The 115,343-nt window shown below is 42.6% G+C and carries 83 protein-coding genes, 1 tRNA gene and 7 pseudogenes (1 of these 91 running past the window's edge); 59 read left to right on the forward strand and 32 right to left on the reverse strand.

Features of this window, described 5'->3' with window-relative positions:
• Window positions 1–228: 228 nt before the first annotated feature.
• A complete protein-coding gene (locus H4I94_RS06405; RefSeq protein WP_261182440.1) occupies window positions 229–1,338 on the reverse strand; it encodes a transglycosylase SLT domain-containing protein in 1,110 nt (369 codons plus the stop codon).
• A gap of 364 nt (window positions 1,339–1,702) precedes the next feature.
• Between H4I94_RS06405 and greB the strand changes: the two genes are divergently transcribed.
• The 13 genes from greB (at window position 1,703) to H4I94_RS06470 (ending at window position 13,300) form a co-directional block, all read left to right on the forward strand.
• Entirely contained in the window at window positions 1,703–2,197 is a 495-nt protein-coding gene (gene greB / locus H4I94_RS06410; protein ID WP_092818688.1) for a transcription elongation factor GreB, read from the forward strand.
• Window positions 2,198–2,287: 90 nt separating this feature from the next.
• Window positions 2,288–2,377 (forward strand) — tRNA-Ser (locus H4I94_RS06415).
• Between the two features lie 808 nt (window positions 2,378–3,185).
• Window positions 3,186–3,446 (forward strand): hypothetical protein, encoded by a 261-nt coding sequence (locus H4I94_RS06420; protein WP_104989395.1) that lies wholly within the window; start codon window positions 3,186–3,188, stop codon window positions 3,444–3,446.
• Window positions 3,447–3,464: 18 nt separating this feature from the next.
• A complete protein-coding gene (locus H4I94_RS06425) occupies window positions 3,465–4,040 on the forward strand; it encodes a hypothetical protein (RefSeq protein WP_261182443.1) in 576 nt (191 codons plus the stop codon).
• An 11-nt stretch (window positions 4,041–4,051) separates the two neighbouring features.
• Entirely contained in the window at window positions 4,052–4,432 is a 381-nt protein-coding gene (locus H4I94_RS06430) for a hypothetical protein (RefSeq protein WP_002058070.1), read from the forward strand.
• Between the two features lie 112 nt (window positions 4,433–4,544).
• Window positions 4,545–4,844 (forward strand): hypothetical protein, encoded by a 300-nt coding sequence (locus H4I94_RS06435; protein WP_178319491.1) that lies wholly within the window; start codon window positions 4,545–4,547, stop codon window positions 4,842–4,844.
• A gap of 111 nt (window positions 4,845–4,955) precedes the next feature.
• A complete protein-coding gene (locus H4I94_RS06440) occupies window positions 4,956–5,993 on the forward strand; it encodes a DUF932 domain-containing protein (protein ID WP_261182446.1) in 1,038 nt (345 codons plus the stop codon).
• Window positions 5,994–6,140: 147 nt separating this feature from the next.
• Window positions 6,141–7,232, forward strand: coding sequence for a YqaJ viral recombinase family protein (locus H4I94_RS06445; protein ID WP_261182448.1), 1,092 nt, complete (start codon window positions 6,141–6,143; stop codon window positions 7,230–7,232).
• 139 nt (window positions 7,233–7,371) lie between these two features.
• Window positions 7,372–8,256 (forward strand): hydrolase or metal-binding protein, encoded by an 885-nt coding sequence (locus H4I94_RS06450; protein WP_261182450.1) that lies wholly within the window; start codon window positions 7,372–7,374, stop codon window positions 8,254–8,256.
• A gap of 450 nt (window positions 8,257–8,706) precedes the next feature.
• The gene (locus H4I94_RS06455) at window positions 8,707–9,180 is read left to right on the forward strand and encodes a spore coat U domain-containing protein (protein ID WP_261182452.1); all 474 of its coding nucleotides are present in this window, start codon (window positions 8,707–8,709) and stop codon (window positions 9,178–9,180) included.
• A 29-nt stretch (window positions 9,181–9,209) separates the two neighbouring features.
• On the forward strand, window positions 9,210–9,971 hold the full coding sequence (locus H4I94_RS06460; RefSeq protein WP_261182455.1) for a molecular chaperone: 762 nt from the start codon (window positions 9,210–9,212) through the stop codon (window positions 9,969–9,971).
• A 9-nt stretch (window positions 9,972–9,980) separates the two neighbouring features.
• Complete coding sequence (locus tag H4I94_RS06465; protein ID WP_261182456.1) at window positions 9,981–12,347, forward strand: fimbria/pilus outer membrane usher protein; 2,367 nt, start codon at window positions 9,981–9,983, stop codon at window positions 12,345–12,347.
• Entirely contained in the window at window positions 12,338–13,300 is a 963-nt protein-coding gene (locus tag H4I94_RS06470; protein WP_261182458.1) for a spore coat protein U domain-containing protein, read from the forward strand. The genes H4I94_RS06465 and H4I94_RS06470 overlap by 10 nt, the downstream gene beginning before the upstream one ends.
• On the opposite strand, the gene H4I94_RS06475 is transcribed toward H4I94_RS06470, so the two are convergent.
• Entirely contained in the window at window positions 13,297–13,776 is a 480-nt protein-coding gene (locus tag H4I94_RS06475; RefSeq protein ID WP_005248088.1) for a spore coat U domain-containing protein, read from the reverse strand. The genes H4I94_RS06470 and H4I94_RS06475 overlap by 4 nt on opposite strands.
• 321 nt (window positions 13,777–14,097) lie before the next feature.
• Between H4I94_RS06475 and H4I94_RS06480 the strand changes: the two are divergent.
• A pseudogene (locus H4I94_RS06480) lies at window positions 14,098–14,468 on the forward strand (hypothetical protein); the annotation flags it as partial.
• A 103-nt stretch (window positions 14,469–14,571) separates the two neighbouring features.
• Here the strand turns inward: H4I94_RS06480 and H4I94_RS06485 are convergent.
• Together H4I94_RS06485 and H4I94_RS06490 are read right to left on the reverse strand one after the other, a co-directional pair.
• Window positions 14,572–15,168, reverse strand: coding sequence for a putative adenosine monophosphate-protein transferase Fic (locus tag H4I94_RS06485; RefSeq protein WP_261182460.1), 597 nt, complete (start codon window positions 15,166–15,168; stop codon window positions 14,572–14,574).
• 12 nt (window positions 15,169–15,180) lie between these two features.
• The gene (locus H4I94_RS06490) at window positions 15,181–15,351 is read right to left on the reverse strand and encodes a YhfG family protein (RefSeq protein WP_000935322.1); all 171 of its coding nucleotides are present in this window, start codon (window positions 15,349–15,351) and stop codon (window positions 15,181–15,183) included.
• Between the two features lie 300 nt (window positions 15,352–15,651).
• Between H4I94_RS06490 and H4I94_RS06495 the strand changes: the two genes are divergently transcribed.
• The 4 genes and pseudogenes from H4I94_RS06495 to H4I94_RS16305 form a co-directional block, all read left to right on the forward strand.
• Window positions 15,652–17,937 (forward strand): class I SAM-dependent DNA methyltransferase, encoded by a 2,286-nt coding sequence (locus H4I94_RS06495; protein ID WP_261182464.1) that lies wholly within the window; start codon window positions 15,652–15,654, stop codon window positions 17,935–17,937.
• The gene (locus H4I94_RS06500) at window positions 17,937–19,313 is read left to right on the forward strand and encodes a restriction endonuclease subunit S (protein ID WP_261182466.1); all 1,377 of its coding nucleotides are present in this window, start codon (window positions 17,937–17,939) and stop codon (window positions 19,311–19,313) included. The genes H4I94_RS06495 and H4I94_RS06500 overlap by 1 nt, the downstream gene beginning before the upstream one ends.
• Window positions 19,310–22,561 (forward strand): type I restriction endonuclease subunit R, encoded by a 3,252-nt coding sequence (locus tag H4I94_RS06505; protein ID WP_261182467.1) that lies wholly within the window; start codon window positions 19,310–19,312, stop codon window positions 22,559–22,561. Before H4I94_RS06500 ends, H4I94_RS06505 begins: the two co-directional genes overlap by 4 nt.
• A 71-nt stretch (window positions 22,562–22,632) precedes the next feature.
• A pseudogene (locus H4I94_RS16305) lies at window positions 22,633–22,760 on the forward strand (type I restriction enzyme endonuclease domain-containing protein); the annotation flags it as partial.
• A gap of 118 nt (window positions 22,761–22,878) precedes the next feature.
• Here H4I94_RS16305 and H4I94_RS06510 read toward each other — a convergent pair.
• From H4I94_RS06510 to H4I94_RS06525, 4 genes are all read right to left on the reverse strand, one after another.
• Window positions 22,879–23,958 carry a hypothetical protein gene (locus tag H4I94_RS06510; protein ID WP_261182468.1) on the reverse strand — a complete coding sequence of 360 codons (1,080 nt, stop codon included), beginning with the start codon at window positions 23,956–23,958 and terminating at the stop codon, window positions 22,879–22,881.
• Between the two features lie 27 nt (window positions 23,959–23,985).
• Window positions 23,986–25,164 (reverse strand): inovirus Gp2 family protein, encoded by a 1,179-nt coding sequence (locus tag H4I94_RS06515; RefSeq protein WP_261182469.1) that lies wholly within the window; start codon window positions 25,162–25,164, stop codon window positions 23,986–23,988.
• A gap of 344 nt (window positions 25,165–25,508) precedes the next feature.
• Entirely contained in the window at window positions 25,509–25,742 is a 234-nt protein-coding gene (locus H4I94_RS06520) for a helix-turn-helix transcriptional regulator (RefSeq protein ID WP_174559657.1), read from the reverse strand.
• Between the two features lie 98 nt (window positions 25,743–25,840).
• Window positions 25,841–26,848 (reverse strand): hypothetical protein, encoded by a 1,008-nt coding sequence (locus H4I94_RS06525; RefSeq protein WP_261182470.1) that lies wholly within the window; start codon window positions 26,846–26,848, stop codon window positions 25,841–25,843.
• 712 nt (window positions 26,849–27,560) lie between these two features.
• Between H4I94_RS06525 and H4I94_RS16310 the strand changes: the two genes are divergently transcribed.
• From H4I94_RS16310 to H4I94_RS06575, 10 genes and pseudogenes are all read left to right on the forward strand, one after another.
• Complete coding sequence (locus tag H4I94_RS16310; RefSeq protein ID WP_409976752.1) at window positions 27,561–27,704, forward strand: DUF932 domain-containing protein; 144 nt, start codon at window positions 27,561–27,563, stop codon at window positions 27,702–27,704.
• Window positions 27,705–28,023: 319 nt separating this feature from the next.
• Window positions 28,024–28,821, forward strand: a pseudogene (locus tag H4I94_RS06535) (IS3 family transposase); the annotation flags it as partial.
• A gap of 127 nt (window positions 28,822–28,948) precedes the next feature.
• Window positions 28,949–30,187: an efflux RND transporter periplasmic adaptor subunit gene (locus H4I94_RS06540; protein ID WP_174559655.1), complete on the forward strand. Its 1,239-nt coding sequence runs from the start codon at window positions 28,949–28,951 to the stop codon at window positions 30,185–30,187.
• 10 nt (window positions 30,188–30,197) lie between these two features.
• Window positions 30,198–33,281: an efflux RND transporter permease subunit gene (locus tag H4I94_RS06545; protein ID WP_174559654.1), complete on the forward strand. Its 3,084-nt coding sequence runs from the start codon at window positions 30,198–30,200 to the stop codon at window positions 33,279–33,281.
• Window positions 33,274–33,600, forward strand: coding sequence for a DUF3240 family protein (locus H4I94_RS06550; RefSeq protein ID WP_016165445.1), 327 nt, complete (start codon window positions 33,274–33,276; stop codon window positions 33,598–33,600). Before H4I94_RS06545 ends, H4I94_RS06550 begins: the two co-directional genes overlap by 8 nt.
• The gene (locus H4I94_RS06555) at window positions 33,597–34,904 is read left to right on the forward strand and encodes a TolC family protein (protein ID WP_174559653.1); all 1,308 of its coding nucleotides are present in this window, start codon (window positions 33,597–33,599) and stop codon (window positions 34,902–34,904) included. The genes H4I94_RS06550 and H4I94_RS06555 overlap by 4 nt, the downstream gene beginning before the upstream one ends.
• A gap of 140 nt (window positions 34,905–35,044) precedes the next feature.
• Window positions 35,045–35,707, forward strand: a complete 663-nt coding sequence (locus H4I94_RS06560) for a response regulator (protein WP_086194903.1) — start codon at window positions 35,045–35,047, stop codon at window positions 35,705–35,707.
• A complete protein-coding gene (locus H4I94_RS06565) occupies window positions 35,707–37,062 on the forward strand; it encodes an ATP-binding protein (protein WP_261182471.1) in 1,356 nt (451 codons plus the stop codon). The genes H4I94_RS06560 and H4I94_RS06565 overlap by 1 nt, the downstream gene beginning before the upstream one ends.
• Window positions 37,063–37,575: 513 nt before the next feature.
• A complete protein-coding gene (locus H4I94_RS06570) occupies window positions 37,576–37,908 on the forward strand; it encodes a hypothetical protein (RefSeq protein ID WP_174559651.1) in 333 nt (110 codons plus the stop codon).
• 158 nt (window positions 37,909–38,066) lie between these two features.
• Window positions 38,067–38,339, forward strand: a complete 273-nt coding sequence (locus H4I94_RS06575; RefSeq protein WP_254592218.1) for a helix-turn-helix domain-containing protein — start codon at window positions 38,067–38,069, stop codon at window positions 38,337–38,339.
• Between the two features lie 286 nt (window positions 38,340–38,625).
• On the opposite strand, the pseudogene H4I94_RS06580 reads toward H4I94_RS06575, so the two are convergent.
• Window positions 38,626–39,793 (reverse strand): annotated as a pseudogene (locus tag H4I94_RS06580) (IS3 family transposase).
• A gap of 67 nt (window positions 39,794–39,860) precedes the next feature.
• On the opposite strand from H4I94_RS06580, the pseudogene H4I94_RS06585 reads away from it, so the two are divergent.
• The 3 genes and pseudogenes from H4I94_RS06585 to H4I94_RS06595 all read left to right on the forward strand — a co-directional run.
• A pseudogene (locus H4I94_RS06585) lies at window positions 39,861–40,328 on the forward strand (acetyl-CoA C-acyltransferase); the annotation flags it as partial.
• Between the two features lie 158 nt (window positions 40,329–40,486).
• On the forward strand, window positions 40,487–42,196 hold the full coding sequence (locus H4I94_RS06590; RefSeq protein ID WP_261182472.1) for a ShlB/FhaC/HecB family hemolysin secretion/activation protein: 1,710 nt from the start codon (window positions 40,487–40,489) through the stop codon (window positions 42,194–42,196).
• Between the two features lie 12 nt (window positions 42,197–42,208).
• Complete coding sequence (locus H4I94_RS06595; protein ID WP_261182473.1) at window positions 42,209–50,968, forward strand: hemagglutinin repeat-containing protein; 8,760 nt, start codon at window positions 42,209–42,211, stop codon at window positions 50,966–50,968.
• A 92-nt stretch (window positions 50,969–51,060) separates the two neighbouring features.
• Here H4I94_RS06595 and H4I94_RS06600 read toward each other — a convergent pair.
• Window positions 51,061–51,212, reverse strand: a pseudogene (locus H4I94_RS06600) (transcriptional regulator); the annotation flags it as partial.
• Between the two features lie 215 nt (window positions 51,213–51,427).
• The gene (locus tag H4I94_RS06605) at window positions 51,428–52,699 is read right to left on the reverse strand and encodes a tyrosine-type recombinase/integrase (RefSeq protein WP_261182474.1); all 1,272 of its coding nucleotides are present in this window, start codon (window positions 52,697–52,699) and stop codon (window positions 51,428–51,430) included.
• Window positions 52,700–53,132: 433 nt separating this feature from the next.
• Here H4I94_RS06605 and H4I94_RS06610 point away from each other — a divergent pair, with 433 nt between their 5' ends.
• The 4 genes from H4I94_RS06610 to epmA all read left to right on the forward strand — a co-directional run bounded on the left by H4I94_RS06610 (window position 53,133) and on the right by epmA (window position 62,651).
• Window positions 53,133–58,442 (forward strand): YDG domain-containing protein, encoded by a 5,310-nt coding sequence (locus H4I94_RS06610; RefSeq protein ID WP_261182475.1) that lies wholly within the window; start codon window positions 53,133–53,135, stop codon window positions 58,440–58,442.
• 3 nt (window positions 58,443–58,445) lie between these two features.
• A complete protein-coding gene (locus tag H4I94_RS06615; RefSeq protein WP_261182476.1) occupies window positions 58,446–60,131 on the forward strand; it encodes a ShlB/FhaC/HecB family hemolysin secretion/activation protein in 1,686 nt (561 codons plus the stop codon).
• Window positions 60,132–60,606: 475 nt separating this feature from the next.
• Window positions 60,607–61,674 carry a 4-phosphoerythronate dehydrogenase gene (locus H4I94_RS06620; RefSeq protein ID WP_261182477.1) on the forward strand — a complete coding sequence of 356 codons (1,068 nt, stop codon included), beginning with the start codon at window positions 60,607–60,609 and terminating at the stop codon, window positions 61,672–61,674.
• A complete protein-coding gene (gene epmA, locus H4I94_RS06625) occupies window positions 61,671–62,651 on the forward strand; it encodes an EF-P lysine aminoacylase EpmA (protein WP_261182478.1) in 981 nt (326 codons plus the stop codon). The genes H4I94_RS06620 and epmA overlap by 4 nt, the downstream gene beginning before the upstream one ends.
• A 447-nt stretch (window positions 62,652–63,098) precedes the next feature.
• Here the strand turns inward: epmA and H4I94_RS06630 are convergent, their stop codons facing one another.
• From H4I94_RS06630 to ahcY, 6 genes are all read right to left on the reverse strand, one after another.
• On the reverse strand, window positions 63,099–64,334 hold the full coding sequence (locus H4I94_RS06630; protein WP_261182479.1) for a multifunctional CCA addition/repair protein: 1,236 nt from the start codon (window positions 64,332–64,334) through the stop codon (window positions 63,099–63,101).
• A gap of 81 nt (window positions 64,335–64,415) precedes the next feature.
• Window positions 64,416–66,695 (reverse strand): NADP-dependent malic enzyme, encoded by a 2,280-nt coding sequence (locus H4I94_RS06635; protein ID WP_092818682.1) that lies wholly within the window; start codon window positions 66,693–66,695, stop codon window positions 64,416–64,418.
• Window positions 66,696–66,840: 145 nt separating this feature from the next.
• Window positions 66,841–69,702, reverse strand: coding sequence for an EAL domain-containing protein (locus H4I94_RS06640; RefSeq protein ID WP_261182480.1), 2,862 nt, complete (start codon window positions 69,700–69,702; stop codon window positions 66,841–66,843).
• 170 nt (window positions 69,703–69,872) lie between these two features.
• Window positions 69,873–70,589 carry a 16S rRNA (uracil(1498)-N(3))-methyltransferase gene (locus tag H4I94_RS06645; RefSeq protein WP_092818680.1) on the reverse strand — a complete coding sequence of 239 codons (717 nt, stop codon included), beginning with the start codon at window positions 70,587–70,589 and terminating at the stop codon, window positions 69,873–69,875.
• Between the two features lie 30 nt (window positions 70,590–70,619).
• On the reverse strand, window positions 70,620–71,456 hold the full coding sequence (gene metF, locus H4I94_RS06650) for a methylenetetrahydrofolate reductase [NAD(P)H] (RefSeq protein WP_261182481.1): 837 nt from the start codon (window positions 71,454–71,456) through the stop codon (window positions 70,620–70,622).
• A 199-nt stretch (window positions 71,457–71,655) separates the two neighbouring features.
• Window positions 71,656–73,038 carry an adenosylhomocysteinase gene (gene ahcY / locus H4I94_RS06655; RefSeq protein WP_092818678.1) on the reverse strand — a complete coding sequence of 461 codons (1,383 nt, stop codon included), beginning with the start codon at window positions 73,036–73,038 and terminating at the stop codon, window positions 71,656–71,658.
• Window positions 73,039–73,262: 224 nt separating this feature from the next.
• Between ahcY and H4I94_RS06660 the strand changes: the two genes are divergently transcribed.
• On the forward strand, window positions 73,263–73,787 hold the full coding sequence (locus tag H4I94_RS06660; RefSeq protein WP_261182484.1) for a cysteine peptidase family C39 domain-containing protein: 525 nt from the start codon (window positions 73,263–73,265) through the stop codon (window positions 73,785–73,787).
• Between the two features lie 371 nt (window positions 73,788–74,158).
• Here H4I94_RS06660 and H4I94_RS06665 read toward each other — a convergent pair whose 3' ends face one another.
• From H4I94_RS06665 to radA, 3 genes are all read right to left on the reverse strand, one after another.
• Complete coding sequence (locus H4I94_RS06665) at window positions 74,159–74,674, reverse strand: tetratricopeptide repeat protein (protein WP_092818676.1); 516 nt, start codon at window positions 74,672–74,674, stop codon at window positions 74,159–74,161.
• Between the two features lie 138 nt (window positions 74,675–74,812).
• Window positions 74,813–75,772, reverse strand: a complete 960-nt coding sequence (locus H4I94_RS06670) for a Tim44 domain-containing protein (RefSeq protein ID WP_092818675.1) — start codon at window positions 75,770–75,772, stop codon at window positions 74,813–74,815.
• 115 nt (window positions 75,773–75,887) lie between these two features.
• Window positions 75,888–77,279, reverse strand: coding sequence for a DNA repair protein RadA (radA, locus tag H4I94_RS06675; protein ID WP_261182485.1), 1,392 nt, complete (start codon window positions 77,277–77,279; stop codon window positions 75,888–75,890).
• Between the two features lie 284 nt (window positions 77,280–77,563).
• On the opposite strand from radA, the gene H4I94_RS06680 reads away from it, so the two are divergent.
• The 7 genes from H4I94_RS06680 to H4I94_RS06710 all read left to right on the forward strand — a co-directional run bounded on the left by H4I94_RS06680 (window position 77,564) and on the right by H4I94_RS06710 (window position 84,019).
• Window positions 77,564–78,967, forward strand: coding sequence for an amino acid permease (locus tag H4I94_RS06680; protein WP_131273447.1), 1,404 nt, complete (start codon window positions 77,564–77,566; stop codon window positions 78,965–78,967).
• 134 nt (window positions 78,968–79,101) lie between these two features.
• The gene (gene lptM / locus H4I94_RS06685) at window positions 79,102–79,323 is read left to right on the forward strand and encodes an LPS translocon maturation chaperone LptM (RefSeq protein WP_261182486.1); all 222 of its coding nucleotides are present in this window, start codon (window positions 79,102–79,104) and stop codon (window positions 79,321–79,323) included.
• A 38-nt stretch (window positions 79,324–79,361) separates the two neighbouring features.
• Window positions 79,362–80,606: a diaminopimelate decarboxylase gene (gene lysA, locus H4I94_RS06690; protein WP_261182487.1), complete on the forward strand. Its 1,245-nt coding sequence runs from the start codon at window positions 79,362–79,364 to the stop codon at window positions 80,604–80,606.
• Window positions 80,607–80,620: 14 nt separating this feature from the next.
• Window positions 80,621–81,466: a diaminopimelate epimerase gene (gene dapF / locus H4I94_RS06695; protein WP_261182488.1), complete on the forward strand. Its 846-nt coding sequence runs from the start codon at window positions 80,621–80,623 to the stop codon at window positions 81,464–81,466.
• 81 nt (window positions 81,467–81,547) lie between these two features.
• On the forward strand, window positions 81,548–82,363 hold the full coding sequence (locus H4I94_RS06700) for an enhanced serine sensitivity protein SseB C-terminal domain-containing protein (RefSeq protein ID WP_261182489.1): 816 nt from the start codon (window positions 81,548–81,550) through the stop codon (window positions 82,361–82,363).
• A 100-nt stretch (window positions 82,364–82,463) separates the two neighbouring features.
• Entirely contained in the window at window positions 82,464–83,357 is an 894-nt protein-coding gene (xerA, locus tag H4I94_RS06705; protein ID WP_261182588.1) for a site-specific tyrosine recombinase/integron integrase, read from the forward strand.
• A 275-nt stretch (window positions 83,358–83,632) separates the two neighbouring features.
• On the forward strand, window positions 83,633–84,019 hold the full coding sequence (locus tag H4I94_RS06710; RefSeq protein ID WP_228143239.1) for a hypothetical protein: 387 nt from the start codon (window positions 83,633–83,635) through the stop codon (window positions 84,017–84,019).
• Window positions 84,020–84,215: 196 nt separating this feature from the next.
• Here H4I94_RS06710 and H4I94_RS06715 read toward each other — a convergent pair whose 3' ends face one another.
• Window positions 84,216–84,710 carry an Lrp/AsnC family transcriptional regulator gene (locus tag H4I94_RS06715; protein ID WP_261182490.1) on the reverse strand — a complete coding sequence of 165 codons (495 nt, stop codon included), beginning with the start codon at window positions 84,708–84,710 and terminating at the stop codon, window positions 84,216–84,218.
• A 113-nt stretch (window positions 84,711–84,823) separates the two neighbouring features.
• On the opposite strand from H4I94_RS06715, the gene H4I94_RS06720 reads away from it, so the two are divergent.
• The 5 genes from H4I94_RS06720 to H4I94_RS06740 all read left to right on the forward strand — a co-directional run bounded on the left by H4I94_RS06720 (window position 84,824) and on the right by H4I94_RS06740 (window position 91,786).
• Window positions 84,824–85,429: a LysE family translocator gene (locus tag H4I94_RS06720; RefSeq protein WP_092818666.1), complete on the forward strand. Its 606-nt coding sequence runs from the start codon at window positions 84,824–84,826 to the stop codon at window positions 85,427–85,429.
• 501 nt (window positions 85,430–85,930) lie between these two features.
• Complete coding sequence (locus H4I94_RS06725; RefSeq protein WP_092818665.1) at window positions 85,931–86,683, forward strand: electron transfer flavoprotein subunit beta/FixA family protein; 753 nt, start codon at window positions 85,931–85,933, stop codon at window positions 86,681–86,683.
• Between the two features lie 18 nt (window positions 86,684–86,701).
• Complete coding sequence (locus H4I94_RS06730; RefSeq protein WP_261182491.1) at window positions 86,702–87,634, forward strand: FAD-binding protein; 933 nt, start codon at window positions 86,702–86,704, stop codon at window positions 87,632–87,634.
• 558 nt (window positions 87,635–88,192) lie between these two features.
• Entirely contained in the window at window positions 88,193–91,201 is a 3,009-nt protein-coding gene (gene gyrA, locus H4I94_RS06735; RefSeq protein WP_261182492.1) for a DNA gyrase subunit A, read from the forward strand.
• Between the two features lie 87 nt (window positions 91,202–91,288).
• Complete coding sequence (locus H4I94_RS06740) at window positions 91,289–91,786, forward strand: hypothetical protein (protein WP_261182493.1); 498 nt, start codon at window positions 91,289–91,291, stop codon at window positions 91,784–91,786.
• An 8-nt stretch (window positions 91,787–91,794) separates the two neighbouring features.
• On the opposite strand, the gene gltP is transcribed toward H4I94_RS06740, so the two are convergent.
• The 5 genes and pseudogenes from gltP to H4I94_RS06765 all read right to left on the reverse strand — a co-directional run bounded on the left by gltP (window position 91,795) and on the right by H4I94_RS06765 (window position 98,277).
• Entirely contained in the window at window positions 91,795–93,090 is a 1,296-nt protein-coding gene (gene gltP / locus H4I94_RS06745) for a glutamate/aspartate:proton symporter GltP (RefSeq protein ID WP_092818662.1), read from the reverse strand.
• Between the two features lie 269 nt (window positions 93,091–93,359).
• Window positions 93,360–94,466 (reverse strand): ABC transporter permease, encoded by a 1,107-nt coding sequence (locus H4I94_RS06750; protein WP_261182494.1) that lies wholly within the window; start codon window positions 94,464–94,466, stop codon window positions 93,360–93,362.
• The gene (locus tag H4I94_RS06755) at window positions 94,463–95,593 is read right to left on the reverse strand and encodes an ABC transporter permease (protein WP_261182495.1); all 1,131 of its coding nucleotides are present in this window, start codon (window positions 95,591–95,593) and stop codon (window positions 94,463–94,465) included. The genes H4I94_RS06750 and H4I94_RS06755 overlap by 4 nt, the downstream gene beginning before the upstream one ends.
• A gap of 2 nt (window positions 95,594–95,595) precedes the next feature.
• Window positions 95,596–96,546: pseudogene (locus tag H4I94_RS06760) on the reverse strand (HlyD family secretion protein); the annotation flags it as partial.
• A gap of 243 nt (window positions 96,547–96,789) precedes the next feature.
• A complete protein-coding gene (locus H4I94_RS06765; protein ID WP_261182497.1) occupies window positions 96,790–98,277 on the reverse strand; it encodes a TolC family protein in 1,488 nt (495 codons plus the stop codon).
• 351 nt (window positions 98,278–98,628) lie between these two features.
• Between H4I94_RS06765 and serC the strand changes: the two genes are divergently transcribed.
• Window positions 98,629–99,708, forward strand: coding sequence for a 3-phosphoserine/phosphohydroxythreonine transaminase (gene serC / locus H4I94_RS06770; protein WP_261182498.1), 1,080 nt, complete (start codon window positions 98,629–98,631; stop codon window positions 99,706–99,708).
• A gap of 82 nt (window positions 99,709–99,790) precedes the next feature.
• On the opposite strand, the gene H4I94_RS06775 is transcribed toward serC, so the two are convergent.
• Both H4I94_RS06775 and H4I94_RS06780 read right to left on the reverse strand, forming a co-directional pair.
• Complete coding sequence (locus H4I94_RS06775; RefSeq protein ID WP_165493280.1) at window positions 99,791–99,931, reverse strand: hypothetical protein; 141 nt, start codon at window positions 99,929–99,931, stop codon at window positions 99,791–99,793.
• A 415-nt stretch (window positions 99,932–100,346) separates the two neighbouring features.
• Window positions 100,347–101,276: a hypothetical protein gene (locus tag H4I94_RS06780; RefSeq protein ID WP_092818656.1), complete on the reverse strand. Its 930-nt coding sequence runs from the start codon at window positions 101,274–101,276 to the stop codon at window positions 100,347–100,349.
• Window positions 101,277–101,547: 271 nt separating this feature from the next.
• Between H4I94_RS06780 and H4I94_RS06785 the strand changes: the two genes are divergently transcribed.
• Together H4I94_RS06785 and H4I94_RS06790 are read left to right on the forward strand one after the other, a co-directional pair.
• On the forward strand, window positions 101,548–102,018 hold the full coding sequence (locus tag H4I94_RS06785) for a YaiI/YqxD family protein (RefSeq protein WP_092818655.1): 471 nt from the start codon (window positions 101,548–101,550) through the stop codon (window positions 102,016–102,018).
• A gap of 12 nt (window positions 102,019–102,030) precedes the next feature.
• Window positions 102,031–102,942 carry a DMT family transporter gene (locus tag H4I94_RS06790; protein WP_092818654.1) on the forward strand — a complete coding sequence of 304 codons (912 nt, stop codon included), beginning with the start codon at window positions 102,031–102,033 and terminating at the stop codon, window positions 102,940–102,942.
• Between the two features lie 4 nt (window positions 102,943–102,946).
• Here H4I94_RS06790 and H4I94_RS06795 read toward each other — a convergent pair whose 3' ends face one another.
• Window positions 102,947–103,516: a PilZ domain-containing protein gene (locus tag H4I94_RS06795; protein WP_092818653.1), complete on the reverse strand. Its 570-nt coding sequence runs from the start codon at window positions 103,514–103,516 to the stop codon at window positions 102,947–102,949.
• A 23-nt stretch (window positions 103,517–103,539) separates the two neighbouring features.
• On the opposite strand from H4I94_RS06795, the gene H4I94_RS06800 reads away from it, so the two are divergent.
• The 3 genes from H4I94_RS06800 (at window position 103,540) to H4I94_RS06810 (ending at window position 108,104) form a co-directional block, all read left to right on the forward strand.
• The gene (locus tag H4I94_RS06800) at window positions 103,540–104,775 is read left to right on the forward strand and encodes a lipoprotein-releasing ABC transporter permease subunit (RefSeq protein ID WP_092818652.1); all 1,236 of its coding nucleotides are present in this window, start codon (window positions 103,540–103,542) and stop codon (window positions 104,773–104,775) included.
• Window positions 104,768–105,451 (forward strand): lipoprotein-releasing ABC transporter ATP-binding protein LolD, encoded by a 684-nt coding sequence (gene lolD, locus H4I94_RS06805; protein ID WP_092818651.1) that lies wholly within the window; start codon window positions 104,768–104,770, stop codon window positions 105,449–105,451. The genes H4I94_RS06800 and lolD overlap by 8 nt, the downstream gene beginning before the upstream one ends.
• A gap of 202 nt (window positions 105,452–105,653) precedes the next feature.
• Complete coding sequence (locus tag H4I94_RS06810) at window positions 105,654–108,104, forward strand: DNA internalization-related competence protein ComEC/Rec2 (RefSeq protein ID WP_261182499.1); 2,451 nt, start codon at window positions 105,654–105,656, stop codon at window positions 108,102–108,104.
• A gap of 19 nt (window positions 108,105–108,123) precedes the next feature.
• Here the strand turns inward: H4I94_RS06810 and H4I94_RS06815 are convergent, their stop codons facing one another.
• Entirely contained in the window at window positions 108,124–109,107 is a 984-nt protein-coding gene (locus H4I94_RS06815; RefSeq protein ID WP_261182500.1) for a lysophospholipid acyltransferase family protein, read from the reverse strand.
• A gap of 131 nt (window positions 109,108–109,238) precedes the next feature.
• Between H4I94_RS06815 and sppA the strand changes: the two genes are divergently transcribed.
• Together sppA and H4I94_RS06825 are read left to right on the forward strand one after the other, a co-directional pair.
• Entirely contained in the window at window positions 109,239–110,264 is a 1,026-nt protein-coding gene (gene sppA, locus H4I94_RS06820) for a signal peptide peptidase SppA (protein WP_261182501.1), read from the forward strand.
• Entirely contained in the window at window positions 110,261–111,064 is an 804-nt protein-coding gene (locus tag H4I94_RS06825) for an alpha/beta fold hydrolase (protein ID WP_261182502.1), read from the forward strand. The genes sppA and H4I94_RS06825 overlap by 4 nt, the downstream gene beginning before the upstream one ends.
• A gap of 79 nt (window positions 111,065–111,143) precedes the next feature.
• Here the strand turns inward: H4I94_RS06825 and purN are convergent, their stop codons facing one another.
• Window positions 111,144–111,773, reverse strand: coding sequence for a phosphoribosylglycinamide formyltransferase (gene purN / locus H4I94_RS06830; protein ID WP_261182503.1), 630 nt, complete (start codon window positions 111,771–111,773; stop codon window positions 111,144–111,146).
• Window positions 111,774–111,782: 9 nt separating this feature from the next.
• On the reverse strand, window positions 111,783–112,850 hold the full coding sequence (gene purM, locus H4I94_RS06835) for a phosphoribosylformylglycinamidine cyclo-ligase (RefSeq protein ID WP_092818647.1): 1,068 nt from the start codon (window positions 112,848–112,850) through the stop codon (window positions 111,783–111,785).
• 134 nt (window positions 112,851–112,984) lie between these two features.
• On the opposite strand from purM, the gene cxpE reads away from it, so the two are divergent.
• From cxpE to rbtA, 3 genes are all read left to right on the forward strand, one after another.
• Window positions 112,985–114,205 (forward strand): chloramphenicol efflux transporter CxpE, encoded by a 1,221-nt coding sequence (gene cxpE / locus H4I94_RS06840; RefSeq protein ID WP_261182504.1) that lies wholly within the window; start codon window positions 112,985–112,987, stop codon window positions 114,203–114,205.
• A gap of 15 nt (window positions 114,206–114,220) precedes the next feature.
• Window positions 114,221–114,925, forward strand: a complete 705-nt coding sequence (hda, locus tag H4I94_RS06845) for a DnaA regulatory inactivator Hda (RefSeq protein ID WP_092818645.1) — start codon at window positions 114,221–114,223, stop codon at window positions 114,923–114,925.
• 118 nt (window positions 114,926–115,043) lie between these two features.
• Window positions 115,044–115,343, forward strand: the 5' portion of a protein-coding gene (gene rbtA / locus H4I94_RS06850) for a rhombotarget A (protein WP_261182505.1). It continues 1,503 nt past the right edge of the window; only the first 300 of its 1,803 coding nucleotides appear in the window; it begins with the start codon at window positions 115,044–115,046; its stop codon lies beyond the right edge, outside the window.

The following is a 115,343-nucleotide window of genomic DNA, read 5'->3' on the forward strand; positions in this document are numbered from 1 at the left end:
AACATGGTGTACTTTAGCAAGTTGTTCAAAATCCTGTCGCACAACAGGTTTAATTAGCTCATGAAATACGGTATTCTGATGTGACAAAACCTGAATCCTGGTCGTTAAAGTGTTTGTTTGCACTCATATTTTAACTGTTAGGACTCAGGTTTTTTTATTTAAAGCAAACTATGGGACAGCAGTGACCCTGGGGTAAGCTTTTTCGTATCTGGAGAATATTAAGAGAGATTAAATATTCACTAGCTCAGAAGTTTTAATATGTTCCAGATAGGCACGGATACGGGTGACATACTGTACCGCTTGGCGGTAACGGCCATTGCTGGCCTTGTTACGCTCTAGATAACTATACAGGTTAACCCAGTTGTTCGGATTTTTACCTTGGGCACGAATACGCTTTTGAATCTGGTCGACTGCACCCGGTCCCATATTATAAGCTACCAGCGCATACCAGTTACGGTCCGGGAAAGGGACATCTGAGAATCGAGTTAGCATCTGGTCGTAATATTTCGCGCCACCTTCAATACTTTGGGTCGGATCGGTTCGGTTACTGACCCCCATGGCTTTGGCTGTGCTGTTGGTCAGCATCATTAAACCGCGAACACCGGTAGGGGAAACAGAATTCGGTTTTAAATACGATTCCTGATAACCGATTGCTGCCAGTAAATGCCAATCTAAATCATATTTAGCAGCGGTATTCTTAAAGCTGGCTTTATAAATCGGCATACGTTGATTTAAATCACGCTGGATACTATCCCATGAATGTTCTTGTACCACATTCTGATTATAGAACGATGCCAATTGGCGAATTGCACCAGACTGTTTACCCTTACAGACAAAGCCACTTGCAGTTTGGGCAAGAGGATCATTTGCATGTTTAAATACCCAGTTGAGTTTGGTATTCAAGCCATTTTGTTGCAAGCTGCTGATATCACCACAGGTTGCTGAAAAAGAAGTTAAACGCTTTTGTTCAATTTCACTGACATTTGCAGTGGTCATGGCAAAGTTGGCTTTACCTTGTGAAACCCATTTCAGTGCCGTGGCATTATCCGGTACGGTTTTAAATACCAGCTTGACATTTAAGCTGTTGGCATAGTTACGCGCCAGGTCATAGCCAAAACCATGCTGGTGCGCGCCATCTTTAAATACGGTGGTCGAATTTTCAACGGAAACAACGGTAAGCTGTTTGCCATTGACCACAGAATCATACTGAAACGACTTACTTGCATTAATACTATGAAACGGAAATAACACGGTGCTAAATGCAAGAATTTTTAACGAGAGAGAAGAAGTTAATGAGTTAAGGCAAAGCCTCGCCCCAGAAGTTGAACTACTGTGCATGTTGTCTCCGCTACAAGTAATTTATGCCCTAAAAAGCAAAGGCAAACAGGCCTCAGACTTTTACTAGTTTGATAAATTCAATAAGGGTTGGGCAGTCATGACGTCATTCAAAATGACATAGGATTAAAGGGAGAATCATGTAGAATTTCTACATAGATTAAAAAATAAACGATTTAAAAACATGCGCGAATAATAAGGGTGAAAAATATACTTGTCAAATTTTGTACGAAACTTTTTGGAAATATGTAACATAACAAATTAATTTTATTGAAGAATTAATTTTATAAACTTTAGTTGTGTGTAAATAGGGGATAGAATAGACCATTCTTGTAAGCAAAATGTAAGCATAACTTCAAAAATTATCATGAAATCTAACTTAATTACACGTGCTGGACATGACAAACTAGTCGCAGAATTACAACATTTATGGCACGAAGAACGACCAGAAATTACCAAAAAAGTGAACTGGGCAGCCAGTCTTGGCGATCGTTCGGAAAATGCTGATTATCAGTACAATAAACAGCTATTACGCAAGATTGACCGTCGGGTCCGTTATCTGGGTAAACGCCTGGAAGAGCTGCGCATTATTGATTTTTCCCCTGAGCAAGAAGGCAAGGTTTATTTTGGTGCCTGGGTGAATATTGAAAATGATGAAGGGGAGCAAAAAACCTTGCGTATCGTCGGTGTGGATGAAATTTATGATCATCATCCACAGCATATTTCCATTGATTCGCCTATGGCGCGCGCGTTATTGGGCAAGCAGGTAGATGATGAAGTAAAAGTATCCACTCCATTGGGTGAAAAACTGTGGTATGTGAATGAAATTCGCTATGAAAAGCCTGAAAATTCAGCAGATTAACAAGTTTTGTTTTTATTTTAAGCGGTTGGTAAGAAAAATATAGAAAAGTATTTGCCAAGTGAGAATTTTATTTATATTATAGCCGCCATTGGAAGCGTGGCAGAGCGGTTTAATGCACCGGTCTTGAAAACCGACGAGGGTGTGAGTCCTCCGTGAGTTCGAATCTCACCGCTTCCGCCAAATATCTAAATAAGCCCTTGTTTTTACAAGGGCTTATTTCTTGTCTGTAGTTTTACCCCTCAACCTACCCCTCATCAAATTTTGGATTGGATTGATTTCTTTTGGTAGTATTTGGAAGATTAAGGAATATAGTTTAATAAGCTGTATTTAAATCTAACTATATTCTTATTCAAGCATTTTTTAATTATAAATATTTTCACTCCCCATTTACTTAGCTTGCTTGACGCTCTACAGCGTGCAGATTATCCTTAACCTGCTGACCTACATCGTCAGCGGGTTTTAGCAGACCCATTTACCTAAGTACACTAAAAAGTCTAACTTTTTGGTGGGTATCCCTACGTACCCCCTCTGCGGCGGAACGGGAGGGGGGACGTCTTCGGACGTGCTGATTTCTTAGGTATCAGTCTGCTAACCCGTCTTCTGTTTCGCCACCATCATTTAGCAGTGATTTGGTGAAACTTCTTTATACCTAAGGAGTACGCCATGTGCTTACATCAAGACTGTCTTTTATATTTCTCTTTTTTTTATGTGTGTGCCCAATCTACACCACAGGGGTAATGTGACCTGATGCTCTGTATTTCATGCGTTGCTGTGTCGATCACTTTCTAAGAATAAAACTTTTTTAAGTACATATTACCGATATGAAGATGAATCTCTCATGCTGTTTTGAGGGGCATAGATTTGTGTGCTTTATCGTCTATAACACTTCAAAAAAACATAGATATTCATTCCAACATTTATGACATGGGGAACACTGTGTCTGATTAAGACCAAGACCAGTGATGCCTATAAAAAAGAGAAAATGATGATGTTTAAAACCTTCCTAAAAACGACCCTGATTTCATCACTACTTGCAGGCGCATCATTGGCGCAGGCAGGCTGGTTTGCACAAGCCAGTGAATCCTACCTTATTCAAGCACGTCATACAGGCGGTGGGGTTTATCAATGTCTTTATAAAACCAATCCTGGCAACCGTGGTTGGCGTAATTTCACGGTGAACTTTCAAGGTGGTTGTCCACGCTTTGTTCACTTTAATGCGCAGAATGGTCAAGTCACTGTGCCCAACTAAATGAGGGGGAACATTCAAATGACCCAAAAAACCATATTGGGCTTGGCGGCAATCTTAGCCCTGACCTTGATCAGCATCGCAGGCTTCTACTTCTTTAGTCCTAAATACGCAACTGAAAAAACGGTTCAAGCCAGTAAGGTCAGCTCTGCACAACTTTTAGAATCCGCCAGTTCAGAGGCAGTATCCACTGAGATTGCAGCAGCAGAAGTGGATGGGATCGATGTCAAAGAATTGACCACGGGAAGCAAAAGTCTGAGTCCATCAGATCATGAGCCTGAGCTACTGAGTTTTGAGTTTGATCAAAACCTTAAGGCTGTGGATACCTTACTGTCGATGCTGCCTTATGATGAACTGCCTGAATTTGAGCAGGACAATATAGACAAGTATCAGCGCTATATCTTTGCCAAAGCCGCAAAAGATACAGGCAAATCAGTGCAAGACTTTAGCTTGCAAGAACATGGCGCACTGGAGTCGGAACAAGCGGGTAATCGCTACTACGTCTATAAATTTGATAACGGCACAGACTGTGAAATCCATTTGGCCAACATTGATTTAAATACAGGCGATTATGGCGTGAGCTATAACTACTGCTAAGGATGAACTTGATGAAGCAACTTTTAAAACCCTTACTCTTCGCAGTGACTACAACGACAGGCATTATGTTGAGTGGCTGTAATGCAGGTCTTGATCCAAACACGTTTACGGTCGAACTCGATGTAATTGATACCAGTAACTGGTATGCCCAAAATCAATCCGCTACGGTATTGACCATCCGTTCCAATATTGCAGAGCCTATCGATGTCAGCCATGTTTCTGTCAATCATGGACAATGTCGTTATGAAGGCTATCGTCGATCATTGGAATATCCGCAGCATTTTAAGATGGGGCAACGTTTAAGACTAAAATTAACAGACTGTAGCTACAGTAATGTGGTGCAGGTTGATGTCGAAACAGATAAAGGCACTGCAAGCTATAGCTTTCAATAGCGACTCTCCTCGACAAAGCAAAATTTAAATCAAACCGTGTCCTCAATGGGCACGGTTTTTTTATGCCCTTCATCCAGCGCTTTGCACTGAATTCATTTCGCAAGGAATACCCATGTCTTTTATTCGATGTCCCTACTGTCAGTCTACGCATGTCAGACAAACCGACTCAGGCAATACGCATGCCAATTATTTTGAGCAACTACAACGTTGTATCTCACCAACACAGATGGCGATGTTGGGGATGCAAGTTGCACGAAAATCAGGCTTTTCACCACTCTTCGGTGCAGCCGTTGGGGTAGTGGTGGGTGGTGTACTGGTGGTGGTGAGTCAGTATGCCTTTGAAAAATACTACAGCAATGCCGAGCAGTATCTCTGTTTGGATTGCCAACAAGCGTTTGCATGGATGCCGTAATCGCATCTCTGACTTTACACGGTTACATCTTTGAATAGATGGATTGTTTAAACCCTTACAGCACATTTCTGCATCTTTACATCTTTCACTTTTATTTGAGGAATAATCAAAATGGCACATCAACTTGAAAACATGGCGTATGTCGGACAAACCCCGTGGCATGGTCTGGGCAATCAACTTAGCCAAAACCAACCGATTGAAGTCTGGGCCAAGCAAGCAGGTATGGACTGGCGCATTGAATCATCCAATGTCAGCTACATGGCTCAAAACTCACGTGGACAAAGCATCATCATGCCGTATGAAGAACAACGGGTACTGTACCGTTCAGATACGCATGCTCCTTTATCGGTGGTGAGTCAGCGTTATCAAGAAGTCCAACCGATGGAAATTCTGGAGTTCTACCGTGATCTGACTGAGCAATCAGGCTTTGAACTGGAAACCGCAGGTGTCCTAAAAGGTGGGAAAAAGTTCTGGGCTTTGGCACGTACAGGACAAACTGCAGAATTGAAAGGTGGGGATGTCAGCAATGGCTATATTCTGCTAGCAACCGCATGTGATGGTACTTTAGCCACCACCGCACAATTCACCAATATCCGTGTGGTGTGCAATAACACCTTAGCGATTGCCTTACGAGGGCAGAGTTCCAATGCAGGCGTGGTCAAAGTACCGCACAGTACTAAGTTTGATGCCGAAAAAGTCAAAGATCAACTCGGTATTTCAGTGAAAACATGGTACGACCATATGTATGAAATGAAACAACTCACCCAACGTAAAGTCACTCAGAAAGAAGCAGCAGCTTATTTTGATGCGGTATTTAACAACAATAGCCTAAGTGCGATGGAACAGGAGGATAACATTATTCAGTACTACCGTAATGTCGCGTCTCAAGCCAATCCACAACCCAATAAAACTGAACCGAATGGACGTGCCATGACCAAAGTCATGAATATGTTTAATGGGCAGGGACGTGGAGCAGACTTATCTTCAGCCAAAGACACCGCCTATGGATTACTTTGCGCGATCACAGAATTTGTCGACCATGAACGTCGTGCGATGAGTACCGATCACCGCCTTGACTCTGCTTGGTTTGGTGCAGGGGCAGCATTGAAACAACGTGGATTGGAACAAGCTTTACACTTGGCTGTTTAAGCTTGATTTAATCTTGAGATTTTATCATCAGGGCATGTGATCAGCACGATCAAGTGTCCTCCTAATCAACGATCCCTCTTTGCCACATCTTTGGATGTGGCTTTTTTTATGCCGTTTTTTAGAACGTATTGAGATGAGGAACATCACATGAACCCAAACATGACCACAACACCAACAGTGCAGCACAGCACTTTAACTACAACCAATTCAATTGCTGTCGTTGATTCAGGACGGCTACATCCACAACCAAGCCCTTCAAAACGTAGTTTAAATGCCAAACGTCTGATCAACACCAAACAACTGGACTATCAGGCATGGCTGGAAGTGCGTAAGCAGGGAATAGGCAGCAGTGATGCCGCAGCCGCCTGTGGCTTGAATCCTTATATGTCGATGCTGGAACTGTGGCTGATTAAAACAGGACGGGTACAGCAGAATATTGATGATGAAAGCTCAGGATATGCACCTTTATATTGGGGTAAGCAATTGGAACCCTTGGTCGCAGAATACTACAGCATGCACACCAACAATAAAGTCCGTCGGGTCAATGCGGTGTTACAGCACCCTGATCCTGACAAAGCCTTTATGTTGGCGAACTTGGATTATGCCGTTGTGGGCAATGAAGACGTGCAAATCCTAGAATGTAAAACCGCAGGGGAATATGGTGCCAAACTGTGGCGAGATGGTGTGCCGTTATACGTGTTGTGTCAGGTACAACATCAACTGGCGGTGACAGGTAAGCACGCGGCACATATTTGTGTGTTGCTATGTGGACAGGAAACCAAAATTTACAAAGTCAGTCGTAATGAAGCTTTGATTGAACAGATCATTCAGGCAGAACGATTATTTTGGGAATGTGTTGAAAATGACGTTCCGCCAGCAGTGGATGCCAGTGAATCGGCAGCCAAAGCTTTACAGCAGCTCTATCCTGAACATACCCCACTCAGCTGTGTTGATCTAACGGAGGTGGAACTTGCTAATGAACTGTTTGATCAGCTGATTGAAGAAAAGAAGCAGGTTGAACAGCATCAAAGCCAGTTTGACCTACTCAAACACCGTGTTCAGGCACTGATGCAGGAACATGAACGTGCTGTATTTCAGCAAGGTTCAGTGACATGGAAGAAGAGCAAGGATAGTATTAGCCTGGACATCAAATCTTTACTTCAGCACCAACCTGAACTCACCCAACAATACCCACTGCAGAAAGCAGGCAGTCGTCGTTTCAACATTTATCACGATTAGCTCAAAACTTAGAGTTAATCACTCAGCAAGAAACAAACTGAAATCCCATACAGCCCTGCATGGGATTTTTTTATGCCGATTTTATTTTAAGCAAACAGTGCAACACTTCTAAACATCTCAACGACAGAGGAATTTCAATATGATTAAAGGTTTAGCAATCACACCACCCATCTTGGGACGGATCAGTATTGGTCGTGTAATAGAAAAGAATGGCAAGCGTCTACCTGAGAAAGACGACCAGTTCACCATTACCAGTCAAATACAAGGTAAGGACGGTTGGATTAAACACCCCTTGGATGAGCAATTACGTAGTCAGGCACCGAATCAAAAGCTGCGTAGCATCCCTGTGCGGATGATCTTCAATGATCCTGAACTCAATCTTCGAGCTGAATATAGTTTATTTGACCGACAGACAGGTCGACCGATTTGTGTGGGGAATGGTCAGACCTGCCAACGCATGACATCACATGGTGTAGAGCAACAACCGTGCCCATCCCCCGACTTATGCCCACTTGGACAAGGCGGGCATTGCAAGCCTTATGGACGCCTGCATGTCAATTTAGGTGAAGCCGATGAGTTTGGGACTTTTATTTTCAGAACTACAGGCTTTAACAGCATTCGCACTTTGGCTGCACGTTTGAATTACTACCATGCAGCATCAGGTGGTTTGTTGTCGTGTTTACCATTGCAGCTCACCTTGCGTGGGAAAAGCACCACCCAAAGCTATCGTCAGCCTGTGTATTACGTGGATCTAACTTTAAGGGAGGGGATTAGCTTGAATGAAGCGATTATTCAGGCGCAGCAAATGGATGAGCAGAGTAAGCAGGTAGGGTTTTATCAGGAAGCTCTAGACTTTATCGCAAGGAAGGGTTTTGGGAATGGACGGATGGAGGTCGATATGGAAGACGGTTTGGATGTGGTTGAGGAGTTTTATCAGCCTGTCGGAGGCCAGCAGATCGAAGAGACTCAGACTGCATTTGATATTCAACAGGGATTGAAAGGATCAGTGACGGCTTTGAATTAAATCGAAAAGGGTTAAATCTTAGATAGTATTGAGAGGGTTAAAAAATTGTTTATTCGTGACTTTATTTCATTCATGATTTTGCTTGACTGATGATATGTCCTCTCAATACTTTAATAAGCATTTCTAATGTACAAAATCAAAATCGTTTTTCTCGATTTTTTTTATGGTTTTAATCATGTTTACATATTTTGAATAATTTTATATCATTGCTAAAAAATCACAATATGATGCCTGATTGTGGTTTTCATCACTCTTTTTTTGCAAGAAGATAGAAGGAGTTCGTTTTAAATCCAACTTTTTGGTTGTGTTTATTTATGGTAAAGTACTTAATTTATTATAAAAAATTATGTACTTGTCCATTAAATGAGCGTATATTCTGTCGTCTACTGTATTCTAAAACTTCATTAAATTTTTCAAGTGAAGTACAACTTAATATATAGGGTTATTCTCATGAGTAAAATTACATACGTTTCTGTTCTTCTTTCAGCCATTTTAGGTACTTCTGTAGCTCAAGCAGCAACAGCTCCTACTCAGACTTTTGAAGTAAAGTTAACGATTAATGAGTCATGTGAATTTAACTCAGCTACAGATATCGATTTTGGAAGTTTGGATCGCTCTACTGATGCTAATAAGTTGCAAACAGGTACATTAACGGCAACTTGTACAATTGGTACTCCTTATAAAGTTGTACTGGATAGTCAACGAAAAATGACTCATGCTAATGATAGTACATCGTTTATCAACTATGATTTATTCCAAGATGCTGGTACTCAAAAAATTTGGGGTGATACAGAGGATGCTGCTTTAGTAAAAACAGGTACAGGCGGAGTAGATAGTCTTACTGTGTATGCAAAACTAAAAGGAAACACCAACGTTAAGGCTGGTGTTTATACTGACACTGTAACTGCTAAAATTCTTTACTAATTTGGTTTTATAACAAGGAGAAGGGGCTATTGAAAACTGTTCTTAAAAAAGTATTGTATGTAAAATTTTTTCATACTTTGACTTTTTCGGCTTTCTTAGTCTCCTCCTTTTCTTTGGCTCAAGCAGCTAGTTTGCAAGTATCCCCAATTTTGGTAGAGTTCACACCTAGCGATAAAGCGAAAGAATTTTGGCTTACAAATACAGGTTCGACCAATATACGTGCTCAAGTGCGTGTACAACAATGGTCTCAACTAAAGAGCCAAGAAACCCTAATCCCAACAAAAGATTTAATTGCTAGTCCGCTTATTACTGAAATTAAGCCTGGCCAAAGACAGTTAGTTCGATTAATCAAGCCTGCCAGTGTAAATATCTCCCAAGAGCAAGCTTTTCGTCTTCTAGTGGATGAATTACCAGATAACTCTCAGCAACAAAATAATTCTGGCCTTAATATACTTTTGCAATATTCAATTCCTGTATTCTATAAGAGTTCTCAGACTTCTAAGATTAATAATGGAGTAACTGCACTTGATAGTATTCAATTTAAATATACGCAAGGGCAGTTTTCAGCAAAAAATCTCTCTAATTCTTATATACGTATAAGCCAGCTTAACTATGTAGCAGCAAACGGGAAAAAAACACCCTTGATTCCCGGCTTAATGGGATATGTTTTAGCAGGTCAAACTATGTCATGGACACTTCCTCAAAAATTACCTGATAATGGGTTAGGAAAATTTCAGGCTGTTATTAATTCCGATATTAAAGAACAAGTATTACCTATTAAAAATAAATAACTTTTTATGATGATGAAAGGTAATTATTGTCATTTAATTTTGTTGGGAATCCTATCTACACAGGAAGTAGAGGCCAATCAAATAAATATTCCTGATTTTAACTCGCCCATTCAGCAAGAGTTATTTTTAGATGTTATTTTGAATCAATCTGATCCTAATGTTCTGGGGCGATTTCTTCAAAAAGATGATCAGCTTTTCGTATTTAAAGATACCCTACAACAACTTAAACTAAATTTACCTACTAATATAAATGCTAGCTCAGCTGAATATTATCTTTTAGAAGATATACCTTTTATAGACTATAATTATGATAGTTTAAATCAAAAAATATATTTTAATGTTGATATTAGAGCTCTAAATAAAATTTCTCAGTATACAGCTTATAATATTATTGAACCCGCAAAACTAGATCCGGTTCAGGATAGGCCGGGAGTTTTATTGAATTATGATTTTTATAGCCAATATTCGGAAGACTATTTTAGTCTTAATGGAACTAACGAATTTCGCTTGTTTGGGTTAGGTGAGGGGGGGATTTTAAGTGTGTCCTCCAACTATAGCTATACGCATACAAATCAAAATTCTGAGTTGAATGCTTTGGTGTTGGATACCTATTGGCAACGTGATTTTCCTGAAAAAATGTTAACAATAAGAATTGGCGATGTGCAATCTAAATCATTAGCCTGGTCTAGATCTACGCGTCTGGGCGGAGTAAGTTTTTCTAAAAATTTTTCTCTCCAACCTTATCAAATCACTACCCCATTAGAATCATTCAAAGGTGAAGTAAGCTTACCTTCTACTGTTGATCTATTTATTAATGGGTTAAAGCAGACAAGTCAACAAGTTGTACCCGGGCAATTTGAAATAGAAACTGTTCCGATTATTACTGGAACAGGACAGGCTCAAGTTATTGTTACGGATATAAATGGACAACAACGAATTTTAAATTTTTCTTTATATGGCACTAATCAGCTTTTGAAGGATAAATTAAGTGATTGGTCTTTTAGTTTAGGCCAAACACGTTTAGCTTACGGTGAACAGTCTTTCAAATATGATGATGATCTTGTGGGGAATGCAAGTTATCGTTATGGTTTAACAAAAGATTTAACTATAGAAAGCCATATAGAATTTGCCCCTGATCTTTATTTAATAGGTGGAGGAGTAATTCAAAGATTAGGGGGGCGGGCTGGTATGCTTAATGCTGCTTACTCATTCAGCGACTATAGGCATTCTAACGAGACTCTTTACCAGTTGGGGTATAGTTGGAATTCTCAATATTTGAATTTCTTTTATAATACAACCCGTCAGTCTGGTCAGTATTATGATATTGCAGGCCTCAATAGTTCTAATTTTCCTAAAAGATCTGATCAGGTTTTTCTAGGCTTTAATAATAGATTAGGTCAATTTGGCACAAGTTATATATATCAAGAATATTCTCCAGCTTCATCGAATGAGTTTATAACATTCAACTGGTCCTATTCGTTTCCTAATAACTATTATCTTAATCTAAGTGCAAATCATGACTTAACTCAAGAAGATACAAGATATTACTTGAGTCTAAATATTCCGCTAGAAAAGAAGCGTACTGTGAATTTTTCTTATCAGCAAGATCAAGAACAGGAAAAACTATCCTTAAACGCACGTCAGGCTATTTCACGTGATGTTGGAGGATGGGGCTGGCAGCTTCAAGCAGACACGGCTAGAGATACACAAAATATTCAGGCTCAGATTGCTCAAATGCATGATTATGGTGAGTGGAACATTGGTTTTCAGGAAGTCAAATCAAAAAACATTTCATCTCGGATAGCCAATAGTGCATTAAGTGGTAGTGTATTGATGATGAATCAAAGTTTTTTTCCAATGCAGCGTTCTTTTGATTCTTTTGCCTTAATTTCAACCTCGCAAATTTCTGATATTCCCGTTAAATTAGAAAATAGATATGTAGGAAAAACGAATAAAAATGGGGAGTTAGTGGTTACTTCCCTAAACCCATATCAAAATAACCGTATTACAATTGATCCATTAGAATTACCTCCAGATTATCATATTGAAACCACAGTCAAGAATGCTGTTCCAAGATATGCGAGTGGAGTATTCCTTGAGTTTCCTATTTCTCAAATATTAGCCATTCAAGCAGTCATTAAACAAGCAAATGGAAATTTCATAAAAGCCGGAACTAATGTTTGGGCTACCGAAGATTTTAATTTAGAAGATACCGGACCTCTTACTATAGTTGCACATGATGGCATGATTTATATTGAGAATCCTAAAGCAAATAAATTCTATTTAAAGCAAAATGATCAGATTTGTAGCTTTGAAATAAAAGACTTAAGTGACCAAAAAGGTATTATTGATTTAGGAGAATTGATATGCGAATAATAAAAAAACCAATGCATTATTATTTATCAATTAAAAATTTCACTTTTATATCCAGTCTCTTTTTAGGTGTAATGCTGGCAGGTGAAACTCAAGCAGCTAAATGTAGAATCTCATCACCCACTACTTTGAATTTCGGCGAAGTTAATATTGGAGGAGGGCGAGCTTTTACTACAGTTGAAGTGGTGTGTGATCCGGAAAATAATGCACCAACAAACTTTAGAGTATGTTTGACAGCAGATAGTTGGTTTTTTAATGAAACAAGACGCTACATCTATAATTTATTCAGCAGTCTGTCATATAACCTTTTTTATGATGCTGGTTACAATAATGTAATTAGAAATCAGCTCAATACATCCGGTTGTTATGATTATAGGGCGACTTCGGGACAAGAAGTGAGAGGTACTATTCCAATATATGGATATTTATACCCTAACCAAAATACTTTTGCAGGAACTTATAGATCCTTAACTTTATCAACAGAAATTTTATATGCATTTGCTCGAGGTAATACTCAACCTACTGATAATAATGTCTTAACTTCTCGTTTAAGTCATTCTGCTAATATGACTGTATTGGCTGATTATGAAAATGCATGTGTTTTACTCTCAGCTAGTGATTTAGACTTTGGACAAATCAGTAATTTATCAACTGAGCTACGTACGAGTGGGCAAATTTCATTGCAGTGTCCAAACCGGGTATCATGGAATGTCAGCTTAAATAATGGGAGATATGCCTCGGGTAGCCAAAGACGTATGTTTAATGGCCGTGATTATATTAATTATGATTTATATTTAGATAGTGGAAGAGCTCAGAAGTGGGATCAATTTACTTTAAGAAAGGGTAGTGGTAATAATAATCCAGAATTTATTCCAGTCTATGGAAGCGTACCAGTACAATCAATTAAAAGTGCAGGCAGCTATCATGACACGATTACTATTACACTCACTTATTAATAGGTTATAGTCGCTATTACGTTATCGCTATAAACACCCGCTGGAACATTTGTCGCACCATCATTAATTTTTGCCCAAATTTTAAAAGCTTGGTCAGTGCCTGTTCCCGTATTTGAGTAAACTGCTTCTGATGAATTCCCCCAAACAGTTTTGAAGCCAGCATCCTGATAGAGTTGATAAGGAATCTGTATAGAGCTGTCTTGAGTGTTTTTCAATACCTTATCACTATGTAAAGCTATTGAGTAAGGTGTATCTTGAGTACAACTAATATTTAAATTACCTGAGCTAGTAACATTATTGGTAGATCTCTGAATAGATCCAAAATCAATTTCTTGAGACTGACTGCTTTGAATTTCACAACGTTCTGTTACAGTGAGTTGCACTTTGAAGTTGGTTGAAGAATTATCATTTATCTGGGTGTAGGCAATTGAAGATAGTAAGATCATGAAACCTAAAGAGTATTTTAATTTTTTCATAATTTATATCCCCAACACTTTAATATTCAACAAGTATTTTTCATACCTAGAATAATACAATTCCCGCAATTCTTCTATAACAATGAGATAATTTTAAAGCGTTAACTTTGTTGAATAGATTAGTTCAATTCAGAAAAGTAACACTTATATCCGTTTTAAAGTTTCAACGAAATATTATAGTTTTTTTAACCAAAAGAATATTCAACTTAAGTTAATAGTTAGACTGCTTGGGTAATCTCCCCTGAAAATAAAAGATTCTAAAACTATAATTTTTTTTTCAACATACGAGATAGCTTCATTTTGAATTTGAATCAAATTGATCTACTCTCGTGCCTATTGATGCAAGTGATGCTCAGAGGAACGTCCACCGTACAGAGTTTCATCAAACTGTTTACTAGGTGTGTCTTACTTTACAGGAGGGCATTAGCCTGAATGATGCGATTATTCAGGCGAAGCAAATTGATGAACAGAGCAAGCAGGCGGGGTTTTATCAGGAGGCTTTGGACTTTACGGCAAGGCAGGGTTTTGCCGATGCACGGTTTGAAACGGATATAGAGGAAGGGTTAGATGTACTGGAGGAATACTATCCTGAACAAGAGCAAAGCTTTATGGTAAAGCAACAAGCTTCGCATGAAGGGTTGGTGCAGGATATTCAGCAGGGGTTGCAGCAGAGTGTCAGAGCTGTGAATTGAGCACAGTTGAATTATCTAGTCAGCTTGGTAAGTCAATTAATGGATTCTGAACAAGTTGGCTAGTCACTAATTGAAGGGAGCTTTGGCTCCCTTAATTTTTTTGTTATTCAGGAGTGATAAGGCAGGCTTCAAAAATAGCGATCAGTCCATCTAGCCGGCAGTTGAATCCATCAATATTGGCCTGAATCCAAACTTCTTTATTGTCAATTTTATCCCATTGTACGCCATAGCCGCAGTGGGCGAGTAAATGCTCAAAGAAAATACGCTGAGTGCGTCCATTGCCTTCTCTGAAAGGGTGAATGAAATTAAGTTCACAATAAAAATCAGCGATTTTTTGGATAAGTGCTGGTTTTGCTAAACCTTGAAAATAGTTCTGCTGCTCAAGTTGCTTGAAGAGCTTATTGGCTTCAATTTCAATACGTGGGAAGGTACAAAAGCGGGTATCGCCTTTGGCAATATCCACTTGTCTTAGTTCACCTGCCCAGGCATACAGGTCTGAAAAGAGCTGAAAGTGAATGGATTGCAGGTATTTGAGATCGTAAGGTGGCTCCGCATACTCAATGCGTGTGCTGGCATACTCAGTCAACTCCAGTTCTGCCTGTTGCAGAATTTCAGCATCCTGAATGTTCAGTTTGTTTTTGAGGACGTCCGAGTCGGGGTAACAGTAAATGCTGTCACCCATTTCACCATATTTATCCATAAGGAAACCTGATCACGATTCCGAGGTCTGTGAGAATTTCTTATATTTCTGTAGAATCTGAGCTTTACTTAATGCCGGTGCGGTTGAGGACGGGTTAATGCCTTCCAGCTTTAAACTGGCTTGATAATTCTGCAAGCGCGTAGCTTGGATATATTTTTTTTTCTGTTCGAGAGTGTTTAGCATTTCGGAATTTCCTTGAACAAAGGTAATGTAAGCCTAGTTTAGCAGATGGGCTTACAAATAGGCACGGCTTTCAAAAGCAGGGTTGTAGCGTTATGGTGGATGAACCTTCTATGAGAAAAATCTGAAACCAGACGACAAAATTTGTCGCTTAACTGTCATGGAATAAATGAATAATCAACAATCTGCTTTTAAATAATATAATATTATCCAACAGTTAAAAAATTATCAGTATTATCTCTAGCAACCGAAGTGTCGCCAGATACTGATCACAGATAAGAATTCAGGAATTGATTCACCACTATGACCAACAATAACTTTTCTCAAATCGCTTCTTTCATCTGGTCGGTTGCCGACCTACTGCGTGGTGACTTCAAACAATCGCAATATGGCCGCATCATTCTGCCATTTACCTTGTTACGTCGTCTGGAATGTGTACTGGAAGAAAGCAAGGCTGCGGTACTGGCAGAACATGAAAAAGTCTCCAAGCTGAATCTGCCAGAAGAAGCTCAAGAAAAGTTATTGCTGCGTGCCACCAACGGTCTAGCCTTCTTTAATACCTCCCCAATGGATCTCAGCAAAATGGGGCAGAGTGATATCAAGGCCAACTTGAGCACCTATGTGCAAAGTTTCTCTAAAGATGCCCGTGAGATTTTTGAATACTTTAACTTCATCGAATTTGCAGGCTTACTCGATGATGCCAACCTTTTGTATAAAGTCGTGCAAAAGTTTGCTACCACGGATCTGAGTCCAAAGAGCGTATCCAACCATGACATGGGCTTGGTGTTTGAAGAACTGATCCGTCGTTTTGCCGAAGGTTCTAATGAAACGGCTGGGGAACACTTTACCCCGCGTGACATTGTACGTTTGACCACGGCACTGGTGTTTATGGAAGATGATGACGTCCTGACTAAAGACGGCATTATCCGTACAATTTACGACCCGACAGCCGGGACGGGTGGCTTCCTGTCTTCAGGCATGGAATATCTGCATGAGCTGAACCCGAATGCCGTGATGCGTGCCTTTGGCCAGGAACTGAATCCGGAATCCTACGCTATCTGTAAAGCCGACATGCTGATTAAAGGGCAGGATGTGAGCCGGATTAAACTCGGCAATACGCTGTCGAATGACCAGCTTGCTGCGGATCAGTTTGACTACATGCTGTCGAATCCACCCTTTGGCGTGGACTGGAAAAAGATCGAACAGGACATCAAGGACGAGCATGAACAAAAAGGCTTTGATGGCCGTTTCGGTGCAGGCTTGCCACGGGTATCGGATGGTTCATTATTATTCCTGATGCACCTGATCAGCAAGATGCGTGATGCCAGCAGTACTGAAAGTGGTAGCCGCATCGGGATTATCCTGAATGGTTCACCTTTATTTACCGGTAGTGCGGGCAGTGGTGAAAGCGAGATCCGTCGCTACATTTTAGAAGCTGACTTGCTTGAAGCAATCATTGCCTTACCCAACGACATGTTCTACAACACCGGGATTGCCACCTATATCTGGGTACTCAGCAATAAAAAAGCCGCTGAACGTAAAGGCAAGGTACAGCTTATTAATGCCTCAAACCTCAGTACCAAAATGCGTAAGTCGCTGGGTTCAAAACGTAATTATCTGACTGAAAATGAAATTGCCACCATTACCCAAAATTACGGTGACTTTGTCGCGGTAGACACCTTGGCGCAGGATGGCGAAACTGAACAGCAAAAACCATTTGCCAGCAAAATCTTTGACAGTCATGAATTTGGTTACCGTCGCGTGACCATTGAACGTCCATTACGTTTATCGGCACAGATCACGGATAGCGCGATTGCTGCATTACGTTTTGCGCCGAAACCGTTTAATGCTGTGATGAAAAGTATAGATGCGCAATTGGGCACAGCCTTTGGTACAGCGTGGACAGTAGAAACTTATGGTCAGTTGCAGGATGTGGCGCTTGAGGTGCGTGCCCTGATTAAAGCCGAGTTCCCTGAGCTAAAAGAAAAAGACATTAAAGAGGTACTGGACAGCAAAATCTGGCTGTTCCAGAAAGCCTTGATGGAAAAAGCCCAAGCCTTACAGGCCGTGATTGGCACTGAGCAGTTTGATGACTTTAACCAGTTTGATGAAGTGCTGAAAAAAGCCCTCAAGCAAACCGACATCAAGCTGGATGCCAAAGAGAAGAAACAACTGTTAGATGCTATTACCTGGAAGAATCCCGAAGCAGAACCAGTGATAAACAAGGTCGTGAAACAGGCGGAAAACCCACTGTATGGCCAGTTCAGCTATCAAGGCAAAGTGGTGGAGTTTGTACAGGATGGAGATTTGCGTGATGCCGAGAATATCGCACTGAATCCAAAGGTCAGTACCACAGAGCTGATTGAAGAGTATTTTAAACGTGAAGTGCAGCCACATGTGGCCGATGCCTGGATCAATGCCGACAAGCGCGATGAAAAGGATGGCGAGATTGGCATCGTGGGTTATGAAATTCCGTTTAACCGTCATTTTTACGTGTATGAACCGCCACGCGATTTAGCCGAGATTGATGCGGATCTGGATGCGGTCAGTGCCGAGATTATGCAGCTACTCCAAGAGGTGCATTCATAATGGCAAAGTATCAGGCTTATGCGGAGTATAAAGATTCAGGGGTTGAGTGGTTGGGCGCGCTTCCGAGTCATTGGACTATGAATAAATTACGGTACTTATTTTCTTTTGGTAAAGGCCTGACCATCACTAAAGAAAATCTCGTGGATGAAGGGACTCCATGTGTGAGCTACGGAGAAGTGCATTCTAAATATAGTTTTGCAGTAGATCCTTTAAAACATCATTTAAAATGCGTAGAAGAAAGCTATTTAAAAACATCACCTAACGCTCTACTGCAAAAAGGTGATTTTGTCTTTGCTGATACTTCTGAAGATTTAAAGGGTTCAGGGAATTTTACTCATTTGGTGAATGATGAAAAAGTATTTGCCGGTTACCACACGATTATTGCAAGACCTCAAGACCAATCGGTTAGCCGTTTTTATGCTTACTTATTTGATTCTCAGGAATTTCGATCACAAATTCAACTTGCTGTAAAAGGGGTTAAAGTTTTTAGCATCACTCAAGCTATGTTAAGAGCTGCCAATATTTGGCTACCATCAAAAGCAGAAAAACAAAATATAGCCAACTTCCTCGACCATGAAACCACCAAAATCGACCGCCTGATTGAAAAACAAAAACAACTGATTGAACTGCTTAAAGAAAAACGCCAGGCAGTAATTAGCCATGCCGTGACCAAAGGACTCGACCCAAATGTCCCGATGAAAGATTCGGGTGTGGAATGGTTAGGGGAAGTGCCGGAGCATTGGGATATTGTACAGGCAAAATATATTGCTGATATCACTAGAGGTGCGATATTAAGACCTGTTGATGCTCCAGAATACTTTGATGAGGAAGGGGAATGGGCTTATTTGAATATTTCTGATGCAACTAAATGTGATAAGTATTTAGATGAGTCAAAGTTAAGACTTTCACAATTAGGAAGTACCAAAAGTGCAAGAGTTTATCCAAATAATTTAATAATCACGGCATCAGCTACTATAGGTAAAGCATTTATTAATAGAATAAAAGTCTGTGTCCATGATGGCTTTATTCCTTTTTGTAATATCAAATTAGATATCAACTACTTGTATCATTATGTATCTAATCCTTACTTATATGCAGCGATGGGCAAGTCCAATACACAAAAGAATATCTATTTGGATGAAGTGAAAAATATGATGGTGACTGTTCCCCCTAGATGTGAACAAGTTGCGATTGTTAAGCATATAGAATCTAGCCAATTTAAATATGATGGTCTGATTCAAAGTGCAAATTCTGCTATCAAATTAATGCAAGAACGCCGAACCGCACTCATCTCGGCCGCTGTCACTGGTAAAATTGATGTTCGTAATTGGCAAGCTCCAACGCTTGCTGAGGCAGACACGGAGTTAAGCGCATGAGTCTAGACGCCACCCGTGAAAGCATTTTCCAGAACGACATTATTTCCCAAATGCTGGCACAGGGCTGGCAACTCGGTACGCCACAAGGCTACAACCGTGGAACTGCCTTGTATGAGCGGGACGTTTTGGACTTTGTACAGCAGACGCAAAGCCAGGACTGGCAAAAGTTTCAGCGCATCTTTCCGCAGGATACCGAACGGCATTTTCTAGAAGCCGTGGTTGCGCAGCTGAAGAAAGCCGACATCAATGCCACTGATGAACAGTCACGTAGCTATGGTACTTTAGGTGTGTTGCGTCACGGAGTGAAAACCCGCAGTGCCCGTTTTTTCCTGTGTCAGTTTAAACCAGAACATGCGCTGAATCCCGATACCTTAGCCAATTACAAAAAGAACATCTGCCGCATTGTGCCAGAATTGGTCTATAGCCCCTATGCCACCGCTGCCGAGTTACAGGACATGGGCAAACAGGCCAAGAAATGGCGGATTGATCTAGTCCTGTTTATCAACGGCTTTCCGGTGGCGACACTGGAACTCAAGTCCGAGTTTAAACAGGCGGTGCAGAATGCCATGTTGCAGTACAAACGCACCCGCTTGCCGAAAGATCCAGAAACCAACAAGCCTGAACCGTTGCTAATGTTTAAGCGTGGCGCATTGGTACACTTTGCCGTGAGTCAGTACGAAGTCTATATGGCGACCCAGCTGGCTGGAGAAGATACTTTCTTCCTGCCATTCAATAAAGGCACACATGACGGTGGCGCAGGCAATGATGTGCCAGAAGACCAGAATCAGTACGCCACCGCCTATCTGTGGAATGAAGTTCTCACACCGGACAATTTGCTGAATATCATTGCACGTTTTGTCCATCTGCAAATTGAAGAAAAAGAAGACTGGGAAGGCCGCAAGTACAAAAAAGAACTGCTGATCTTCCCACGTTACCACCAGTGGAATGTGGTCACCAAACTGATCAATGCCGCCTTAGAGGAGGGCACTGGACAGAAATATCTGATTCAGCACAGTGCAGGTTCAGGCAAGTCCAACTCGATTGCCTGGACAGCACATCAGCTGTCGACCCTGTACGATCAACACAATCAGAAACTGTTTGATTCAGTGATTGTGGTCACTGACCGTACCATTCTGGATGCCCAGCTACAGGACACCATCTACCAGTTTGAACATGCCGATGGCGTGGTCGGACGCATCAATAACAAAGAGGGTGATGGCTCCAAATCGGAAAAACTGGCCAAGGCACTGGAAACCTCACAGCCGATTATCATTGTGACCATCCAGACTTTCCCCTTTGTGCTGCGTGCGATTGAAAACAGTACCAATCTGAAACAGCGACGTTATGCGGTGATTGCCGATGAAGCGCATTCTTCACAAAGCGGCTCTACGGCACGACAACTGAAAGAAGTGTTGATGCTGGAAGGGCGCGAAGAGGATGCTGAATTGTCTTCGGAAGATATTCTGGATGCCGTGGTTGCAGCACGTAAGGGCAGTAAGAACCTCAGTTACTATGCCTTTACCGCGACACCGAAAGACAAAACCCTGCAACTGTTTGGCCGTGTACCCAATCCTGAGCTACCGCCATCCAAGCAAAACAAGCCAGAAGCTTTTCATGTCTACTCCATGCGCCAAGCCATTGAAGAAGGCTTTATTCTGGATGTGCTGAAAAACTATACCAACTATAAAGTGGTGTATAAGCTCAAACAAAAAATTGAAGAAGCCGACAAACAGGTCGATGCCAAAAAAGCCAAGATCAGACTGAATCAGTGGGTGCGCCTGCATGACCACAACATTTCTCAGAAAGTGAAAGTCATTGTCGAGCATTTCAAAAATAACGTGATGGGCTTATTGGGTGGACAGGCCAAAGCCATGGTGGTGACCAGTTCACGTAAAGAAGCGGTGCGTTACAAGCTCGCTTTTGATAAATACGTGACGGATCAGGGCTATAAGTCCATTCAGGCTATGGTCGCATTCTCGGGTGAGGTTGAGTTTAATGACAAGGATACCGACAGCAGTGGTTTAGTCGGGCAGACCTTTAATGAACGCAACATGAACCCGGGGCTAAAAGGACGGGAAATGCGCAAGGCCTTTGATAGTGATGACTATCAGGTGATGCTGGTGGCCAACAAGTTCCAGACTGGCTTTGACCAACCGAAACTGTGTGCCATGTACGTGGACAAGAAACTTGGCGGTGTGGAATGCGTACAGACCTTATCACGCCTGAACCGCACCTATCCAGGTAAGGCGGAATCTGGCACCTTTGTCTTGGACTTCTTTAACGATCCTGAAGACATTCTTGCGGCCTTCCAGCCTTACTTTCAAACCGCAGAACTGGCTGATGTATCGAATCCGGATCAGATCTTTGACCTGTTTGAAAAGCTGAAAGCTACCAAGATTTTTCTGTGGACGGAAGTCGAGCAGTTTGTACAAGCCTTCTTTACCAAGAACAAATCCAATGCTGCGATCAGTAATATCTGCAAACCGGCGGTTGAACGCTGGCAGAAACGTTATAGTCAGGCCATCGAAGCCTATAACACCACCCGAGACATGCTGGAACGCTGCAAGAAAACCAATGATGCGGTGCTGATTGCCAATGCCGACAATGCCTTTAAAGAGGCCAAGCTTGAAAAAGACAAGCTGGAAATCTTTAAAAAAGACTTGGGCAGTTTTACCCGTTTCTACGAGTTTATGTCACAGATCGTGGACTACGATGACAAAGAACTGGAAAAACTTAGTCTGTATGCGCGTAACCTGCGTCCATTGCTGCGTGAAACCGCAACGAAAGACGATGAGGTAGATCTAAGTAATGTCAGTATGAGCCATTACCGCTTGTCCAAGATCCGTCAGCAAGACATCAAGCTGAAAGAAGATGCCGAAGATTTTAAGCTAGAACCCGGCAATGACCTCGGTGCAGCCAAGCCACGCGATAAGAAAGAAGAGTTCCTGTCACAGATCATTGAGCGTCTGAATGATGTCTTTATCACTGATAACCTAACCGATAAAGACATGCTGAACTATGCCTATACGGTACGTGACAAGCTGGCGGAAAATGAGATTGTGATGAAGCAGATTGCCAACAATACCCGTGAACAAGCCATGCTGGGTGATTTCCCGAAAGCGATGGATGATGCCATTCTTGGCAGTAGTGCCGCACATCAGGAACAGATGATGCAGTTGCTGTCTGATCCGGCGAAAGCCAGCATATTTGCACGGGTGATTTTTGATATGTTGAGCAGTGCAAAATGACCGCTATATTAACCAAGGGGGTCAGTTTTTAAATGCCGTTAGGGGGGGCATTTTTACACTGCCGATAACATGCTCAGCTGAAGATATTAGTCGTCCTACTTTGCAGCGCTGGAAGTATCCACCTGATAAATCAGCCGAAGCAATTGAGTTGGTGATGAAGCAGGCTGAGACCTTGTCAAATGCTTGGACGAGTGCTTAACTAATAATTCGATATTAAAACAACTTAGTAATAAATTATATTGAATAACACATTAATGGGTTAGCTAGAGAACATAAATCCAACGAGCATCTAGCTCGTTGGATTCGTTTAGCCTATATCAACCGTATTGGTGTTCAATTCGCACAGTAGCTCTATCCCCATCTACACGCATCCAATAGTCAGTACCGTAAAGATGTGCCTTTAAACGATTTAACCTTGGAGCAATGCCAGACTGATTGATGTCGTAAAAGTTTAAATGCTGCCCTTGGAACATTGGAGCTACACCAGCATTCATTGATGGCACGTCACCATAAGAAATACTGTGAGTAATTGTATTTTCTAAAAAGGGATGAACAGTTTGGAATAACTCTGTATCAGTCCAATTATCCATATCTGTGTATTCTTTTTTTACAAAGAAAATCAGTCTTTTACTTATATCACCGATAATATCGATCTCATTTTTAGACAGGATGCCAATCACATCATTTGAATCTTTGTTCAGCCAGACCGCTTTTATGATTGGCTCTACAAGATCAGCCAACATTTCATTTTCCGTTTGACCTTTGAATTGTTCATCACCGAATTGAGGCATTTTCCCTGAAGCTGTTTTCAATTGGACAACAATGGAGTGAACTTCGAACCTTGGAGATTCATCAATCATTATATCGATGAATCGATTGATATCACCCTGAGATTTTACATACATGGCTCGCCAAGAGTTAAATATGGTGGTGCTGTTTCGCGTACCACATCGAACCTTAAAGTCTGAAAAACAGATATCTACAGCTTTTTCATAGTATTCACGATTTATAAACTGACCACTGGAAAGTTGGTGTGCAGTCAAGGTTTCAGCCATGAGCTTGATCAAAGGATTGACCGTCATATTCCTAAAGCGTCCATTCACAAAGGGATTAAAGGTGTAATCGTGTATAACTGGTATCACTAATTGCCCCAACTTGGTGAGGTATAAATCAGGAAACCCAGTTGGCATCCCAGTGGGTTGATGCGTAAATATTTTTAGGTTCTTTGCTGAACGTATTTTTTTTGCCATGGTGTTATACATTGAAAGTGCAACTGGCTGTATATGCGGTGGATAATTTGTAAATCCTCGATTTCCAGCTTTGGTCACATGATTCAGCATTTCCAGAGAATCAAATTGTTCTTGGGCAGTTAAAATATCACGGGCATGGATTGGCATGAGTGTCTCCCATATCATAAGCATGATTTAAAAATTTAAATTGAGTTGCTGAGCATATTTACGTGGACGACCAGCATTTGATGTGTTTTCTGGAACTTCGCCGAGTTGGAAGCCTCGTGCACCTTTCATATTGCTAAAATCAAACAGCTGTGAGGTTTTGCAAATGTAATCAAAGGTTTTATACAGATACCCCAGTTTTTCAGTATCTGCATAATGAACCATGCCAATTGCACAGTGACGATAAGATTCCTTTCTCATATTGCAGATATAGCTAGTGCCTTGGCCCTGTGTAACTTTGTTCCACAATTTGCCCATGCCTTGAGCGAGGGTAATATCTTCTAAATTTTTATTCCCGTTGAACAGAAAGTAGCAGTGCACATGAAACCCAGTACGGACGGTGTATTCGAAGCGAAAGATATAACCCACAAGCATTTTCATGACTGGATTATTCCGTTTGTTATTCAGCAGCTTTTGAGTACATGCTTTGATATAAGCCAGATCATGCTTGGAGCGAATTTCTTTCAGGCTATAAGCATTTTTCAGTAAAGTCTGTTGATCTCGCATAAGGGATAAATCCATTCGAACGACCAATAACCTAGAGTAGACTTCCAGCAATTGTTGAATGTATCCAACGCAAACCATTTTCATATTTTTGCAATGGTTATTTTGGTCACGGACTTTTTTTTTGACTTTGGGATCATTCATATACGACTTAATCAATTCTACAAAGTGTAGAAAGTCATCAACAAACAGCTGAATAATTTCAAGATGATGTGAAGATCCAACGCCTTGAGTTGCCAGTTCATTGAATTCATCTTGAGTAAGTTGAGACCGAGCATGATCAAATGCAAGACAGGCCACACCAGGCTCTATCTCTGGAGGTGTGTATGCATGAAGCAGTTCAAAAAAACTTTGCATTAAAGGTTCAATCGGTTTTGCAAATTTACGAAAAAAACGATCAGTTAAACCGTGCTGTTTTACAGTTAATATCTTAACAATAGGGGTTTTACACTTCAGAACAGCTTGCACAAACTCAATTTTCTGCAATATCGGCATAACGATATTGTCTAGATGATGGATGGCAACTCTCTGGTTTTCACCGTGATTCAGTACGGTGTGTTGATGATCAAATTTCGCTTGCTCTAGGAGCTCATGATCGAACATCGTAAACAGTCCAGCTGTATTGGATAATTTGGGTTTAGTCATGTCTAAGCCTTGAATTAAATGGAATTGACTTAAAAACACAACGATTAAGTAAAGCTCTCCCTTGGACACTGTGCTAAGGCAGTGTCCATGCGGGAATATAATTTGGTTAGATAGAAGAGGTTATGGAATAGGGTATTTAGTACTTGTATTTATGTAGTTAAATTCAAGTTATTATTTATATGAATATTAAGCCAATTACATACTCTATAAAGATATAGATAAGTCATTGGATAGTATTATATAAATTATATAAATACCGTAATTCAAACCTTAAGCTAATCCGAAGAGCTAAACTCAAAAGTTGCGTGAATCGTGCATGTTTTTGAGAAACTGTTTGTACAGAATTAGCTCACCGAATCGGCTCGATCTCGGCAGGACATTTTATTTCTAATCCACTCTTCAACCTCGCTGACTAACCAGCGTGAAGCCCGGTTTAACTTCACTGGCTTGGGGAAGTCAGGGTCGTAACGTTTCGAGCGTGGGTTTAGTCGGTCATAAATGGATGACCGAGATAAACCAATCAGTTTGATAAGCTCACGAAGTCTAAGCATTTGGATTGGATTGATTGATGTGTTCATTTTTACTCCTTATAGATTAGCTTTGGACTAATCAAGGAAAAAAATAAAACATTAGAGATCATCAAAAGTTCGTCAACGGGGGAAATGATAAAGATATGCTAGGATTTTTTATTAACTATGCATTTTTCCTTGAGTTTTTCTTTTAGGTCGGGCCTTTCATTTAGGTAAGCCTTGCTTCTTTCAAAAGGGCCATCTGGATTATTAAAAGTTACTAGTTCACTTTTTAAAGTGTTAATTTTATTTTCAATATTCTCTTTCCAGTCATTGAACGATTCGAACTGTTCTTGAAAATCAGTAAGGTCCTGCAATGAATAGAATGACGTAGATGAAATAGGTTTGCCTTGCTTAAGTAACGATATTTGTTCAGCAACAGATAAAGGTATAATGGCTTTGCGATGGTTGAATATTGAGCATTCTTTATGTTTGTTTACCATAATTTTTAATAAATCTTCTAAATGATTGATCTCATCTTGGATAGATTGAGAAATTATTGCAGTCACTTTCAAATCTAAGTCTTTGTATACTTCCTTTAAACTACTAAATTTTCGGCCTCTATAATTCTGAATATAACTTTCCACAAAGTTGTAAAAGGGTTGTTTGCGTATGCGTTGAAAATTATATTTTTTGAAGGAATTAGAGACCCCTTGTTCTAAAAAGTCCCTTAAAATAGGGGGGAGATTTTTCTGATTCATGCAATCTGCATGTGATGAATAAGCAGTTCGAATGGCTTTAAGCTCAGTTTGAATATTTTCTAAAGCATTAGCTTGTAGTGAAGCTCTAAATTTACGAATAGCTTGAAGTACTTCATGATAATGTTTGGGGCGATATTCGAAATCAAGCTTTGCAACTTGATCATTCCCATCCTGATCTGGAAAAAATGCCTTAACAGGTTTGTTACAAAGTCTTTTTATTTTATCTTCTTCCAACTCTTGGAAATAACCTTCATCAATCAAGGTATATATTGCCTTCCTTAAATCTTCTTCATTAGATGCCATGAGGATAGATTTATGGAAACTCAAAAATGGAGACGAGCGGATTTTGTCAAAAATAAATTTTTCTAGTGCATTCACTATCAGTATTTGTTCTTGTAGTTGAGAACTTGGCATAAATACTCCTTAAGTAACCCCTTAACTTCTGTACAGACTTAGCCATTTTTATGTACAGACTTAATAATTAATACATTTCTTATCAGCATCTTACAAGATGATTCAGGAAATAATGAATTCATGTAAAAAGGTATTAAATTTGATTGCTTCAGTAGTTGAAATTAAGCGACACTAAGTCTTTGAAATAAATATATCTTTACTTGTCTAAAAATATTGAATTTAATTTTTTAGGAAGACATTGGATGCGTTTGGATAAAATAACATGCATCAGTACTTTAGAGAGGGCTTCAATGAATTAGGTGAGTAATTTTTGTTGAATAGCAATAAGCTGGCGGGTCAAACCTATGCAGATTGATAGACGTTATTTGTGCTATAAATAAAAATTGAGGTTCTTAAAATATTGAATTGTGTAACAAATCCTCCAATGCAGCTATATGATGCCCAGAATGAATGCTGGCAAAGCATTATTATGCCTTATGAAAAATATATGTTTTATATCGCTCCGATACCCATGCGCCTTTATTTATGTTCAGCCGGAGCTATCAGGAAGTCTACCGATGGGAATACTTAACTTCTTATTCTGATTTAACAAAGCAGTCTTGCTTTCAACTGGAGATAGCCAGTGTGCTTAAAGGATACATGAAATTCTGGGCTTTAGCACGTATTGAACAGGCTTCTGCTTTAAAAGAAAAAAGTCAGCAATGGCTATAACTTGCTGGCAGCGGGCTGTGATGGAACCCTTGCGACTACGCAATTCATCTCCATCCGTGTGGTGTGTAATAACACCTTGGCGATTGCCCTAAAAGGACAGGACAGTAGTGCCGGTGTAGTTAAAGTCCCGCAACACCCACTTTGATACCCAAAAGATTAAACAGCAGCTGGGCGTATCTCTGCGTGCATGGGATGAACACATGTATGAAATGAAACAGCTCAGTCAACATAAAGTGACCTAGACCGAAGCTGTGGTTTATTTTGATGCGGTATTTAACAACACCAACCTGAGTCCAATAGAACAGGACGAGAGTATTATTCAGTTCTATCGTAATGTGGCAACCCAAGCCAACCCAGCCACTAAAGCAGACAACAAGATGGAACCGAATGGCCGTGCCATGTCTAAATTCATGACCATGTTTAATGGACAGGGTCGTGGAGCGGAACTCAGTTCAGCCAAAGATAGACGTCAGATGGCTCAACAAGCCGTTGCCCTGCATGCGGTTAGTATCCGTTTAGCTTGCTCTGCATTTGGCATTAGTGAAACCTGCTACCGTTATCAGGTTAAACTTAGCGATGACAATGCATTAATTGCTGAACAGCTCATTGAACTCACTGAGGAAAATTCCGATTGGGGATTTGGTCTGTGCTTCTCATATTTACGACATGTTGAGAATCACTGCTGGAATGACAAGCGGGTTTACCGCATTTACTGTGAGTTGGCACTAAATCTGCGTATTAAACCGAGAAAAAGACTAAAACGGCACGCGCCTGAACCATTGAAAGATCCAATCCGAGAAAATCAGGTTTGGTCATTAAATTTTATGCATGATCAACTTTCCGATGGTCGCAAGTTTCGATTATTGAATGTAATTGATGATTACCGTCGAGAAGGTTTAGCCATTGAAGCAGGATTCTCATTACCGACAATCAGGGTTATTCGTACGTTGAATCAGTTGCTGGAGTGGCGAGAAAAGCCGTTAGTTATTCGGTGTGACAATGGCCCGGAGTTTATCAGTCATGAATTTGTACGCTGGGCAACTGAACAAGGTATTCGTATTGAATATATTCAACCAGGTAAGCCACAGCAGAATGCGTATATTGAACGTTATAATCGGACTATACGTTATAGCTGGCTAAGCAAGCATCTATTTGACACACTGGAAGAAGTACAAGATTATGCAACAAGTTGGCTGTGGCATTACAACCATGAAAGACCACACCAAGCAAACAAAGGAGGGCCACCTCTAATGGCTGCTTAACCTCTACTTTTAACTTCGGTTATTTATGGGAGGATTACCAAGCCCCGAAAAAATTGAATTTCCAAATTTAATTAGATCTTAAGAACTTGATTTTACTCTGGGAGAAAATATTTTTGAGGGTAGATCAGTGAGTCAGCAGGTGAGTGTATTACAAAATAAAAAACTATTTATCAGTATTTGCACATTGGTCTTGGTGATTTTAGGAATTTGGTGGGGCAGTAGTTTACTACTAAATAAAAATAAAGTGGAAAAATCAAAGACACAAAATGTACTCGCCAATGAAACAGAAACAATTGATGTCTCTGGTAATCAGATTTTAATTTCGCCCAAACAGATTCAACAAGCAGGTATTCAATTACAAACTTTAGGGCAAGCGACAAGTGATGTACAACTTGCACTGACTTTGCAGGGGCAAGCGCAGTGGTCACCTGAAAGTAAAGTGGTTTTAACCAGTCCTGTAGCGGGGATAGTGCAACAGGTAATGGTGCAACCTTTAGCAGAAGTTAGTCTCCACAGTCCTGTACTGGCCATTCACAGTCCCAATTTAATTCAGATTCAAAATGACATTTTCCAAATTCGTGCGCAATTGCAATTGGCCAGCCAAAATTTGGCACGTGAACGCAGTTTATATGCAGAAGGGATTATTGCTGAAAAACGTGTACAGGAAGCCCAGAATGTAGTGCAACGACTGAATATTGATCTGAATGCCAAGCAACGCATGTTGCAGTTTATGGGCGGAAGTAGCAGTCAGGGATTGAATCCCGTAGTGTATGTCAAAAGTCCAGCCAGAGGCAGTGTAGAAAGTTTACAGGTATCTGCAGGTCAGTATGTAGAAACCGGTGCAGTACTGGGCCAGTTGGTGAATAGTGATCTACCTTTGCAATTAATGCTGCAAGCCCCTTTAGCGGATAGCAAATATATCCAGATTGGCGATTTGGTCAAAGTTGAGGGGTGTGAAATTACCGGGCAGGTACAACAAATTGCACCAGCACTTTCAGGCAATACGCAATCTCAAAATGTTCTAGTCCAAATGCAGGCCAAGGATAACTGTTTAAAAGTACAACAGTTTGTTAAAGCGAATATTCAAAGCCATAACCCGACAACAAAAACCGCATGGGTAATACCGAGTGCTGCCTTAACTTTAAAAGATAACAAGCACTTCATTTTTATCAAAAATCAAAATGGTTTCGTGGCAATGCCAGTGGAATTGGTGGGGGCGAACCAGCAGCAAAGTCATGTGATTGGAAATGCATTAAAACCTGGAATTCAAGTTGCTGTGAGGGGTGTCGAACGTCTAAAAGCCGTTTGGTCAGGTTTCGGTGCAGAGCAGGCACCACCTGCCAGCAGTAGCACTGCGGTGAATTGAGGTTAGGCACATGTTAAAACGTATTATTGCATTTTCACTGAGTCAACGAATCCTAATGCTGTTATTGGGTATGGCAATCAGTGTTGCGGGTTATTTGGCATTTACCAAATTACCGATTGATGCCTTTCCCGATGTATCAAGCACACAGGTTCAAATTGTGATGAAATCTCCTGGCATGACGCCAGAAGAGGTGGAAAGCCGTATTGTGGTACCGATAGAACAGGAAATGTTGGGAATCCCTCATCAAACTGTACTACGTTCACAATCTAAATATGCCATTGCAATCATTACCCTGGATTTTGCAGAAGGGACAGATCCTTATTGGGCCCGACAACAGGTCAATGAGCGTTTGACTGGAGTCATGCCAGCTTTGCCTGGCAATGCATCAGGCGGGATTGCGCCTATGACGACGCCATTAGGTGAATCTTTTATGTTCACTTTACATGGTCCTATGAGTGATATGGAAAAACGAACCTTGCTCGATCGGGTCGTCCGTCCACAGCTCAGAAAAATTGAAGGGGTAGCGGATGTCAATGTCCTGGGTGGTTTGGCACGTACCTTTGAAGTGACACCCAACCTGGATGCTCTGGCATCGAGAGGTCTATCTCTTGATCAGTTAAAACAAGCAATTGAATTAAACAATGCAAGTGACGGTGCGGGTCGTCTGAATGAAAATGGAGAATCATTACTGATTCGTAGCGATAGTCGTGTCACCAATTTACAAGAGCTGGGTGAGATTATTGTTTCCAATCATCAAGGGACGCTGGTGCAAGTGAAGGATGTCGCCGATGTCCATACCGGTGCACTTACCCGTTACGGAGCGGTAACCGAAAATGGTCAGGGTGAAGCTGTTGAAGGGATTGTCCTCACCTTAAAAGGCGCCAATGCACGTCAGGTTGTGCAAAGTGTGCGTGAACATTTACATGACATTGAGAAAAACTTACCCCCGGGCGTTACGATCAAGCCTTTTTATGACCGTGGTGAACTGGTGAATCGTGCCATTCATACAGTGAGTAAAACCTTGGTCGAGGCGATTGTACTGGTCCTGATTTTATTGCTGCTGTTTTTAGGCAATTTAAGAGCTGCTTTGGTGGTTGCCGCCATTTTACCTTTATCTGCATTGAGTACTTTCTTAATGATGCATCAGTTTGGATTAAGTGCCAACCTGATGTCATTGGGTGGTTTAACCATTGCCATTGGTTTGCTGGTCGATGCGGCGGTTGTGGTGGTTGAAAATATCGAAATGCAACTGGCAGATGCACACGAGTCCAAACACCGTTCGTTTTTACCCCCGCTGAACGTCATTTATCGTGCAGTTTGTGAGGTGGCGGTACCTGTGACTGCAGGAATGATCATTATTATGCTGGTCTTCATTCCGTTAATGACGTTGCAAGGTCTGGAAGGGAAGCTTTTCTCTCCAGTGGCACTGACCATTGTCTTTGCATTGTCGAGCTCACTGATTTTTTCATTAACGATTATTCCGGTGCTGTGTTCCTATTTTTTAAAATCTCAAGCACATCACACGCCGTATATTGTTGCTAAGCTGGAACAGGCATATAGCAAGGTGTTAAATGCAAGTTTAGCCCATCCGAAACGTGTTTATGCTTTGGCCGGAGGCGCTTTGGTGGTTGCTGCGCTCATTTTCCCACTCATTGGTAAGTCTTTTATGCCAACAATGGATGAAGGTGACACCATATTGCAGCTGGAAAAAATGCCATCGATCAGCCTGCAAAATTCGATTGCACTTGATCTAGACATTCAAAGAAGAATTCTAAAACAAGTTCCAGAAGTGGCTCGCATTGTGGCAAGAACCGGCTCGGATGAACTGGGCCTTGACCCTATGGGCTTAAATGAAACCGATAGCTTTGTCATTTTGAAACCGCAAGATCAGTGGCAGGGACAAAGTAAGGAGCAGATTTTAGCCAAAATTCGCCATGTATTGGCCGATGTTCCTGGGGTCAATCTCACCTTTAGTCAGCCGATCGAAATGCGGACTTCAGAAATGTTATCGGGTGTACGTGGAGATTTGGCCGTCAAAATTTTTGGTACCGATTTAGACCAGCTGAATCAGCTGTCTAAGCAAATCTCTACCGTTCTACAAGGGATCAAAGGCAGCGAAGACGTCATGACTTTGGAAAATTCCGGGGTGCAATATCAGGAATTACGTATTCGTCGTGATATGGCTGTCCGCAATCAGCTAGATAGCCAAAGCATACAGGCACAACTCAAAATGCTCATTGAAGGGCAGCAGATTAGTTCGATTATTGAACAGGGGCGACCGGTTCCATTGATGATGAAAGGTGATCCGCGTCTGGGACAATCCAGTTTTGCCCTCGCGAACATGAATTTACCTGTTGCAAACTCAGCGGCTGTACCGTTGTCCTCTTTAGCAGAAATGGTCAAGACTGAAGGCGTCGTCAAAATTGACCGGGAAAATGCTTCAAGAATGTCCGTTGTCCGTGCCAATGTGCGTGACCGGGATCTGGTTGGTTTTGTCGAGGAAGCAAAACAGCAGGTTGCCCAGAAAGTTAAATTACCGGCCGGCTATTCATTGAAATGGGGTGGACAGTTTGAAAATCAACAACGTGCAGCAGCGCGTCTGATGCTGGTTGTCCCTGCAGCGTTGACCATGATTTTCTTCCTGCTCTTTACAACTTTAGGGTCTGTTCGTCAGGCAGTACTGGTTTTTGTGAATATTCCCTTTGCTTTAATTGGGGGAGTCGTAGCCTTAGCCATCACTGGTGAATATTTATCGGTGCCTGCTTCGGTCGGGTTTATTGCATTAATGGGGATTGCCGTACTGAATGGTTTGGTGATGATCGGTTATTTTAACCAGCTCATTTCACGCGGCGTTGCAATTGAAGAGGTGGTTCGTGAGGGGGCGATGCGACGTTTACGTCCAGTAATGATGACTGCAAGTATCGCGGCTTTGGGTTTAATTCCCTTGCTCTTTACCACTGGGCCAGGTGCTGAAATTCAGCGTCCATTGGCGATCGTGGTGATTGGCGGGTTAATTTCCTGTACCTTACTGACGCTGATTTTACTTCCTAACTTGTTCAAACAATTTGGTTTAGTGCGAGATACTCATGTCTGAAATGTGCCAACTCTCTATCAACATCTCCAGTGATATTGCGGAAGAATTAATGAGCCATTTATGGCTTATTCCCGAGATTGTGACAGGATGTACTTGTATTCCGGCACAAGGTTTCGGCAGCCGCCAACATTATCGAAACATTCAAGAAAAAATTCGGGGTGCAACTGAGCGTAATTTGATTCTGTTGATTTTACCCCTCGCAACTGTGCCTTTAGTTTTGGCCCATATCCAAAAGAAATTTAAATCAAGTGACTGTTTCTATTGGGTATTACCAACCATAACATCGGGTTATGCTGGTCAAGGAGAAGTGAACGAATGAAACCAGAAATAGCGACTCAACCCCATTTGCTGGGTAAAGCCTTACGTTTACTGGGCTTGGGCTGTTGTGTGATGATGACTTCTGTCGTATCCGCGGAACCCGCTTTGGATCAGGTCTTGCCGCCACTCGATGCGGTCAAACAGAGCTTGTCACAGCATCCAACTGTTCGATCGGCAGTTTCGGATCAGGACTATGCCAATTTTGCAGGACAGGGGCTAAAACTGGGCCATCCCTGGACCGTGCGTGCGGGGATGCAGCTTCGTAACACCGACGCCCAGGATGCTCAAACAAAGTCCAATAGTTATGAGCCGAGCTTTGGTGTTGAAAAGCAGATTCGTTTGCCTGGCAAATACCGGCTGGATCAGGATTTGGCGCAACGAGGGATGAGTATTGCAGAATTAAAATATGAAGATGCCAAACATGAAGTTGCCAAAACTTTGCTGAATCAGTGGTTTGCCTATATACGCAGTGCTTTGCAATTGACGCGCATAGAGGAACAGCAGGCAGGAATACAGCACTATATGCAAATGACCCAGCAGCGTATCCGTGCTGGAGATGCCCCACGGCTGGAGCTGATGCTGCTCAGCAATGAATCGCGGCAAATCGAAGAGCAATATATGCAGGCTAAAACAGCTTACTATCAAGCACAGCAGTTATTGTCACGTGATTATCAGGGAAAAATTCCAGAACACTGGAGCAGTGATGTCATCAAAGTTCGCCCACTCGAATATACACAGACTGAATGGATACAGCAGGTTTTGTCTGCCAACCATGAGCTTGAGCTGGCCAAAACGCAGGCAGCACAGCAAGATGCATTAGTCAAAAGAGAGCAACTCAATCGGATACCTAATCCTACGGTCGGAGTGGGCTATAGTCGTGAACAGTCTGGTGTTGAAAACTTGATGAGTGTGAGCGTTTCAATTCCACTCGCCAGTCGGCAAGTGCGTATAGCTTCTGGCATGGCCATGGCTGAAGCTCAAAAGGCCAATTTTGAGATCGGACGAGTAGAAAACCGTTTGCGTCAGGAAACGCAATACTGGTTCACGCAGATGGAGTCGGCAACTGTACGGAGTGAGCAGGCTCAACAGAATTTGGCACAGTTACAGCAACAACATGGATTGATGCAAAAAGCATATAAGCTTGGTGAATTGAGTTTAAATGAACTGTTACTTCATTCACAGCAACTGGTTGATGCGCGCGGTCGAATTGATCAAGCCAAAATTGATTATGCAGAAAGCTTGAGTTTACTATTGCTGAATTCGCATCAGTTATGGCCTTTACATGAGGATCATCAGGCAGAGTGAAATAGTAGAGTGCTGATATATCAATGCCTTGTATGATCATTATTCGGTTGGTGTTCTGTCTTTCTTGGGCCAGAGTACCTGCCGCTTTCACAGAAATAAATATAGGCTTATAAGTAGCAGAATGAGAAGGTAGCTCAGACGTGAGAATATTGTTAGTTGAAGACGATGCCTTACTGGCTAAGGCGACAGCACGAGGCTTAGACCATGCAAATTTTGTGGTCGATATAGCCACCACAGCAGAGCAAGCCTATCATTTTTTGGCGAGTTATGATTATCAGTTTATTTTGCTTGATTTAGGTTTGCCAGACCGGAATGGATTGGAAGTTTTAAAGTCACTGCGCCGTAAAAAGAATAAAGTAGGCGTTATTATTCTGACTGCTCAGGATAAAATTCAGGAGCGTATTTCAGGTTTGGATGCAGGAGCAGATGATTTTGTAGTTAAGCCATATGATTTGTATGAAGTCATTGCACGGATTCAAGCGGTATTGCGCCGTATTTCAGGTGAAGTGAGTGATTTGATTCAGATTGGCAATATTGCAGTTAATAAAGCGACCAAACAGGTACTGAGAGATCAAACTGAAGTTGAATTAACTCAGAAAGAATTTCACTTGCTGGAACTCTTTATCCTTAACCGTGGCCGGATTATTTCACGGGAGAGCATAGAAAACTCATTTTATGCCTATGATGCGGATGTAAGCAGTAATGTGATCCAGGTCTATATTCATAATTTACGGCGCAAACTTGGGAAAAACATTGTCCGTACAGTGCAGGGTTTTGGCTATATTATGGATGAAAATTATTGATGGCCAATTTCATTCGCAGTTATTCACTGACCCGGCGTCTATCATTGATTTTACTGGTTATCACCGCCACTGTCTGGGTGGGTAGTCTAGGCTGTATCTACTGGGGAATGCAGCGCACGGCGAACAATATATTTGATAAATCACTGGTCGAAACCGCCCATGCTTTACTCTCGACCACTTCAAGTTCACTGGAAGGGCGAATCCCTGACCATACTGTCATCGAGAAAGCTCAAGGTGAGCATTATAATCAGATTATATTTCAGATTTGGCATCGTAATGGCAAGTTGATTTATCGTTCGGTTGGCGTGGATACACACCCGTTTGTTCAGCAAGCCAACTTTGGCTGGATTAAGATTCACAATCAAACCTATCGCAGTTATTCGGTTTGGGACAGCACCCACACTATACAAGTACAAATTGCACAGGTCTGGACTATCCGTCAGGATATCCAGAGAGATATGCTACTATTTTTAATAGTAGGTTCAGCATTTTTTTTACCATTATTGTCCTGGTTGATTTTGCAGACCGTACGTAGCAATTTGTCCACTGTATTCAGTATCAGTCAAAATCTGGAAAAGCAGTCGATTGAACATTTAAAACCCATCAACCCTGTCGTGCCCAAAGAAATCGAACCTTTGGTGAAGTCATTAAATACATTATTGAGTGAAGTTGCAGAAAGCATGCAACGTGAAAAACGTTTTACCTCAAATGCAGCCCATGAGTTACGTACACCTTTGGCGGCGATCCGCCTGCATGCACAAGTTTTGCAGAGTGCACGTTCTACTGAGGAGGCACGAGAAGCAGCAGAGGACATTATCATTGGCATTGATAAGGCCTCACGAATGATCACGCAGTTACTGACCTTGGCCCGGATAGAACCCAATGGTCAACAAATTCAAGGCCCGGTTGATCTGGTTAATATGATTCAAAGTACCCTTGCGATGATGGATTTTCAGCTTCGTCAGGCAAAGATTGACTTACAGCTACAACTGGAGTCAGCCCTGGTCATGGCACAAATGGATCAATTGGAAATTATGCTCCGTAATCTTTTAGAAAATGCCATTATCTATCGTAGCCAGGAACGTCCGTGTTTCATTAAAATCAGTTGTGGCTGTGTTGAAAATTATAGTTTTGTGCAGATTGAGGACAATGGAATCGGTTTGGATGAAGCACAAATACCTCTGATTTTTCAAAGATTTTATCGAGTGAATCAGAACAGTACAGTTATTGGCAGTGGTCTAGGCTTATCGATTGTTAAGCAAATTGTCGATTTATACCGCGGAAAAATTGAGTTACGCCGAGCGGATGCCATTGGTGGTCTGGTGACCAGGATTGAATTTAACCATCAGAACTAAATAATGACGCTATAGATAGGACTCAAGAGTAATTTGTAAAATTGTAAATTGGCTTGTCACCACTACTTATGGCAGTGTGGCGGCAGAGGTCAAATAAGCCTGCGATCCTACAATTGGATAAGGGTCTGTAATATGACAGTGGAGATTGGCAGAAATTTTGTTAAAAGCGTAACTTGATTTCTAGTATGAGCTCAGAAATATTTGAGGCAGTCTCCCAAATAAGACTTCTCCTGTGTAGGATACTGGGAATAATCACTTACTGTATTTTTTTTTGCGCGGAAAATGTCCATAGACCCTAGGGGCTGTCCTCATTTGATAAATAGCTCAAAAATGACTATTTAGATGCTTAAAATTGAATGTTTAATGAAGGAGTTGCTGATTTATTAAACAAGATACAGAGCAATTTGCTTCGTTAAATGAAATGAGGACAGCTCTAATATCTAATCCTCCATTGGAATTATATTAAACAGTCATAGTCGAGGTGGCTTAACTTCAAGTGTTGTATTACAGGATTTGAACAACAATCAAAATATATTAGGTATTCCTATTCGTCAGTCCAGATTTTACGGGACAGCTACAAATGTTCAGGATTATGCAAATCAATTATTAACAAACGGCTATATTTCAACAGATGGATATTATAGTAGTGCATATTCAGCAGTTCATGAATCAGATCCTGTAGGATCAGTTGTTGGTATATTAGGTGGTAATCAAAGATTGCCTGGGAACTGTTTCTGGTGCTATTCACATAGCAGTTATTTTGCGGAAATCCCTTCAGAAAAAATAAAAATTAATGGTAAAGAAGTTAGTAATGATTTATATATTGATTACATTAAAAAGTGGTAAGTCATAGATCCAAATAATCCTGTTAATCAATCAGCACCTGTACTCATTACACCAAATCTAAAAGAAGCAGAGGATAAATATAGCTAAATTCTTAAATATTTAATACATTATAAGACATGGGGTACTCAAAAGATTTTAAAGACAAAGTCATAGAAATTATGACCAGAGATCAATTGTCAGTACGTAAAGCTGCTCAGCATTTTGGAGTATGCACACGTACGATACAGCTATGGAAAAAATCGACCGAGAATAGGCCTATTCCCGGTTGTCCAGCTAAAATCAGCAAAGAGCAAATATTGAAGGATGTTGAACAATACCTGATGATTATATTAGTGAACAGGCTGAGCGTTTTGGTGTCAGTACACATGCAGTATTTAATGCGCTACATGCCGCAGGAATATCGCGTAAAAAAAGACGTTAAAGCATCCTAAAGCAGATCAAAATCAACGTCGGCAATTTCAGAACTTGATTGAATGTTTAGAACAACAATTACCACTGGTTTATATTGATGAAAATGGTTTTCAAAGTGAAAGTAGGAGATTGCATAGTTATAGCCTTAAAGGAGCGCGAGCTGAAGCTGAATTTAACTGGCAGTTAAAAAATTGTAGCAATGCGATCGGTGCATTAATTGAAAATAGATTGCTTACAGTTGGAGTATTTGATTGTTCAGTGAACACTGAGGTGGACTGCTCCCAGTATCCTAGACATGAGACAGCCTCATTTTGAAGCTGCCTCAAAGGCTTCTGGACTCATCCCGTCGAGATGCGAATGACGCCTGATTCGATTGTAAAACATCTCGATATAATCAAACACATCTGCACGGGCCATTTCTCGTGTTTTATAGATTCGCTTTTTAATTCTTTCCTTCTTCAAGCTGCTAAAAAAGGATTCAGCAACAGCATTATCCCATGAGCAGTATACTGCGCAAGGCCCCTCCGGCTCATACTTGGAACCAAGTTATGCTTCTGACAGAATTTCTGCCAGTCTCCACTGCTGTATTGTGAACCTGAGCAGCACTGCTGCGCAAGTGAGTGTATGATCACTGGCTCATTGGGTCTGCGTCGCCATACCGCCATAAGAAGTGCATCCAAAACAATATCCTTGGCAAGCATAGGTTTCATTGACCAACCGATGACTTTCCTTGAATATAAATCAAAAACTACAGCCAGATATAACCAGCCTTGCCAAGTACGGATGTAGGTAATATCAGTCACCCACGAGGTATCAGGTGTGTTTACAACAAACTCTCGATTTAAGTGATTGGGTGGCACAATCTGAGGACGACCACGACCATAGCTTTTATGCTTCTTATATCCTCGAACAGCGGCAATACCATTGTTCTTCATGATCTTCAGCACACGATTAGGCCCGCAGCTTTCACCCAATTCTTTTAGATCCAGCATAATGCGACGATAACCATAGATGCCATAACTGGCCTCATAAGAAGAACGGATGAGCTGTAATAATCGCTTATCTTCAATAGTCCTGCCTGATTCGGGTTCATGCAACCAGGCATAGTAACCAGCACGAGCGATCTTAAGGACCCGACACATCGTTTTAATCTTAAATTGATGGCTGTATTCCAGGATAAACTGATACTTCACTCGGGCAGGCTTGCAAAGTACCTAGCGGCCTTTTTTAGAATATCCCGTTCCTCTTCAGTTTGTTTAAGCTGACTTTTAAGACGTAGGATTTCTTTCTTTGCTTCGAGTAGTTCATGTTCATCAGAGTTGTTACGTAAAGGCTGTAGCGCCTTTAGCCATTTATAAATGCTGTGTTGTGATACACCTAAACGCTCTGCTACATCAGTGACAGAATATCCACGTTCAGTAATCAATTTAACAGCTTCATCTTTAAATTCTGGGGTATATCTTTGTCCACTCATAAGGTTCTCTCCTATGCAAAAAGAATAGACGAAATTTGTCTAGGAGAGTGGTGGCAGTCCAGTCTTGATTGAGAATGATGAACATCCGCGTTCATCCACTACCTTAGAGGGGCTGAGCAAACTAAAGCCAGTTGTCAAAGCGAACGGCACTGTTACTGCGGGGAATGCTTCCGGCATTAATGATGGGGCTGCTGCAGTGCTTATTGCTTCTGATCAGGCGGTAGAGAAATATGGATTAACACCACGAGCAAAAATTATCGGTGCAGCTGTTGTAGGTCTTGAACCGCGTATTATGGGTTTTGGTCCTGCTCCAGCTATTCAAAAGCTTTTAAAGCAAACAGGTCTAACTTTAGATCAAATGGACGTGATCGAGTTAAATGAAGCTTTTGCGGCGCAGGCTCTGGCTTGTACTCGGGATTTGGGGCTAAAAGATCTCGATCCAAGGGTGAATCCTAATGGTGGGGCGATTGCTTTGGGGCATCCGCTTGGCGCATCAGGTGCTCGATTGGTGACTACGGCTTTGAATCAATTAGAGAATATGCCTACCCTTTTTTCAGCTAATCGGGTTTTCCTGAAATATACCCATTTGCAGTGATATAAAGATAAAGCATTTACAGTTAATGTCCTCTCCATAATTTGATGGAAAAATTCAGATCATGAATGAAGCCATCATTGTTTAAATTGGGGATAGCAATGAATTTTTATTCACAACCATTACTTCTTAGTGCCCTTATTCTTGGGATTATGCAAGGGGCTTACGCAGCCACACCTGAAATAGAGCTCGCTAATAAAGAAAATGAACGGATCCAACAGAATCAGCAAGACCGCTTGCGTTATGAGCAGGAACAGCTGCTTCAATCTGCCAAACCGCCTTCACGTATTGAAATTGCACCGCCCGAGTCTAAAAACATAGAAAAAGGGCCATGTTTAAATATTACCGCAATTCATGTAGAGGGAGCTGCCGTAATTGCGCAGCGTGAAATCCGCAAAGTCACACAGCCCTATGAAAATAGCTGCATAGATGCCCAACGCATTGAAGAAATTATGGGGAAATTGACCGCGCTATATTTAAGCAAAGGTTATGCAGCTGCACGTTTTTATCTGCCTGAACAGGACCTGAAAGCAGGGACACTTAAGCTGCGTGTTGAGGAAGGAAAATTAAGCCAGTTACAGCTGACTGAACGCGCTAAAGGTACCATGTCATTAAAAACAGCCATTATTGGGGCTGAAGGCAAGCCGCTAAATTTAAGAGATTTAGAACAGGCACTGGATCAAATTAACAAGCTTCAATCCAACAATGCCACCATGAATATTTATCCGGGTGAGAAAACCGGTGAAAGTATTGTGGTATTTGACAATGAACCTTCAAAACGCTGGAACGGCTATTTTAGTTATGACAACAAAGGGCAGGATTCAACCGGACGCAATCAGGCGGCTTTGGGCGTAGGCATAGACAATATTTTTGGCTTGAATGATTTACTGAATCTTTCTTATAACCGTTCTTTGCCATTTAATATCAATCGTCAGGATTCATTTTCCAGCAGTGTTTTTTATGCCGTGCCATTAGGTTATCAAACCTTAAGTCTGAATGCTTCGCGTTCGGAATATGACTCAACATTACAGACTCAGTTTAACCAGCTGCATTCAAGCGGTGAGACCAATACCTATACAGGACGTTTAGATAGTCTGCTTTATAGGGGATTCAACAACCAGCTACGAGCAAATATTGGTCTGACCCATAAAGATACGGCTGCATTTTTAGAAGACGTTAAGTTGGATGTCAGTAGCCGAAAACTGTCGGTACTGGATATCGGTTTAAGTTACAGCGACATGCTTTTGACTGGTGTAGTCAATGCCAATGCCGGCTACAGCCGCGGTTTAAAACTGTTTAATGCACTAGAAGATGCAGCAGATTTGCCTGCTGAAATGCCAAAAGCGCAATTTGAAAAATTGACTTACGGTTTAAGTTATTTCAAGCCATTTCAGGCTTTAGGGCAAAATTTCAGTTTTTCTTCTAATTTTTCCGGCCAATATGCATTGGATACGCTATATGGCTCAGAGCAATATTCCATTGGCAGCCTGTACAGTGTCCGCGGCTTTAACCAAAGCTCACTCAGCGGTGACAGCGGCTACTCATTTAAAAACGATCTGAATTTGAACAAGGTCTATAGCTTAAGCAATGGCCCGCTGATTGCGCGCCATTATGTCGGTTTCGATTACGGAAAAGTGGATAACAAAGAAAATTCCAGCCAAGTTGGGGAACTGGCGGGTGTAAGTGCAGGTACTGCGTTTAATTTCAAAAATGTTGCGCTGGAGCTGATTGTTACGCAGCCAGTCTTGAAGCCAAACTTTATGAAAAAACCAGATACGGACTTCTTCTTTTCAACCACAGTCACATTTTAAGGAGATGTGGAAATGAACCATATTTATAAAACAATTTGGAATAAAACAAAAAATGCGTTTGATGTTGTAGCTGAAAATGTAAGTTCAAAAGGCAAAAAAACGGCAGGCAGCAAATCGGGTGCTGAAAATGGGACTGAACGAACATCACATTTTCTTGCGGTACTAACACCGCTGGCTGCCATGCTGTTTGTACAGTCAAGCTTGGCAGAAGTGATTGTAGGTGATACCAATACGCAAGTTCACAATGCCAATAACGGTGTGCAAATTATTGATATCGCGACAGCCAATGCGGCCGGAATTTCGCATAACCGCTACCTAAACTATAACGTAGATAAAACTGGTCAGGTCTTAAATAACGCTGCGCAATCAGTAACCCAGCTGTCAGTCATGACTGAACTGGCTGGCAAAATCATGACCAATGCCAATTTAAATACCAGCGCCAAAGTGATTTTGAACGAAGTCACAGGCGCAAACCGTTCTGCATTAAATGGTTATATAGAAGTTGCTGGCGCCAAAGCGGATGTGATCTTGGCGAACCCATACGGGATAACCTGTTCTGGCTGCGGTTTTATTAATACAGACAGAGCGACATTAACTACAGGCACCCCAAAGTTTAGCCCTGACGGAAACATTACCGGTTTTAACATTACACAAGGCAATATTTCTATTGCAGATAATGGTTTGAATGCCAACAGCACTGGCCTACTTCGTTTGCTATCCAGAAACCTAAATATTGATGGACAAGTCAATGCACAACAGCTGGAAGCGGTGACCGGGGCAAATGCTTATGACTATGCTACCGGTAAAGCCACAGCGATTGCAGGTACAGATGCTGCTGGGCAATATGCTATTGATTCAACCCTGTTGGGAGGTCTTTATGCAAATCGCATTAGCCTGATTTCTACTGAACAGGGTGTTGGCGTGCGTATGGCGGGTGATGCGGCTGCCAGCGCTGCAGACTTCACCTTGAGTGCCGCCGGTGATATTCAGCTGAATAATAAAATTAATGCCAAACAGGCAATTGATATACAGAACAGCTCTGCACAGCAGCAAAAATTAAATATTCAAGGCGGATTAACAGCAAACAGTATTGCAATTGGTGATGTGAATGCGCAAAAGTTCAATGTGGATGTGGCAGGTGGTACGCTATATGCTGGCAGCACGCTTGATCTTCAAAGTCAGGCATTTAACGCTAATAGTGCCAAAATTCAGGCCAAAGATGCGTTGAAATTAAATGCCAATGCAGATATTGCCTTGCAAAATACCGTGCTAGATGCTGTTGACCTGCACGTGAAATCCAATGCTTTCAACGCACAGGATTCACAGTTGAAGTCAGCACAAAGTATCAATATTCAGACTGCTCAGGATTTAAAGCTTAAAAACACAAATGCCGAAGTGCAAAATAATATTGTTCTCAATGCTGCCAATGGCAATATGGAACTGTCCGGTGGCAAACTGAAAGCGGGTAATGCTTTAGAGCTGAAGGCAAATCAGCTGGCACTGAGTGCACAGACGTCGGCTGCCAATACTAATATTCAGGCACAGCAGTTTACGCTAGATGAAAATGGCCTGATCGTTAGTCTAAACCATACTGCAGTCAACGCATTCAATGCCGATGTTTGGGGCCAACTGTATAGTTCAGCAGCCAATTTGAACATTGGCAACACGTTGAATAGCGGTAATAATACCCTTGTTTCTGTTCAGAATTTAAATACGGTAAATGCAAAAGACCTGAATTTAAAAGGGTTATGGGAAGCAGGCAATTTAACCCTAACAGCTTTGAATTCATTGCAACAGACTGGCGCTGTTTATGCGCAAAATAATTTGGCATTGCAAGCAAATACCATAAATTTGAGTGGTGCAGTACAAGCAGGCAGCAAACTGAATGCAAATGCCATGCAGCAGCTGACTGTGGACAGCCCAGCACAGCTGTTTAGCTCGGACAGCATTGAGCTTTCAGCAGATGCAATACAGCTGGATGGCTATGCAGGTGCAGAAAATTCAATCTCTGCAATTGCAGCGAATAATCTGAAAGCAGGTACTATGGCGCAGCTGGAAAGCAACGGTTCGATTGCATTACAGTCTAAAAATGCAGATATTGATTTGCAGGGCAAAACCTATGCGCAAACTCAGACGATTTCAGCCCAGAAAAACCTCAATATCGCTGCCGGTGCTGCGGTCACCACCGTAGGCAATTTAAACATTACGGCGGATACTTTAAACAATACAGGTGCAGTAAATACACAGAAGCTCACCAAAGCCCAGCTGAAAAAATTAAATAACCAAGGCAGTCTGATTTCAGACAAATTTGAACTGAGTACGCTGGATAGCGTAAACAATAGCGGCAAACTCATTTCCAATCAGGATTTAGAGCTAAACACAGCAGCCTTGACCAACGCTCAGAATTCAATTCTTGCTGGCAACAGCAATCTGAGCCTGCATATCAACGGTGCAGATTTTAATAACCAGGGGGTTATTTCTGCTATAGGCAGTCTGGTATTAGATGGTGCGCAAATCAATACCGTGAACAATGGTTCACTTTCGGCTGGAAATCAGCTGAATATTGATACCCAGATGCTGGACAATGCAGGCAAATTAAATGCTGCAGCTGTAAATATCAGCGCGTCTGATGTGAATAACAGCGCAAATATTATTGGCAGCACGGTAAAAATTAATGCGGATAAAAAAGCAGACAGTGCTATTGTCAATAGCGGAGAAATCTATGCAGCGAATCAAGCAGATTTAACCGTATCAGATAAGATTGACAACACGGGCTATATTTACACGGTAAATAATCAAAATGCTGGCGCCGTGAATTTAACCGCACAGCAGCTGTTAAATGGCAATAAAGGAATTATCAGTACCAATAATCTGCTGTTAAAGACAGATGAAATTGTCAATGCTGGACAAATTTCTGCAGATTCGGCAGTGATTGAAGGCAAGACTTCTTTGCAAACAACATTGACCAATACCGGGAAAGCATTATCTAATACCGGTATATATCTTTATAACTCGTTAAATGCAAAAAACTTGAGTAGTTTGAATAACTCAGGTGATGTTTATGTGAATTTAAACGCTTCAGACAGTCTGTCTGAAATTTCGGTAGCAGACCTGATAAACAATTCAGGTGCATATTTATATTTGGGCAATAACGCAAGTTTTAACCAGACAGGTTTGGTTTCAAAAAATGCCGGTGAAATTTATGTTCAAGGAAATGGCTCGGTACCACTAAAAACCTCAATCAACTTTACAAAATTAGATAATACTGGTGGTACGCTCAATATTGATGCTGCGACACTGAATTTTTCGAATAATTATCAGCATACCGGTAAGCTGAATGCGATGAACAGTGCAGCTGTCAATGCCAAAGCAGAGTTTACCAACAGCAGTACTGGAGACGTGAACCTGTATGATTCTGATCTGAATGCAAATAGCTTAACCAATAACAATCAGATCAAAACCTCGGGTGTATCTAAAATTGCAGCCGAAACCAAGCTGGTAAATAACAAGCTGATTCATTCTGCCGGTTCCTTGTTTATTGATACGGCAGCTTTAACCAATGCTGCAAAGTCAGGCATTATTTCTTTAAATAATTTGTTGATCAATACTCAACGCAGTGATGTAAATACCATCACCAACTTTGGTGATGTTTATGCTGCTGCATATCTGGTGCTGGGTAATGAAAACAGCAAGAAAACCAATGTTTATAATAAAATGAACAGTAATCAGTCTCAGGTTTCTGGTGGCAATTTGCAGGCTGGAAATGGGATAGAAGTTTACGGACATGATTTTGAAAATAATTATAATGTTTTAGTCAATAATGGCGATATTAATTTAGCGCTGAGCGGAAAGTTCTTGAATGAACGGACCTATTATGGCGATAAAATTAATATTACTGAAACGTGGAACACACCGAAGATGTACCTAACCAGTGATAATGACTGGGGCCATGAATCTTTTGATGACAGTGCGAGCAATACAGTTATTTATACCACTCAAGTTGCAATTAAAGGCGGCGGTGATGATGGTGTGCAAGCCAGTGTAGTGACGGAGACCTGGAAAAAGAGCACAGATGTGAAGGCCGGTACTGAAACTAACTATGACACAATCAAAAACTACCTAAATGGAGATATAGGCCAAGCCAAAATCGGTGCAAATAACGGTAATATTACTATTAACTATGTAGATGATTCGAAAAACATAGGCGGTAAAATTTATGCCGCGGGTAATGGCGCTGGAATGGTTAATATAGATGGACCTAATAATTTTACCAATCAATCCATTGATTTATACCGTGACAAATTGTTTGAGTTAAAATATTTATTGTTAACTGATCATAGCAACAGGGCTGGAGCAGTTGTTTCATTAGATTCAAAAAATTCAGGCACAATTCAATTAAGCAATATTGATGATGATGGTGATTTCAATCGCTCAAATAATTATATTGATGCAATAAAGAATCTATCAGGGATTTATTATTCTTATCGTGATACCAATATGGATAAGTACACGACTGTGACGGATAGATCAGGGGATACGTATACGGTTACTTATAATGTCAAAAATGTAATTGATGCGATTCGGAATAAGGTCAAATCTGATGGCTATAAAGCATTGGTTCCTCAAAATGTGCAAAGTAATACAGCGCAGTCTAAGGCAACAGTTACGGGTAACACGGTTCTTATAAAAGCAAAAAACCTGACCAATGAATCTGAAAGCAATCTTAATCATTTGGCTTTAAATAATGATAAGAAATTATGTGAAAATCTCGGTTTGACATGTCAAATAGACAAGCCGGCGGAAGATAAAAAAGAAAATGCTGATGCGCCGCAAGACGGAACGGATGTTGAAACGCTTAAAAAACAAGTGGACACTACAAAGTATACAGAAGATGTACGTATACGGGCTGTGAATCCTATTTCTCAATCACCTGCTGTCAATTTATCATTGCCTGTATCCGACTATGGTCAGTACATCATCACCAAAAATCCAAATTCAAAATATTTAGTCGAATCGAACCCGTTATATGGGGAAAATTCAAATGTCATCGGTTCAGATTATCTTCAAGAAAAATTGGGCATTAATCCAGACCAGTTGATGAAACGCCTAGGCGATAATGGCTATGAAATGAATCTGGTGCAGCAGCAACTGATTTCATCATTAGGTACAGCCGTACTTTATGCCAACAGCTCTATGGCCGACCAAATGCAAAAACTATTTGATCAGGCATCTGACCAGAAATCTACTTTAGGTTTGAAATATGGTACAGCTTTAACGCCAGAGCAAATCGGTAACTTGAAACAAGACATCGTTTGGATGGTAGCAACTGAAGTCGCTGGTCAAAAAGTATTGGTACCGCAGGTTTATCTCAGCAAGGCGACTGTGGACAGTATCAGTACTTCAGGTGCAGTGATTGAAGGTAAAACTCTGACTTATTTTGATGTTGAATCTTTAGACAATAAAAATGCAGCCATCCGTGGCGGCACAGTGGTTGTGGATGCTAAAAAGGATATCAACAATATTGGTGCGCAGATTAAAGGCGGTAATGTCTTCCTGACCTCTAAAGAAGGCTCAATTAACAATATTACCGAAGTGCATACTTCTGGTACCGATTCAGACCGTAAAACGTCGATTGGTGCAGTATCAGGTATTGTTAGCGATGGTGCACTGGTTATGGACGCAGCAAAAGATATCAATAATATTGGTGCCAAGCTGAAGGCTGGTGAAACACTAGCGCTGAAGGCTGGCGAAAATATTAATATCCTGTCTATTCAAAATGCTGAAGCTTCTTCAAAAAGTATTAAAAATGGCCGCAGTTCGACCAGTTCAGTCACCAACATGGGCTCGGTGTTAGAAGCGGGCGGCAATATGGTTATGGAAAGCGGTAAAGATACGACCATTAAAGGCAGTGATGTTACGGCTGGTGGTTTAATGTATGTGAAAACTGGCGGTGACTTTAAATTGCTGGCAGATCAGGATACGACTGAAACCAAGACGTCTACATCACGATCAGGCTTTGGTGTCGGTGGCGGAATTTGGGGTAAACAAACTGTCGAAACAACAGATTTCCAAGGGACCAATAAAGCCAGTAACCTAAGTGTGGGCAGTTTAATTGTCGACTCGGAAAACAAGGCGATTATTGAAGGCTCAAATATTGGCATACGTGACAAAGACAGTACCAGTTTGATTCGGGGTAAAGCCGGTGTAGATATTCTGGATGGCAAGGATGAAGAGCGTCATGAAAAGGTAACAACGACGTCAACTTATCTGAAGTCAACTAAAGGCAGCGCAAGCAATGATAATCCTATTTACGGTACTGCAGCCGATGGCATCCAAAAAGACAAAAAAGGGAAATTCAATGGCAATGCAACGCAAAACATGTATGGTGCTTCAACTGCAGATGAACCAGATGTTCAAGCTGGTGTGGGCGCTAAAGCAGAAAAAACTAAATTGTCCATGAATGTACAAGCAAATGCTTCAGCTTCAGCCAAAGGCGAAGCTGCACTGAAAATTTCAGAAACCACCAAAACTGTAGAAAAGAGCGGTTCTAGCACCAGTGTGGCATCTAATATTGTATCGGCAGGTAATTTAGCCATCATGTCTGACAACACTGTGAATGTGAGAGGCTCAAATGTTGATGTAGATGGAAAACTGGCTATTGCTGCCAAGAATTTGCTGGTCGAAGCTGGAAAAAATACCAGCTATGCCTCTCGTGATGTAAAACGTACTTCTGTAGGGATTTTTGCAGAAGGTGATGCTAGTGCTCAAGCAGCAGCACAAGCTGGCGGAAAGGTGGGCGTCAATGGTGCATCCTTGGGTGTGAGTGCGGGTATGAGTGCACAAGCTAATTCGACGGTTACTTTTGGCGCGAAGAAAGAGCATCAGAATGAGACCATGAACAGCTTGACCCATAGTAATTCAAGTCTGAAATCTGGTTCAGACATGCTCATCAAAGTGACGGATACAGCAACGTTCAAAGGTGCAGATGTACAGGCCGGACAATGGGATAAAAATGGTGATCCGATTGGAAAACCTGCAGCTTTAAGAATAGAAGCTAAAAACATTAAAAATCTGGCTGTACAAGATACACATAGCGAAACTAGCACCAGTTCAAGCAAATTGGCAGGGGTTTATCTAAGTGGTAGTGTCTCTGCCCAAGCCAGTGCACAGGCGAGTGCTTCGGCAGACGTAACCAACATCAATCCTCTCAGTGCATCTGCATCTGCATCAGCCGGTGCCTCTGCAGAAGTTGGTGCAGGCTTAAGAACAGCAATTGAAAACAATGAGCAGTCTTATGACACTGTGACAAATAAAGGGAATAACTTTAAAGCAACTGGTAGTTTTGTCCGTATCGCTGAAAATGAAATTCTAGATCAGGCCACTCAAGTCAATGCTGGTACTATTTACCAAAGTGCTGCATCGATTAAAGATGAGGCTGTGCACGACAGCCAGACTTTCCACAGTAACAGCCAGTCCCATGAGGCTCGGTTAGGCTTGTATGCGGAAGCTGGAGCAAGTGCTAGTGTATCTGCAGAGGCAAGTTTAGGTGCTACAGCATCTACTGGAACTAGTAAGCAATCAAGTGGTGCAAGAGAATCAGGTTCAGGTGGTAAGGCTACTAAAGTGGCAGCTGGTGTTTCTGCACAATACAGTATGGAGTCTTCAAAAGTTGACAGCAAAGATACGCAGGCAAGAAGCTCTTCGTTTACTTCAAGTGGAAATATCACTTCAATTTCCAGCGGTGAAACACAACTGAATGGTACACAATTTAACTCGGGTGGCGACATCAATCTAGAGGCATCTAAGCTAACTTATAACGCTGTGCATGATACACATGAGTCTAGTTCTACTAGTCGCAATGCCGATGTCAATCTAAAAGTGGGGATGGATTTAAAAGGTGTGCCAGATATAGAGGCGGGTGCCGAATATGGCCAAAATAAAAATAATGCCAAGTCATCTACAGCGGTTGTAGGAGGTTTAAACGCATCTGGAAATATTAAGGTCAGAGCAAGCGAAGCAAATTTTGAAGGTACAGCCTTTACGGGCGACAGTGTATCTATTCAAGCGAACAAAACAACCTTTAGTGCAGCTGAGAGTACTAGCACTAGTAATTCAACTGGTTTTGGTGTCGGGGTAGGTTTTGAAAATGCACAAAAAAGTACTACAAATTCTCATGAAAATGTAAAGCGGACATTAACTGATGCTGAGGGTGGATCAACACAGGATACTACACATAAATCAGGTGGTGTTTCTGCCAGTTTCGATATTGCGAAAAGTAACTCAACTAAGTACACCGGCTCTGAAATTACGGCTAATCGTTTTGAAGTGAGTGCACCTGCCACTGCCCAGCCTGCGAGTTCTGGTGATGCTGCATCAGCTCAACCGACATTAAGCATGGAAAATGTCAAATTTAATTCGGTGAATAGTGACGGTAAAACGGTTGAAGACAGTTCGGTTAATCAAACTGACAAGTCAGCAGTTCAAGTGACTTCGACTACGAAAAAGGATAAAAACTCTAGCTTTGAATTGGGTGGAGAAGGTAGTGCAGATTCAGATGACTTGCGTCAGATAAAAAACAACAGGAATGCTTACACGGGGACGTATACAAGTACAGACCGTATTCGTGATTCTAAGGAAGAGTTAGAGCAAACTTATGTGTCGGGTACAGAACATTTAATAGAAAACTCTACACATCGAAATGTTGCTGATGCAGTTACGAAGGGGGTTGGAAAGTTAAGAGATTTCTTCAGGCCTACCACTCCCAATCCTTAAAGTTGTTTTTGAGTGGGATTAAAAATGGTGCAGATTTTCTGCACCATTTTTTATATCGGTTATAAGAATAGATATTATGAATGTCACCGATTTTATTCATCATATTCTGTAAATATTTCTTCAATTTCATCCCATTGGGACAAGTTAAACTTTTTTTATTCACTTCGAATTTTAAACCTACGCCATCAAGCACACGTTCAAATATGTCAAATGAACCTGTAAAACGGCCATTCTGCATCTTAGTATTGGGGCAGTTGGCATGTATTATGAAACAGACCTTAAATGCTGAAACTTATTATATTATTAAATAAATATAGTCCCCATCAAATGCCGGGACTAAACACCTAGATTAGTTCTGTTGAAATTTGATACCTATCCCTAAATTTATTATCTATACTAAACAAAAGGGATCTATTAAATCTTCTGCTATTTAAGGCAGAAGCATGGATTTTATTCTATTTATTTTTGTGCATTACAAAACTCAGCCCAATCAGCCATCAATCCTTTTCGTTTTTCTAGATAAGCACCACGTAAATAAGCCGCTTCTACTTCATCTGGCAATTTATGTGCAAGCACATGTTCACAAACTTCTCTAGGGTAATCAGTTTTGTCTGCTGACCAGTCGCGGAAAGTAGAGCGGAAACCATGTGTCGTGATCACTCTGTTTTGTTTAGGATCTATATAGCCTAAACCATCTTCTTTAACTTTTTGTTCATGCATTCGTTTGATCAGAGTCGTCAATGACATGTCAGAGAGCATACCACCACGAGGAGCAGGGAAGATGAAATCTTGTGGCTGAGTATATTCTTGAATTAATTCGAGTAAAGCTATTGCCTCTTGAGACAATGGAACACGGTGTTCTTTGTCTGCTTTCATACGCTCTTTAGGAATGATCCAGACCTTATTCTTAAAATCAATTTCTTGCCATGTGGCACCAAAAACTTCGCCAGAGCGACAGGCAGTTAAAATTACAAATTCAAGTGCCTTGGGTGAAATTCCTTTTTTTTGTCTCAAGTGCTGAATAAATTCAGCCAATTGTTCATAAGGTAAAGATGGGTGAGGACGTGATTCTTGTTTTAGGTTACCTAAAATTGGCTCAAGATTACCTTTCCACTCAGCAGGGTTGTCACCTACAAAATATCCCATAGCTTTGGCATAATCAAAAATTATTTCTATACGACCACGAATACGTTTAGCTGTTTCGTTCTTTTCAGTCCAGATAGGTCTAAGAACTTCGGCAATATCGACTTTAGTAATTGTACTAATACTAATATCACCTAGAGTTGGGTAGATATAGGTTTCTAATGTAGATGTCCACTGTCCAATATGCTTTTCATTTTTAAGTTCACGGGTTTTATTTGCTATAACAACTTTTGCACACTCAATGAATGTTTTGTCACGTAGTTTCTGGATATGTAGTTTTGTAAGTTGTTCCTGTTTATGAGCAATTGGATCAATGCCACTTCGTATTTGTAATCTTAATTCAGTTGCTTTGGCACGGGCTTCAGCTAAAGAAACTTCAGGGTAGGGACCGATTCCAATATCACGGCGATGTGGTTTTAGCTTCCCATCTTTATCCAGACGTTTTCCCACTACTGCACGCAAAATCCAGACACGAGAATTGCCTTCTACATTCAAGCATAAGCCATCTACACCGCCTACAGAATGTCGACCAATGTCTTTAATTTTTGCTACACTGAGCGCAGATAGCTCTTTAGATTTCTTTGGCATGTCTTGATTTACCCCACAACCTACCCCTCATAAAATACTGGAAATGGTAGGATTAGGCAAGATGACTTAGGACAATAAAAATATTAAGTAATTGAAAAATATATGTTTATAATATTATCTGAGATTGCTTAGGACTACTGTTAGACGGACACCGCTTCCGCCAAATTCAAAAGCCCCTGTGAAAACAGGGGCTTTTTTACATTGAAATTTAAAATAAGTAAAATAATAACCATGATGTTAAATAACTATAAAAATGAAATTTATTTCCTTTAGTAAAATTTGATTATGTTCAGGATATCTTTATATAAAAAACTAAGAATATTTCATGATAAAAGTTTTTAAATCCCTATTTTTGGTGATATGAATCACGAAAATAATATGATATTAATGCTTAATATTTCATCATTTTTTCTGTGATTTTCTTGGGGTTTTCATGAATAAAATTTATAGGGTAATTTGGAATAAACAGTTGGCATGTTGGCAAGCGGTCTCTGAACTGGCAAAAAGCCACAGCAGCACTACACAAAAAGCAGCTGCAAGCGAAACGGAAAGTTCTGTATGTCATAGCCTCAGTTCTGTCAGCTCATGGATGCGTTCAATTCTATTCTTCAGTGTGGCGGTGTTGCCTTTATCTATACATGCCGCAATTTCCACTACCGAACTTCCGACAGGCGCACAAATCAATTCAGGTTCAGCGAGTTTTAATCAAACCAGTAATACCTTAAATATCAATCAAAATAGCCAGAACCTGAGTACCTACTGGAACACCTTTAATATTGGTCAGGATGCCACGGTTAACTTTAATCAGCCAAACCAGTCTTCTACCGCTATTAACCATGTACTGGATAGTAATGCCTCGCAAATCATGGGGCGTTTAAATGCCAATGGTCAGGTGTTTTTACTCAATCCGAATGGGGTCGTATTTTCCAAAACGGCACAGGTCAATGTCGGCGGCTTGGTCGCGTCAACCTTAAACTTAAGTGATGCCGATATTCAAAATGGTAAATACACCCTAAAAGGCGATGCCAACAGCACAGCAAGTATTGAAAACCAGGGTTCTATCCAGACCTTACAAGGCGGAACGGTTGCTTTAATTGCACCGAATGTGAAAAACACAGGAACGATTAGCACACCCAATGGCACAACGCATCTTACATCTGCTAGCCAGGTGACTTTAGCCCTACAGGATGGTTCACTGACCCAGTACCAGGTCGATCAAGGTGTGCTGCAAGGCTTGGTGGATAATGGCGGGGCAATTATTGCCGACAATGGTGCCGTGTATTTAACTGCCAAAGCCAAAGACAGCTTAAGCAAGGCGGTAGTGAATCACAGCGGCATTATTGAAGCCAATCGTTTAAGCCAAAATGCCAAGGGTGAAATCATCCTTTTAGGAGATATGCAGTCTGGCGAAACTCATGTTAGCGGGACACTCAAAGCTGAAGGCAAAAATGGTGTAGATGGCGGTTTTATAGAAACCAGTGCTGCCCATGTCGAAATAGCTGCGGATACAAAAGTGTCTATGGCTTCAGATACAGGAAAGTCCGGATTATGGCTGATCGACCCAGTAGATATAACCATTGATACAGCTAAAGCTACAGCCATTCAAACTGCATTGAATAGTGGTGATGTCACTGTAACGACTGCCAATAGTGCAAGCAACTCTTGGGGAGTAAATGGCACAGGTACAGCCAAAGGGGATATTCATGTCAACTCTGCAATTAGCTGGTCAAGTAATCAGGCACTGACTTTAAGAGCAGATAACGATATTAATATTAATGCCGATATTACTGCTACCGGGGCAACGGGGAAGTTAAATCTGAAATATGGTCAAACTACAAGTAACACCCATGCCAACTATTATTTAAACAATGGGGCGAAAGTTAATCTAAAGGCGGGGGATAATTTTAGCACCCAGAAAGGTACAGAAGCGGTTAAAGAATATAAAGTCATTACTGCTTTAGGTGTTGCAGGCTCTACAATAGGGACAGATTTACAGGGCATCAACGGTAATTTGTCTGGTAATTATGTTTTGGGTGCAGATATTGATGCCAGCGGTACATGGGAGTGGAATGGTTATACTGGATTTGATCCGATTGGCTCTTATAATACAAATTTAAGTCCATTCGATCCATCACAACAGGCTTTTCGTGGGCGCTTTGATGGCTTGGGGCATGCGATTAATGGATTAACTATAGAATCTATGTATCAGGGAATTGGACTGTTTGCGATTACCGATCAGAATGCATTAATACAAAATGTTGGACTCAATAATATTTATTATTCAGGTTATGGTAATACTGGCGGACTTGTTGGGTTGAATCTAGGCACGATTAATAATGTTTATGTAAACGGAGGGACAGTCACAGGGAATACAGACCAATATGGAGGATTGGTGGGGTGGAATTTTTATACAGGAAAAATTTTAAATTCCTATACCAATGTAATTGTTAAAGGGAAATATTCTAGTAATAACAATATAGGAGGACTAGTTGGAAATAATGAGGGTACTATTGATTCTTCCTTTGCTACAGGTTCTGTAAAAGGAAATAAATATATTGGTGGTTTAGTTGGTACAAATGCATCAATGGGCTTTCCCACATCTGGAAAAATTGTTAACTCTTATGCAACAGGTGCTGTAGTCGGAAATCAATATGTTGCTGGATTGGTAGGTTTTAATGGCGGCAGTGTTGAAAAAAGTTATTCTTCGGGAAATGTAACAGGAAATACTTTTGTTGGTGGGCTTGTTGGTGGTGGAAATGGTACAACGGCAAATAGCTTTTGGAATACTACTACTTCAGGGCAAACAGGTAGTGCAGGCGGTACGGGTAAAACAACAACCGAACTTCAGCAACTTTCTACTTTTGCTGGCTGGGATATAGATGCAACTGGAGGTACCGGGAGAACTTGGCGTATATATGAAGGACAAAGTACACCATTATTGCGTTATTTATTAAAACCAGTGGTTTCAACGACCCTACTATCCACTAATTTTATAGATCAAATGTACAATGGATTAATAAGTTCAGGAGGTTTATTAAATCCAGGATTTACATATAAAACAATAAGTAAAAATGTCGGTACTTATAGTATTTCTGATGGGTCAATTATTATTATGGGGGATCTTGCGGCTCAAAATATGTCGCAATTTGGAAACGATATTATTTATAAAAATATAATTGGTCCTTCATCTTTTAATATTATTCCGGCTCCAATTGCGGTGTCTGGTATTCAAGCAAATGATAAGACTTACGATGGTACAACAGCCGCGACATTAAATACCAGCGCGGTAAACTTAATAGGCAAAATTGCAGGAGATAACCTTGCTTTAACAGGTGCAACAGGTATATTTAACGATAAAAACGTAGGCAGCAATAAAGCAGTGACGGTGAATAGCTATACCTTAATGGGAACAGATGCAGGCAACTACCATCTGATCTATCCAACAACGGGACTGGCTGCAACGATTAGCAAAGCCAACTTGGCTGTTACCGGGCTAAGTGCAAACAATAAAATTTACGATGCCACTACAGCAGCGACAGTATCTGGAACCGCGAGTGTAAGTGCATTCGCGGGTGATGTGGTGGCTGTGGCAGGAACGGGAACCGGAAGCTTTGCGGACAAAAATGTCGGTACACATAAAGCGGTAACGGTAAGGGGTTATAGCCTAACGGGCACAGATGCAGGCAACTACCCGCTGGTTCAACCGACAGGCCTGAACGCCAACATTAGCAAGGCCAACTTGGCTGTTACTGGGCTAAGTGCCAACAATAAAATTTACGATGCCACTACAGCAGCGACATTATCTGGAACCGCGAGTGTAAGTGCATTCGCTGGTGATGTGGTGGCTGTGACAGGAACGGGAACCGGAAGCTTTGCGGACAAAAATGTCGGTACAAATAAAGCGGTAACGGTAAGCGGTTATAGCCTAACGGGAGCAGATGCAGGCAACTACACGCTGATCCAGCCAACGGGGCTGACTGCATCGATTAGTAAAGCAGTTATCAATGCGATTACCGGCATTACCGCCAATAACAAAACCTATGACGGCACGACCGCTGCAACCTTAAACACCGGTTCAGCAGGCTTTACGGGTATGGTCGCTGGGGATAACTTAACTGTTGTCACCTCCACAGGTAATTTTATTGATAAAAATGCAGGCACCGGAAAAACTGTCAATATCACAGGTTTAAGCTTGGGGGGTAGCGATGCAGGCAACTATGTCTTGGCATCAACAACAGCAATGACCACAGCAGATATTAGTAAAGCAACAATCGCCAATGTTGCAGGCATTACAGCCAATAACCGAGTTTATGACGGAACAAAAGATGCCGCTCTCAATAGTGGTTCAGCACAATTTAATGGCATCGTTGCAGGAGATCAGCTGACAGTTGCAACAGCCACAGGGCAATTCAATGATAAAAATGCAGGCACCGGAAAAACTGTCAATATCACAGGTTTAAGCTTGGGGGGTAGCGATGCAGCTAACTATACACTTACATCAACAACAGCAATGACCACAGCAGATATTAGTAAAGCAACAATCGCCAATGTTGCAGGCATTACAGCCAATAACCGAGTTTATGACGGAACAAAAGATGCCGCTCTTAATAGCAGTTCAGCCCAATTTAATGGCATCGTTGCAGGAGATAACTTAACTGTTGCAACAGCCACAGGGCAATTCAATGATAAAAATGCAGGCACCGGAAAAACTGTCAATATCACAGGTTTAAGCTTGGGGGGTAGCGATGCAGGCAACTATGTCTTGGCATCAAATACTGCAAGTAATACTGCTGACATCACAGCCAAAACCTTAACGGCAGGCTTGATTGCACAAAACAAGGTCTATGATGGAAATACCTCAGCAACAGCCAGCTTTACTGATAACCGCATTGGCACTGATGATGTACAGGTGAATGGTACCGCCAGCTTTGCAGATAAAAATGTTGGGACAGGAAAAACAGTAACCAGCACAGGCTTAACATTAAGCGGAGCAGATGCAGGCAACTACATCCTGGCTGCAACTACGGTGACAGATACCGCGGACATTGCCAAAGCCAAAATCAGTCAGGTCAGCGGCATTACAGCGCATAGCCGTATTTATGATGCAACCATTCAGGCTGCACTGGACACAGCCACAGCACAGTTCAACGGCATGGTTGCAGGCGATCAACTCATTGTGGCAACGGCAACCGGACAATTTAGCGATAAAAATGTCGGTACTGCCAAACAGGTCAGTATTATCAACATCAGCTTAAAAGGTGCCGATGCCCATAACTACGAGCTGGTCAATAGCACGGCACAAACCACGGCAGACATCAGTAAGGCCCATATCAACAATATCACCGGGATTACTGCCGATAACCGCACTTATAACGGATTGACAGCTGCCAGCTTAAATAGCAGTGCTGCTGAATTTAATGGCATGGTTGCCGGTGATCAACTCACTGTTGCAACCGCAAGCGGACAGTTTGATGATGCTTTACCGGGTCAGGGCAAAACGGTACGCATTTCTGGACTCAGTCTGGGTGGAACAGATGCGCAAAACTATCATCTGCTGGATAGCACCGCCTTGACCACGGCAGATATCAGTCTGCTGACCCCAGCAGCTTATCTGCAGGCCATTCAGTTTAAACGTCCACGCTACTTACCAGAAACCAATAATGCACTAAACACAGTCAACATTGAATTACGCCAGGGTGGGGTAAATACCTCAGGCATCCAGACACTTGCAGGGGAGCACTAATTGATGAAACCACAACTGAACCTATTGGCTTTATCCATTGGTGCATGTTTAGCTTTATGCGCGACCAGCAGTCAGGCTGCACCAGCACCCAATGCCGGACAATTATTGCAACAGCAGCAACAGGGGCAAATACCTGAACCGCAAGCTGCGGTGGAGGTCGACAGCCCCGCTGTGGGAACGGCACCGGTTGCTACGGACATACAAGTTTCGGTACAGAAAATTGAAATATCCGGCAACAGCCGCTTCAGTACAGCCCAGTTGCATCAGCTGGTTGCCGATGCAGAAGGCCAGCAGTTGAACCTGAATCAGCTGTGGCAGGTGGCACAAAGCATCACCCAGTATTATCAGCAGCACGGCTATGCCTATAGCCGTGCCTATTTGCCGCAGCAAAACCTGAGCCAGGGCATTGTCCGCATTCAAGTGCTGGAAGCCTATTATGACCAAACCGTCATCAATAACCAGAGCCGTACCCAAAACTGGCTGGTGCAACATACCGTTGCCCCGTTGAAACAGGGCGAACGCATCAACAGCGATCAAATGCAGCAACAGCTTAAACTGCTCAATCGCCTAAAAGGGGTAACTACCCGCAATGTCCTCACGCCCGGAGCAACCGTCGGCAGCAGCCAGCTGAATGTGCAAGCTGAAAATAGCGCCCTGCTGGGCGGTTATGTCGGAGCGGATAACTTCGGTAATGAGTACACCGGTCGTGCCCGAGGTACTGCAGGAATTGCTGCCTATAACCTTGCCGGTCTGGGGGATGAACTCAGTCTTGATATCATGACTGCCGGAGAGCGCATGAACTATGGCCGGGTGGGTTATGCCTTTACCTTTACCGGCATGGGCACACGGGCCGGGGCGAGTTATTCCTATCTGGATTATGAACTGGGTAAAGAACTGAAAACCCTGGGTGCAGAGGGAAATGCCGCACAGAGCAGCGTATTTGTCAGTCAGCCTGCATTGTTGACCAATAATGCTGAAGTGCTGTTCACCCTGCAATATGACCATAAACAGCTGGAAGATGAGATCCACCTGAATCAATATTTTAAACACCGTGATATTGATGTACTGACAGCACGGCTGGATGGTTCGCAATTTGACACCTTGATGGGTGGTGGGCTGACTCAATATGGCGTATCCACCAGCTTTGGCCGGGTAAAATTCAAAAATGCCGATGCGGCTGCTTTGGATGAACAAACGGCCCATACCGCGGGTGACTATTATACGGCCAGCCTGAACCTTTCGCGCTTGCAGAATCTGGGCAGCAAAGGCACGCAGGGCTATCTGGGCCTGTATGGCCAATATAGTCCGTATAACCTGGACAGTGCAGAACAATATCTGGGAGGCGGTCCATTCAACGTTCGCGGTTATGAATCGAGCCAGTTTGCCGGATCAACGGGCTATTATGCGACGGCGGAACTCAGACAGCGCTTATTTGCCGATGCCCAAAATCAGGTGGGTGGAAAAGTCTTTGTGGATACGGCAGAAGTGACCCTGAATGCAGAAAAATGGACAGGGGTAACTGGAGATAACACAGCACGGCTCAGCAGTGCCGGGCTGGGCTTGAACTGGAGCAATGCATGGAATATCCAGGCCAATGCCGAAGTGGCCTTTCCGATAGGAAATACGCCAAGTCAGCTGGATGACCGGGATGATCACCAGTATTGGCTCAGTATCCGTAAATATTTCTGATCAGACATGACTGAATTTACGCTATGGCTCATCCAGAGTGTAAATTCATCTGAAGACTGATAAAAATCAAGAGCGATCAAAGTGCCCTTTCCGCATAGAAAGGGCCTTGTTTTATCTGGCTTACTGGAAAGAACAGGAGAGATAAGTTCAGTCTACACATTTTGGAAGGATAGGGCTGAATAAGCCCGTAATGCGAACTAATTCTGGCAGGCTGGGGTGCTGGAGTCATCAAGGTTGAACGGCCGCAAACCGGTGATGAATTAAAGCGCTTAACGTCCAGGGTATTATTGATAGAGAGTTGATGGTGAACTGGCTTAATCCATCTGATAGAAGTTTTAAGCGCTGCTGTTTTGACTGAATTTGAATAAATTCGGTTTTTTTATCAAGTTGATTTATTGGTCAATAATACCTGCTTGCATGGTCAGATTTCGCTGCAGGCGTTATTATAGCGGTCTTCAAGTCATTGGAACGCGCTATGAAAATTGTCGCAGATGAAAATCTGGCATTTACTGAATATTTCTTTGCCGATTTTGGCGAAATTCAGCAGGCTGCAGGGCGAACCTTAACCCATGCGGATGTGAAAGATGCAGAAGCGTTACTAGTGCGTTCTGTGACCAAAGTCAATGCCGAGCTGGTTCAGGACACGAAATTAAAATTTGTCGGCAGCGCGACCATAGGCACCGATCATCTGGATATAGCTGCTTTAGAACAATGCAACATTGCCTGGTCGAATGCCGCAGGCTGTAATGCGCAGGCCGTTGCGGAATATGTGATTACTGCTTTACTGTATTTAAAACCTGAACTGCTGGATGCCAATGACAGCTTTACTTTAGGTATTGTCGGTCTGGGCAATGTCGGTTCGCGTCTGGCTGTTATGGCAAAGCTTCTGGGCTGGAAGGTGATTGGTCATGATCCCTTTGTACAGCGTGAACATGTACAGCAAGTTGAATTTGAAGAATTATTAAAAACAGCCGATGCCATATCAATCCATGTGCCATTGACCAAAACAGGCAATCATCCGACTTACCATCTCATCAACGCTGAAGCTTTAGCACAGATGAAGCCTGCAGCGATTTTAATTAATTCGGCACGCGGCCCGGTGGTTGAAGAATCGGCTTTAATTACCGATATTCAACAGACCCAGCGTGCAGTCGTTCTCGATGTCTTTGAACATGAACCGGAAATATCAGAACAACTGTTAAATCTGGTGCGTTTGGTCACGCCACATATCGCGGGTTATAGCCTGGAAGGCAAGGCACGCGGTACGCAAATGATTTACGATGCATTCTGCCAAACCTTTCATTATCCGGCTGAAAAGCAGTTTGAAACGCAATTGCCTGTCTGTGAGCCATATTTTAAAGACCGTGAGTTAAAGGCGGTGTTAAAGCAGTATTTAACCCAAATCTATGATATTGCCCGGGATGATGCGAACTTAAGGTCTTGCCTGAAAGATGGCAAGGTTGATCAAAAAGCCTTTGATTATTTGCGTAAAACTTATCCCTTACGCCGTGAATGGGCCGCACATGGAGGGCCGAAGGCATGAGCCAAACGCTAACCTATCAGCCGACATGTGATTTAAAGGCTATGCAGGCACGGGCCAAAATGTATGCACAGATCCGGCAGTTTTTTGCCGAACGAGATGTACTTGAAGTTGAAACGCCAATCCTGTCTCAGGCGGGAGTGACGGATGTGCATCTGGCCTCAATCCAGGCACAGCGACATGTACACGGCAAAAAGCAGACCCATTATCTGCAAACCTCACCCGAGTTTGCCATGAAACGGCTGTTGGCGAGTGGCAGCGGTCCGATCTATCAAATCTGCAAAGTCTTCCGTGATGACGAGCATGGGCGTAAACACAATAGCGAGTTCACCATGCTGGAATGGTACCGTCCCGGCTTCAGCCTGAAAGACTTGATGTTTGAAGTCACGGACCTGTTAAATGTCACCCTTAAAACCCGTTTTGGAGAAGTCCGTCCAACCATTTTAAGTTATAAGCATGCCTTTATGGATCGTTTGAATATCAATCCATTACAAGCTGGCTTAAAAGAACTGAAAGATTGCTGTAACCGGGTTGGTCTCAATCTGGACTTGGATGATGATCGCCTGGGGTATATTGATTTGCTTTTTTCACACTTTGTCGAACCGAGTCTGGGTTTTGACGCGCCAGTATTTTTAACCGATTTTCCGCCTGAACTGGCTTCCTTGGCCAAAACTCGCATAGATGAGGATGGGGAACTGGTGGCTGCCCGCTTCGAGCTATATATCGAAGGTCTGGAATTGGTCAATGCCTATGACGAGCTGATTGATGCCGATGTACTGCGTTCCCGTTTTGAAGCGGATAATGCCGAACGTGCAAAACTGGGCTTACATGTTATGCCGATTGATGAATATCTACTGGCGGCATTACCGCACATGACTGAATGTTCTGGTATTGCTTTGGGTGTAGACCGTTTACTGATGGTGGCAACTGAGCAAATGAAACTTGAAAAAGTGATTGCTTTCCCGGCGGATATTTCTTGATTTAAGTGATTACTTATATTAGTTGACCTCCTGAAAATCCCCCTAACCCCCTTTATGAAAGGGGGAGTCTCTCTTTGGAAAAGAGGGATTTAGGGAGATTGATAGGGATCAAAAAAAGAGCCCTCAGGTTATTAGTGTTACAGAGTTTGATTTAAGTAGGCTGTGGATACACGAGTGTGGCAAGGATGCCACACGTTACCCATCATAACAAGGACGTTATGTATGGGTAATAAAGGCTTTTCTTGCGGACTCAAAATATATTTTGAGATCCTCATTTTGGCCTCTCAAAAGTAAGACATCGCCTACACAAATGCCTTTCAATTTTATTGAAAAACTGCGGCAGTGAAAGCTTCTAACTTAAATAGGATGATTTGAATTAACTATTTTCTCAAAAAATAGTCCTTAATCAAATTATGGGACAACAATATCCTTGGATACTGTTGATATCTACCCCACTACAGCAACTTGCCGAGCTTTCAGTTCTGCAATGGCTTGGATTCTACGCTCAATCAGCATTTCGCCAATATCGGGTCCCTGAATATCAGGCGGTAAATCCTGTGCCTTGATATTACGAACCACGTCCATTGCCTCAAGTACATAAGCTGCCTGAGGATATTCACGATCTTCCAGACCTAAACGGCCACGGGAGTCACATTCACAAGCCTGTATAAATGCTTCAACACGTTCAGGGCGGCGCAGCACATCCAAACGTTGCAATAAACGCCATAAAGTACCCGGTTTCAGGCTTAAAGCCTGATGGCATTTTAAATGTTCTTTACAGACTGCAATCGCCAGCTGTTTGGCATTGGTTGGAACTTTCAGACGGTCACAGAGCTCAGTCACCGGTTTTACCCCGCGTTCTTCGTGCATGATATGGCGCGGTAATTCATCCGCCGGTGTTAAGGCCTTGCCCAGGTCGTGAACCAGCACAGCAAAGCGCACATCTAAAGAATAGTTGGCTTTACAGGCCTGTTGTAATGACATCATGGTATGAATGCCACTGTCAATTTCCGGATGATATTCGGGACGCTGTGGAATACCGTATAAAGCATCCAGCTCCGGGAACAGGACTTTTAACGCACCACAGGCACGTAAAACAGCAAAGTATTCATCGGCATGCTCTTCCATCAGCGCACGGGAAGTTTCTTTCCAGACGCGTTCCGGGATCAGCGCATTGAGCTCGCCTGATTCCACCAATTGTTTCATTAAAGTGAGGGTTTCTTCCGCTATGCTAAAGCCTAAACTTTTATAGCGTGCAGCAAAACGGGCAATACGCAGCACACGTAGCGGATCTTCGACAAAGGCATCCGAAACATGACGTAGAATGCGTTGTTCCAAGTCCTGCTGGCCATGATATGGATCGTAAATATTGCCATCATGATCCATGGCCATGGCATTGATGGTCAGGTCACGACGGATCAGATCTTCTTCAAGGCTGACGCTTGAGTCTGTATAAAATTCAAAACCGTGATAACCATGACCGGATTTACGTTCAGTACGTGCCAGCGCGTATTCTTCTTTTGTTTCTGGATGTATAAATACAGGAAAGTCTTTGCCCACCGGCTGATAGCCCTGAGCAAGAAGTTGTTCCGGTGTTGCACCGACCACAACATAATCTTTTTCGTGATAGGGATGACCGAGCAAGTGATCTCGAACCGCACCGCCTACTAAATAAACTTGCATGAAAAAACCTCTATTCTTCAAGCAATCATGCTACAGAATAGAGGTTTTCTCAAGTCACAAAATGTGATCTAGCGGACTAAATCAAAGTGCTGACTTTTCGTTTTCCTGAATTTCAGCAACGGTTAATGCTGTCATGTTCACCAGACGACGTGTAGTCGTAGTTGGTGTCAGGATGTGGACAGGTTTAGATGCACCTAACAGGATAGGGCCAATGGTGACGTTATTGCCTGAAGTTGATTTCAACAGGTTAAACGAAATATTGGCTGCATCCAGATTTGGCATAATCAACAAGTTTGCAGAACCTTTGAAACGCGAATTCGGGAATGCGAATTGACGGATATTTTCGTCAAGCGCCGCATCACCGTGCATTTCACCTTCAACTTCCAGTTCAGGCGCGATTTCAGACAAGATGTCATATACTTTACGCATTTTTTGCGCGCTTAAGTCATCTTGGTCGCTACCGAAGCTTGAGTGAGAGAGAAGCGCGATACGTGGTGTTACACCAAAACGACGTACTTCTTCAGCAGCCAGAATGGTCATTTCAGCAAGCTGTTCAGCTGTCGGGTTACGGTTGATATAGGTATCTGCAATGAACAGGTTACGGTCTTCAAGCATTAAGGCATTCAGCGTGAAGAATGTGTTATGACCTTCTTTCTTACCAATGACGTTGCTTACAAAGTCCAGGTGGATGTCGTAGCTTGAATACGTACCACATAACATACCATCTGCAAGACCGTGTTTGACCAGCATAGATGCGATTAAGGTAGAGCGGCGACGCGCTTCACGTTGTGCATATTCCGGTGTTACACCTTTACGTTGCATGATGCTGTAGTAGTCATCAGCAAACATTTCGTAATGTGGATTCTTTTCTTGGTCGATGATTGTGATGTTTACACCATCTTCAAGACGTAGACCCAATTTTTTAATGTTTGCTTCAATCACTGCAGGGCGACCAACCAGAATCGGTTTAGCCAAGCCTTCATCCACCGCAATTTGTACGGCACGAAGTACACGCAGGTCTTCACCTTCAGCATAGGCAATACGCTTAGGATCAGTTTTTGCCTGAGCAAAAATTGGTTTCATCATGAATGCAGAGTTGTACACAAACTCAGACAGACGTTGACGGTATGCAGAGAAATCCTTGATTGGACGGGTTGCTACACCAGAGTCCATAGCCGCCTGTGCAATTGCAGGAGCAATTTCAAGAATCAAGCGTTGATCCAATGGACGCGGAATTAAATAGTCACGGCCAAATGATGCTGATTTTTCACCATACGATGCGGCATCTGCTTCAACATGTGCCATGCGCGCAATGGCATGTACACAGGCAATCTTCATTTCTTCGTTGATGGTGGTTGCGCCAACGTCAAGTGCACCACGGAAGATATAAGGGAAGCAAAGTGCGTTGTTCACCTGGTTTGGATAATCTGAACGGCCGGTTGCCATGATCACGTCATCACGAACTTCATGCGCATGTTCAGGCAGAATTTCTGGATCCGGGTTTGCCAAGGCAAAAATAATTGGATCGGCAGCCATGGTTTTCACCATTTCTTTGGTGAGAATACCGGCAGCTGACAGACCCAGGAACATATCCGCACCTTCAAGTACTTCACCGAGCTGAGTCGCGGTGATGTCTTGCACGTAGGCTTTTTTAGATTCATCCAGACCTTCACGCTGAGTGGTTAACAGACCGCGTGAATCGGCAACGATGATATTCTCTTTTTTAGCACCCAGGGCACAAAGAAGATTTAAGCAAGACAGTGCTGCTGCGCCTGCACCTGAAGCGACAATTTTAATCTCTTCAATTTTTTTGCCGTTTAACTGTAATGCGTTTAGAAGTGCAGAACCCACGATAATAGACGTACCGTGCTGGTCGTCATGGAACACAGGAATGTTCATGCGTTCACGAAGTTTTTGCTCGATATAGAAACATTCTGGTGCCTTGATATCTTCAAGGTTAATACCACCAAAAGTAGGTTCTAGCGCAGCCACGATATCGACAATTTTGTCAGGGTCGTTTTCAGCAATTTCAATATCGAATACATCGACACCGGCGAATTTTTTGAACAGTACGCCTTTACCTTCCATCACAGGTTTAGAGGCTAGAGGGCCAATGTTGCCTAATCCTAGAACAGCTGTACCATTACTGACAACGGCCACAAGGTTACCACGAGCCGTATAAAGGGCAGCAGTTGAAGGATCACGTTCAATCTCTAAACATGGTGCGGCAACACCTGGAGAGTAGGCAAGCGCTAAGTCACGTTGGTTGACCAGTTGCTTGCTAGGCGTGACGCTGATTTTTCCTGGTGTTGGGAATTCGTGATAATACAATGCCTGTTGTTTTAAAGATTGATCTTCCATCTGTATCTCGTATGTTACTGGAGTAATTCAGCAAAGATGCTGGTTTCTGCTTGGTTCCATCGAATATAACATTTGTTGCGACCTTATCACAGTCGCGGATGTGTCTTTTTCAGGCAAAGTTAGTGGGGCGAGAGGTTGACTTATATCAATAAGGTATAAGTCGGTGCTGTTCCAGGTATGTGGTTGCTTCTTTTTCAGGAAGCGGCTTGGAAAAGAGGAAACCTTGAGCAATATCACATTCCAGGTCTTGCAGATACTCTAGCTGTTGCTTGGTTTCAATGCCTTCTGCAACGACCATCATCCCCATGGCCTTGCCCATGGCAATCATGGCACTGACAATGGCTTCCTGTTTGTTTTCTCCGATTTTAGATACAAAACTGCGATCTATTTTAAGTATATCAATTGGAAAATCGGCAAGATAAGCCAGGGAAGAGTAGCCTGTACCAAAATCATCGAGTGAAATGTGAATTTTACGTTTTTTAATTTCATTCAACAGGTTTTTTACCGTAACCGAATTTTCCAGCAAGGATGATTCGGTAATTTCAAGTTCGAGGCTGGAACCACAAATGTTATAGGTGTGGATGGCATGATCCAGGTCTTCCAGCAACTGACCGCGTTGTAGTTGCTGTGCAACCACATTGACGGATACACAAATATTGTCAAAGCCGATATTGTTCCAGTAGCGGATTTGTTTGGCAGTTTGTTGAATCACAATCCGGCCAATATCCGAAATTAAACTGGTCTGTTCTGCCAGGGGAATAAACAGGTTCGGTGGAATAATTCCCTTGCTTGGATGATTCCAGCGAACCAGGGCTTCAAAACCGTAAATATTTCGATCACTGAAATTAATTTTCGGCTGATAGTAAACAATTAGCTCATTATTATTGATTGCATGGCGCAAATCGCGTTCCAGATAAATGCCTTGCTCAAGTAAAGCGGTATTGTTATTGGAATAAAAACGACAGGTATTGCCGCCCAGGTTTTTTGCTTCAGCCAAGGCCTGCTCAGCGCAATTATTCAGATAATCCAGCTGGCGTCCATTTTCCGGATAGAATGCAACGCCCATGGACAGGGTAATAATGTGGTCCTGACCGAAAATGTTAAACGGTAAAGAGAAAGCCTTGCTGATGCGCTCACAGTGTTGTTGAATCGACGGGTGAATAGGTGAAATTTCATACACGATTGCAAAATCATCGCCATTCAGATGTGCCACAAATAAGGCTTCGGCATTGGTCAGTCGCAGTCTCTGTGCAACTTGGCGTAACAGCTCGTCGCCGCCGCTATTGGTTAAAAATTCATTTAAAGGTCTGAAACGGTCGATATTCAAACGAATCACGGCCAGCTGCTTAATTGAATCCTGTTGACTGACTAAATATTGGTGTAATTGGTAGTTGTAATAAAAACGGTTCGGTAAATCTGTTAAAGGATCGTAATTCTCTAAGTAAGACAAACGTTGTTCTTGCAGTTTGCGTTCAGTTAAATCGGAAACGATCCCGATATAGTGGGTAACACGGTTCTGCTCATCGGTAATGGCATTGATGTGCATCCAGATGGTCTGTTCTTTACCTGAAAGGAATTCTTCATGCAGTTCACCATCAAACTCACCGATTTTTTCCAGCTGCTGAAGAATCGAGTAGTGGCTGCTTCTTTGTTGCGACTTATAATTCGCCGTAATATCAAATAAATTCTTGCCAATAATATGCTGGTGAGTAAAGCCGGTGAGCTGTTCATAGAAAGGATTGACATCGATGTAGCATAACTGATCATCAAGAATAAAAATGCCTTCAGCCGCTTGCTGCAGTACGCTGGCAGCTAGTTTTAAGCGTTCCTGATCGGTACGTTCCTGATGAATGTCACGGCGGATACCCACCATCCGTAACGGCTTTTTATTGACCGGATCACGCGCAATGACCCGGCCAATATCATGTACCCATTTCCACTTGCCGTTGCTGTTCTGAATTCGATAGCTTGCTTCATAAAGGGGGGAATGACCCCGTAAATGCTGTTTCATTGCATGCTTGAACTGCTCAATATCATCCAGATGAATAATGTTTTGCAGCTGATGGTGATGCAGTTTGGAGGGCTTCAGGGTCTTTTGCTGTTTCGAGTCCGTCACCAGAATTTCACGATCTTTGATATTCCAGTCCCATGGGCGAAGTCCGGCAATTTCATGCGCCAAGACCAGATTCTGTTGCTGATTTTCCAGATCAGCATTCATTTTGGCAATATCAGCGGTTCGTTCTTTAACTTTTTGTTCCAGCAGCTGATTGTTTAATTGTAATTGCAGCTCTATATCTTTTGATTTATTAATTTCAGCTTGCAATTGTTTGCATAATTCATCCGTCCATAACACCTGTTGTTTGGCATTTTCAACTAAACGGTTGTTTTTCGAATAAAGTGCAGAAATACGCTGATGAATACGCGAGGTAATATTGGCGCATAATAAAATGACAATCAGTGCAAAATTAATGGTTAGATGGAATAAAGGATCCGATGTTTCTGTGCTGATAAATTGTGAGGTCAGATAAGGAAAAATAGCAGGTATAAATGCCAGACAAAAATAGGTTAAGCGCTGGGTTAAAAAGGTCAGTGCAAATGCCTGACTTACAATCAGTAATAGCGCTGACAAAATTAAAGCATGAACATGACTAAAAGCAGGGTTGTATAGAGGTAGATAGTAATAAACCAGGCCCATGCCAGAAGCAATACAACTCCCAATCACTAAGTTTTGAACCTGTAGCCAGCGATGTGCATGAGCTAAAGAGAATTGGTCGGGTTTAAAATAAACACTGTTAATCAGCAAACACAGGCAACACAAAAGTTCAGTGCCTATAAACCAAAGATTGAAATAGAAAGAAGGTTTTGCAAAATAAAATTGGTAAATGCCATAAACATATGCCGATACAATCAAAATACTGACAATAAAGAAGCGACTAAGCCGAACCGTATTGTTAATTTGTGAAGCACTCACATGCTGTTTAATATACTCGTCTTGAATATCTGACATATAAGCAAAAACCTTATTATTGTTTTGCGATAAATTACTTTATAAATATTGGTTGGGTTTAAAAACCTAAATTGTATTTCAAATATACATTTGTAACTTCAAATCAAGATTAATAATGTTATTAAAAAAAATCAATCAAATCTGGGGCTATTCATCCAAATTCTGATGAACTATACAGTTAAGTTATAATTTAAAATAGATAAAGCAACGATCGGCGCCGTTTCTGTGCGTAATACCCGATTGCCGATACACCAGTTTATAAATCCTGCATTGTTGGATAATTGTATTTCGGCTTCGCTTAGACCACCTTCAGGTCCAATTAATAGCACAATGTCTTGTGTCACATTTTCTAGCACATTCACTTGATCTTTATTGGGAGCAAGGACCAGTTTTGTGGTCGGAAGTTCACTGGCTAACCAGTCCTGTAAAGATACAGGCGCTAACACTTCAGGAACCTTGTTCATGCCGCATTGTTCACAAGCAGCGATGGCGATGCCTTGCCAGTGATCGATTTTCTTTTGGTCGCGATCATATTTAAGGCGCATTTCGCAGCGTTCAGAAGTCAGTAGCTGGATTTTGGATACTCCAAGCTCAGTGGCTTTTTGAATGGCATAATCCATCCGGTCGCCTTTGCTCATCACCTGTCCAAGCAGGGTACTAAAAGCTGGAGTACGGTCATCCGGATTGAAGGAATCGACAGAAACACGGGCTGATTTTTTTGCGACTTCAATAAGCGTAACTTCATATTCACCACCCTGTCCATTGAACAAGGTGGCTTTCTCACCGGCTTGTGCACGTAATACTTTGACCCAATGATGAAAAACCGTTTCGGTTAATTCAACATGCATATCCACTGCCAAATCAGCTTCAATATAAAAACGCGGCATTTAAGTATTACTCACAAATCAGTTATAAAGTTAAGCTAGGCCAAGATCGGTCACGAGTTGACGTGTCGGATCTGTGGTATTCATGGTGTAGAAGTGCAAGCTCGGTGCACCACCTGCAAGCAGGCGTTCACACAACTTCACTACGACTTCATGACCAAAGGCCTTGATACTTGCCGTGTCATCGCCATAAGTGGCCAATTGCTTGCGAATCCAGCGTGGAATTTCCGCACCGGTACCATCTGCGAAGCGAATCAGGTTGCTGGCATTGGTAATTGGCATAATGCCCGGCGCTACCGGGATATTCACGCCTTGTTTTTGAAGGCGATCTACAAAGTAGAAGTAAGCATCCGGGTTAAAGAAGAACTGGGTTAAAGCGGCATTGGCACCAGCATTGGCTTTTTCAACAAAGTGTTGAATGTCTTTATCAAAGTTTTCTGCCTGTGGATGCATTTCAGGATAAGCCGCCACTTCGATATGGAAATGATCGCCTGAATGTTCACGGATAAAACGAACCAGGTCCTGTGCATAAGGCAATTCACCCAAACCCACCTGACCTGAAGGCAAGTCACCACGCAGTGCCACAATACGATTAATACCTTGCGATTTGTACAAATCCAGCAATTCTGCAATACGCTCTTTGCTATCACCAATACATGAAAGGTGAGGGGCGACAGGCGTACCTTTACCATTGAAATCAGCCAGAGTGGATAATGTACGTTCGCGTGTAGAACCGCCTGCACCATAAGTCACAGAGAAAAACTCTGGATTAAGCAGTTGAAGTTCTTGATGAACCACTTTAAGTTTTTCCGCACCAGCATCAGTTTTGGTCGGGAAGAACTCAAAGGAAATCGGAATCTGTTTAGACATGTTTAAATCCTTTTTTATAAATACTTTTTATTCACCCTCTCCCTGACCTCTCCCAAAGGGAGAGGAATATTCATTACTTAATAACACAGGGTTTTAACTCAAATTATTTACACGCAAAAATAAAAATTGTGATGTAAATGGTGAGAGTTTCACCCTCTCCCTATGGGAGAGGGATGGGGTGAGGGAAAAAGATTAAAACTTAGTATTTATAAGTCTCAGATTTGAACGGACCTTCAACTTGCACACCTAAGTAATCTGCCTGTTCTTGAGTCAATTGAGTCAAGACACCGCCGAAACCGGCAACCATTGCCGCAGCAACTTCTTCGTCCAGTTTTTTAGGAAGCAGTTCTACACGAATTGCAGCCTGTTTCTGGTCTTCAGGAAGATCAGCAAATTTTTCGGCGAACAAATGCATTTGAGCCAATACCTGGTTGGCAAATGAACCATCCATTACACGTGATGGGTGACCTGTTGCATTACCCAGGTTCACCAAACGGCCTTCAGAAAGAAGGATTAAATAATCGTTTTCATTTTCTGTACGATACACCTGGTGAACTTGAGGTTTAACTTCAACCCATTTGTAGCCACGTAAATAGTTGGTATCAATTTCAGTATCGAAGTGACCGATGTTACAAACCACTGCACCTGCTTTTAATGTATCTAACATTGCAGAATCACATACGTGGTAGTTACCTGTAGTCGTTACGATCAGGTCGGTATTTTGAAGAAGGTCCAGGTTGATGTCTTCTTTTTTGCCAGTTTGAACGCCGTTTTTGTATGGAGATACAACTTCGTAACCGTCCATACATGCTTGCATCGCACAGATCGGATCGATTTCAGTAACACGTACGATCATGCCTTCCTGACGAAGAGACTGAGCCGAACCTTTACCTACGTCACCATAACCAATCACCAGTGCACGACGGCCAGACATCAACATGTCAGTACCACGTTTGATCGCATCGTTTAGAGAATGGCGGCAACCGTATTTGTTGTCGTTTTTAGACTTAGTCACTGAGTCGTTTACGTTGATTGCAGGAACTTTTAAAGTGCCGTCACGTAACATTTCATAAAGACGTTGCACACCCGTGGTAGTTTCTTCAGTTACACCGTGGATTTTAGCAATCAGTTCAGGATATTTTTCGTGAACAAGAGCAGTCAAGTCACCGCCATCATCCAGAATCATGTTGGCATCCCAAGGTTTGCCATTGACATTGATTTGCTGTTCAAGACACCACATGTATTCTTCTTCAGTTTCACCTTTCCAGGCAAAAACAGGAATACCGCGTGCAGCAATTGCAGCAGCAGCGTGGTCTTGAGTAGAGAAGATGTTGCAAGATGTCCAACGGACTTCAGCGCCCAATTCAACTAAAGTTTCAATTAAAACTGCAGTTTGAATGGTCATGTGGATACAGCCGAGAATTTTCGCGCCTGCAAGTGGTTTTGCTGCTGAGTAGCGTTTACGTAAGCCGATTAGCGCTGGCATTTCTGCTTCAGCAAGCTTGATTTCTTTACGGCCGTAGTCAGCTAGGGAAATATCGGCAACTTTATAATCTGTAAATGAAGCATTAACCGCGTTCATCACGATCTCCTTATAAAAACAAAAATTGATCATTCAGTTCGCGGATGCCGTTGTTGGTCTGTTTAGAAAAAGATAGACCGATCGTCGAGCCTGGCGCTTTTACATTTGGTACCTGTAAAACGTCGCAGCATCCCTCGACTAGCGAAGTATTGTACTTGGAAATTGATTTTGTTCCAATCTGAAATTGATTATTATCAGCACAATCATATTTTTGAGTTTTTATTATGGCTTTAGAAATGCCTGATGAATTAGCCAGTCTGGAAGCAAATGGCGGAATTTTTGCGGTATGGATGCTGCTGCAACATTTAGGGATAGATGCCGATATTCAGCAGCTGGTAGAGGTCTGTGGATATGATGCACAAAATGGCACGACCACCATCGGCTTGGCTGTTGGGCTAAAAAAGTTTGGTTTTCATGTGCAGTTTTATACCGATCCTGACCCTGATCTTCAGCAGAGTGAAAAACTCAGTTATCAGGAAGCTGAACAGCTGAATTTACCCATTCTTCCTGCGTTAAATTATCAGCAAATCCAGCAAGCCTTTGAGCAAAATAAATTTGTGATTGTCTATTACGATACCTTGGACGGTGTGGGTAATCATTCCCTTATTTATGATGTCAATGAAGATGAAATCTGTTTCTTTGACAGTTTTGATGCGATGCCTGCGGCTATATTTGAACAACAACGAAAAGCAGAAGGGATTTGCCAACAAGTGATTGTGGTCGATATCAATGATGATATCGAGCATTAAGATTTAAAAAATGTATAAAACAAAAGCCTATCCAATGATGTAATGCCAGTCAGTTAAGCAACTGACTGGCATTTTCTTTTTTAAATTCATGACTGTATCTGATATATGGAAAAGTTATCCGCAACTGTTTGAGGCAGGACTACATTAAAAAAATGATTGTTTCTGCGACAAATTTGCGAGTTGATAGTAGTTGACGAGTTTTGCGGATGACAAATGCCTTTGGTTACTTTGGGCGAAACCAAAGTAACAAATGAGCTGCAAGAGTTTGATTTTAAACTATAAGACCCCGTCGTGAATGACTAAAAGATTATAGAGGCTATTTCTAAACTCTTTAACTGATAAGCATTAATCCAATAATGGGCTTTTTCAATTTATTTTTCAGCTGCTTGTGCTTTTTCAGTCCAGAAATCCGCTTTTTCTTCATCTATTTCTATGCCTAGACCATTTTCATAGATAAAGGCCAAATCACGCATGGCTTGAACTTCACCCCATTCAGCAGCCTGTTTGACCAAAGATACGGACTTGGCCACATCTTTTTCAATCACATCACCACGGCGGAAATAACTCGCCAATTCTAAGGTCGCAGCAGGGTGCTTTTGCATATTGGCTTTGCTCAGCCAGTAATAGCCAAGTTCAAAATGGGCTTTAGATTCTTCCGGGTCTTCTTCAGCCAGGTCTTTGGCATAAACCGTATAACCTTCACCCAGCCAGTACATGGCTTCAACATTGCCATTTTCTGCGGCTTTTAGCGCCCATTCTTCGGCAAGAATAATGTCATCATCATGCTCGCTTTGCATATACAGCTCAGCCAGTTCAAATTGCGCTTTTGCATTTCCTGTAATGGCTAAATTCATCAGCGAGGCAGGTGGGGAAATTCGGTTAGACATACCTATATCCAAAAACTTTTGCTATAGCCTAAAAGGAATGAAATAAAAAAGCCAATCCGAAGATTGGCTTTTACAGTATCGCGACTAAAAACATCCACTCATGTCAGTGCATTTAGCACAGAGGGTGTTCACTAACACTTAGCTTTCTTGCTGAATACCGGCAACCAACCAGTCTTGATTAGAACCGGCAGGTTTTACAAAGTGCCAGATTTCAGTAAATGGTTGTGGCAAGCTATTTAAGTCTTCGCTTACTGTACCAGTGAAACGTACGCTAACAATGTACTGACCATTTTCAGTTGCAGAATCGACCACCATGGCATTCAGGTTAGAGAACTCGGCAACGTCCTGGTCTTGGTTCGCCATAATGTCGTTATACATGGACTGATACAGGTCCGGCGTTAAATAACGCTGAATTTCAGCAATATTGCTTGCTGTATTCATAGACTGAATATGGTTGAAGCGCTGACGGGCTACGCGCAGGAAAGCAGCAGGTTCAGTACCGTCTGGCAGCTGGTTGCCGCTTTGTGTTGAAGCAGCACCAAAAGGCGCTTGAGTTGCTGCACCTGCAGAACCACCTACAGACTGACCAAAAATGTTGGTGCTGTCATTTGAAGTACGTGGTGCTGCAGTTTGCTGACCAAACGGCGCTGTGTTACCCGCATTATTTGGCGCATAAGGGTTATTGGCTAATTTTTTTTTTGCTCCGAATTTACGGAACAAGAAGAAAGCGACTGCTGCTGCCAGAAGAATCCAGATCCAGCCCGGAATGCCGCCTTTTTCTTCTTCTTGCTGCGTTTGTGCTTCACTTGCAGCTTTGTCGTCTGCTAAAGCATTTGCCGCTACCGCACCAACTGCAGCACCAGCAACACCAGCAGCAACCATTTTACCTACACCTGAACCCGATTTTTGCTGGGTAGGGGCAACAGGTTGTTGAACAGGAGTAGCTTGACGCGGTTGTTGGTAAGACTGGGTTGGGGCAGCAGAACGGCTCATGCCATGGCTTTTACCGCCACCTGCACGTTTTGCTTCGGCCATTGGTGCAACCACCATAGCTGCCATTAAAATACCGGCCATCAAACCACGCTGTCGAACTTCCATCGATTTTTTCCTAAATAAAAAAAGTAAATTAGAGCCTTATAGTTATGCAGGCATTTGTATCGAATTTCAATATCAAATTGGTGATTTTTTTACATAACCTTTCATGTGTTTACGCTTAAGCCAGCTCTTCACTCAAGTTCATCGCTTCCGTCAAGGCTTCATGCAAACGTGCCACTGAAATGATCTGTACATTCGGGACTGGTTTTTGTGGCGCATTGCCACGCGGCAAAATAATGTATTTAAAACCATGCTTAATGGCTTCTTTTAAGCGTTCCTGACCATTTGGCACCGGACGGATTTCGCCCGATAAGCCTACTTCGCCAAATACCGCCAGTTGTTGTGGCAGAGCTTTACCTCGTAAGCTGGATGCACAGGCCAGTAAAACGGCCAAATCCGAACCGGTTTCGGTAATCTTTAAACCGCCAACAACGTTGACATAGACATCCTGCCCCGAGGTTTGCACCCCGCCGTGACGGTGCATGACAGCCAGCAGCATGTTCAGGCGGTTCTGTTCCAGACCAAGCGCCACACGACGCGGTTGTCCATGCGCATCATCCACCAGTGCCTGTACTTCGACCAACAGTGGACGGGTGCCTTCGCGGCTGATCATCACAATCGAACCGGGAATGGCTTCATCATAACGGCTCAAGAAGATGGCGGACGGGTTAGCCACTTCACGCAGGCCTTTATCGGTCATGCCAAACACCCCCAGTTCATTGACTGCCCCGAAACGGTTTTTCACGGCACGGATCATTCGGTAACGTGAGTCGGATTGTCCTTCAAAATACAATACGCAATCGACCATGTGTTCCAGTACACGCGGCCCTGCCAATGCGCCTTCTTTGGTCACATGACCCACAATGAACAGCGCCGTGCCACTATTTTTGGCAAAACGGGTCAGTAAGGCAGCCGATTCACGAATTTGCGAAACGCCACCCGGTGCAGACTGCAAGGTTTCGGTATATAAGGTTTGAATCGAATCCAGAATGGCCACGGCAGGGCGTTCTTGTGCAAGCACTTCACAGATGCGTTCCACACAGGTTTCTGCCATGACTTTAAGATGTTCAGTTGGCAGCTCCAGGCGATGGGCGCGCAAAGCGACTTGCGACAGTGATTCCTCACCGGTCACATAGAGTGCAGAACTCTGGGCAGCTGCCATATGCGTCGCTGTTTGTAAGAGGATGGTGGATTTTCCAATTCCGGGATCACCCCCAATCAGAACCACTGAACCGGTGACTAGACCACCGCCTAAAACACGGTCAAATTCACCTATTCCTGTCGCCAAGCGTGTTTCATGTGAAACAGAAACTTTATTCAAGGTGGTAATTGTTGCTGCCTGACCTGCATAGCCGCCGCCCATTTTCGGCTGTGCCCGGTGACTCACTGTAGGTTCTAGACGCACTTCAGTCAGACTATTCCATTCTCCGCAATCTGAACATTGTCCCGCCCATTTCGGATGGTCAGTTCCACATTGTTCGCAACGGTAAACAGTTTTGACTTTGCTCATTTGAGTGGTATCTATATAAATCAGAAGATGGATGAAGAATGTAGCAATAGCTGTATGGAAATACAATTTTTTGAATATAATCTCGCCAAACTTTATCTTGGCACGTAAACTGCTAAATTGAAGGGAAATGCAAAAAAGGGATACAAAATGGACCGAAAGTGGATGAAAAAGCGACAAAAACAGAGTCGCACTTGAAAAATATTTAACAAACGCTCAAAAAACTTTATTTATTTATTTTAATTTGAGCTACTTTTATCACACGAAATTAAGAGACGAAAATAACAATGTCAAATGAGAATCATCGTTCATCGACTGAAGGTGGTGAACTGCAGCGGAGTTTGTCGAATCGGCATTTGCAGCTTATTGCGATTGGCGGGGCAATTGGTACAGGTTTGTTCATGGGTTCGGGTAAAACCATCAGCCTGGCCGGACCATCCATTCTGATCATTTATATGATTATCGGTTTTATGGTTTTTCTGGTCATGCGTGCGCTTGGCGAATTGCTACTGTCTAACCTGAAATACAAGTCTTTTATTGATTTTTCCACAGACCTGATCGGTCCCTGGGCGGGCTATTTTGTCGGCTGGACCTATTGGCTGTGCTGGATCACCATTGGTATTGCTGACTTGTCGGCCATTATTTATTACCTGCAATTCTTTAACGGAGGGCTGCCGTTTACGCCTGGCGAAGGGGTCATGATCAGTATTGCCGCCATTGTCTTTATTATGGGGCTGAATCTGGTTACCGTTAAATTGTTTGGTGAATTAGAGTTCTGGTTTGCTTTAATCAAGATTATTGCCATTGTGGTGCTGATTGCTGTTGGTTTGTGGATGATCTTTACCGGATTTACTTCTACCACAGGTCAAGTTGCTTCCTTTACTCATCTCTGGTCACATGGCGGTTTATTCCCGACAGGTGTGACCGGCTTCCTGGCAGGTTTCCAGATTGCCATCTTTGCCTTCGTCGGTGTGGAACTGGTTGGTACGACTGCGGCAGAAACCAAAGATCCTGAACGCAACCTGCCTAAAGCGGTCAACTCGATTCCGATTCGTATCATCATTTTCTATGTGCTGGCACTGGTCATTGTCATGTCCGTTACGCCATGGAACAAGATCGATCCGAACATCAGTCCATTCGTCAACCTGTTTAGCCAGGCCGGTATTGCTGCTGCAGCGATTATCATGAACCTGGTGGTGTTGTCTTCAGTCATGTCCTCTATGAACAGCGGGGTGTTCTCGACCAGCCGTATGCTGTTTGGTCTGTCACGTGAAGAGCAGGGCCCTAAAGCCTTCGGTCATTTGAATAAACGTGCTGTGCCTGCCAATGCGCTGTATTTCTCTGCGGTGTGTTTGCTCCTCGGCGCTGCACTTCAGTACTTTGTACCGAATACGGTTGAAGCGTTTACCCTGGCAACCACACTTTCAACCATCCTGTTTATCTGTGTCTGGTTGATGATTATCTGGAGCTATATCGTGTATTACAAAACACGTCCAGAGCTGCATGCAAAATCGACCTTTAAATTACCAGGTGGTTTGTTGACCTGCTGGGTGGTGATTATCTTCTTTATTGGCATGATTTATGTGCTGTCTTTAGAAGCAGACACCATGAAAGCGCTGATGGTCAGCCCGATCTGGTTCATTATCCTGATTATAGGCTATTTTGGTTTCTACAAACCGAAACATAAATAATCAGGCTAAAAAATGAAAACGCCAGTTTGAAACTGGCGTTTTTTTTTATCTCACTATAATCTCTAGCGTTTAGTGCTTTGGTCATGTCTCATGATCAGGTTATACTTCTTCGAAAATATGAAATAGGTGGTCAGATGCGTCTTGTCATTTGCTGCATCAGTGTATTGGCGACAGGTTTTGCTTTAGTCGGTTGTGGTCAGTCCGGAGCTTTGCAGCTGCCGAGTGATCCGAATTACGACAAACGTGCAAAATATTTGTTATATCCCAATGTAAATTCAAACCAGCAATCCTCAAACAAGCAAGAAGCCGCTCCAGTAGCACCAGAGCTTCCCGCTTCATCTGCTGAAACGAATTAATTTTCAATATCTAAACGCGTCATCGAAAGGATACATTCATGAGTTTTACCCGCATCAATGGGGTTTTGCATGCCGAGCAATGTTCTCTACAACAGCTTGCGCAGCAATTTGGCACGCCACTTTATGTTTATTCAAAAGCAACTTTTGAAAAGCATTATTTAGATATGGATCGTGCATTTAGCTTTATCGACCATCAAATTTGTTTTGCGGTAAAGTCTAACTCTAACCTTGCGGTGTTGAATGTACTGGCCAAGCGTGGCGCGGGCTTTGATATTGTCACCGGCGGTGAGCTTGCCCGTGTGCTGAAAGCCGGTGGTGATGCTTCTAAAATCGTGTTCTCGGGCTTGGGCAAATCTGAAGCAGATATCCAAAAAGCGCTAGAAGTGGGTATTGCCTGTTTCAATGTCGAATCTTATGCCGAGCTGGACCGCATTCAGAAAGTGGCGGCAAGCTTAGGTAAAAAAGCCCCGATTTCCTTGCGTGTAAACCCGGATGTCGATGCCAAAACTCATCCCTACATTTCAACCGGTTTAAAAGAAAACAAATTCGGTATTCCTTCCGATGCCGTATTTGAAACCTATCAATATGCAGCGTCATTGCCAAACCTGGACGTTGTAGGAATTGACTGCCACATCGGTTCGCAGCTGACTGAAACCCAGCCTTTTGTGGATGCCTTGGATCGTGTCATTGTGATGATCGACAAGTTAAAAGAGATGGGCATCAATCTGAAACACATCGACATTGGTGGCGGTTTAGGCGTGACCTATAAAGATGAAACGCCTCCATCTGTAGAAGAATATGCAAATGCCTTGCGTCCAGGTTTAGAAAAACTCGGTCTAAAAGTGTATATGGAACCGGGCCGCAGCATTTCTGCCAATGCTGGCGTATTGCTGACCAAAGTCGATTTGCTCAAACCGACCAATCACCGTAACTTTGCGATTATTGATGCGGCGATGAATGACCTGATTCGTCCTGCTTTATACGAAGCCTGGATGGATATTCAGGAAGTGACTCCACGTACTGACGTGGAAGCGAAAGAGTGGGATGTGGTGGGAGCGATTTGCGAAACCGGCGATTTCCTGGGTAAAGAGCGCAAGCTGGCAATCAAAGAAAATGATGTACTGGCTGTGTTGGGTGCGGGTGCTTACGGTTTCGTGATGAGCTCGAACTATAACAGTCGCGGACGTGCTGCTGAAGTAATGGTGGATGGTGATCAGGCACATTTGATTCGTGAGCGTGAAAGCATTGAATCTTTGTGGGAACGTGAACGCTTATTGCCATAATGGAGATGTCTGAGATGTTTTTAGAATTTACCAAAATGCATGGTCTGGGCAATGACTTCATGGTGGTTGACCTGATCAGCCAGCGTGCCTACCTGGATACTGTCACCATTCAGCGTTTGGCAGACCGCCACTTTGGCATCGGTTTCGACCAGTTGCTGATTGTTGAGCCACCAGACTTACCCAATGTCGATTTTAAATACCGCATTTTTAATGCCGACGGTTCGGAAGTGGAGCAATGCGGTAATGGGGTACGCTGTTTTGCCCGCTTTGTGCATGAACGTCAGCTCACCACCAAAACCAAAATCAAGGTGCAGACCAAAGCCGGTATTGTCGAGCCTGAACTCGGTGCAAATGGCTGGGTGCGGGTGAACATGGGTTACCCTAAATTCCTGCCCAATGAAATTCCGTTTTTGGCCGATGAACCGGAAAGCCTGTATGACATTGAGCTGGCCAACAATGAAAAGCTGACTATTGATGTCGTGAATATGGGCAATCCGCATGCAGTGACCATTGTTCCCGATGTGATTACCGCAGATGTCGCACGTATTGGACCACAAGTAGAATCACATGAGCGTTTCCCGCAACGTGTCAATGCCGGTTTTATGCAAATTATTGATGAAAAACATGCCCGTCTGCGTGTATTTGAACGTGGTGTAGGTGAAACTTTAGCCTGTGGTACAGGTGCCTGTGCCGCTGCGGTTTCCGGTATGCGCCGTGGTCTGTTGGCTAATAATGTTGAAATCGAACTGGCCGGTGGTAAGTTACAAATTGAATGGAAAGAAGGCGATGTGGTGTGGATGACCGGTCCAACAGCAAACGTCTATCAAGGTCGTATCGATTTGAGTTATTACCAAGGTTGAAATTAGAGCCCTGATTCGTCGGGGCTTTTTTATACCCTTAATAAATGAAATGATGGTTATTCAATATAATGAGAATACAACATGGAAAATAACGAAAGGAAATTAGAACATCTTCTTGTCAAAGCGAGTTCGGAGCCAAGTCAACGTCCGGAATTTTTAGAAAAATTATTGAACGCTGAGATTTATTGTATTGGATTTAGTGACAAGACCAGTCCACAGGGAAGTTCAGATGTACTTCCTGAAGGGAGCCAAGTGAGTTTGATACATTTTCAGAATGAAAAGGGTGAAACATATCTGCCTTTTTTCTTATCTTTAGAGAGTTTGCAAAAAGCGATTCAAGATGAACAATCATATTTACGTCTGCCTGCTAGAGGTTTCTTTGAACTGACTTTAGGGGCTAATTTAGTGTTAAACCCATACAGTGAATATGGGAAAGAGTTTTTCCCTCAGGAAGTGGAAGCTCTTTTACAAGGTGGGTATGGTTCGCTATTGGAAAGTTACGAGTATCAAGAGCAGAGGGAAGTATTGCTCGGTCAACCTGCAGAATACCCTCATGAAATGATTGATCAGCTACGAGTTTTACTTAAAACCAAACCTGAAGTCAAAATGGCATATCTTGCACAGATGCATGATCCAAAGCGTGATCAGGAACCTACATTGTTGATTGGTTTTGAAACAGATCAGACTATAAGTGATGAATCCTTTCAACGTTTAAAAAATCAGATTGGACACGTAGCGTATGAAAGCTTAGTGAGAAAAAGATTGATTGATCTTATACATTTAGATGACGTACACGCTACTAGCGGATTAGAGCATTACTTGCGTCAGGAAACAGCTCCGTTCTATGTACGGAAAAAACAGAAGGAAAAAGGATTTTTTGCTAGACTATTTTCATAATTCAACCCATCATCTTGCAAACACACAGTTTTGAATCTTTATTTGCAAGCCTTTAAGCCGGAGCAGCATCATGACCGTTGATCAAAGTCAGTTACTTGCAATGTGGCTCAAAGAACGGGAAATTCAAAATCAGTCCAGACATACCTTGCACGCCTATGAGCGTGATGTTTCCGATTTTTTAAACTTTTGTGAAACCAAAAAATTGAATCTGGTCAATATTGAAACCACAGATCTGCGTGAATATTTGGCCCATAAAGTGGAACAGCAGCAGCTCAGTTCCAGCAGTTTGCAGCGCATGCTTTCGTCCATACGCCAATTTATGAAATGGGCCGAGCAGGGGCAGTATCTGGCGTTTAACCCTGCGGATGATTTTCAATTAAAACGTATTCCCAGACCGCTTCCGGGGATGGTTGACATTGAAACCGTGAACCAGATTCTGGATCAGCCCGCCCCTGAAAAACCCATTGAACAGCAAATGTGGCTACGGGATAAAGCCATTTTAGAACTGCTGTATTCCAGTGGCTTGCGTTTGGCAGAAGTGCAAGGTTTACGGATTAAAGATATCGATTTTAACCGTCAGCTGTTACGTATTACCGGTAAAGGCAACAAAACCCGGGTGGTACCTTTTGGCAGCAAGGCTCGAGATGCAGTGATGAAATGGCTGCAAGTCTATCCATTATGGTACGGTGATTTTGTCCCGGATGCCCATGTGTTTATTACCCAGAAGGGCAGTCCACTAGGAGCGCGGCAAATTGAAAACCGGGTGAAACTGCAAGCCCTGCGTGCCGGGGTAAATGTCGATTTGCACCCACATTTATTGCGGCATTGCTTTGCCAGTCATATGTTGTCCAACAGTCGGGATTTGCGTGCAGTACAGGAAATGCTGGGACATAGCAATTTGACCACCACGCAAATTTATACCCATGTCGATTTCGATCATTTGGCTCAGGTGTATGATCAGGCGCATCCGCGAGCGCAGGTTAAAAAATCGTAACTTAAAAAGTCGTAACAATGTTAAAATTTGAACCAAGCTGGCTTGGACTTTGCATAATTTTTTAGTGGCAGTCCAAGGAGTTCATTAAAGTTAAATGAGCATATGCAAAAATATCAGTCCATAAAGATGACATTTTGAACTATTGTCGGATAATAAAAAGTCAATTTATAAGGTATAAGAATCACCTCTAACCATACAGTGAATTGCGTGAATCATATATAGTGATGGAATGATTTATGTTTGCACTGCTGGTGGGTTAAATATTGGAAAGGAAAATGACAGGCGAATCAATGATTGCGGGAATTTTAGAGAAGTATGATCAGTTAACGGCTGCGCAAAAAGAAATTTTTGCAGGTTATGGACTTCGTCAAGTGAAACATTTTGTAGAAATTAGTTTGCCGAACATCGAACCGGTTTTACCTGCAGGTGCGCATGTACAAGGGATCAATTCAGAAGGTAAGGTACAGGCGATTAATGATGTGACTCACCAGACCTATCTGTGGATTTCAGACCTGCAATGGCAAGAACGTCCCATTGCCACATCAAATGTAGATTTAAAAGAAGACTTTTTAGCAGTCTGGGAAATATTTAATCTTCAAGCTTACGATTTGATTGATTTAAGCCACATCCATCGTGACTTTTTGCAAAGCCAGCCTGTATAAGCAGCCTTTTAATTTGCAGACTTGATCAAGGGCTACCTGATTTCATGCGATATCATGAATGTAGCCCTAAAGTTTTATAAGATGATCAAGCGCAAAGCGAAGCAAGTTCTTGCTGCTCCACTTCAACTTTCTATCTAAGCAATAACAGATTTATGTGCACGGCAATTTTCAGCATGCTGAAAAATGATGAGCGTGCCTAAAGGTTATCAAGCGGTAACTGGAAACTATGTTTAATAATCTGACTGGGTAAATCGGTTTTTACACTGGTGATGCCGTTTTTCTTGGTGAGATGCGCCGACTGAAATTTACGGTAACTTTCCAGATCGGGCACGACCACTTTCAGCATGGCATCGCATTCTCCCAAAATAATATAACACTCCATAACCTGAGGAAGCTCCTTCATGGCTTCAATGAAGGTATCAATGGTTTCGGCGTCCTGTCCGGTTAACCAGATTCGTGAAAACAGAATCAGCTGCAAGCCAATTTTTTGCGGATCGACCACAGTGGTGTAGCTTTGAATCACGCCTGCTTCTTCCAGTAATTTTACCCGACGCAGGCAGGAGGATGGCGACAGCCCAATTTCTCGGGCCAGATCGTTATTTTGCATACGGCCATTATTTTGCAAGGCTTGAATGATATTTTTATCAATGCGATCCAGCTTTACTGAAACAAACTTGGAAGATAGTTTCATAAATTAGAATATAATTCGAAAAATAATCATAATTATAGAATATTTGAAATCCTATTTTGTACTATTTATTCGATACTAATTTTCACTTTCAAGGCATGGAAAGGGAAAAGGAAATGTCTGTATTTGCACTGTTCGCTTTAACGGTTATCCCGCTTATTTTCACCCCTGGGCCAGATATGCTGTTTATCCTGTCACAAGTGATGGGTAAAGATGCAAAAGCAGGCATGCTGGCCACTGTAGGGATTTGCCTGGGCTATTTAGTCCATTCTGTGTTGGTGGCTTTGGGTATTGCAGCCATTGTTGTCTCGTTCCCGGTATTATTTGAAAGCATTCGCTGGCTCGGGATCGCTTATCTCTTATTTCTGGCTTTTAGCCTGATCAAGTCAGTGTTCAGTCAAAATAAAATCACGATCGAGAAAAAATTGTCGTCCAGTCCGATCAAAAAAGGTTTTTTTACTGCACTCTTGAATCCCAAAGGCATGCTGATCTATTTTGCAATTTTACCGCAGTTTATTGATAAGGCCGGGAATACGGTGAACCAGGGTTTAATCCTGTCCTTGATCTTTATTGGACTTATCTTTGTGGTGTATGGCAGTTTGAGCATAGTCTTTGCCAAAGTGACCCAAAAAGCCGATATTGATGAGCGTAAGCAGAAATGGATTGATGGCGCTTCAGGCGGCTTGCTCATGCTGGCGGCAACCTGGCTGATCATGAATTGATAAATGTCAGGGAAGCATGCTGTCATGGCATGCTTCCCTGTAGGACAGGATATTTATCTTTAAAAAGTAATTTGTTACATTTTTAACTTAAAAAAGCGCTCAATTTTAGGGCAACGGGCTAAAAAAATTTGGGTAAGCTGTCTTAAATGACAAGGCATTAATTTGGCTATTTTGTCAGCCATATGCGCCAGACCCGCCAGAAACTCATCGAAAATATGTATTAAATCAGAACTTTTGATGAAGTTAATCAGATAAAAAAATACTAAAAATCAATGCTTAAAAAATAAATAAATATTCAGGAATTTCATCTTAATAAAAGTATTGGAAAAAAATATGAACGCCAAGTTCAAGGAAAATGATGCATTTTTACAGCTGTTTCGATAATTGTGACTTGACCGAAATGCCGTACACATTGCAAGATAGGGCACCTAAAAAAATTTAAGTGAAGAGTTATTATAACTTTTCTCAACATTTACATTTGCTAAAACAGCCGAGGATTACATGAAGGCTCTTGTTGCTGTAAAACGTGTGGTTGATGCCAACGTTAAAGTTCGCGTTAAACCGGACAACAGTGGTGTTGACTTAACAAACGTTAAAATGTCAATTAACCCATTTTGTGAAATCGCGGTGGAAGAAGCGGTTCGTTTAAAAGAAAAAGGAACTGTTTCAGAAATCGTTGTTGTTTCTATTGGTCCTAAAGAGGCGCAAGAACAAATCCGTTCTTCTATGGCACTTGGCGCTGACCGCGGTATCCTGGTTGAAGCTGATGACAGCCAGCTCGGTGCTTTGGAAGTGGCTAAAATCCTGAAAGGTGTTGTTGATGCTGAACAGCCACAACTCATCCTTCTAGGTAAGCAAGCCATTGATGACGACTCTAACCAGGTGGGTCAGATGCTTGGCGCTTTACTTGGTGCAGGTCAAGGTACATTCGCATCAGAAGTGAAAGTTGAAGGCGACAAAGTACAAGTGACTCGTGAAATTGACGGTGGTTTACAAACTGTTGAGCTTGCACTTCCAGCAATTATTACGACTGACTTGCGTTTGAACGAGCCACGTTATGCGGCTCTTCCAAACATCATGAAAGCGCGTAAAAAACCGCTTGATACCAAATCTCCAGCAGATTTCGGTGTAACTGCAACAACTAAACTGAAAACAGTTAAGGTTGAAGCTCCTGCTGAACGTAAAGCGGGCGTACAAGTGAAGTCTGTAGACGAGCTTGTAGAAAAATTGAAAAATGAAGCGAAAGTGATCTAATACAGAAGGATAAAAATCATGAGTATTTTAGTTATCGCTGAGCACGACAACAAAGCATTAAACGCTGCTACTTTAAACGTTGTTGCTGCGGCGCAAAAAATCGGTGGTGATATCACTGTATTGGTTGCGGGTTCTGGCGCGCAAGCCGTTGCTGACCAGGCGGCAAAAGTTGCGGGTGTAAGCAAAGTATTGCTTGCTGATGACGCGGCTTATGCCAACCAGCTGGCTGAAAACGTGGCTAAACTGATTGCAGAATTAGGTAAAGGCTATAGTCATATCCTTGCTGCCTCTACAACCACGGGCAAAAACATCTTGCCACGTGCTGCTGCGCTGCTTGACGTGAGCATGATCACCGACATCATCGCGGTAGATGGTCCTAAAACGTTCAAACGTCCGATCTATGCAGGTAACGCGATTGCCACTGTAGAATCTGGCGAGTCTGTTGTGGTTGCGACTGTGCGTGGTACGGCATTTGATGCTGTAGCAAGCGATGGTGGTGCGGCTAGCGTTGAAGCTGCTGCGTCTACTGGCGATGCGGGTATTTCTAAGTTTATCAACGAAGAAATCGTAAAATCTGAACGTCCTGAACTGACAGCTGCGCGTATCGTGGTTTCTGGTGGTCGTGGTGTAGGTTCTGGTGAAAACTATCACAAGATCCTGGATCCATTGGCGGACAAGCTTGGCGCTGCTCAAGGTGCTTCACGTGCTGCGGTTGACGCTGGTTTCGTTCCAAACGACATGCAGGTTGGTCAAACGGGTAAAATCGTTGCGCCTGAGCTATACATCGCTGTCGGTATTTCTGGTGCCATCCAGCATTTGGCGGGTATGAAAGAGTCTAAAGTGATCGTTGCGATCAACAAAGATGAAGAAGCGCCAATTAACGCAGTAGCTGACTACTGGTTAGTTGGTGACTTGAACACTGTAGTTCCAGAATTGGTTTCTAAAATCTAATTCTCGAAATCAGTTTCAAAAAACGCTCTTGTGCAAGCAGTGAAAGCAATGCTTTTCTGCTCAGCTCGGGGGCGTTTTTTTATGGCTGGATTTCTTCATTTATTCATTTTTATGGCTTGAAGAGTCAAGCGATGGCGTAAATGTGCCCGAAGCTGATGAGTGTCTGTATGCGCTTAAAAAGGGTAATGTAGGGTGCTTGTATTTGCATAGCTGGGATATAAATGAGATTTGATTGATTTCTATCTTTTTTAAAGTGAAAAGTGCATTTTAACTGAATAAGCTGCATAAACATAGAACGCTAAATTTTTCGATTCGACCTCGAATAAAATGAACGAATTCACATAAAATTCCGACAAATGAAAGTGCTGAAAAAATAAACGATAAATTATAGAAAATTAACAAGATTAAGATAAGAGATATGGCACAAAAACAGCAGAATTTATGCTATAATTTATGGCTGTATTTAGACTTTAACTCAGCTTATTTTGGGTTAATTTTTTGCTAGATTGATTATATAAAACGAACAGTCTGAATGGCTGTTTGTAATAAGGAGTATGCATGAGCGTATCGGAAATCCGACCGATTGCCATTGAGGATGAACTCAAAAGCTCGTATCTCGACTATGCCATGAGTGTTATTGTTTCTCGTGCATTACCTGACGTGAGAGACGGTTTAAAGCCTGTTCATCGTCGTGTGCTTTTCGCTATGCACGAATTGGGCAACGACTACAATAAAGCATACAAAAAGTCAGCCCGTGTCGTCGGTGACGTGATCGGTAAATATCACCCGCATGGTGACTCAGCTGTTTATGAAACCATTGTTCGTATGGCGCAAGACTTTAGCCTGCGTTATCAATTGGTGGATGGTCAGGGTAACTTCGGTTCAGTCGATGGCGATAGCGCAGCAGCAATGCGTTATACCGAAGTACGTATGCGTAAGCTCACCCATGAACTTCTGGCTGATCTGGAAAAAGACACTGTCGAGTGGGAAGACAACTACGACGGTTCTGAACGTATTCCAGAAGTGATGCCGACACGTGTTCCCAACTTGCTGATTAACGGTGTGACCGGTATTGCGGTTGGTATGGCGACCAATATGGCGCCACACAACATGACCGAAGTCATCAATGCATGTTTGGCTTATGCGGAAAACCCGAATATTTCCATTGAAGGCTTGATGGAGCACATCTCTGGTCCGGATTTCCCTACAGGCGGTATCATTTACGGTAAATCGGGTATTGTCGATGCTTACCGTACCGGTAAAGGCCGTCTTCACATCCGTGGTAAATACCATATTGAAGAAGACCAGAAATCTGGCCGTAGCACCATCGTGTTTACTGAAATTCCTTATCAGGTCAACAAGGCAAAAACCATTGAGCGTATTGCCGAGTTGGTAAAAGAGAAGAAACTGGAAGGTATTTCTGAACTTCGTGACGAGTCCGACAAAGAGGGGATGCGTATTGCGATTGACCTGAAGCGTGGCGAAAACGCTGAAGTGATTGTCAACAATCTGTTCCTGAATACCCAGTTGGAAAATTCATTCAGCATCAACATGGTCTGCCTGGACAATGGCCAGCCGAAGTTGATGAACCTGAAAGACATCATTGCGGCATTTATCCGTCACCGTCAGGAAGTAGTGACCCGTCGTACCATGTTCGAATTGCGCAAAGCGCGTGAACGTGGCCATATTTTGGAAGGCTTGACTGTCGCACTTGCAAATATCGATGCGATTATTGAAACCATCAAGACCTCTGCCAACCCGGGCGAAGCGCGTGAGCGTTTACAGGCGGGCGAGTGGGCTGCGGGTGGTGTGGTTGCCTTACTGGAAAAAGCAGGTTCGGTTTCTGTACGTCCTGACGAGATTGAAGGTGAAGATCCAAGCCGTCCATTCGGTTTAGATGGCAATGTTTACCGTTTATCTCCGGCACAGGTCGGTGCAATCCTTGAATTGCGTTTACACCGCTTAACTGGTCTGGAACAAGACAAGCTGCATGCAGAATACAGCGAAATTTTGGGTCAAATTGCTGAATTAACGGCAATCCTGAACGATTTCAACCTGTTGATGGGTGTGATTAAAGAAGAGTTGGCGTTAATTCTGCAACAGTATGGCGATGCGCGTCGTACCGCGATTGTTGAATCACGTATTGATTTCTCTCGCGAAGATCTGATTCCAGAAGAACAGGTGGTATTGACCGTTTCTAAAACCGGTTATGCGAAAACCCAGCCGCTTTCTGATTACGCTGCACAGCGTCGTGGTGGTCGTGGCAAGTCTGCAACTTCAATGAAAGAAGATGATTATATCCAGCATCTGATTGTGACCTCGAACCACGCAACCGTGCTTTGCTTCACCGATGTTGGTAAGGTCTATCGTCTGAAAGTGTTTGAAGTGCCGCAAGCTTCGCGTGGTGCCAAAGGTCGCCCAATGGTGAACCTGTTGCCGCTTGAAGCCAATGAAACCATTACCGCCATTCTTCCGGTGATTGATGCGCCGAAGAAATTCAAAGAACGTCTGGCAGATTTCAAGGCATTTGTAAAAGCCAATGCTGCAAAACTGCAAGAAAATGAAATCATCAATGCGCACTATGCTGAACTTCAAGCAGCACTTGCTGAACTTGAAGAGGGTGCAGATGACTTGTCTGATGCATTACGTATTCAATTGAAGCAATTGGGCATTGAGCTTTCAGCAAGCGATCTGGATGATGAAATCATTGCCGACTTTGCGCAGCAAGCCGAAGCGGTACGCAAAAACTTCTATGTGTTTATGGCGACCGAGTACGGCACGATCAAGCGTGTAGAACTTGAACAGTTCAGTAATGTCCGTTCAAACGGTTTGCGTGCCATTGAACTGAATGGCGATGACACCTTGATTGGCGTTGCGATTACCGATGGCGAACAGCAAATCATGTTGTTCTCGAATGAAGGTAAAGCGATTCGCTTCGCAGAAACCGATGTACGTTCAATGGGACGTTCAGCCAAGGGTGTACGCGGTATGCGCGTGACCATTGGTGCAGCGCAAGTTGAAGATGCCGAAGATGCTGATATCGATTCAGATGACGAAGACTCTTCAGATTCAGCATTAATCAGCCGTATCGTTTCATTGGTGGTTGTTCCTGAAACGGGTGAAGTGCTGTGTGCATCTGAAAACGGTTACGGTAAACGTACTCCAGTAGATGACTTCCCGACCAAGAAACGTGGCGGTAAAGGTGTAATCGCGATCAAGACCTCTGAACGTAACGGTCAATTGGTCGGTGCAGTTGCGATTGATGCGACTAAAGAGTTGATGCTGATTTCTGATGGCGGTACTTTGGTCCGTACCCGTGCTTCTGAAGTAGCTCAAACAGGTCGTAACGCACAAGGTGTTCGCTTAATCCGTCTAGGTAACGAAGAGTTGCTTGTAGGTGTTGTTTCTGTTGAAGCTGTAGAAGAAGATGAGTTTATTGAAGCAGTGGAAGGCGAAGAAGTCGTTGCCTCTGAGGCCTTGATTGATTCTGAAACTTTGGTGGATGATGAAACCATTGCTGACGAAGCTGATACTGAATCGGATTTAAGAGATTCTGACTCAGAATAAGTTTTGACTTAAAAAGAAGGGCGCTTAGGCGCTCTTTTTGTTGACAAAATTTATAAATAATTGAAAATAAAATTAATTTTAGGGGGTATGAATAATAATTTTATTGAGCAATTAAAAAATAAATTAAATATTTCTGATGTTGATAATTTATCAAAAGAACAGTATGGAAAAATTATGGAATTAATACAAAATGATAATTTTTCAATTGAACAACTATCCCAATTAGTGAAATTAATTCCTAATATTATTGATCTTCAAAAAGATTATTTAGATAGCTTAAAATTAATAATTGATGGTGTAAAAACTACACAAGTTCATAGTTTAGATAGTATTCATAATAGCTTGGAATCTACGATGCGACTTTTAGAAAAAATTACTGAAAAAGCGCAGACTGAACAAACTTTACGTACCATCGCTGAAATTACTAAAGATTTAGCAAATTTACATTTAAGAATTGCCGAAATAATTAAAGAAAATAATGAAACTTGGCAAAGTTTAGCAAAATTTGCAATGGCAGCCATTAGTGTTGTTGGCGTGGTTTTAGCAATTGCTTTAAAAAAGGAAGCCGAAGCTTCCTTTTTTTGATTTATAAATTATGCAGCTTCTTTGATTTCAACAGCATAATTTTTTTGCTTTTCAGCATCGAACTGGCCTTCCCATTTACTGATCACAAGAACAGCCAATGAGTTACCAATTACGTTCAATACAGTACGTGCCATATCCAGAATACGGTCAATACCGGCAATAAATGCCAGGCCTTCAAGCGGAATACCGACACTGCCCAAGGTTGCCAACAGCACAACAAAAGACACGCCAGGCACACCGGCAATACCTTTAGAAGTAATCATCAGGGTTAACACCAGAATGATCTGCTGGGTCATGGTTAAATCAATACCGTAAAGCTGCGCAATAAAGATGGCTGCAATACTTTGATATAAGGTCGAACCATCGAGGTTAAATGAATAACCGATTGGAATCACGAAACTGGTAATGGATTTCGGTGCACCATAGGCTTCCATTTTTTCCATCAGGCGCGGTAATACTGTCTCGGAACTTGCAGTTGAATAAGACAGAATCAGCTCATCTTTCAGAATTTTAATAATTTCCCAAATACTGAAACCGCAGAATTTGGCGACAAGTCCTAAAATGACAAAGATGAAGAAGAAAATAGCACCATAAACCAGAAGCGCCAATTTCACTAATGGCAGCAGAGAACTAAAGCCAAAGTTCGCAACGGTTGCCGCAATCAGGCCAAATACACCGAATGGTGCAAAAAGCATGATCATATGGGTGACTTTGAACATGGTTTCAGAAATCGCATGCAATACATCAATCAGCGGTTTTCTGGTTTCTTTCGCCAAAGACCCCAAACCAATACCGAAGATCACGGAGAAGAAGATGATTGGCAACATATGCCCATCGGTCAGTGATCCAAAAATATTAGACGGGATTAAAGATAAAATGGTGTTGACCAGACCATGCGAGTGGCTACTCACTTCCTGGGTGGTTTGCTGATATTGGGAAATATCGGTCTGAGTCAGGCTTGACATGTCAATACCGGCACCCGGCTGGAATATATTCGCAGCAACCAGACCGACAATAATCGCAACAGTGGTAATAATTTCAAAATAAACAATGGTTTTGAAGCCCAGTTTACCCAGGTTTTGACCATGACTTGCATTTGCAATACCGAGTATCAGCATTGAAAGTACAAGTGGAACGACAATCATCTTAATCAAATTAATAAAGATTGCGCCCAAAGGGCTCAGCAGATTATTAATCAGAGTTTCACGATATTCGGGAGAATAATGTAGAAAGGAGCCTACAAGCACACCTAAAATGAGCGCAATGACGATTTGCCAAGCAAGACTAATCCTAATCTTTTTCATGCTAAGCCCTTAAAATCAAATTTTAATAAAAAAGCTGCTATAACACTGTCGATATCACATCGGCATGTTAAAGGGGAGCGTGGGAATGAATAATATAAAAAATATTCATGAAATATAAACAGGGGGCTATTTTGCATCGATTAATATATTCAATCTAACTTTTTTCTTCATAATTGATTCAAAAGGTCCAAAAAAAAGCAGTATTGGTATAAAAAATAATCAAATTGTAAGGTTTCATTTAATAAACTTATAAGCTCATAGCTAAAAACTTACTTTCTGGTAGATCGGGTCAGGCGAAAAAATGCCCAAACCAGACAAATGCCGGCAAAGCTTGCCAGATAAATCATTTTCGGAATGACCAGTTGAGTAGGCACGCCCATCTGGTTCAATTGAATAAACATCTGTATGCCTTGGGTGGAAGGGAGGGCTTTGCCTAAATACTGCATCCACTCTGGCATGGCGGCATGCGGCCAGGCCGTACCTGAAAGCAGAAACAGGGGAATCGAGCTAAACACGATCACATGGCCGGCACGTTCCGGCATATCCAGAAAAGAGGCAATCAGCATGCTGAGGCCAATCACGCAGCTCAGAAATATAGGAACCGCAATGAGCATGCCCCAGAAGTTGCCACCACGCGGATAGTCATTCAGCCAGAAGGTAAATCCAAACAGATACAAACAGCCCAAAAAGCCAATGGTTAAAATAGTACTCCATAAAGCCCAAAATTCGGTTCGACTGGGTATCCAGTGCTTTTCACGATAAGTCGCAATTAACATGCACAAGCCTAGCAAAATGGTTTGATGGATAATCAGTGGGGCAACGGCAGGGAAAATATAACTGCCATACCCGGACAGGGTGTTAAATAATGGAATTTGATGAATAGACAGCGCAGGGGAAAATTCAGAAATATGCTGAAATTTTTCAGCCTGTTCGGCCAGCGCATGTTCAATCGATGCCGCCAGTCCCAAACCAATCTTTTGGGTTTTCAAGAAATTGGCGGCACTTAAATATAAACCGATGCCCCCAACTTCACCTCGACGCAGACTGCCAGATAAGTTATCTGGAAGTAGTAAAATACCGTCCGCCTGTTGCAGCTTGATCATCTGCTGTGCTTCGGCAAAATTCCCGGTGACTGCACGGATTTCAACATTGGGACTTTTAGTCACTTCGCCAATAATACTCGAGCTCACCAGGCTTTGTTCTTCATCGACAATCACAATCGGTAAAGATTCGGCATGTTCTGCCTTATAAGCCGTTGGGTAGAAGAAACTATATAAAAATACCGAAAGTACCAATGTGGTCAAGATCGAACTGTTACGTGCAATATCCTGAAAGGTTTTAAAATAAAAGTACAAAAAGTTTTTAAGCGTTTTCATGCCTGTACTCCCTTTAGATATTTTTTAAGGAAGAAGTAGGCTGTGCCCAGATAAAACAGGCAATACACGGCTAAAATTGCAAGCGGTAACAGTGAAATGGATATGGGACTGCCCACCACCCATTGTTCCGTCTGTAATTTGGCATAAGGCGTATAGGGAATAATATTGGACCAGAACTGGGTGAATAAGGGGGCATTGTTCAGCGGTAAAGTCACGCCGGCAAAACTTAAAGATGACCCGCCATAGACCGCAATAAAACCAAAACTTTTCGCCAGATCACGGGTGGCCAAAACCACGCTGCTGCTGATCAGGGCATAAGCGCTATAGAGCAGAAATTGTCCCAATAAAATGGGCCAGAGCTGTCCCTGTACAAACCAGCCACGCATTTCAATCATCCAGAACATCCATAACCAGGTCCAGAAACTGAAAATCAGCACATAGGTCATATTTTTGGAAAGCAGGGCAAGCCATAAATTTTGACCATCGAGCCATGTTTTGGCCGTGCCAAATTTCAGCTCCTGTCCTACGGCAAAAGCCACGCAACAGCAGAGCAATAAATGTAAAATTGCCGGAATCATGTAAGGTTCCAGATAGAACTCATAACTGAGCCCCGGATTAAACAGCGGCGAAATTTTGATATTGGGCGTTGGTGCATTCAAATAGGGAATCTGGTTTTCCAGATAACTGTGCCCGGTAAAATCGGCCAGTGCCTGCAAGGTGCTGACCAGCATCGCCGATGAAATGCTATTGCCGACACTAAAATAGCTTTGGTTATAGGCAATGCTGATTCCAGCATCCTTGGCTTGTACCAGGCGTTGTTCGGCACCTGCGGGAATAGTGATATAACCCCAGATTTTGTTTTGATTGAGTAACTGTTCAACCTCATCCTGACTGCTGGAAATACTGTTGATGCTCAGGGTGTGATTCAGACTGGCATGATGAATAATCGTCCGGCTCAGTTCGCTCTGGTCCTGATCAATAATTGCAATTGGCAGATGGCTCGGTTTCCCGGCAGAAAACATACTGGCAAACAGCACAATCACAAAGACAGGTGCAAGCGTGATCATGCACAAGTCCCACTTATGCCTGAGCAAATAGCCGAGTTCGCGCAGTATGCCCTGTAGCATGATCAAGACTCTTGTACTTTAAACAGCACACTCATGCCGACTTTTAAATCTGCAATTGGCTGGGCAGGGGTGAGCTGAATCTTGAAACTGCGAATATCATAGCCACCGGTTTGGCGCGTGGTTTTAATGGTGGCAAATTCACCCTCGGCATCAATCTTTTTGATCTTGAACAGGGCCTTTTTGTTTAATGCAGGAATAAAGCCTTCAACCGATTTGGCCTGATACACCTGCGCGTATTGATCTTCACGGATATTCAGGCTGACCCAAAGCTCATCCTCCTGAATAATACTGACCACGGGTACACCCATGGCCACCAGTTCCGACACCTTGCCATAGGTTTTAGACACTGTACCGTTGATCGGGGACACCAGTTTGGTTTCGGCTTCCAGTGCATTGGCTTCTGCAACGGCCGCTTTGGCAATCTCCACCTGGGCATCGGCGGAGGATTTCTGTTCTGGCGTGCTGCCGCGTTTGGCACGTGCATATTGCTGATAAGCCGCTTCGGTCATTTGTGCGGCAGATTGAGCCGCGGCGTGCATTTCATCGCGGCGCTGGCGTGAAATGACGCCTTCCTTAAACAGGTTGGCACCACGCTGATAGGTGGTTTGAGCCAGGTCTTGCTGGGCTTTCATGGCCTGCCAGTTGGCATATAGACTGTCGATATTTTCCTGCTGGGAACCGCGCTCCGCTGTGGCTTGCAAGGCTAAAGCAGATTGCAGGCTGGCCAGCGCCTGCTGTTTTTTAGCTTCGACTTCCGGACTAAACAAACGGACCAGTGGCTGGCCTTTAATCACTTTTTGTCCGTCGTGGATATATATTTCTTCAATGCGGCTCGGCACTTTGCTGCTGACATGGACAGTTTCAGCTTCAACACGACCTTGCAGCTCGACTTCCTTGGGCTGATAGCTTTTCCATAAGCCAAAACCAATCAGGCCTAAAAGCAAGATCAGTATGATGATGCCAACCATTTTAATGGTAGCTGAAGATTTTGAATCGGTATTTTCAGTGGCCGGCGTTTGTTCTGAATAACTGAAAAATGCTGAATCTGTAAGATTTGGCTGTTCGTGAGACTGCTCTAAAGTGTTCAATTCACTTTGCTGGGCGGATGGATTGCGAGCAGCCTCTTTTGATGAGGCATTTTCTACATCTTGATCAGGCCTGTTTTGATCTTGTGTCATGGTTTTCCCCATCAAAAATTAACGAATATAACTGCTATTGCTTTGGCTGACATAGCTTTGAAACTGCTCAATCGAGCCATGGCTTTGCAGTAAAGTGGCCAGTGACATAATGTATTTATAGGCATTCAGCGCCATTTCGCTTTTTAAAGCATTCAGGCTATTTTGTGCATCAATCAGCTGGGTGGCCGTTCCCATATCTTCCTTAAAAGATAAAGTCTGAATACGCAGATTTTCCTCGGCGGCTTTCATGTTTTGCTGTAACAGCTGATGACTTTGCTGGGCTGAGGTCATTTCATTGTAAGAGCGATAAATGATGTTTTCGACTTCCTGCTTGGTACGCTCGGTTAACAGTTCAGAGGCATAGCGTTGCAACTCTGCGGCCTGAACATTTTTGTTTTTATCTATGCCGGAAAACAGGTTATAACGTGCCGCGACACCGACAATCCAGTTTTGCTTTTCATCCAGACTATATTCGCCAAAGGCGAACAAATTAGGTTTTTTCGCGGCACTTTGCGCCTTGACATTGGCATTGGCCAGCTGGGTGTCCATCTGCATTTTGCGAACCAGGGAAGATTGGTCCGGATAGCTTTTTAACAGCGCATTCAGGTTCTGAGTCTGGGTAGCGTTGACAAATAGGGGTGTGCTCAACTCGGTAATCTGACTTTGCTGTAACAGGTTGTTGAGCTGAAACAGACTCGATCTTAAATTGGCTGCTGCATTTTGCACGCTACGCTCGGCATTGTTCTTTGCCACTTCAAATTGCATGCGCTGTCCTTTGCTGATAAAACCTTGGCGTTCCAGCTTTAAAGCATTGCTGTAATGCATTTGCATGGCATTGAAATTGGACTGACTGGAGGCTAAAAGCTGCTTTTGCAGTTGGGCATTAAAATAGGCCTGAATCAGTTCAAAGCGTTGCACATCTTGCTGTTGCTTGCTATTGAGTTGACTGCGCTGAGCCTGAATCTGAGCCATTTCCTTGACACTTGAGGTCAGGCCACCGGTATATAAAGGCATAATGACGGACACGGTTGGACGTATCACCTGATCATCCAGGCGAACGGTTGACTCATCTGGAATTAATCCCACGCCATCATGTATAGGTTGTTTTAAACCCTCTTTCAACGGATCGGCAAAGCCACCTAAATTCAATTCATCAATCTTATTATTCAGGCCATTAGTCAAGGACTGTTCTAGATTGTTTTTTAAAGCCCCAAGAGGAAGATCCACTTCATTATGAAAAGCGTAAGCGCGGACATTTAAATCGACACGGGGCAGACCTAAACCCTTGACCGCTTCAGCTTGTAATTGTGCAGATTGTTGCAAAGCCTGACTGGCCTGCGTGCTATAGGAATCCTTTAAAATCGACTGTTCAGCCTGGGCATAACTGATACTTTCGGCGAATACTGGGCCAGCAAAAACCAGACTAGCCGTACAAATGCCAATACGAAAATTTTGTTGTATGAGGAGTGCAATTTTTTTGGGTTGTGCCTGTAAATGCAATGACATCACTCAGCTCTCAATTTCTTTGTAATAATTATATTGCATAGATTGAATTGTATGTCTAATCAATAAGTTGTTGTATTGTTTAATATGCATCTGTATATCAATCACCTGATCAGGTTTTTGATCTTGACGACTTGCATCGCCAATTTGAAAAGACCAGAAATAAGATGCAGTTGCTCCTTTAAGCCGAATGTCAGGGATTGTACAGGCTGTATTCAAATCCACTCTTTATTGAGATTTTGACTTTAAATGTCCGACAGCATTGAAATATTTTCAGGATAATTTACTGCAAGCAACGCCTATCTGTGGTTAAATGCCATCATTTTATTGTGTTTCACTCTGAAAGGAAAAATCATGCGCGCGTACAACTTCTGTGCTGGTCCTGCTGCATTACCTACTGCCGTTTTAGAAAAAGCTCAGGCTGAATTGCTTGATTGGCATGGCAAGGGTCTTTCGATCATGGAAATGAGTCACCGTAGCAGTGATTATGTGGCTGTGGCAGAAAAAGCAGAAGCAGATTTGCGTAAATTGATGAACATTCCTGAGAACTATAAAGTATTGTTCTTGCAAGGTGGCGCTTCACTGCAATTCTCTGCCATTCCTTTAAACCTGTTGGGTAAAAACAGCAAGGCTGATTATATTCATACCGGAATCTGGTCTGAGAAAGCGTTAAAAGAAGCAAAACGCTATGGCGACATCAATGTTGTAGAAGCAGGTACCAGCATTAACGGTAAATTGGCCATTACAGAGCAAAGTACCTGGAACTTGTCTGACGATGCGGCTTATGTCCATTATGCTGATAATGAAACCATTGGCGGCCTTCAGTTTGCGGGTATTCCTGAAACAGATAAACCTTTGGTATGTGACTTTTCATCAAGCATTTTATCTGCGCCATTAGATGTATCCAAGTTTGGTTTAATTTATGCAGGTGCGCAAAAGAATATTGGTCCTGCCGGCTTAACTTTGGTCATTATTCGTGAAGATTTGCTTGATCAGGCGAAACCTGAAATTCCAAGCATTCTGAAATATTCAGATCAGGCGAAAAACGGTTCTATGGTCAACACACCATCTACCTATGCCTGGTACCTGTCTGGTCTGGTATTTGAGTGGTTGCTTGAAAATGGCGGAGTCGATGCCATGCATAAAGTGAACCTTGAAAAAGCCAAATTACTGTATGGCTACATCGATGCTAGCGATTTCTATGCTAACCCGATTGCAGAAGCCAACCGTTCTATCATGAATGTACCGTTTACCTTGGCAAAAGCTGAGCTTGAGAAACAATTCTTGAAAGAAGCCGAAGCGAATCATCTACTTAACTTGGCAGGTCACCGTTCAGTGGGCGGTATGCGTGCCAGTATTTACAATGCTGTACCTTTAGAAGGCGTACAGGCTCTGGTTAACTTTATGTATGACTTTGCCAAACGCAATGCTTAATTGCTAAAGCTAAAAAAGCCCATCACATGATGGGCTTTTTGTTGACTTGAATAATGTTAAAGATAAAATCGTTAAAATAGGCTTAAAAAATAAAGTGATGCAAAAGATAGGCAGACATAAACATACCCAGGACAAAAAACAGGCATGAGATGGTGTCTAACTGGAAGCGTTTAACCAGTTGATGTTCAACTGTTCGTATATTTTCTTCTTGCACGATTTTCATGGAAACTCTATTCCGATTTATTTATCGTTAATTTATATTGCTTGTATTTATTTTTATCATAAAAAATTGATTAAATAAAGTACTAAATAAAAATATGTAATTAAAATATTTATGGTATTGGACAGAATATCTGATTATTTAGCAAATTATTGTCACTACAGGGTTGTGCTGGAGAAAAGACTTCAAAATGCCTCATAAAAATATAATCGGTGCACGATTTATTTAAAATAAAATTTTGAATTTAAAACTGTGGATAAATGCATTTTAATTTGAATTTAAAATCGTTAAATATAATAGTCTTCTGTGGATAATTTTTGATCAGAATGAATGTGCAGATAATAAATACATAAGCATAAAAAAGCAGTGCCATAGCGTGAAGAGATAATCAGGCTATAGCACTGCTTTTTAGAGAGGATTATTTTTTAGCGTAAATATTCACTTGAATCCATAAATTGCCACGAATGAATTGGCCAATTGCAAAGTCTTTATACGCCGGATTCTTGGTAGCAATGCGAATCAGGGTGGCTTCCTGGTTTTCATCATGAATTAGGGCAACATCATACAGGGTGTATTCCTGATCCATAAATGACATGGAGGTTTTACCGACAATATTGCCCTGGAACCAGGCTTCATCTTCCTGACCCATGTTTTCGCCATACAGATAAGCGACCATCTTGGAAAAATCGACCGTAACCGGTTCTTTGTCATCTTCCGATTTGGGTTCCCAGGCATCAATCTGTTCTTGCAGGTTGGCAGGTGCCACGCCGTTATTGGCCGCCAGAATGTCATTCAAGGCACGGTGATGCTTGATTGAGGCAGGATCATCTACCACCAGATGTTCATGGTCTGACACCGCTTCCAGCTCATAGGCCCAGGCATTGAGCTGAGCAAGATAGGGTTGATCTTTTTCATACTGGTCATGATTGACGCTATACAGTGTATCAAAGGCATAGACAATGGTATTGGCACCCAGATTCAAGCGCAGTACCGCCTGAGTGTTGGATTTACAGGTAATAATCCGTTCAATGGTGGCCTTGACTTTGTAGGGGCTTTCAAAGCTTGGAAATGCCGTTTTTAGCGCTTGGGGTTTGTTGTTTTCAACTGCAATGACTTGGGTTAATTGTATTTTTTCCTGCTTGGGCCCTTGAATGAGCCAGGCTGATGCGTCCATGTCACATTCTTCTTTGCATAAACCCATGGGCATGACCGGCGCATCAAGAGCCAGGCCCAACCACTTGGGCACATCTGTAGCCGGATTTTCTGTGAGCAGATTCCAATGTTCGACATGACTGCCAAAGTTCTGATCTTCAATGGTGATCAGTTCCGGTCTATTTTGATTTTTCATATTCACAATTGATGTTGGGCTGTATTTATCTATTAAATCGAGGGTTATTGTTAAATTTCAAGTCAAAGAGCCAAATTTAACCATTAAAGTCCATACAATGTACTTTAAATTCTGAATTTAGATGTGATGCGATCTGAAACTTGGCGATTGAAACTATGATGATTGAAGAGTAAAGCTAAAAACAAGCAAGAGGCACAATAGATTTAGCCATCCTCCTGTCACATGGAATTTGCTAAACTAGGTACTCTTCTTTTTTGACTATGGATATGGTGTGCTGCCATTTAAACTTTGGGTTGATGCCGATGCATTGCCTAAAATCCTGCGTGATGTGATCATTCGCGCTTCCGACCGTTATCAGCTGGAAGTCACTTTTGTGGCCAACCAGAATGTGGGTATTACCCCGTCCGTACGGATTAACTCCCTTCAGGTCATGAGTGGCGCAGATGCGGCAGATAAAGAAATTATCGAGCGCATGAAAGAGCATGATATTGTCATGACTCAGGATATTCCCCTGGCTGCTCAAGTCATTGAAAAGGGCGGAATAGCCATTCATCCGCGCGGTGAAATCTATACTGCTGCCAATGTAAAAGCACGCCTGCATCTACGTGATTTTATGGATACCTTAAGAGGGGCGGGTGTACAAACCGGTGGACCTCCTCCGATTTCCGAACGAGACAAGCGCGAATTTTCCAGTGCACTGGATCAAACCATTCAGAAACAGAAACGTAAAACCGCAGCGTAACTTGAGCTCTTCATGCCGTCAAAAACCAACATTATGTCCACGTATGCCTTATTGGTGTTTATTTGGGCAACCACGCCTCTGGCAATTGTCTGGAGTGTTTCAGATCTGCATAGTTTGTGGGCTTTGGCACTGCGCTTTTTTATTGCCTTGCCTTTAGCCTTGGGTTTGCTGGTTTTACTGAAAACCAAGTTGCCTCTCAATGCCATCTCCCTGCATAGCTATGTTGCAGGTGCCTGCAGTTTTATTGGATCGCAAATCTTTACCTATCTGGCTACTGACTATTTAAGCTCAGGCATTATCGCCCTGATGTTTGGTTTGGCTCCGATCATGACCGGATTAATCGGACGTTTTGCTTTTAACATTCATTTGCATCGCCTGCAGTGGCTGGGCATGTGCATTGCAGTAGTGGGGCTGGGGATTATCTGTCTGGGGGGCAGTGACCAGCATGTCCAGCCGATGGGCATAGGACTGATGTTGATCAGTGTTTTGGTGTATTGCGCATCCATTTTTTGGGTCAAAAAAGTCAATGCACCACTGAAACCCATGGCCCAGGCAACGGGATCGATTCTGGTCTCCAGCCTGTTTGCACTGGGCATGCTGCCGTTGATCTGGCAGCATGCACCAGATCATATCCCGAATACCAAGGCATTGATCGGTTTGTTTTATGCGGTGATTATGGCTTCACTGCTGGCGATGTTCTGTTATTTCAAACTGGTACAAAATATTAAGGCGACGACCTTATCATTGACTACGGTGCTGACACCCATGTTGGCCATGCTGTTTGGAGCGATGCTGAATGATGAAAAATTATCGGTGATGGTTTTTGTCGGGGCCTTTATTTTATTGTTTGGCCTGTTTGTTTATTTCTATCGCGATCTTAAGGCGAGCCAGAATCTCGCCACCAAGATCAAGTTCAACAGTTAAATTTCTAGTCTTTATTTTTGCCGAGGTTGACACATTCGGCAAGTTTGACCCGGTCTTGTGGATGCAAGGTAATAAAATAAGCGCCGGTGCGGAACTTGCCGTTCTCTTCCGTTCGGCTATAGACCACTTGGGCAGTTGCAGCAATATGGAAGAAATTTTCAGGGTGACTTAAGGTCACATGAATATAGGTGCCTTCCTGAATAGGGTGATCACTAAAGAAACTGAAACCGGTTTCGGAAAAATTGACATGTTCCGGGATTGGTAACATGGATTGTACAATTGCATCGTATAAAGAGCCGGTAATGAGGTTTAACTTTTGGTTAAATAAGGATAATATTCTAGCAATTTGTTGATCTTTTTCATTTAATTGTTCTAATTCGTAGTTTACAGCGTGATCAAATTGATCTAATTCTGCGAGTAGTAGAAAATAGCGGGGCAGCACAAAGTTAGGATCATAAGGGTCATTAAGCGCGACATCATCAGAAATAATCTGATAATTTATTCGCAAAGCAGCATCGATACGCGACATAACGCGGCGTTCCTTATTGCCGCCTTGATGCTGTAAATTTTCCATAATTATTCCTCGGACTAAATGGTATGTTTAAACCAATCTCGCTGTACATCGGGTTGAGATATACTCGTGCACGGCGTAGCAACCACTTTATTTCTTTTATTGCTCTGGTTTCTATGATCGGTCTCACCTTGGGTGTGGCCGTACTGATTACAGTCTTATCTGTAATGAATGGCTTTGACCGCGAGCTGAAAAACCGTGTATTGGGAATGATACCTCAAGCTACTGTTTCTTCAACACAAATATTAACAAATTGGCCGGAACTTGCAAAAAAAGTTGAACAGCATGAGCATGTCAAGGGTGTAGCGCCCTTTACCCAATTACAGGGCATGCTGACGGCACAGGGGCAAGTGGCCGGAATTATGGTCACGGGCATCGAACCTGAATACGAAAAGAACGTGTCCATTATCCAGAATCACATGATTGCGGGAAGTATTGATAGCTTGAAAAAGGGTGAATTTGGCATTGTTTTGGGTAAACAAATGACCGATTCACTGGGTTTGGGATTAAACGACAATATTACCTTAGTGCTGCCTGAAGCTACGCCGTCGCCTGCAGGGGTGGTGCCACGTTTCAAGCGCTTTAAAATTGTCGGTATTTTCAGTATCGGGGCGGAAGTGGATTCGATGATGGGCTATATCGCCCTGAATGATGCCTCCACTTTATTGCGCTTGCCGGATGGTGCTCAAGGTGTGCGTTTAAAACTGGATGACATTTTCCTGGCGCCAGAAGTGGCGGATGATATTGTCAAAGACCTGCCAAGCAATTTCTATGCATCGAACTGGACCTTTACCCACGGTAATTTGTTTAGTGCGATTCAGATGGAAAAAGCCATGGTCAGCTTGCTGCTGTTCCTGATTGTACTGGTGGCTGTATTTAATATTGTGTCCTCACTGGTGATGGTCGTCACCGACAAGAAATCCGACATTGCCATTTTGCGCACGCTGGGGGCTTCACCTGCAACCATTACCCGGATTTTTATGGTACAGGGCACCATTATTGGCGTGATCGGGACAGTTTCCGGTGCCATTCTGGGAATTATCTTCGCTTCAAGTATCAGTGGCTTTATTGGCTGGTTGAATACAGCATTTGGTTTGAACCTGTTTGATGCCTATTTCATTAATTACTTGCCGTCTTATTTGCGCTGGCAAGATGTGGTGGTGATTGTCAGCCTGTCACTGGTTTTAAGTTTCCTGGCTACAATTTACCCGGCACTGCGTGCTGCAAAAACCCAACCAGCAGAGGCCTTACGTTATGAGTAATCTTGTCCTCGAAGCGAAAAATATCTCGAAAAGTTTTACCGATGGCAAAACCACCGTTGAAGTGATTAAAAACTTGTCCTTAGAGGTCAAAAAAGGCGAGTTTGTGTCTATTGTCGGTTCGAGTGGGTCGGGTAAAAGTACCTTGCTGCATGTGTTGGGTGGTCTGGACTGTCCAACAGCAGGGCAGGTGTTCTTAAACGGCAAGCGCTTCGATAATTTGGGTGAAGCCGAGCGTGGCTATTTGCGTAACCAGCATTTAGGCTTTGTCTATCAGTTCCATCATCTGTTGCCTGAATTTACCGCACTGGAAAATGTGGCCATGCCGCTGATGCTGCGTGCAGGAACGACCTATAAGCAATCTAAAGAGCAGGCTGAATATTTGCTTAATCGGGTCGGACTGTCGCATCGCATGACGCATAAACCGGGCGAGCTGTCTGGTGGTGAACGTCAGCGTGTTGCCTTGGCGCGTGCTCTGGTGGCAAAGCCGGAACTGATGCTGGCAGATGAGCCGACGGGGAATCTGGACCGTAAAACGGCAGTGAAAATTTTTGAATTGCTGAGTGAATTACGTGATGAGTTCAATATGGCGATGCTGATTGTGACCCATGATGAACAGCTGGCCCAGACTGCCGACTCGATTTTGCATATGCAAGACGGCGTCTGGATTGATGGTTAAGGATTGTCTGACACTTCATAAATGATTTGCGTTGTAAGCTCCAATTAAACAATGAGATGTATACAGCGTAAAAAATATTCGTTGTCACAAACAAGGATGAAGTGTCACCCAACCCTAGACACTGATCGATAAATTTAGAAAACGATTGAAGCTCACTCCGGTGGGCTTTAATATTGCCAAAAATAAAAAAATTATAATCACAATGATTCAAATAATCTGTATCGGCTGGGTGCTAGGGATTGCCACAATGGGAAAAAACTACCCGATATTGCAGTCTTTACTCATTCCATGTATCGCTCTTTTTATCGTGCTTCTCCTTTTAAAGCTGACTGTTTTCAAACAGGCTTATTCCTTAGGATTTAAGTTTTTACAGCTTTCTCTGGGACTGAGCCTGGGGATTGCACTCGGCTATAGTTATGCTGATCATCAATTAAATAAGCGTTTACTGTTTCGGGAACAACAGCCTGAAGCAGTGGAGGTGATTGCCTATGTTAAACACATCAATGAATTAGGCGATCCGACCATCCAGCAAAAAATTCAGGTATTGAATCGCCATACACAAGTGGTGCGGTGGCAGGCATTTTTAAAAAATGCACCAGATTCAAGTTCATCTGCGGTACTTGAGCTAGGTCAATATTACCGTTTGCAGGGACAAGTCCTGCCTGCGCATAGCTATGCCACTGAAGGAGCCTTTGATCAGGAACAATGGTATATCCAGCAAAATATCATGTCCGGATTTAAAGTTTCATCAATCCACAAGCTGACTGAACAAGAAGTTGATGCTTTAGGGCATGGACGATACCTCAGGCAACATGCTTCTGTTTCCAGTCAGATTCAACTCTGGGTTGAGCAGCAGCGTTTGGCATTACGCAATTTTATCCATCAGCAGCCCGTGCAGCATAAAGGTTTAATACTGGCTTTATTGACCGGAGACAAGAGTTTGCTGGCTACAGACACCGAGCAACTGTTTCAGCGCTTTGGTATGAGTCATCTGCTCGCCATATCCGGGCCGCATGTGTTGATTTTTGCCGTACTGCTGTGTTGGAGTCTGCATCAGCTCATTGCTCATTATCGACCGCAACTCTATTTGAAATGGCCCAGGCAATATCTGCTGATCTGGCCCTTTTGCGCGAGCGTAGCACTGTACTGTGCATTTGTTGGCTTTGAAATTCCTGCGCTCAGAACGCTATTGAGCTGCTTGTTGATCAGTGTATTTATCTTGTTCAAGCAAAAGCTCCGACCACTGAATATTTTGCTGTTTAGTGCCTCTATCCTGTTAATTTTTGATCCTTTCAGTATTTTATCGGCTGCATTCTGGCTGTCCTATGGCGCATGTTTTGTGTTGCTGCGCATTTACCAGACCATGCAGCAGCAAAGCGGCACGGAGGAGCTCAAGACCCGAACACACTACCTCAAAATGCAGCTGAAACTTTTAATCGAATCGCAGTGGAAAATATTTCTGGCCTTATTTCCCCTGATGATGCTGTTCTTTAAACAGATGGCATGGATTACGCCACTGAGTAATCTGTTTGCCATTCCCTGGATTGGTCTGGTGATTGTGCCCTTGGATCTGTTGGCAGCGCTGTGCTATTTCATTGCTGAACCTTTGGGCGGACTGGTTTTTCAAATCAACGATCTGTGTCTTGCTGCCTTGCTGGGGTTGCTGCAACTTTTAGATCGGCTGTTTGCCCCGACCTTACAGCAGATTGCCATGAACTTTGCCGTGTGGCTCAGTGTGTGTCTGGGATTGATGATCCTGTTTTTACCGCGCGCTGTGTTGCCTAAAGCGTGGTCTATCTTGTGCTTTATGCCTTTAATTGCCCTAGATGCCCGTAAAAATGAATTTGAATTGAATGTCTTGGATGTTGGACAAGGACAGGCGATTTTTATCCGCGATCAAGACCAGACCATGATGGTTGATATGGGCGGAAATTATGATGAAGCTAAATTCAGTGTGGGCAAGCAAATCATTTTGCCCTTTTTATCGGTGAAGGGGGTGAGCGAATTGAATCAGCTGGTTTTGACCCACTTAGACCAGGATCATAAAGGTGGCTATGAGTCGATCAGACAGCAGTTCCCCATCAGGCAGGTCTATTCAAATGAGAAACTTGAAGTCGCGGATTCCAGCCAGTTTGATTATTGTCATCAAGGGCAAAACTGGCAGTGGCGTGATCGCGTAAACATGACCGTGCTGTCGCCCAAAACCGAAAATTTGGCCTATGCCAACGCTGAGAAAAATGAAATGTCCTGTGTGATTTATCTGCAGGTGAAAAATGCCCAACCCTATCAAAATTTTTTACTGATGGGAGATGCCGGTTGGCAAACGGAATATCAAATTCTGCAGGATTATCCAGACTTAAAAGTCGATGTGCTGGTTTTGGGACATCATGGCAGTCGGCATAGCTCGGCCTATGCTTTTTTAAAGCAGTTAAACCCGAAAGTCGTGATCGCATCGGCAGGCTTTAACAATCGCTATGGACATCCCAGTAAAATGACGCTGCAACGTCTAGGGCAGCTGGATATTCCTGTCTTGAGCACAGTACAGCAGGGCAGCATCCAGTTTAGAAGACAGGCCAATGGACAAATGCAATTACAGTATGCGCGTGAACAACGGCAATGGTTAAAACGTGCAGCAGTAAAACTTAAATACTAGGGTCTGACTATAGACCTGACTATATGACTTGTTCATTTTCTACTGGAATTGCAGGATTGTGAGCGGCAGTTTCTGCACGGACTTTAGCGACCAGTGCCAATGCCTCTGTTTTATTGAGATAATACAGTGCATCCAATTCGGGGCTGGCTTTAAAGCGTTTATAGCTCCAATGGTAATGTTCAGGATAACGGCGGATCAGGTTTTCAATGGCTTGAAAAATAATGCCTGTGCCTTGATTGGTATCGACCGAATAGATACGTTCATCAATTGCTTCAAAATGTAGATCAAAACCCTGATCCTCATTACGCAGTGCATATAAAAACAAGGTTTTGGCTTTGGTTTTTTGAATCAGTTTGGCACTTAAATTACTGGTGGCCAAAGGCAGTCCAAAATAAGGAATCATTTCACCGCCAACATTGGGTGTATGGTCGGGCAAAATCACCGTCGTTCCGCCTTGCTTTAAGGCCTTAAAAATCTGGCGAACTCCGGATTCATCGGTAGGCACCAAAGTTGCCTGTTCGCGACTACGGGCGTTACGGACAAACAGATCGGCCGCTTCATTTTTGACCGGTTTGTACATGATGGTCATTTTGGTAAATTGGGCAATATAGGCATTCATGATTTCCCAAGTGCCAAAATGCGGAACGATTAAAACCACACCTTTGTTTGCGGCAAGTGCATCCAGCAGCAGCTGTTTACCATGTACTTTGTGAATGCGTGCAAGATTGGCTTCATTGCTGGAACCCCAGATACTGAAAAACTCAAAATAAGAGATCAGTTCATTACGGATGGCTTGAGCCGTAATTTTTTCCCGCTCTGCATCACTCAGTTCAGGCAGGGCGATATTTAAATTCAACCGAATGGTTTCTGAAGTTTTGGAAATTTTGAGAGCATTGACCAGACCAGCTAAACCACGCGCTATAAATCGAGAAATTTGAATAGGTTGTCGGCTAATAAACTGCAAAAGACGATAGGTTGTATTCTGGGAGCTTCGATCGGTCATTGTTGTATTGTCAATTGCATCATGAATGGAAAAGATAAATTTATTATAAGTGAAAACAGATAATTTAGACAGATTTAACCCGATCAGTGTATATAATGAGTCCAATTTAACTCAACAGTGGATCGTTTTCCATGTCCGATTGGCCACCAAAACCAGAAAATGAAATTCAAAATACACAACATAATTCACAAAATATAACTGGCAAAGAATGGCATATTTTAGAAAAAGCCGTTTTAGCCTCTGTAGAAGAACAGCGCCGTGCGCGTCGTTGGGGAATCTTCTTTAAATTTCTCACTTTTGCTTATATCCTGTTTATTTTGGTGCTGATGGCTAAAAGCTGCAGTACTTCGAGTACAGATCCAACAGCGACAACCAGTTCGCATATTGCCGTGGTCGATATTATTGGCACCATTGCTGCGGATAAGCAAAGTGTGAATAGCACAGATACAGTCAAAGCACTTAAGAAAGCCTTTGAAAACAAGCAAAGCAAAGCCGTGGTTCTCAATATTAATTCACCAGGGGGTTCACCGGTTCAATCGGATGAAATCTGGCAAGAAATTCAATATTTGAAGAAAGCCCATGCAGATAAAAAACTGTACGCCATCATTGGGGATACCGGTGCTTCGGGTGCATATTATATCGCCTCTGCTGCGGATGAGATCATTGTCAACCCTTCAAGTTTGGTCGGCTCTATTGGTGTGATTATGCCGAACTATGGCGTGAATGGCTTAATGCAGAAATTAGGCGTTGAAGACCGTACCATGACCTCTGGTGAAAATAAGGCACTTTTATCAATGACTCAGCCAGTGGATGCTGCGCAAAAGGCCCATGTACAAGGGGTGTTGGATAATGTACATGACCACTTCATTAATGCCGTGAAACAGGGCCGTGGTAAAAAATTGAAGTCGAACGATCCTGCCATATTCTCAGGTTTGTTCTGGACAGGTGAACAGGCCGTGAAACTAGGCATTGCAGACCGTACCGGCAGTTTAAATAGCTTGAAACGAGAACTGAAACTGGAAAAAGCAGTCAATTACACTATTGAATATAATCCTTTCGATTCAGTACTAGGACGTATGGGAAGTTCAATGGGGCAAGGTTTTGCCAGCTCAATTTCACAGCAGGTCCAATCTGAACAAACGACAAAATTGCAATGAAACCCGTGATCCACTTTGCGCACGCCAATGGCGTGCCATCAAAAGTTTATCAAAAGCTGTTTGATGGACTGAAAGATGAATATGACATTATTTATGTGCCCTTGCTTGGTCCAGACAAGCGTTATCCCATAGACAATCACTGGAACAGCCTGACCAATCAGGTCATTGACAGTATTGTACGCCAGGCCAATGGCAGCAAAGTCATTGGTCTCGGTCATTCTTTAGGATCGGTGCTGACTTTTCAGGCAGCCTTAAAACGTCCAGAGCTGTTTCAACAGGTCATTATGATTGATCCACCCTTAATTATGGGTAAAGATGGCTTTGCTTTGCATGTAGCCAAAACCTTGAAGCTAAAAGCCGTAGATAAAATGTCGCCGGCCTCTTTATCTTTACGTCGCAGAGATCATTGGGAAAGTCGTGAACAGGCAGCTGAATTGCTTCGTCCTAAAGGCTTTTATCAACATTTTGATGCGGACTGCTTCCAGGCCTATATCGATCATGCTTTAACTGAGGATAAGGTGCGGGGCGGTGTGGAGTTGACCATTGCAAAAATGGATGAGGTGAATATTTTTAGAACCAATCCATCATTATGGTGGCTGCCGCAGCCGAAACCTCAAGTGCCTGTCCAGCTGCTGATGGCGGAAAAAGGGCCGTTTATTGGGCGGGGCTTTCCGCAAATCGCGAAAAAGAAGTTTGGTATTCCATATACGGTTGTTCCGGGAAGCCACATGTTTCCACTGGAAAAACCGCTAGAGACCGTCGCATTGATCAAGCAACTGATTCAGCAGCCGGCAGTGTAATTTCTGCTCCAGTTAATGATTAAAAAATAAAGCAATAAAAAACGCATCCGAGGATGCGTTTTTTATAAATGAATATTCTTTAAAACCTGCAGAATTGCACGGGCTCTTTCATTGACTGACCACGATACAGCACACCCTGTTCAGTATGCTGGACTGCGCCTGTACAAATCCATTCCACCACTTGCGGGTAGATTAAATATTCAAGCACATGAACCCGATTTGCTAAAGAAGTAGCATTATCATGCAGATTTACTTTTAGCACACCTTGCGCAAGTGGCTGACCTGCATCCAGTTCGGCAGTGACATAATGCACCGTACAGCCATGCAGTACATCACCTGTGTTGAGTACCCGTTGATGGGTGTGCATGCCTTTGTAGTACGGCAGCAGGGAAGGGTGAATGTTGAGCATTTTTCCTTCCCAGGCTTTGACAAATTTGGCACTCAAGATGCGCATAAAGCCTGCAAGAACCACCAGATCAACATCCCAATCGAGCAATTGCTGATGCATCACATCATCAAAGGCTTCACGGTTAGGATATTGCTTGTGTTCAATTACTGCAGTTTGAATTCCTGCTTTTGCAGCACGCTCTAAAGCATATGCTTCCGGTTTATTGGAAATCACCCCGACAATTTGACCTGAGAGGTTGGCATCAATCAGCGCTTGCAGGTTACTTCCACTACCTGAAACAAGAACAGCAATTTTAATCATGCGAAGTACTTATGCAAAAACCACACGGATTTTTTCGTCTGCGCCTTCAACTGATTCGGCATTGTCAACGATATGACCCATGGTCCATGCTTTTTCGCCAAGGCCGTTGAGGATTTCAACAGTTTTGTCTGCATCAGCAGCGTCAACAGCAAGCACCATACCTACGCCACAGTTGAATGTGCGGTACATTTCAAATTGTTCAACGCCACCTTCTTTTTGAAGAAGTTTGAACAGTTCAGGCCATTGCCAAGAAGATTCATTAATCACTGCCTGAGCACCGTTTGGAAGTACGCGAGGTAAATTACCCGGTAAACCGCCACCCGTGATGTGTGCCATCGCGTGAACATCGACCTGTTTAAGCAATTCAAGAATTGGTTTGACGTAAATACGTGTTGGTTCCATTGCCGTGTCTGCAAGTGGACGACCGTCAACAATTTGAGTGAGGTCAACGTTTTTCACGTCAAGAATTTTACGAAGAAGAGAGTAACCGTTTGAATGTGCACCTGAAGACGCAACACCCACTAAAACGTCACCCGCTTTGACTTTAGAGCCATCAATAATTTTGCTTTGCTCAACTACACCTACACAGAAGCCTGCCAGGTCATAGTCTTCGCCTTCATACATGCCTGGCATTTCAGCAGTTTCACCGCCTACCAGTGCACAGCCAGCAAGCTCACAACCCGCGCCAATACCTGTCACTACATTTGCTGCAACGTCTACATTGAGGTGACCCGTTGCATAGTAATCGAGGAAGAATAATGGTTCTGCACCACATACAAGAAGATCGTTGACACACATTGCCACCAGGTCCTGACCAATCGTGTCATGACGGTTCAAATTCAATGCCAAACGTAATTTTGTACCAACACCATCTGTGCCAGATACGAGAACAGGTTCTTCATAACCTTTAGGGATTTTACAAAGTGCGCCGAAGCCGCCTAGTCCGCCCATTACTTCAGGACGGGAAGTACGTTTTGCGACAGATTTGATACGATCGACAAGTAAGTCGCCCGCTTCAATGTCGACACCCGCATCTTTATAGCTTAAACCAGTGTTAGGGGAAGTTGAGTTGCTCATAATGAAGTCTCCGCATTCGCGCCGCGATTATACCCGAATATACGAAACTCTTATGTTATTTATGCGCTAAAATGCTATCTTTATTAAAATATTTTACTGTCTAGAACAAATAAACCGAAAAAAGGCGAGTTTCTATGGTCGATCGCACCTCACGACGCATTTTTATACTTGCAGCAATCGTATTCCTCCTGTGGGTTCTGTATCTGCTTAAACCGGTGGTATTACCCTTTATCGGGGCATTTTTAATTGCCTATTTATTTAGTCCTTTGGTGGATAAGTTACATAATATCGGTTTGCCGCGCTGGATGTCGATTAGTGTGGTCTTTATCGGTATTGGTATCGTGCTTACCTTGGCAATGTGGTATCTGGTCCCATTGGTCTGGAAACAGCTGATGTATGCTAAAACCAGTATTCCTGCAGGTATTCACTGGGTAAATTATACCTTCCTGCCGTGGTTATCCAATACATTCAATCTGGTGCCAATGGAAATAGATACCGAGCAGATGTCCTCGGCCATTATGGATTATATTCAAACTAATTATAGTGCAGACAGTATTCAGGCGGTCGTGCTGAAAGTTGCCCAGTCGGGTCTGAATTTTATTCAGATTGGCGGAACGATCATATTAATTCCAATTATTGCCTTCTATTTCCTGCTGGATTGGGACCGTATGCTAGACAGCCTGCGCCGTCTGATTCCTCGTCCCTATGAAAAGACGACCTTAAATATTGTAGCGGAGTGTCATAGTGTTTTAGGTGCCTTTGTTAAAGGTCAGTTCTTGGTGATGTTTTTGCTGGGCGTGGTGTATGCAGCGGGTTTGCAGCTGATCGGACTGGAAGTGGGCCTGATTATTGGCATGATTGCAGGGCTGGCCAGTATCATTCCTTATCTGGGATTTGCGGTTGGAATAATCGCTGCTGTTATTGCGGCCTTATTTCAATTTGGTCTTGACTGGGTCCATCTGGCATTGGTCGGTGTGGTTTTCATGGTGGGTCAGGCTGTAGAAGGTTATATTCTGCAACCGTTCCTGTTAGGTGATAAAATTGGTTTATCTCCGGTTGCTGTGGTGTTTGCGGTATTGGCCGGTGCCCAGCTTGCTGGCTTCTTGGGAATGCTGATTGCCTTGCCTGTTGCTGCCGTGATTGTGGTATTGCTACGTCACGCACGAGAATGTTATGAAAAGAGCCATATTTATAGGCAATCTACACTGATCATACAAGATGCTGGAGCAAACTCAATTTCGATTGAAGCCGATCAAGTAGATGTCGATATTGAAGTGAAAAATCAGGAATCAAAAAATCTGCAAGAGGCTGAAAAATCGAGTAAGATTGAACTGATAGACAATAAAGAACCTTAAGGTTAAAGCTCATATATGCGTCAACTGCAACTCGATATTGAACCTCAGCTGGATGCCAGAATTAGCGATTTTTCTGGGCCGGGATGGGGACATGTGATCGATGCAGTTCGACAACTCCATGCCGGTTTAATGAACCGCTTTTATGTCTATGGCGGCGCAGGATCTGGCAAGAGTCATTTACTTTCTGCTATTTGTGATTCTTATCTGGAAATAGGTAAATCGGCAATTCAGGTTTCACTGCTTGAATTGCTGGATGCCCCTACTGAAGCGATTACCTCATTAGATCAATATGATCTGGTCGCACTAGATGATATTGAAGCGATTAGTGGTGTTCCACATTGGCAAAAAGCAGTCTTTCATTTAATTAATTATAATAATGAAGGTGGGGGGCAACTGGTTTTTTCATCCCGTGTCGCACCGATTGAATTGAAGCTTGAACTTCCGGATTTACAGTCCCGCTTGACTCAGGCAGTCAGTGTGAAGGTGCCATCAGGGAGTTTATATGCTGACCGTTATGCATTGGTGAACTCGGTATTATCGCGTCGGGGAATTCATATTGACCAGCAGATTATCGATTATTTGTTGGCGCATGGACCTCATCAGACTTCGGTTTTACTGCAAACCTTAGAACAGCTTATTCAACTGTTAAAAGGGGAAAAAACCAAAATCAGTCATGCGAATTTAAGACAAATTTATGCCCTGATCGATGAATATCGGTAAACAATAAAAAATCTTGAGAAATTGTTCAAGCTGTGACAAAGTACATCAAAATAGTTCGATGTTGCAGGGATATTGCAACTAAAGAATAAAAAAAATTAAAGAATATAAGGAGAGTAATATGCTCAAACGGAGCATAGGTATAGGGATGTTATGCTTTGCAGGACATGCTTATAGTGCGGACATTATTGTAAATACCACTGAAGATACTAAAAAAGATGATAAAGAATGCTCATTACGTGAAGCAATAGAATACGTTAATCTGGGGTTGCCTAAACAAGGTTTTTATGGATGTGGAGGAGAAAACTCTACCTCAACTATTCTGTTAGATAAATTAAAAATCTATACGCTTACAAGCAAAATTAATATTACATCAGCACTTAATCTGAAAACTTATTATGAAACTAATGTGAGTGATACT

The organism is Acinetobacter sp. T_3_1 (genome assembly GCF_025377055.1).
GTDB classification, from domain to species: Bacteria; Pseudomonadota; Gammaproteobacteria; order Pseudomonadales; family Moraxellaceae; genus Acinetobacter; species Acinetobacter kookii.

Bases quoted from the DNA above. Each gene is read 5' to 3' on its own strand.
- H4I94_RS06405 (WP_261182440.1), bottom strand. From the start codon at position 1,338: ATGCACAGTAGTTCAACTTCTGGGGCGAGGCTTTGCCTTAACTCATTA.
- greB (WP_092818688.1), top strand. From the start codon at position 1,703: ATGAAATCTAACTTAATTACACGTGCTGGACATGACAAACTAGTCGCA.
- H4I94_RS06420 (WP_104989395.1), top strand. From the start codon at position 3,186: ATGTTTAAAACCTTCCTAAAAACGACCCTGATTTCATCACTACTTGCA.
- H4I94_RS06425 (WP_261182443.1), top strand. From the start codon at position 3,465: ATGACCCAAAAAACCATATTGGGCTTGGCGGCAATCTTAGCCCTGACC.
- H4I94_RS06430 (WP_002058070.1), top strand. From the start codon at position 4,052: ATGAAGCAACTTTTAAAACCCTTACTCTTCGCAGTGACTACAACGACA.
- H4I94_RS06435 (WP_178319491.1), top strand. From the start codon at position 4,545: ATGTCTTTTATTCGATGTCCCTACTGTCAGTCTACGCATGTCAGACAA.
- H4I94_RS06440 (WP_261182446.1), top strand. From the start codon at position 4,956: ATGGCACATCAACTTGAAAACATGGCGTATGTCGGACAAACCCCGTGG.
- H4I94_RS06445 (WP_261182448.1), top strand. From the start codon at position 6,141: ATGAACCCAAACATGACCACAACACCAACAGTGCAGCACAGCACTTTA.
- H4I94_RS06450 (WP_261182450.1), top strand. From the start codon at position 7,372: ATGATTAAAGGTTTAGCAATCACACCACCCATCTTGGGACGGATCAGT.
- H4I94_RS06455 (WP_261182452.1), top strand. From the start codon at position 8,707: ATGAGTAAAATTACATACGTTTCTGTTCTTCTTTCAGCCATTTTAGGT.
- H4I94_RS06465 (WP_261182456.1), top strand. From the start codon at position 9,981: ATGATGAAAGGTAATTATTGTCATTTAATTTTGTTGGGAATCCTATCT.
- H4I94_RS06470 (WP_261182458.1), top strand. From the start codon at position 12,338: ATGCGAATAATAAAAAAACCAATGCATTATTATTTATCAATTAAAAAT.
- H4I94_RS06475 (WP_005248088.1), bottom strand. From the start codon at position 13,776: ATGAAAAAATTAAAATACTCTTTAGGTTTCATGATCTTACTATCTTCA.
- H4I94_RS06485 (WP_261182460.1), bottom strand. From the start codon at position 15,168: ATGGATAAATATGGTGAAATGGGTGACAGCATTTACTGTTACCCCGAC.
- H4I94_RS06490 (WP_000935322.1), bottom strand. From the start codon at position 15,351: ATGCTAAACACTCTCGAACAGAAAAAAAAATATATCCAAGCTACGCGC.
- H4I94_RS06495 (WP_261182464.1), top strand. From the start codon at position 15,652: ATGACCAACAATAACTTTTCTCAAATCGCTTCTTTCATCTGGTCGGTT.
- H4I94_RS06500 (WP_261182466.1), top strand. From the start codon at position 17,937: ATGGCAAAGTATCAGGCTTATGCGGAGTATAAAGATTCAGGGGTTGAG.
- H4I94_RS06505 (WP_261182467.1), top strand. From the start codon at position 19,310: ATGAGTCTAGACGCCACCCGTGAAAGCATTTTCCAGAACGACATTATT.
- H4I94_RS06510 (WP_261182468.1), bottom strand. From the start codon at position 23,958: ATGCCAATCCATGCCCGTGATATTTTAACTGCCCAAGAACAATTTGAT.
- H4I94_RS06515 (WP_261182469.1), bottom strand. From the start codon at position 25,164: ATGACTAAACCCAAATTATCCAATACAGCTGGACTGTTTACGATGTTC.
- H4I94_RS06520 (WP_174559657.1), bottom strand. From the start codon at position 25,742: ATGAACACATCAATCAATCCAATCCAAATGCTTAGACTTCGTGAGCTT.
- H4I94_RS06525 (WP_261182470.1), bottom strand. From the start codon at position 26,848: ATGCCAAGTTCTCAACTACAAGAACAAATACTGATAGTGAATGCACTA.
- H4I94_RS06545 (WP_174559654.1), top strand. From the start codon at position 30,198: ATGTTAAAACGTATTATTGCATTTTCACTGAGTCAACGAATCCTAATG.
- H4I94_RS06550 (WP_016165445.1), top strand. From the start codon at position 33,274: ATGTCTGAAATGTGCCAACTCTCTATCAACATCTCCAGTGATATTGCG.
- H4I94_RS06555 (WP_174559653.1), top strand. From the start codon at position 33,597: ATGAAACCAGAAATAGCGACTCAACCCCATTTGCTGGGTAAAGCCTTA.
- H4I94_RS06565 (WP_261182471.1), top strand. From the start codon at position 35,707: ATGGCCAATTTCATTCGCAGTTATTCACTGACCCGGCGTCTATCATTG.
- H4I94_RS06575 (WP_254592218.1), top strand. From the start codon at position 38,067: ATGACCAGAGATCAATTGTCAGTACGTAAAGCTGCTCAGCATTTTGGA.
- H4I94_RS06590 (WP_261182472.1), top strand. From the start codon at position 40,487: ATGAATTTTTATTCACAACCATTACTTCTTAGTGCCCTTATTCTTGGG.
- H4I94_RS06595 (WP_261182473.1), top strand. From the start codon at position 42,209: ATGAACCATATTTATAAAACAATTTGGAATAAAACAAAAAATGCGTTT.
- H4I94_RS06605 (WP_261182474.1), bottom strand. From the start codon at position 52,699: ATGCCAAAGAAATCTAAAGAGCTATCTGCGCTCAGTGTAGCAAAAATT.
- H4I94_RS06610 (WP_261182475.1), top strand. From the start codon at position 53,133: ATGAATAAAATTTATAGGGTAATTTGGAATAAACAGTTGGCATGTTGG.
- H4I94_RS06615 (WP_261182476.1), top strand. From the start codon at position 58,446: ATGAAACCACAACTGAACCTATTGGCTTTATCCATTGGTGCATGTTTA.
- H4I94_RS06620 (WP_261182477.1), top strand. From the start codon at position 60,607: ATGAAAATTGTCGCAGATGAAAATCTGGCATTTACTGAATATTTCTTT.
- epmA (WP_261182478.1), top strand. From the start codon at position 61,671: ATGAGCCAAACGCTAACCTATCAGCCGACATGTGATTTAAAGGCTATG.
- H4I94_RS06630 (WP_261182479.1), bottom strand. From the start codon at position 64,334: ATGCAAGTTTATTTAGTAGGCGGTGCGGTTCGAGATCACTTGCTCGGT.
- H4I94_RS06635 (WP_092818682.1), bottom strand. From the start codon at position 66,695: ATGGAAGATCAATCTTTAAAACAACAGGCATTGTATTATCACGAATTC.
- H4I94_RS06640 (WP_261182480.1), bottom strand. From the start codon at position 69,702: ATGTCAGATATTCAAGACGAGTATATTAAACAGCATGTGAGTGCTTCA.
- H4I94_RS06645 (WP_092818680.1), bottom strand. From the start codon at position 70,589: ATGCCGCGTTTTTATATTGAAGCTGATTTGGCAGTGGATATGCATGTT.
- metF (WP_261182481.1), bottom strand. From the start codon at position 71,456: ATGTCTAAACAGATTCCGATTTCCTTTGAGTTCTTCCCGACCAAAACT.
- ahcY (WP_092818678.1), bottom strand. From the start codon at position 73,038: ATGAACGCGGTTAATGCTTCATTTACAGATTATAAAGTTGCCGATATT.
- H4I94_RS06660 (WP_261182484.1), top strand. From the start codon at position 73,263: ATGGCTTTAGAAATGCCTGATGAATTAGCCAGTCTGGAAGCAAATGGC.
- H4I94_RS06665 (WP_092818676.1), bottom strand. From the start codon at position 74,674: ATGTCTAACCGAATTTCCCCACCTGCCTCGCTGATGAATTTAGCCATT.
- H4I94_RS06670 (WP_092818675.1), bottom strand. From the start codon at position 75,772: ATGGAAGTTCGACAGCGTGGTTTGATGGCCGGTATTTTAATGGCAGCT.
- radA (WP_261182485.1), bottom strand. From the start codon at position 77,279: ATGAGCAAAGTCAAAACTGTTTACCGTTGCGAACAATGTGGAACTGAC.
- H4I94_RS06680 (WP_131273447.1), top strand. From the start codon at position 77,564: ATGTCAAATGAGAATCATCGTTCATCGACTGAAGGTGGTGAACTGCAG.
- lptM (WP_261182486.1), top strand. From the start codon at position 79,102: ATGCGTCTTGTCATTTGCTGCATCAGTGTATTGGCGACAGGTTTTGCT.
- lysA (WP_261182487.1), top strand. From the start codon at position 79,362: ATGAGTTTTACCCGCATCAATGGGGTTTTGCATGCCGAGCAATGTTCT.
- dapF (WP_261182488.1), top strand. From the start codon at position 80,621: ATGTTTTTAGAATTTACCAAAATGCATGGTCTGGGCAATGACTTCATG.
- H4I94_RS06700 (WP_261182489.1), top strand. From the start codon at position 81,548: ATGGAAAATAACGAAAGGAAATTAGAACATCTTCTTGTCAAAGCGAGT.
- xerA (WP_261182588.1), top strand. From the start codon at position 82,464: ATGTGGCTCAAAGAACGGGAAATTCAAAATCAGTCCAGACATACCTTG.
- H4I94_RS06710 (WP_228143239.1), top strand. From the start codon at position 83,633: ATGACAGGCGAATCAATGATTGCGGGAATTTTAGAGAAGTATGATCAG.
- H4I94_RS06715 (WP_261182490.1), bottom strand. From the start codon at position 84,710: ATGAAACTATCTTCCAAGTTTGTTTCAGTAAAGCTGGATCGCATTGAT.
- H4I94_RS06720 (WP_092818666.1), top strand. From the start codon at position 84,824: ATGTCTGTATTTGCACTGTTCGCTTTAACGGTTATCCCGCTTATTTTC.
- H4I94_RS06725 (WP_092818665.1), top strand. From the start codon at position 85,931: ATGAAGGCTCTTGTTGCTGTAAAACGTGTGGTTGATGCCAACGTTAAA.
- H4I94_RS06730 (WP_261182491.1), top strand. From the start codon at position 86,702: ATGAGTATTTTAGTTATCGCTGAGCACGACAACAAAGCATTAAACGCT.
- gyrA (WP_261182492.1), top strand. From the start codon at position 88,193: ATGAGCGTATCGGAAATCCGACCGATTGCCATTGAGGATGAACTCAAA.
- H4I94_RS06740 (WP_261182493.1), top strand. From the start codon at position 91,289: ATGAATAATAATTTTATTGAGCAATTAAAAAATAAATTAAATATTTCT.
- gltP (WP_092818662.1), bottom strand. From the start codon at position 93,090: ATGAAAAAGATTAGGATTAGTCTTGCTTGGCAAATCGTCATTGCGCTC.
- H4I94_RS06750 (WP_261182494.1), bottom strand. From the start codon at position 94,466: ATGAAAACGCTTAAAAACTTTTTGTACTTTTATTTTAAAACCTTTCAG.
- H4I94_RS06755 (WP_261182495.1), bottom strand. From the start codon at position 95,593: ATGCTACAGGGCATACTGCGCGAACTCGGCTATTTGCTCAGGCATAAG.
- H4I94_RS06765 (WP_261182497.1), bottom strand. From the start codon at position 98,277: ATGTCATTGCATTTACAGGCACAACCCAAAAAAATTGCACTCCTCATA.
- serC (WP_261182498.1), top strand. From the start codon at position 98,629: ATGCGCGCGTACAACTTCTGTGCTGGTCCTGCTGCATTACCTACTGCC.
- H4I94_RS06775 (WP_165493280.1), bottom strand. From the start codon at position 99,931: ATGAAAATCGTGCAAGAAGAAAATATACGAACAGTTGAACATCAACTG.
- H4I94_RS06780 (WP_092818656.1), bottom strand. From the start codon at position 101,276: ATGAAAAATCAAAATAGACCGGAACTGATCACCATTGAAGATCAGAAC.
- H4I94_RS06790 (WP_092818654.1), top strand. From the start codon at position 102,031: ATGCCGTCAAAAACCAACATTATGTCCACGTATGCCTTATTGGTGTTT.
- H4I94_RS06795 (WP_092818653.1), bottom strand. From the start codon at position 103,516: ATGGAAAATTTACAGCATCAAGGCGGCAATAAGGAACGCCGCGTTATG.
- H4I94_RS06800 (WP_092818652.1), top strand. From the start codon at position 103,540: ATGTTTAAACCAATCTCGCTGTACATCGGGTTGAGATATACTCGTGCA.
- lolD (WP_092818651.1), top strand. From the start codon at position 104,768: ATGAGTAATCTTGTCCTCGAAGCGAAAAATATCTCGAAAAGTTTTACC.
- H4I94_RS06810 (WP_261182499.1), top strand. From the start codon at position 105,654: ATGATTCAAATAATCTGTATCGGCTGGGTGCTAGGGATTGCCACAATG.
- H4I94_RS06815 (WP_261182500.1), bottom strand. From the start codon at position 109,107: ATGACCGATCGAAGCTCCCAGAATACAACCTATCGTCTTTTGCAGTTT.
- sppA (WP_261182501.1), top strand. From the start codon at position 109,239: ATGTCCGATTGGCCACCAAAACCAGAAAATGAAATTCAAAATACACAA.
- H4I94_RS06825 (WP_261182502.1), top strand. From the start codon at position 110,261: ATGAAACCCGTGATCCACTTTGCGCACGCCAATGGCGTGCCATCAAAA.
- purN (WP_261182503.1), bottom strand. From the start codon at position 111,773: ATGATTAAAATTGCTGTTCTTGTTTCAGGTAGTGGAAGTAACCTGCAA.
- purM (WP_092818647.1), bottom strand. From the start codon at position 112,850: ATGAGCAACTCAACTTCCCCTAACACTGGTTTAAGCTATAAAGATGCG.
- cxpE (WP_261182504.1), top strand. From the start codon at position 112,985: ATGGTCGATCGCACCTCACGACGCATTTTTATACTTGCAGCAATCGTA.
- hda (WP_092818645.1), top strand. From the start codon at position 114,221: ATGCGTCAACTGCAACTCGATATTGAACCTCAGCTGGATGCCAGAATT.